Source organism: Xylocopilactobacillus apis, from assembly GCF_033095965.1.
GTDB lineage: Bacteria > Bacillota > Bacilli > Lactobacillales > Lactobacillaceae > Xylocopilactobacillus > Xylocopilactobacillus apis.
The window spans coordinates 1,123,015-1,238,357 of the sequence record NZ_AP026801.1 but is presented as its reverse complement, the minus strand read 5'-3'; the positions used below and the strand labels follow the sequence as shown (position 1 = coordinate 1,238,357).

Here is a 115,343-nt window from a genome sequence, read left to right as displayed (position 1 = left end):
TTTTCGGTAATTATCTAAGAACAATTCGAAAATTAAAGAGATATTACACTTAAGAAAACGGTTGATTTTGAATCAAAAAAAGATATAATTGGTATAGACCTTTTAATTAATAAGGTAATACTATTAAGACAAGAAGAGTATTGTGATCTTTAAAAATTGTAATTAGCTCTTGAATTTGTTAAGGATTACAATCAGTTGTTTTACAAATTTAGAAATTATTGTATGAATAATTTCGATGGGTTAGGAAAAAGTTTGTAAAATTTGTAAATTATTTTGGTAAAAAAATATTTTTTAATTAAGATCTGACTTATGATCTGAATATTTTGAGGAGAAGAAAAATGAATTCTTTTATTAATTGGCTTAATAAGCATTTAGTGCCTATAGCTGCCAAAATTGGTCAGGTGAGATGGTTAGTTGCCTTAAGAGATGCTTTTATTGCAATGATGCCAGCCACAATGGTTGGTTCGGTTGCTTCTGTATTCAATGCATTGATACGTGATATTCCAACAAGATTTGGCTGGACTGGTTTTGTTAAAGCAATGGAACCGATTATTGGTATTAATGCCCAGGTATGGACTGGTTCAATGGCAATTTTAGGCCTCATTTTTGCTTTTACTTTTGGTTACCATTTATCAGTTCAATATAAGGTTGAACCGATTACAGGGGGAATCGTAACCTTAGGAACTTTTATTATGGCTTTACCACAAAGTCATGTGATTACTTTGAAATCAGCATTAAGTGCGGCAGATTCTAAAAAGATTGTTGCCGCTGGAGCAGCTGTCGATGGAAAAAATATTACTGCTTGGGGATTTTTCAATTTTAATTCCTATTTTGGATCTAATGGATTTTTCACTATTATGATCTTAGGTGGTTTAGCTGCAGCAGTTTATATCTGGTTCATGCATAAAAATATTACTATTAAGATGCCTGAATCAGTTCCACCAGCTATTGCTAATGCATTTACGGGAATTATTCCAGCAATTGGTTCTCTGTATGTTTCTGGAATTGTTAGCTTTATCGTTAATACAATGAGCAAATCAACTGTGATTGAATTAATCATTAACACTATTCAAGCACCACTTTTGAAAATGTCTCAAGGTTATGGAGCCGTCTTGTTAATGACTGTTTTGGTTCAAGTTTTCTGGTTCTTTGGAATCCACGGGACAAACGTTTTAGGACCAATTTTGGATTCGATTTGGTTAACAGCGCAATTATCAAATATTGCTGCGGCTAAGGCTGGTCAGAAATTGCCATACTTCTGGACTCGTAATGCTTTTGACCTTTATGCTTGGATTGGTGGCGCTGGATCTACACTTTTGCTTTTAATAGCAATTTTGATGTTCAGTACTCGTGATGATCAAAGGGCGGTAGCGAAAATGTCCATTGGTCCTGGGGTCTTTAACATTAATGAACCTGCAATGTTTGGGTTGCCGATTGTTTTAGATCCGCTTTACTTTATTCCGTTTGTCATTGCACCAGTTGTGATGGTTACAATTGCTTACTTTGCTTTAAGCGTGGGTCTTGTTTCACCAATTAAGTATCAATATGTTTGGTCAATGCCAATCTTTATCAACTCAATATTTGCTACTTTTGATTGGCGCGCACCAGTTCTGCAGTTGATAAATGCGATAATTGGCTTTGGTATCTATATTCCATTTGTTAAGGCAGCTAATAAGGTTAATCCTGAAGAATTAAATCAGGGTTAAAAACGATGGATTCACAGTTAAAAAAAGATTTATTGGCAATTGCTGGGGGCTTTTTCATCACTATGATTAGCCCAACATTTAATTCAAAATCTCCAATTTTCTATTATACTTTTATGATCGCCGGCATTATTATCGTTGTTAGTGGGGTCATTAGCTATTTAAGAGACAGTAAAAAGAACGGAAAAGATCAAAAAAAGTAGTGAAGTAGTTTTTGAGAATTAAAGTTACAGTTAATTACTTTTTTCATAGTGTTATTTAATCGTTATTATATAGTATTTAAGAGCAAACTAAACTAACCCAAAACAATTAAAAGGTTTTATTTTTAAAAGAAAAACGTTAACGCTGAAATCAATACTAATGATGATTAACATTTATTAGTCTGATAAAAAGTATGTTTACTATTTGATTAGATATACACCTAATAAAGATCAAACTCTTTATAAAAAAATATTTAATAAGTTCGTTCAGAAATGAATGGACTTTTTTTATTATTTCAGAATGACTTATCTTGACAGTAATTAATTAATAGATTAGAATGATTTTAAAATGACACAGTGTCATAATTGAAAAGAGATAAAATGCCTTCAAAAACTTTTAAAAATCTCAAAGAAGAGAAAAGAGTAAATATTACTAATGCACTATTAGAAGAGTTTTCTAACTATTCGCTGGCTAATGCTCAAGTGGCCCGGATTATTGTTTTGGCTCATATTTCAAGGGGCGCTTTTTATAGTTATTTTGACGATCTCAAAGATTCTTATCGCTATTTATTTTCAATTGTAATGCAGAAAGTTCATACGGGTGTTGAAATTAGACATTTCGAAAATTTAAAAGGAGATGATTATTTTAAATTTGTAAAGAACTTTATTGAAACGAAAGAAGATGATAAATATTTTTTGTTTATTAAAAGGTACTTTTTGGAAAACGAAAGATTAATAGATGTAGGAATCGATTTTAGTTCTGAGAGAAGACTAGTTAAAGGATCGATGTTTAATTGGGCAGCAACAACTCTCAGTCACGAAACAATCCGGCAGTACTTTTTAATGCCAGATTTAAAAAGCACGATTTTAGAACATTTTAAAAAATCAATAATTAAGTTAGAGGGATAATAATGTTTCTAGCAATTAAAGAAATTAAGCACGAAAAATTACGTTATGGTTTAATCATTGGCATGGTGATGCTGATAAGTTATCTAGTTTATTTTTTAAGTGGATTAGCCACGGGACTTGCAGCGCAAAATACGCAAGCAATTGAATCATGGGATACACAAACTATTGTATTGAATAAAGATGCTAATGTGAGCTTAACTCAATCATTAATTACAACTTCGCAAAGTAAGGATCTTAATTTATCAAATCATGAAAGCTACGTTGGACAAACACCGGTAATTGCAAAACAATCAGGGCATAAAAGTGTTTCGACCCAATTTATCGGTGTTGAAAAGGATAGTGATATTTATGACAAAGTGAAGATTGAATCGGGACGCAAGGTTGAAAATGATAACGAGCTTGTTGCTGATGATACTTTAAAAAATAATGGTTATAAGTTAAACGATGAAATTAAGCTAAGTTCAAGTACTAAAAAATATCAGATTGTCGGGTTTACTAAAAATGCTAAATTAGATATTGCGCCAGTTTTATACGGGACATTGTCAACTTGGAGAACTTTAAAGAGCCTGCCTCAAACTTTTAAAGCAAGCGGAATCGTTTCAACATCGAAAGATTTTAACGTTAAAGAATCAGGTCTAAAGGCTTATCCGGTCAGTAAATTTATTGTTAAATTACCAGGATATTCAGCTCAAAATTTAACTTTTACATTTATGATTGCCTTTTTAATGATAATTTCAATGGTTGTAATTGCTATTTTTCTCTATATTCTAACAATTCAAAAATTACCCAATTATGGTGTCTTAAGAGCTCAGGGAATTCCAGCTCATACTTTAATCATTAATACAATCAGTCAAGCAGTTTTAATTGTTGCAATTGGAATTATTGCCGGTGCGATTATCACTCTAATTACAGTGAAGTTTCTGCCGAGCGCAGTACCTGTTGCAATGGATTATTCATCTTTAGCTGGTGTAACTGCAGGGATGCTTTTGACAGGGGTTATCGGGTCATTAATACCTGTTCATTTGATTCGAAAAGTAGATCCAATTCAGTTAATAGATTAAGGAGAGAAAAATGTCGGTAATTACGTTGAAGAATATTAATAAAACATTCGGGACTGGAACTAGTAAAGTTGAGGCTTTGAAAAGTGTTGATTTTTCAGCAGAAAAAGGAGAGGTCAGTTTAGTTCTAGGTCCTTCTGGTTCTGGGAAAAGCACATTTCTAACAATTGCAGGGGGCTTACAGTCGCCAACGTCTGGAACTGTTGAAATTGATGGTCATTCGATGGATAAACTTTCCAGTCGTAAGAAAGAAGAGGTTAGGTTAAATAAAATTGGTTTCGTTCTTCAATCATACAATTTAGTTCCTTATCTTACAGTGAAAGAACAATTTGAGTTTGTTGATAAAGTTAAAAAAAGCGGTAATCTAACTGAAAAAGAATTGGAAGAGTTGTTAGATGAATTGGGGATTTCAGATTTTGTTAATAAATATCCCTCAGAATTGTCCGGTGGACAAGCTCAAAGAGTCTCGATAGCCCGTGCGCTTTATCCAGATCCAGCGATTGTTTTTGCAGATGAACCGACCGCAGCTCTCGATTCACCAAATGTAAAAATTGTCGGGGAAATGTTTCATTCAGAGGCGAAAAAAAGAGATAAAACAATTGTGATCGTTACTCATGATTTAAGATTACAAGATTATTCTGATCATATTTATGAAATCATGGACGGAAAAATGAAATTGAAAAATTAAAGTTTTAAAGAGATGCTTTAATGCGTCTCTATTTTTATAAAATAAGAGTATATTAGGTGATATAAGTTTATTAATTAATTTGAAGGTAATTAAGTTGAAAAATATAAAGGAAACTAAGGAACAGGAATTAAAAAAATTAGGTTTACTGGCAACTCAACAAGTTTTCGATAAATTAAAAACTAATGAAAATGGGATTTCTTCTCAGGAAGCTCAAAAAAGACTTGAAGAAGATGGGCCGAATAAGATTAATGCTGAAAAACCAACACCAGCATGGTTACTATTTATCAAAGGTCTAGAGGATCCTTTTGTGATCGTGCTGGCTTTTTTAATGATAGTTTCTTACATTACAGGTGATCCGAGCGCTGGTACTGTAATGGCGGTGATGATAATTGCGAGTGCCATTATTACTTTTGTTCAACAATATCGCTCGCAAAAAGCTAGCCTTTCTTTAAAGAAAATGATTGAAAACACAACGGCAATTACTAGAGATGGTAAAATTGTTGAGATTTCAATGAGCGATGTGGTACCAGGGGACATGGTAAGTCTAAAAACAGGTGATATGATTCCTGCCGATGCCTTTTTGATATGGACTAAGGACTTATTTGTTAATCAGTCGTCTTTGACTGGCGAGTCAATGCCCGTTGAAAAAATTGCACAAACTTCTACAGAAGATTCTAATGAATCGGCACTTGATCTTAAAAACTTAGTTTTTATGGGAACCGATGTTATTAGCGGTCAGGGCAAAGCAGTAATTTTAAAGACTGGGCAAAATACCTTCTTTGGTGACATTGGAAAGACTTCTACCAGTAAACGCGGGAAAACTGCTTTTGACATTGGAATTAGTCGGGTTAGTAAGTTACTAATTAGAATTATTGTCGTTTTATTTCCGACCGTTTTCCTGATTAATGGATTGACTAAAGGTAATTGGAGCGAAGCATTTTTCTTTGCAATCGCAGTTGCTGTTGGCTTAACTCCGGAAATGCTTCCAATGATTGTGACTACTAATTTAGCAAAAGGGGCAGTCACTCTTTCTAAAAATAAAGTAATTATTAAAGAGCTCCCCTCAATTCAAAATTTAGGAAGCATGGATGTGCTATGTACTGATAAAACTGGAACAATCACCGAAAATCGAGTTGTTTTGGTATCACATTTAAATCCAATGGGAAATCCAGATGACCATGTCTTAGAAATTGCTTATCTTAATGCTAACTATCAGACTGGTTGGAAAGATTTGATGGACCAAGCAATCGTGAACTTTTATCAGGAAAAAGGATTTACCGAAAAAAGCACAATTAAAAAGATTGACGAAATTCCTTTTGATTTTTCAAGACGACGCCTTTCAGTTATCGTGGAACAAGATAATCATCAAATTATGGTTACCAAAGGAGCTGACGAAGAAATGGCAGCTATTTGTGATTCGGCTTTGATTGATGGTAAAGAAGTTCCGCTTACTGATGATTTGAGACAAAAAATGACTGATGTATCAACTCAAATGAATAAAGAGGGCATGAGAGTTTTAACCGTAGCTTATAAAAAAGATGCGCATACGACGCCGTCGTATTCGGTTAAAGATGAGAGCAATATGGTATTAGTAGGTTTTATGGGATTTCTCGATCCACCTAAGGATACTGCAAAACCTGCAATTAAATCTCTCCATCAACACGGTGTCACAGTTAAGGTTCTAACAGGTGATAATGCAATTGTCGCTCAGAAAGTATGTACAGAAGTAGGCATTCCTGCTAATGAATTTTTACTCGGCAGTCAAATTGATCAGCTGTCAGATGATGAACTTGGTCAAAAAATTGAACATATTAATCTTTTTGCAAAACTAAATCCAATGCAAAAATTAAGAATTATTCAATCGCTTCAAAAAGCAGGGCACACAGTTGGATATATGGGAGATGGGATTAACGATGCACCTTCGCTTCGAAAAGCAGATGTCGGAATTTCTGTTGATACTGCCGCTGATATTACGAAAGATGCAAGTTCAATTATCTTGCTGGAAAAGAGTCTTAATATTTTAGAAACTGGGGTAATTGAGGGACGTAAAGATTTCTGCAATATTATGAAATACATTAAACTCTCTGTTAGTTCAAACTTTGGAAATGTATTCTCAATGTTGATTGCGAGTGCTTTTTTACCGTTTCTTCCGATGATGTCGATTCAAATTTTAGTTCAAAATCTGCTTTATGATTTAGCTCAAACATCAGTTCCCTGGGATCATGTTGATTCAGAGGACTTAGAAAAACCAGTTCAATGGGGAATTAGCGGATTGCTGAAGTTTACGCTTTGTATTGGACCTGTCAGTAGTATTTTTGATATTATGACGTTTATTGTAATGTGGTTTTTCTTGGGGGCTAATACTGTAGGTCAGCAGCATATTTTTCAAACTGGGTGGTTTATGGTCGGACTGACCACGCAAACGATTGTCGTCTGGCTGATTAGAACGAAAAAAATCCCTTTTATTCAAAGCCGACCTTCAAAACCAGTAATTTTATCAGGAATCGCGACCCTTTTAATCGGTTTGGTTATAATTCTTAGTCCGCTGCGTTCAGCCTTCAATTTTGCAAAATTACCAGTAGCTTATTGGGGTTGGTTTGCAGCAATCATTATTGCTTATGCGATAACGATGGAAATTGCCAAAAAGATTTATATTCATATTAATCATACGTGGATCTAAGATTGGATCAAAAAACAGAAACGTTATTAACTAAAATTAGAGATAGCTCTCAAGAAATTTTAAAAGATAATTTGATTGGGGTCTATTTGCACGGGTCGTTGGTTTTAGGAAGTTATCGATCAGAAGTTTCTGATTTGGACTTTCTGATTGTTGTAAAATTTCCTTTAACTGAGCAGGAAAAACAACTTATCATGAAAGATTTAATTAAATCATGGTCAAAGTTCGCGCCCAAAAAAGGGATTGAATTTCATGTGATGCTAATGAAGGAAGCCAGACGTTATCATAAACCTCCACTTTTTGATTTTCATTTTTCTCCCACTCATTTAGCTGAATATCAGAAAAATCCTAAAGCTTACATTAGGGATATGAAAGGATCTGATGAAGATCTAATAGCACATTTGGCTGTTATTAAATCTTTTGGTCAAGTATTAGTTGGAAGTCCGATAAGCAAAGTATTTTCAAATGTTTCTGAAGAAGATTATTGGAATAGTATTGTTTGGGATATAAAAGATTCAAAAATTTCTATTAAAAATCAACCAATGTATACGATTCTAAATTTATGTCGTGCACTTGCCTTTAAAGAAAAAACTTTGTTACTGTCGAAGAAAGACGGCGGAATTTGGGCTCAACAAAATGTTCCAATTAAGTTTAAAGAAGTAATCCAGCTAGCACTTAACGAATATGAAGGTAATGAAGTGATGGAGTATTCAGAAGAAATGATGGATTTTGTAAATTATATGTTAAGGCGACTTGGAATTTAGAAAAATTATTAAAATAACCTTTTTACAGGTAGTATAATGGTTTACATCTATATTGATGGGAGCCGTTTTTTTTTGAAGAAAAGATTACTACAATTTTTACAAGTTTTAATAGTTAGTCTAATATCTTATTACATGATTTTTCTTTCTTCTTTTGTCAGTATGTCAGACTTTCGATCAGTACTACCATTCTTTAATTCTCTTATCGGTCTTAAAATCATAACCTTTATTTTTGTTGTTGGGGTTTATCTCTTATTACTTTCTATAACTAATTTAAACTGGCTCAGTACGGCGATTGCACTTTTGCTTAGTGTGATTTTTGCTTTTATTAATCACATCAAAATTGTTTTAAGAAATGAACCATTTTTGCCTGGAGATCTGAGAATGGCCAACTCGCTTCCTCAATTGATTCATATGATTACGATTAAAGACATTCTATTAATTGTATTTGGCGTGGTCGTTGTTGTCGGCTTATGTATATTAGTATTTCGTAAAAAACAGCTTCATTTTTTTCAGAGTAGGAAGTCTCGCTTAATTACATTTATTCTTTCTTTGATTGTAAGTGTTGGCTTTGTCTCGATTAGTTTCAGTAATAGTCCAGTTCACAAAATGAGTGTTGCCTTAAATAATGATCCTTTTTACTGGGATCCGGTATGGGGAGTTAAACGTAACGGTCCAATTCTCAATTTTGTTAACTACATTAATACCAAAACGATGGAAAAGCCGGATGGATATTCAAAGGAAACCATGCAGAGACTTGCTAAAAAATATGAGCAGAAATCATCAAAGATTAATAAGAAACGTAAATCGATTGGAAACACTGATATAGTCATGGTTTTAAGTGAAAGTTTCAGTGATCCAAACCATGTAAAAGGAATCAAATTAAATTCTGATCCGCTGCCTTTTACTCATAGCATAATGAAGAGTAATCCTAGCGGGACGATGATTAGTAATGGTTATGGCGGCGGGACTGCTAATATGGAATTTCAAGCTTTGACGAGTCTTGCTTTGGGGAATTATTCGATGACTTTAACAACGCCATATACTCAGCTAGTTCCAAAAATGCAGGCTCCTTATACTGTAAATAACTTATTTAAAGACAGTATTGCAATTCATCCTTACAGCAGTAATTTGTACAATCGGAAAATGGTGTTGAAGAAGTTTGGCTTTTCAAAATTTTATACGCAAGATGGACCTGATCATTTTCCGTATAAAACAACCGCTCAAAAAAATCCATATATCTCTGATGATGCTGTCTATAAAGATGTAGTCAACCAAGTAAAAGAAAATCGCGGCAATACTTTTTATCATGTTATAACAATGCAAAATCATGTACCGTATTCTGCTGAATACTATCCAAACAATAATTTTAAGGCTAAAGGTAAAATTTCTAAAAGTGAAAGGCAACAAATTGAAACTTTTGCTGAAGGTGTTAATTTAACTGATCAAGCAAATAAAAAACTCATTAATCAGCTCAAAAACGTTAAGAAGAATGTTATTGTAATATTTTATGGCGATCATCTGCCAGGCATTTATGAACATGCTGACTTTAATAAAGATGGAATTCTAATGCACGAGACTCCATATTTCATTTGGTCCAATCACTTAAAGTTAAATAAAGATGCAGCACCAAGTTTAGTTGGCCCTTATGCTTTTAGTAACGTAGCATATAATGCCGCAAATTTTAAAGTCAGTCCTTATTATGTCTTGATGAATGAAGTTACTAATGAATTACCGATTATTACGACAAATATGCTTACAAAAGAAAGTGCCAACGTTGTTAGGACACAAATTCAATTAGTTTCTCAAAAAGATCACAAATTGGTTAGTCAAAGCATTCTAACTAAAAAACAAAAGCAAATTTTATATGATTATCAATTAGTTCAATATGATTTATCAGCGGGGAAACACTATCTAACTTCTGAATTCACTAAATAATTACTTTACAGAAAGGTATAAAATCCGTTAAAATTTTGCTTATCTATCTTAAAGGGGACTTTTATGGAAAAGCGAAAATTAGGAAGTACTTTGTCATCATTTCAGATGCAGATGATCGCAATTGGCGGGACCATTGGTGTTGGACTCTTTATGGGTTCAGCAGCAGCAATTCAGTGGACTGGTCCGTCAATTCTTTTGTCCTATACATTTTCCGGGATTCTTATTTATATCATCATGAGAGCTTTAGGTGAAATGATGTATTTAAGACCGATCACTGGGTCATTTGCTGATTTTGCTTCTGACTATATTCATCCGGGCGCCGGTTTTCTAACAGCATGGAGTAACATTTTTCAGTGGGTAATGATTGGAATTAGTGAAGTAATTGCGATTGGTCAGTATTTGCAGTACTGGTGGCCTAATTATCCAACTTGGATTACGAGCTTTATCGTTGTTTTGATTTTAGGTCTAGCCAATCTCGCTTCAGTGAAGATTTATGGAAAGTTAGAATCTTTGCTTTCTTTAATTAAAGTTCTCACAATTATTGTTATGTTTATCCTTGGACTTTTAGTAATCCTTTTTGGACTAGGCAATCATGGCAAACCGCTTGGAATCGGTAATTTATGGAAACACGGTGGTTTTTTCACTGGTGGAGTTAAAGGATTTATGTTTTCTCTTTCAATGGTAATTGCCTCATACCAAGGGGTAGAAATTGTTGGAATTACAGCTGGAGAGGCTGATAATGCGAAAGATAGTGTTATTAAATCTATTAGATCAATTGTATTAAAAGTAATGGTTCTCTACGTCGGAGCAATTTTTGTGATTTTGGCAATTTATCCTTGGAATCAAATGGGTAATATTGGCTCGCCATTTGTTAAAACATTTGCGAAAGTCGGAATCACCTTTGCGGCTGGAATCATTAACTTTGTGGTTTTAACTGCCGCGTTATCGGGCTGTAACTCAGGAGTTTTTAGTTCGAGCCGGATGATGTACACCTTATCGGAAAATGGATATTTACCAAAGAGTTTTAACAAAGTTTCAAAGCGTAAAATTCCGTATTGGCCAGTCATGGCAATAATTTTAGGAATTTTGTTAGGAAGTCTCATTAATTATGCTTTACCGTTGTTCTTTAAATCTGCAGCAGATATGTTTGTGCTCGTCTTTGGTGCGAGTGTGCTTCCTGGAATGGTTCCATGGTTTGTTATTCTAATTAGCCATTTAGGTTTTATAAAACGCCATGAAGAAGAGCTTGTTGACCATCCGTTTAGGCTTCCCGGAGCTCCGTGGATTAATTATGTTGCTTTAGTTTTACTAGTAGCAATCGTGATTTTTATGTTCTTTAATCCTGAAACCAGAGCGTCAATTATGATTGGTCTAGGCTTTGAAATTCTGATGATTGTTATTTATTTAATAAAGTATCGAAAATCCGATGCGAAATAAAGATTTCCCTGTTGTAAATGTTGCAGCAGGGTATTTTTTTTCTTTATCAAAACTTTATTTGCCCTTTATGGGCTTTTTATTTTGGCTTGTTAGACTTTTGTCATCAACGAAGGGAGTCAAAATAAATTGGAAAACAATACAATTACAATTTCAGACGTGTGTAAGAATCACGGACAAAAACAGATCTTAGATCATATAACTCTCACCGCAAGACCCGGCCGCGTGACTGCATTTCTCGGACCTAATGGAGCGGGGAAAAGTTCCACCTTACGGATTCTTTTGGGACTTGATCACGCAAAATCAGGAACTGCAGTTTTTGGACAACAAACCTACCAACAAATTACAGATCCTTTAAAGAGAGTCGGTGTTGCATTTGACGGCATTGGCGGAAATCCGAATCGCACTGTTAAGACTCATCTTAAGATAATTGCTGTCAGTAATGGAATCTCGACCAAAAGAATATATGATGTTTTATCTCTGGTTCAGTTAACAAGCAAAATACATGCAAAACTTGGGACTTTATCTCTAGGAGAAGGGCAGAGATTAGGCATTGCAATTACACTTTTAGGAGACCCGCAATTCTTAATTTTTGATGAGCCAACAAATGGCTTGGATCCCCAAGGAATTAAATGGTTTAGAACTTTTATTAGAATACAGGCCGATTGTGGCAAAACCGTTCTCCTATCGTCACACTACCTTTCGGAGATTGAAGCAGTGGCAGATGATGTAATAATTATTAAAAAAGGAAAAATTGTTCTAGCAGGTGAATTACATGAAATAATGCCTAATCTTAAATCTTTAGAAGATGTTTTCTTCTCCTTAACAGAAGGCGAGAGTCAGTATGAAATCAATTAAAACGGAATTGTTAAAAATAATTTCCAATCGAATTTGGTGGATCGTTGTTGGTTTAGTGATTTTCCTGCAGCCGCTTCTAGGAATGTTGGAGGCAAGAAATTTTGCAGCAATAGGACTTCATGCAACTCCTGCTACTAATTCAAAATTAATTGAAGCAATCCCCCCGCTTAATTACATTGGATTTGACTCTGCAATGTTTGGCATCATGCCAATGGTTGTCATGGGATCAATTATCGGAGCAATTGAATTTAAAAATCATAATTTGAGAATCTCTCTGCTGTCAGAAAATAAACGTTTAACTTTATTTGTTTCAAAAATTTTATCTTTCCTGATTTTAACAGCAATAGTTTCTTTAATTTCAATTTATCTGACAATCGCGGTCGAACATTTAGAACTCGGAAAACAAGGCTTAAATCCAATAATTCTCAGTTCAGTTACTTGGAAGTATATTGGACTAACGACAATAAATTGGACGCTTTTAACGACGTTATCTTTTGGAATTGGATTTCTTTTTAAAACGATGATAATTCCCTTAGTATTTATGATTCCGCAAGTTTATAATCTTGGTGCGTATCTTGCTGAAAAGTGGGAGTGGGGTCATTACTTGCCAGTTGCAGCAGGTGATTATGTCAATTCAATTTCAAGTCAGGCTATTCATAATCCGATCAAAGGCATTACAATTCTCTTAATTTGGCTGATAATTACTTTTGCATTAGCAGGATGTTCGTTGAAAAAGCTCGATTTAGGAGGGAAATATTGAAAATTATTCACAGTGAAATAATTAAATTTTTCTCCAACATCTGGTGTGTATTGGGACTTATTGGAACAATCATAATTGCACCATTGATTTTATTTCTCCATGGAGGATATTTGTCAGCAGACGAAGTAATTTCAATTAGTTTACGTAATTTGTTTATTGGTCAAGCAGGTCTTACCGTATTTACATCCATTTTTATCGGGCAAGAATATATGCACTCGCAGTTGAGAACGAGTTTAATAACAGTGCCATCAAGGTTTAAATTATTTAAAACAAAATTCTTAATCTTAATAATGATTAGCTGGTTGGCAGGACTTGGAACAAGTATTATATGTTTAGCAGTTGGCGCGTTTAAATATCAAATTCATTGGACTGCGTCATTGGCTCACGGTGCATTAATTATACTGATTAGCTGGACCTTAATTGTGGTGATTACAGCCTCACTAGCAGTGATTCTTCGTTCTCAGGCTGCGTCAATGGCGATCATGTTTTCATTGATTCTAGGCTTTAGTCAGATGATTTTTGGATTAACTAAACTTGCCAAATATTTACCAGATCTTGCAGTAATGAATCTATTTTTAGATCATCCGCAAAAATTGTTTTTGAGCGGGTCAACTGGCTTAATAGTGCAGTTTAGTTGGGCTTTTATTCTGACACTGCTTGCATTTGTTATGATTGAAAAAAGGGACGTGAATTAAAATTGAAATCTAAAGTCTTAATTATTGAGGATAATTCTGATCTTTCTAAAATGATCGAGCTTTATCTTAAAAAAGAAAATTATGAATCTCAAATCTGCCGTAACGGCGGACAAGCATTAGAATTTTTTAACAAGTACAAGCCTGATTTAATTTTGTTAGATTTAATGCTGCCTGAAATCAATGGATTAGAGATTTTAAAGAAAATTAGAATGACTTCAATTGTTCCAATAATCATTATCAGTGCCAAAGAAACCGAAACTGATCGAGTTTTGGGGCTAAAATTGGGAGCTGATGACTATGTCGTTAAGCCTTTTTCACTAAAAGAATTAATGGCAAGAATTGAATCACAATTTCGGCGTCAAAATTACAATATGGAATCACATAAATCTTCAATAGTTCAATATAACGATATAATGATTAATCGAACTGCAAGAACCGTTTCAAAAAATGATCGACTGGTAACGCTAACCACAAAAGAGTTTGATGTCCTGAATTTTCTGGTCAATCATCCGGCACAAGTCATCAGTAAAGACCAAATTTATAATCAAGTTTGGGAATTTGACAGTTATGGTGATATCAATACGGTAGTAATTCAGATTCAAAAAATTAGAGAAAAGTTACCTAAAACCAATGCGATTACTACTGTCAGAGGTGTCGGTTATCGATTCGACGGGAAAATTAAATGAAAAAGAAAATTAATTTCGAAATTTCATTTTTAGTAATTTTAATTTGTGCGATCCCTATATTCTTGCTGGCTTTTGTTATTCAAACTAACGTTGCTGGAATTTTCTCATTCTTTCTACTAGTTTACGTTTCAATTTTATTAATAGTGATTACAAGTTTTATCAAAAGGCGGATTTTAAATCCATTAAATCAATTAATTCAAGCAACTAAATTGATTTCTGAGGGAGATTTATCACATCAGATTAAATCAGAGACCTCAGATGAAATTGGTGAATTAATGAAAGCATTTGATGGAATGCGAGAACAGTTATATCAATTTGAACAGGAACGAGAAGATTTTATCGCTAGTATTTCTCATGATCTAAAAACTCCGCTTGCATCTATTTCTGCCTACGTAGAAGCCTTAGAAGATGGGGTCGTTGAAGTGTCTCCTGAATATTACCAAGTGATTCAAAAAAACATTTCAGCAATTTCTAATTTGACTCAGCAGTTATCTTCACCAGAACATTTAAAATTGAATAATCATAATGTAAATAATTGGGTTCAAGAATTAATCAAGCAAATTAAAATAGATCAGCCTCGTGCGGTAATAAATGCCAGTGTCTCATCAAGTGCAGGGTTCTATGTTGACCCGCTACAGCTAAATAGAGCCATCCAGAATGTTTTAGATAATGCTTACCGATTTTCGGTTAACTTTTTAGAGATCAGAATTTTTGAACAAAATAATCGTTTAGAAATTAAGATCTCTAATGATGGTGTTAAAATTAATAAAGATCAATTGAAGCAAATTTTTGACCGATTTTATACAAATGAAGAAAATAATTCTGATGGACATTTAGGATTAGGGCTTTTTACTGCCAGTAAAATAATTAAGGAAATGAATGGAGATATTAAGGCCTCGCTAAATAAAGATATAATTTGTTTTGAAATCAGTTTGCCGCTAGGATTTAATAATAATCATGAATAAAAAATATCTATTGATAGTCTTGCTGATGGGCATTCCCCTAAGTGCTTGTTCACCGAAATCAAATACTAGTGAATCTGAGCCTGTTAAAATGTCGACTAGTTATAAAAGGAGTAGTGCCAGTTCAGCAGATACAAAAAGTAAACAATTTAATCCTGTTATTAATCCCAAAAATGTCAGCTCACCTGGCAGCACCTCTTTGTGGTCAAAAGAAAAAGATCAGGAACTTTCAAATTTTATGAATTCGTGGCAGTCTACAAAGAAAGATACTTTTGTCGGCACATACGACGGGGCCAAACCAGACCATTTTGGAACAATATTTCCAGATGTTCTTGTTAATCACGGGTCAGATGGTACTTTTGCGTGGGGTAATAAGGTAATTTCCATGAAATGGTCCCCCGTGGCGATCAAGAAGCTGAATATCAAGTTGTTGCAGTTGCTACGGCTGTTGAAGGAGTCACGACTTACTTATTTACGCTGCATAATGGGCAGCCGGTAGTTTTTTATACCCAGACATCTAATGGATCTAGAATGTACTTATACGACTCCCAAAATTTTGCTCTTCAGTCGGGTTTTGCCAAGATTGTAACCGGCAATTCGATGCCTGAAATGAGTAATTCTAACTTAAATAATGATGTTCAAGCGAGAATTAAAATGAAGGAGATCCCGTTATCATATCGGCATGTGTGGTATTACTTCAATGATCAGACCAAAAAAGTGGAACAGTTTGATTTCACCCATCGCCCGAGTGATATGGGTTTAAATTATTCATCTGATCATTGGGTCTTAATCAAAGACGTTGAAGAAGAGGGAATTGATAATTTTAAAATGTTCTTGCGGTATCGATTTTTTGACGGAAAACAAATTCCAGTGGCAATGCTAAAAGACGAAACGCTTTTTAACTGCTATCTTGATCCTAATCAAATCGAGATTATGCATAATTTTAAATATGGTGATGAATCAAACTAAAGTAGTGTTATCCAAAGCACTATTTTTTTTGTTAAAAAACTAATGATTGGTTTAAGATATAAATATTGAAAGAATTAATAGGAGAAACAAATGGCAAACACCTTGCATGTCGGTAGAGGTTTTGGTAAAAGTTCATTTAAAAAAGCGATCGATAGATCAAGTCAGGGAGACACGATTGTCATCGATCCAGGAGTTTATAATGAAATTGTTTATGATCTTTATGGCCTTACAATTAAAGGACTGGGGAAAAATCCATCAGATGTAGTCCTTAATATCAATTTTACAATTGATGAGGATTGTTATTTAAATCTAGAAAATTTAACCATTAATAATTTGCCTGATAAAGAAGGTATCCTCGTCTGTAAAAATGGAAAGCTTACTGCAGACAATGTTAAAATTTGTTCGACTGATCCTAATAAATCTGCTCTCATGCTGTTAGAAAATTCTGACTGCGCCCTTTCATACTCTGAGGTACACACTAACCAGGATCTTGTATCTTTTTATGTTCAGAATACTGACAAAGTAAACATTAGTAATTCAATTGTTGACTCAATTGGCTTTTCATCTGGTAAGGCTAATATCATTTTTTCCAGATTTGATTATTTATACTTAGAAAAAAAATCTGAGTTATCTATTGATGAGTTAGAACTAACCAATCGTTATGAGGTTAACATTGAAGCAAGTGATTCTAAAATTCAAATCGGTAAGTTGGTTTTACCTGAAGGTTCTTCTAATTTTACGCTTAAAAATAGCAGCCTTATAGTCAAAGAAAACAATATTAATGACGCAAATAAGTTGGATATTGATTCAGATGAAAGTTCAACTGTTGAACTTCAAAGTTCTGACGATAAACCCAAAACTTCTTCTTCGACTGTAATACCAAATAATAATGTTCAAACTCAATCTACAGCTGCTGACGATTCAGATTCTAAAAAAGTTAAAGTTAACTTTAATCAGAATGTTGAGGAAGTAAAACCTGACTTTAATCCCAACAGCGGTTCAGCAATGGATGAACTAAATGGTCTGATTGGTTTAAGCGATGTAAAAGAGCAAGTTAATTCATTTATTAAAATGGCAGTTTTTAATAACCGAAGAATTGAGCAGGGAATGCTGCCGTTTGAATTGTCTTTAAACTCAATGTTTTTAGGAAATCCGGGAACTGGTAAAACAACGGTTGCTCGATTGATAGGCAAGTCCATGTATGAAAATGGGGTTTTGCCGACTGATAAATATGTCGAGGTTTCGAGGCAGGATTTAATAGCTGAGTATCTTGGTCAAACGCAAGCAAAAACCCAAAAGGTGGTTGAAAGTGCATTGGGCGGGGTCTTGTTTATTGACGAAGCATATACGCTCAATCAATTGCAGGACAGTATGAATTATGGTCAAGAAGCAATTGACGTACTTCTTAAATATATGGAAGATCATCGTGGTGAGCTAATGATCATTTTTGCGGGCTATACCAAAGAAATGCAGGATTTTCTTGAAATGAATTCAGGCTTAAAGTCGAGGATTCCTAACGTATTTACCTTTGACGATTATTCGCCGGATGAGCTTGAAGAGATTGGTGTTAAATCATTGCACTCATCAGGATTAACTTTTGATGAAGACTATTATAAGAGAGCATTGCGTAAAGCTTATTCAGTGAACTATGACGATTCAAATGCCCGTTGGGTTCGGAATTTCAACGAAAAATTAATTCGGGTTTTTGCAGAAAGCGGCGGCAGTTTAACGGAAATTAGTAATTCTGATATCGATAAAATGACGCTAAAAACTAAAGATAAAAATGTCGACGAACTTTTAAAAGAATTAGATTCAATGATTGGTTTAGCTTCTGTTAAAAAATTTGTTCATGAGACGGTTAAACAAGCGACAGTGGATCAAAGATTAGCTGATACTCTTCCAGAAGAAGAACGTCCGTCATATCACATGGTATTTGAAGGAGAACCAGGAACTGGAAAAACTACTGTTGCCCGCATTATTGCAAAAATGTTTTATAGTCTGGGAATTTTACCTAGAGATGCGGTTGCTGAAGTTTCGCGCTCAGACCTAATCGCCGAGTATCTTGGTCAGACTGAAATTAAGACCAAGAAAGTAATTAAGGATGCACTTGGCGGGGTCTTATTTGTCGATGAAGCTTATCAATTAAATGGATCATCAGATGAAGACTATGGTAAAGCGGTTATTGAGACATTTATAACGGAATTAGAAAATAATCGTCAAAAGTTTATAAGTATTTTTGCGGGATACACTAAGCAAATGGAAGAATTTTTGAATACCAATCCGGGTTTACGTTCTCGCATCCCTTTGAAAATTGAATTTGATTCTTATTCTCCTGATGAAATAGCAGAGATTGTTATCCTTCAAATTACAAAAAATTGGCAGGTTAATGTAGATCTGCTCAAGTCGATAGTATCTGATAAATATGCGGCGTTGCCGGATGAAGATAAGAGTAACGGCCGTTGGGCAAGAAATTACTCGGAACAGTTAGTTAGAAATCATAAACTATGGTTAGCTGATCACCCAGATGTGACAGACATCACAAGAATTTCTGATGATGTATTAAAGGCAAGTAAAGATTATTGATTAATTCTTAATTTAATTTGACAATTTATGCTTTAACAAACATAAACTAGTGTGAGAATGTTTCGATGAGTGAAAGCGTAAAAATTAAAAAATGAGGAAATTCTCAAGGAATTATTTATCTAAACAAATCCTTCGTGAGATTGGTATCAATCAACCAGAGAGAAAAGAATTTGATGTTTTAATTCGAGAAAAAGAAAATGAAATAGTTTTAAAAAAGAAAGATACTTCGCGTTTGATGGCTAATTATGGAAATATAGCTAGGTATCAACCTAAAATTGGGGATCGAGAATTAAACTTCGATGAATCTTTTGGTCGAGAAATAATTTAAAATAATTAAAGAGATAGTGGTTCAAGTAAATATTTGGAGATTTTTTTGGCTGAAGTAATTTATAATCAAGGTGATATTGTTTGGATTAATTTTAATCCAACTAAGGGACATGAACAAAATGCTCGAAGACCTGCGATCATTTGTACAATATAAATGTAGAATTACCGCTTAGTATGATAACTACTGGTTATATTATTTGTCAGCAATTTCGAACCATTGATCCAAGCACTCCTAAAAGAGAGACGGAATTTATTGAAACTGCTCCCGATTTAGTGGTTTCAAAAGTATTAGAAACATTTGATCAATTTATTAACCCATAAAGTTTTATTAGTGAATTATATTATAAATTGTAATTAATTATGTCTTATGATAATTTATAAAATATTAATTGATTTAATTCAAAAGGGAAAATAATGTTTAAAAATAAAAGGTTTTTGTTTACTATACTTATTTTAATGAGCGCAAGTACAATGGCTGGTTGCTCTACCAAGTCAAGCAGTGAAAGTAAGAAATCAGATGCAGAGACAAGTTCAGTTAAGAAGAAAGCTCACTCAAAAAGTAAAAAGGCTCAAGATACAAAAAACAAAGATCTTCATAAAAGTTCTAGTGTCGCAGCTAATTCAAGTTCCAATACTAATCAAACAACTACAACTAATAAGTCTGAATCGAATACTTCAAGTAATTCGACAACAAATCAAACAACTGCTAAAAAGCCTACTGCTTCTTGGTCACAAGAAAAGAATCAGAAATTGTCAGCCTTTATGAAACAGTGGCAGACTAAGATGGGGCAATCATATCAAGGAACTTATGATGGAAAAATTGCAGATCACTATGGATATAAATTTCCTCAAACGGTCACGAGTGGTCAAATAAATGGTCATGTAGACATAGATGACCGGCCAGTTAATTTGACTTGGTCTACTAATGGTAATAACGGAGCAGAATATCAAATTGTTGCAGCCGCGACTAAAGATTCTCAAAACATGGATAGAATTACTTACTTGTTTGCTATCCATAATGGAACTCCTGAGGCCTATTATACGAAAACTACAAATGGTGATATTGTTTATTTTTTAACCACGAGAATGCAGAACTTAAAAAAGGATTCGAAAATATAGTTTATCAATAAAGCTAACTTTAAAAACACCTTCATTAATTTAAAAGGTGTTTTTTCTTTTATAAATTGAAATTATTTGTGAGATTAAAAAAAATTAATCATAATTTTAGATGAGGAACTAATTTATAAGCGATGTCCCACAACAGGGACTAATAGTGATATAATTAAATTAAAATATTGATAAAAAGTTAAAGTTTATGTTTATGTCCCTTATAAGGGACAAAATTATTGCTTTTATTACTTTCTTTTTTTCAATAAATATTTTCGGAGAAAGGGGAGGTCAAGATTATATAGATCTGCAAGGGCATAAAGCATCGAAGCAGAAATCGGAAAATCATCAATTTCAATTCTTGAAACAGTTGATTTTCCAGTCTTTATATTATACTCATCAGTTAATATTTGAGTTAATTGCCTAACCGAATATCCGTATTTTATTCGGGAATACCTGAGTAGTTGGTTTATGTTTTTAAAATTTTCTTTATTCTTCATAAGCTTATTATAAGTAGTTAAATTTATTTTTAACAACATAAACCGTATTTAATTAATGGGGAGGTGAATTATGAAAATTACTAAAGAACCTAATGAATTAGCAGGATATTTAAAAGCTCATAATATTACACAACGTTATATTGCTGAACTTATAGGGAAAAGTGCAGTAACAGTTAACCATAAAATTTATGGTAAGAGCTTTTTTAACCAAGACGAAATTTCAATTCTTGTTGATTCATTGGGGATTCCAATTGAGTTATTTTTAAATTCTAGACAAAAGAAGGAGGATTAGATCAAATATTTAGAATAGATTTATTCTATTAATGTTTTTAATTTTGTTTGTGAACAAGAGAATAATTGTTCATATTTTTTTGCCTAATATTAATAGAAAATCAGTTTTTAAATTTTTTAATATTTGATAATTAATTATGAAAAATAAATTTAAGGAAGTAAGTTTATTTGCTGCAGTCTTAGTGGCTGCAACACCACTCTTGGGAAGGGCACCATTATTTTCTAATGCACTAGCAGAACCTGAAGTTGTAATGGCGACCAATGAAGTCGGGGACAGATCCAAGTAGATCCAGATGGTAATCAACATGTTAGATTGCCGTGGGGTGTTTTTAGAATCCAGTACGCGGTACTTAAGGAACCGATGAAGGATCATACTGGTCATATTTACCCTGAAGGGACTAAAGTTGCTCGATATACAGTTTATCAAGATAATAACAATCCCTTCAGTGGATCTTTTTGTTTGACCTTAAAAGTTGATCTTATATCGTTTGGAAAAGGTAATGTATCACCTGAAGATGTGACTATCACTAACGAAGAGACAGTCAGAGATGTTGGTCCAGAGGGAAAAGAAGTTATTCATAACAAAGATGCGGATTACATTCAGTGGAATCAAGACGAATTTCTGCAGCATACAGATAATCGTGTTGTCGATCATAGTGAGTTAACAAATGCAATTAAAGATGTTCAAATGTGGATTGATACTAAATCTAAAAGTTATATGGATCAATATGTTGAAGGTGTAAAAAGGGCACTTAATAAAGCTATAAAAGTGAATTCAATGACTGAAATTACTGATTATCAAATTCATCAAGAATTTTTGAATCTTAATTCTCCAGTAGCAGGTGCAAAGCTAAAAGGAGATACTAAACCACTTGAAGAAGTTATCAATTCAGCTAAGGAACTTATAAAAGATCCAAACGAATTTGTTAATCAAGAATCGGTAACAAAGTTTCAAGAAATTCTAAATCAATACATTTCAGAATTAAATAACACTTTTGCTCAAGATGTTGTACCTGACATTGAATTAATTAATACACATTTAAAAAACTTAGTACGTAAAGACGGAACTCCTGTTCCTACCATTAATACAAATATTCCAAAAGTAGAAAAAAATGTATTATCTGCTGCGATAACTAACGCAAAAGGAAAAATAATTGATCCGTCGAAGTTTACATCTGATTCAGTAGATAAAGTGAAAAAGTCAGTTGAAAAAGGTGAAAGCTTACTTGTTAATAATTATGTTAATCAAGAACAAATCGATGATATAACTGAAGATATTTGGGATTCAATGGCTAGGTTAGTTAGAGTTGATTCTTCAAGTCAACCTTCCGATCCGTCTTTGCCACCTGTAAACAAAATAGAATTATCAACAGCTATCAGCAATGCAAAAAAATCTATTTCCAATCCAGATCAATTTACAGTGAATTCCGTTACTGCTGTGAGAAATGCGATAAAGTCTGGAAAGAGTGTTATGGGTGATATTTTTGCTATTCAATCTAAAGTTGATACTGCAGTTAAAGAGATCAATGATTCTGTGTCTAAACTTGTTAAAGTATCTAGTCCTACCCAACCTACGCAGCCATCAAACCCAGGATCTTCTCAACCAGGAATTCCAACTAATCCAGTACAACCATCAGTTCCAACTGGAGATTGGACATATACTCCAATGACAGCAGTTGGATATATTGACTATGTTGCTGGATACGGAATTGCTGTTTATGCTTCGCCAAATGGGGCTTTTACAGGAACTCGTTTGATGCATGGAACTACTTGTACAATCAGTGAAAAAGCTACAAATAAAGATGGATATACTTTTTATAAGGTTGGAGATTCTCAGTGGATTAGAGCGGCTAATGTTTCATTTACCCCAGTAAATTATGTTGAACTTTCAGGTGCTGTAACGATTAAGTACAAGAAAGGTTATGGCGTAAATCTGTGGAAGTCAGCAAGTGTAACTGGTGGATATTATCCAGGTCGAAAACTAATGCATGGCACGAGTTGGAAAGTATTCGGCAAGCAAAACGGCTTTTACCGAATTGGAGGTAACCAATGGGTGCAAGGCGATTATGCGACTTATAAGAAATAATGGGAGTGAGAGATGAAGAAAAACAAAACTATTAAGAGAGTAGGGCTTGCTGCAGTAGCATTGACAGTGGGAACCCCATTAATTGGCTTAATTCCATCATTTTCTAATGCACTATCAGAACCTAAAATTGTAATGGCATCTGATGATATGACTCAATTACCTGCAGGGGTAGAAAAGCTACAATACGGTGTTACAAATATTGAACTAAAGGATAGTAATGGTCATATCTATCCAGTGGGAACAAAAGTTGTTAGAGGGAATATATTAGTTAATCAACCCTTCCAAGGTACTTTTTGTGCTAGTTATGATACTGATTCGTTATTTAGATTTGCGAGGGGAGTTGTTGATCCATCATTTGTAACACCAACAACTGTTGAAACAAGAACTAATTTAGGACCTAGTTTAACTTCAATTTTGGTAAATGAATATGCAGATCAAATTAAAGGAAATCAATATTTAATTCCGACAGCAAATTTCACCACTGATAAAACAAAGTTAGTTCAAGCCATTAATAATGCCAATCAATGGTTGAACGGTGATTTAACTATATATCTAGAACAATCTATTCAAGATGTGAAAGATGCTTTAGTTAAAGCTCAACAAATGAATGACAATCCAATTGCTCAACAACCAGAAATAGATAATTGTGTAGTGAATTTAACTGCCAAAATTGATAAAGCAGAACAAAATGGATTGTCCTTAAAAAATGATTTACAAACCTTGGTTGATCAAACATCAACCTTAATGAAGGATACATCTGTATATACTGAACAGTCTATTGGCGGGGTTCAATCAACCTTAACAGTTGCTAAAAATATGTTACCTAAGTTGGATAAAACTAGAATTAAAAGTGTTCAAACGATAATTAATGACTTGTATACGACTACAAAAAATCTTGTTCGTAAAGATGGTAAACCTGTAACTCCAATTTCAATCACAACACCATCCCAACCCACAACTCCTACAGTAAACAAAACGTCTTTAACAACTGCAATTACTTCTGCCAAATCTGCTATCGCAACTCCAGCAGACTACACATCTGCTTCAGTAGCTGCTGTAAATTCAGCAATTACAAGTGGACAAGCTGTTTTAGATAATACAAATGCTACTCAGGCACAAGTTGATGCAGCAATTACAGCTTTACAAAATGCAGTTAAGAATCTGGTGAAAACTTCTGGTCAACCAACCAATCCTAATGTTCCTGTTAATATGGATGCTTTAAGAGCAATTATCAAAAAAGCAAATGCTGTTTTGCAGAATTCATCCATTTATACAGATGATTCTGTTGATGCATTGAAGAATGCAGTAACTCGTGGACAAGCTGTAGCTGATTATATTGAAGCCAACCAGAAAAATGCAGATGAAGCAACTAATCAAATTCAAACAGCATTAAATAACTTAGTCAAAAAACCGGGTGCCCCGATTGCACCAACCGGTAACTGGACATACACTCCATTTAAAGCAGTTGGGTATATTAACTATGTTCCGGGGTATGGAATTGCGATGTACACAGCGCCAAATGGTGCATTTACAGGCAAACGATTGATGCACGGTACTGCTTGGAAGATTATTGAAAAAGCAACCAGCAAGGATGGTTCTACTTTTTATAAAGTAGGGAAAGACCAGTGGATTAGAGCAGCTAACGTTTCATTTACGCCAGTAAATTATGTTGAACTTTCAGGAGTTGTAACCATTAAGTACAAGAAAGGTTATGGCGTAAATCTGTGGAAGTCAGCAAGTGTAAATGGTGGATATTATGCAGGTCGAAAACTAATGCATGGTACGAGTTGGAAAGTATTCGGCAAGCAAAACGGCTTTTACCGCATTGGAGGTAACCAATGGGTGCAAGGCGATTATGCGACTTATAAGAAATAAAAAAGAAAACATAAAAAATGGAGGTTAACATTTTGTTAACAAGAGAACAATGTGAAATTGGAGCAAACGCTTCATCAGTATATTATGACGCTAATAAATTATCTTGGTGGAAATATTCTGAGTATGATGAATATGGTCCATCTGCACTTTATAAGGTAGTTTCAGAGGAAAATTCAGAAAAAGATGCACTTATTTATGAGTTAACTGATCTTTTAAGATTGCAGCAACGATTTAATATGCTAAACGGTACCATTGCGACCAGACAAAATCAATCAGCTACTTTAGTAGATGAGAACCATTATAAACTAGGATTTAAATTGTTAATATGGACTGGTATTCTGTTTCTTTTTGTAAAAATGTTTGAATCTGACTCTAATTATCACATGCTATTTACAGTTGCTATGCTTATTTGTTTTGCTTTAGCAATTTTATCATTTGTCAATGGTTGGAAAAAACATAATAATGCTAAGAAAGCAGCCATAAGTTCAAATCAATACATAGCTTCGACTCTGTCACCATTGCTTAAAGTAGTTGAAAATGATTTTGCTTCACATCCACTATTTAACAAGTTATGGGCAAACATGAGAAATGGAGAAGCTATTGCGTTCATAATTAATTGTATTGATACTGATCAATCAAAAACTTTAGGTGAAGCAATAACGATGTGTCAAAATGTCATAATGCACGATGAACAAATGCAATTTCAACAGGAACACTCGCAAATGCTTGATCAAATTAATAACACTGCTTCTTATAATGCTACCCTTAATACAATTAATACAATACATAATATTTTTGGTAAAAAAAATTAAAAACTATTATTCGTTCTATAAATTCAGGGAGAATTTATGAAAAAGACATGTTATGCATTCACAACAATTTTGATTTTACTATGTACAATGTTGGTCACTGGTTGTTCTCATAAATCAGAATCCAGCGAAGAAGTAAAATCATCTAGCTCTAGTCATATTCAAAAATCTAAAAAAAAGCCAATAAAAGTTTCTGAATCTAGTAAATCTGAAGAAACATCTTCAAATTCTGAATTTACAAGTTCAGTTTCTTGGACAAAAGATAAGAACAAAGAATTATCGGAATTTATGCATAGTTGGCAAAAAGAGATGGGTCAATCCTATCTTGGAACATATGATGGTCAAAATCCTAATCATTATGGTTTCATTTTTCCCGAAGGATTATCCAGTGGTCAGTTAAAAGGAAAAACTAATTGGGGAGAAAAGCCAATTGAGTTTGAATGGTCACCTGATGGAAATAGTAAAGCTGAGTATCAGGTTGTTGCTGTAGCGACAGCAAAAGTTCAGATGCAAAGATGTATTACTTATTTTTTCACTATTCATAAAGATCATCCTATTGTTTTTGTAACTCAAACTACCAACGGAGATACTCTGTATTTTTATGATTCACAAAATGTGAATCTGCAAGCGGGATTTGCCAAAATTGTAACTGGTAAAGAGCCTAAGTATCCAACTAATGATGTGCTCTATAAAGATATGAAAAGAAAGATTAAAGTTCCTTTGATTCAACAACAGATTCCAACCGCTTTTAAACATGTTTGGTACACCTACAATAGTGAAAATAAAATTGATCAATATGAATTAACTGATAGTTCGAAGATAATAATGCAATTTTATAATGACCATGGTTTTAAGTGGATTAACGTAAGGAATAGAGGGCAGTCAAATGGTTCGGGTTCTGGGATCACTTTAAGATACCATTTGTTTGATGGAAAAATGATACCAGTTGCCATGTTTGCCTACGGAGGGTTTCCTGTGTTTACTGGGAACGGATATATGAACCGAGATCAGGCAGACACTTTAAAGCGTTATAAATTTGGGGATGAAATTCCAGAGCATTAAAAAATAAAGGAGAGAAAAGTAAAAAAATGAAAGAATCAAATACAAACGAAAAAATTCAAAATTTTTTTGGAAAGTTGGGGAAACTTTCTAAAGCAACATGGGCAATTATTGCGGTAGTCGTAGTTGTAATTATTGGATTTTTCGTTTATTCAGGTAATCGTAAGAGCGAAGTTTTAACAGATAAAGACGTTAAAGTTAAGTTTGACGGATATAATGGCGAAGGAAGAGCTACATGTAATGAAGAAGTAATTCAATTAAAAATATTAAAAATTTTAGCTCAGAAAGTTGGGTTAGATAAAGATACAGAAGATCTTATGTTGAAATCATTTGATAATCATGGTTTGGATTTTAACAGGATATCATTAGATTCTAGTAAAATTGAAAAATTAAAAAAGATAGAAGATTTGATTGACGATGTTCATATTGATTTTGATAAAAGAATTAATTTAAAAAATGGTGAAAAGATTCATCTTAAAATTACAGTTAATAATGGTAAAGATAATCCGATTAAACCAGAATCTAAAACATATACGGTTAAAGGACTCGAAAATATTAAACAAGAATCCACTAGCAGTGTTTTATCGAGCGTAAAAGTTAGTTTTGCGGGCTTCAACGGAATTGGTCGAGTGATAATAAAAAGCGATAAGATCAAAGACGGAACTTTTAAAGTTAAAAATAACGGAAAACTCTCTAATGGGGATACCGTTAAGATTAAAGCTCCTGATGAATTGTTTAATAAACAAGGTGTTCATTACACAGGTGATAAATATGTTAAGGCTACTGTTGATGGATTACAGGATTTATCAAAAATTAAAAACATTGATGCAATCAAGAAATTTTCTGATGACGTAATCAAAAATTCGTATAAATCTGACGGATATGAAATTACTTTTATTAATCTTTATGCTTTTGCAGGTGATTCAAATGATTCTGATTCATCTAGTTCATCTGATTCCGCAGTTAAATCGGATGTAACAATTAATGATGATTCAGCAAGTAAAGTTTCTGGTAAAAGAATGAGTGTCATAGGTTTATACCAAATTGTTGATAAAGATCTAGATAATAGTGATCCATTCTTGAGAAAAGTTACCATTAACAACTTGAAAGATGAAGACAACGTAGCAAATATTTCTTCAATTAGTGCAGATGATGATACATCAGTTGTTAATGCAAGTAATACATTAAGTATTGAACAACACGATTTAATGGCAAAAGGCATCAAATTAAAATAACAAATAGAAAAGGAAAGAATCATGAATAACAAATATATTAAAAGAACAGGCTTAGTAGCCGTAGCATTAACCTTAGCAACACCATTAACAACAGGAACATTACCATTGTTCTCTAATTCATTAACATCGCAAGAAGTATATGCTGGTGTAAACGAGATGTTATATGATGGAAATCTCGGGATTAGCTTAATAGAGGGAGCAAGAGCACTCTCTAATTCATCTGAATACACTGATGATTCAGTGAATTTACTCAAAGCTGCTATGGCATTAGGGAAAGTTATGATAGCAAGTCATGTTGTGTCAGATGACAATTGTAATAAATCAACTGCCATAATTTCTGAATATGCAAATAAATTAGTTAAAAAGACTACTGGTAATAGCAATTCGAATAATATTTATTCAGCCTTATATTCTGAAATTTATAGTTCGCTGAAATCAATCTACAATGGTAGAAATATGGAATTTACTTCAGTAAATAGTGTCCATGACGCGATTTTTAATGCATTAGATTTAATCAATAATGGCTCAACAGATAAAAATCAAATTGAAGGGGCAATTCAAAAGATTAAAAATGCTGTAGCAGGTTTAGTAACCTATCCATCTAGTCCTCTTGTTCCCTACGAGGGTCCAGATATGACTGAGGTCAGGGCATGGGGAAGTGCAGTATCTACATTAGAACAGTGGTATACCGCTGATTTTACGAGCGATTCAGTTGCAGCTGTTAATGCAGTATTTCAATCTAATAAAGTTGATGAAAAAAGTAGTCAAGCAGAAGTCGATGCAGCAGCTAAATTATATTTTGAAGTGATAGGCAAATTAAAGGTTAGTGGACCAATTGATAAAACTGGTTTGGTAACGATGCTTAATAAAGCAAAAAGTTTTGAGTCTAATGAATCGCAGTATACAAATGAGTCGATTGTGATTCTTAAAAGAGTGATTAAAAATGCACAAAGATTTGTTGATGATAAATATGCTCTACAATCGGATGTAAATTCCTATATAAAAATCTTACAAGATGCTATAAATCAACTAGTAAAAGTATCTGACTCTAACACTCCATCAACACCAGCGACTGTAAATAAAACAAGTTTAACTTCAGCTATTACGAGTGCAAAAACAACTATTGCTGATCCGTCACAATATACTAGTGATTCGGTCGCTGCGGTTAATTCAGCTATCACAACTGCTCAAGCAGTAGTTAACAATAGCACAGCAACTCAAGCAGAAGTTGATAATGCTGTGAAATCAGTACAAGATGCTGTATCTAAATTAGTTAAGGCTCCTTCGGCACCTACAACTGTAAATAAAACAAGTTTAACTTCAGCTATTACGAGTGCTCAAGCAACAATTGCTAATCCGTCACAATATACTAGTGATTCAGTTGCAGCAGTTAATTCGGCAATTACTGCAGCTCAGGTGGTAGTTAACAATAGCACAGCAACTCAAGCACAAGTTGACAGTGCAGTTAAGTCGATACAAGATGCTGTAGCTAAATTGGTTGTTGCTACAACTCCTAGCAATCCAACTCAACCGACAATTCCGGTTCAGCCAACTCCAAATCCTATTCCAAGTACTCCAACAACTTCTTGGACGAAAACTCCATTAAAAGCAACAGCTTATATCAATTATGTTCCGGGTTATGGAATAGCTGTATTTAATGAACCTGCTGGTTATGCAACAGGGATGTATTTAGGTCACGGAACTGCTTGGAAGGTTAGTGAAAAAGCGGTTAATTCAAATGGACAAACATACTATCGTGTAGGAAAAAATCAGTGGATTAACGGTAACTATGTCTCATTTTCACCAATAATTACTGTCGTTCCAGTTAAAGGTACAGTAACGATTAACTTCCGTAAAGGTTATGGAATTAACTTATGGAAAACTCCTAGTACGACAGGTGGATATTATGCAGGTCGTAAACTAATGAGCGGCACTAAGTGGAAAGTAACTGGTAAACAAAATGGTTTTTATCGTGTAGGAAAGAACCAATGGATTCAAGGATCATATTGTACTTTTAAGGCTAAATAATAGTTAATTAATTTAAATCATTTGAAATAATTAGAATAGGAAATTAATTTAATGAATGACGATAAGATGTTTTGCCCACACTGTGGTAAACAAATTAGTAAAAGAAGTAAGTTTTGTCCATATTGTGGTCAAAAAATTAACGTTGTAACTGAAGTAATTTCAACAACAAATGAGACAAACCAAAACAATGAAGTTCCAGTTGAAAATCATAATGAACAATTCAATTCAACAAATTATGTTAAGCCAGTTGATGAAGAGATAGTTTCTTCTTTTGAAAATAAAGATCAATCAGTAGAACAAATTACTTCTGAAACAAATAAGTCGGTTAATGACCAATCTTTTGTAGAACCAATTCAAAGTTCTCAACCGACAGCTGAAACTACTCAAGAAACGACTCAGCACCCACAAAATAACGTTGTTAATAACGATGCTCCGACAGTTAATGAACAACAACCACAAAGTAGTATTGTTAATAACGATGTGCCGCCAGTTAGTGGACAGCACCCACAAAGTAATGTTGCAAGTAATAATGGCTCAGTAAATAACGAACAGCTTGTACATCAAGGTCAGCAGCCTAGTTCGTCTAATAACCAGGCAATTAAGCTTGAGTTTACTAATAATGCATTTCAAAATATTTTTAAGTGGTTAGCAATGAACATTTACTTAACTGTAATCAGTGTTTTTGTATTATTTATTGTTTTCTCATTTTCAAGAATTTTGGGCTGGATTCTGGCATTAGTTGGTTTAGTTGCTGTTTATATTATTGTCAGTAATCAAAAAGTATCCTCTTCAAATGTTGAAAATTCCATCAAAGGGAAGGTCAATCAAGGAGTAGGAACAACTTTAAAAGAAACTGGACAAACAGTTTCTCAGTCAGTTCAAAAGACGGTTAGTAATATTTCTAGTAATGAAGGTCAGGCAGTTGTGAGCCAAGGCCGTTGGAGTGCCTCTAAAATTGTTTTCCTATGTGCCTCGATTGTGACATTTTTGACCTCTTATATAGGACCTTTCGTATCAGCGAGTGCATTTGGGTTATCTGTACAAAGTAGTACTTTGGCAGAATTGCTGCAAAGTGCTAATACTGTAAATAGAGGGCTAAGTCAATTTATGAATAGCTCAAGTGATACATCAGAAATAAACTTCTTTATCATCTTATTTATTGTTGGAATTGGACCGTTATTAGGAATAATCTTTTCTTTTATGAAATCAAATAAATCACCTTTGATTGCAGGAATAATTGCCCTAATTGGTTATATATTGCTTCTTACAGTATTTTATGACAAGATTGGTTCTGCTTCTCAGGTATTTAGCCCAGGACTTTCATGTATCATTGGACTTGCTGGTTCAATTACTATGATCGTTTGCGGAATAATTATTAGAGGTAAAAAGCAAAAGAAACAATAAAATGCAAAATAAAAAAAGCTCTTAATCAAGTATCTAATAGATATAGGAATTAAGAGCTTTCATAATTTTATTTGCATATTTAATTTTGTTCTGTTTCTGAGTCGCTCCCTTGAGAAACAGGTTCTTGACCAGTTATTGGATGATAGTTTCGAGCGTATAGAAGATCTTGAGTTACCTTATTCTCGATCGCTTGTCTGTTTTGTTTAAGCCACTTATTGATAAAGAAAACATCAATTAATGCCCAAATTGTACAAACAATTGGTCCAATTAAATATAACCAAGATGCAGCAAAAAAAATTAAAGTCATTGCTACAGCACTACCCGTTTTACCCATGTAGTACCTATGTCCGCCTATTGCCCCAAAAAAGAACCAGTGTAGATATGCCGCAACTGGACTTTTCTTCTCTTTTTCAACTTATGAATTAACCACGAGGCGTTCCTCATTAGTTAATTGTCGTGTTAAAACCTCATTATTCATGAATGTAAATTCATCTTCTTAAATTCGATATGATTACGTTTTAGTTAACAATCTAATTAATTTTAACACTTTGTCCCTTTTAAGGGACTGAAAATTTTAGTAAGGAATATGTGATGTCGAATAGTCATAAAAAATTATCTTTTTTCCTAATTTTTCTTTTACTGTTTGGTTTTACTGGTTGTCAAAATCACCAAAAATCTAACTTTTCTATACGAAAAGTTGAGAAAAAAATTAAAACGATAAAAAAGAAATCATCTACTTCAATAATTAAATATTTGAGTCATAAGGATAAGATAATTTATGCACCTTTTGGTGATTCTCTTTCGGTCGGACTTTTTGCCGATCAACAATCATCAAAGTTTTCATCACTATTTGCTCAAAATTTAAGTAAAAAAATTGGCAAAAATGTCATTGAAAAAGGTCTGTCAGAAGTTGCAAAAACGGCTGCTAATTTTGGAGTCCCTTCAATCCAGACAATTATCGATCAAAAGCCAGATCTTATTACAATCGAGTTTGGTACTAATGATGCTGTTGGAGGTAAAACTGACTATGTTTTAAACAGTTTTAAAGAAAATCTTTTACAAATAGTTAATGCATTTAAAAATAAAACAACTGCCAAGTTAATTTTGATGACAACATGGTCTCCTTCTAACGGTAAGTACATAGATAATGATTTAGCTTTTGATCAAAAAGTAAAAGAAGTTGGAAAAATGACTAATACACCGGTTGCTGATCTTTCAAAGATTTGGCGGGGACATCCGGAAGTTTGTGGTCCAGCAGGTAAAGTAATTTCAGACTTTTCGCAGTGGGGAAACCGAGATGATTTTCATCCTAATCAAATAGGACACCAAAGAATTGCTCAAATGCTATTTGAGATAGCTAATAAAACTGAAAGGAAGAAAGTAAATTGAAAAACATAGATTTTTGCCCCAATTGCGGCGAAAAAATTCCAAATGATGCAGAATTTTGTCCGAACTGCGGATTTAATATGAAAGAATATATGGCATCATTAAATATTAATGAGGAGCCAGAGCCAAGTCCTGAACCGGAACCGAAAATAGATAATTCAAATATTTCTGAAGTAGTAGAATTTGGTCAAATAATTGAAGAAAAAAAGCCGAAAAAAACGAAAAAGAAAAAACGTTTTTTGATTCCATTATTAATTATCGGAATTGTTCTTGTTATTGCTGGAGGAACTTACGCGGGAGGATTATTATATTTTAGCCGCAGTCATCAAATCACTGATTTGGTTAAGAAAGCAACAAGTACTAATCCAAAAGAAATCTCTGAAGTTGTCATTAATAGTGATCGTGAATCGATTAAAGCATCTGAGTTGAAACCTTTGGCTCGTCTTTATAGTGATTCTCCTCGTACTTTAAAATTGTTTAAAAATAAAATTGAAGATGCACCAACAAGCGGAGATGTTCAAGTAGTTTCTGAGGGTAAAATTTTTGGTATTTATCCTCGGTATCGAGTTTTATTAAAAACAATTTCATTTAAATTTTCTACCAATATGGATCAGCCTTCATTTTTAATTGATAATAAAGCAATTGAACTACTGGGGGATAAAAAGAGCTTTTCCGAAAAGAGATTGCCCGGTAAGTACACTTTGCGCTGTATTGGTAAAGCTGGAGACGATAAAAAGGATCTAAATAAAGAATTAATTGTATCTCCTTTTGAAGATTCTAAAAATATTTCTTTTAAAGCTAAACTGCCAGAGAAGAAAAAAGAAATCGTGAAGAATGATAATAAATCCAACCCTGAAACAATAAAAAAGGGTAAAAAAGATAGTCAAAGCAGTAGTAGCAGCTCATCAACTCGTGTCTTTTATGATGAGGGTGACGATTCAGATACTGATAACAATGATTCAAGTTCAGATGATAGTTCTGATTCTGATGATAACTCAATTGATATGAGTGACTTGCCTGTTAACCCGGATTTACGTAATAACAACAGTAGTACTGACGGTTTAATCGGACATTGGGAACAATCCAGTAAGACCACGTTTAACTTTAATAAAGATGGCACTTATAGCGGAACGGCAAATGGATCAACAGTTTCTGGGAAATATAAGGTTGTTTACCGAGATAAAGATTATCTTAATGTTCAGTTTAATCAAAGTGATGGACAAACAGTAGTTGAACCATTCGCCCTTGTTAAAGGACATCTAATCGAAACAAATCTAAAACTGAATTGGCATCGAGTTAATAAATAAGAGCCTAAAGCTTGCTTTCTAGTAAGCTTTTTTTTTGACTTTTTTCAGAAAAAGTCTTACATTATATTATATCGTTAGCTAGCTAACGATATTTTAAAAAAGGAGGTGTTCTAATGGTTCATGATACTGGACGATTTTTAAAAATAGCAGCTCGTCAACTGACTAAAGATTTTGATCAGTTTGCACGTAATTACGATTTAACTGCAACTCAAATGTCAATTATTGATCATCTGGGACGTAATTCTATTGAAATTTTGCAAAAAGATATTGAAGAAGAATTTAATATTAGGCGTTCAACTGCGACATTAGTTTTGCAGCGAATGGAAAAAAAGGGATTAGTCGAGAGAACGGCAGCGAAGAGAGATGCACGTCAAAAAGCAGTGTCTTTAACTCAAAAAGGGCAACAATTAGTAAAAATTGTTTCTGATTACATGAATCATCAACAACACTTACTTCAGCAACATTTTTCAAATGAAGAAATAAAAACATTTGAAAAAATTTTGCATTATTATATGGGGGATTATAAGTTTTAATGTTAAATAATGAGAAAAAAATAACCGGAAGAGTTTTAGCTTCAGTTATTGCAGCAGGTATTATGTCTTTTTGCGGGGTTTTAGTAGAAACTGCGATGAATATAACTTTTCCCACTTTAATGGATGAATTTAAAGTTAACACCTCGACAGTTCAGTGGATGACAACTGGTTGTCTTTTAGTCGTGGCAATTGTAGTGCCGTTATCTGCAATTTTGAAAAAGAATTTTCCAACTAAAGCAATTTTTTTAACATCTAATCTATTATTTATTTTAGGTGCATTATTGGATGCTTTAGCAAAAAACTTCGATTTATTATTAATTGGTCGAATGATTCAAGGGGTTGGAACAGGTCTTGCATTACCATTGATGTTCAACATAATTTTAGAGCAAGTACCATCAAATAAAATTGGTTTGATGATGGGGATTGGGTCGTTGATTACTGCAGTAGCTCCGGCAATTGGACCAACTTATGGCGGATTAATCGTTAATAGTCTGGGCTGGAGATTTATCTTTGTCTTACTGATTCCAATTTTAATCGTTTCGCTTTTGATGGGTACTTATTCAATTAAACAGGTGAGTGCGATTAAACGGACGCGTGTCGACCTCTTAGGAGTTTTAAGCATTATTTTGATGTTTACCGGTTTTATCTTAGGATTTAGTAACTTAGGAGAAAACAATATCATTAGTTTAGAAGTTGGCGGAGCATGGATTGTTGGGATTTTAGGCCTTTGCTTATTGTTATACCGTAATAATTCATCTAATCCGATTATTAATCTTGATGTTTTAAAAAATAAACCATTTGCGGGCCATGTTATTAGTTTCTTTTTCTTCCAGCTTTGCGGATTGGGAATTTCTTTTATTTTACCTAACTATATTCAATTAGTTAATCATCAAACTGCAACTATTGCAGGTTTAATTGTTTTGCCTGGTGCTGCTTTAGGTGCGATATTAGCTCCGATTAGTGGACAAATATTAGATCGAATGGGTGCTCGTTTCCCAATTTTACTGGGAACAACATTTGCTGTTGTTGCTTTAATTCTATTTACAATTTTCAGTAATGACTTAAGTTTAGGTCTAATTATTGTAATTTATCTTTTGTATATGGCAGGAACTGGTTTTGCTTTTGGTAATATCATGACTAGTGGCCTTCAAAATTTAACACTTGAACAACAAGCGGATGGCAACGCAATTTTGACGACGTTACAACAATTTGCAGGTGCAATGGGAACTTCCGTAGTCGCAGCAATTATTGCTCAAAGTCAAAATCAAACTGGGATCAGTAATTCAGTTGCCACCGCTAGCGGTAGTCACAACGCATTTATCGTTTTATTGGTCTTGGGAATTTTAGAATTTTTAATTTTGTTTAAGGTGGTATCGAACAAAAAGACTTCAAACTAAAAAGGTTAAATTTCTTTCTGACGAAAGGAATTTAACCTTTTTTTATTTATCGATGGAAATAATGGAAAGAGTAATCGTCACGCCATCTAAAATTGTGAGGCCCACAGTGAGGATGCATATGCATCATATGTTCAAAGCGGGGATCGTCAAATCTTTCACGAGCTTTGAGCATCCATTCTCTTCGCATTTCATCGTCTTCGTCATTACCGACTTCCGATTCCAAATTACTAATGATTCGATCTAAATAATCACTAAATTGATTTAATTCTTCAGAATTTAATGAGTTAAAAACTTTATTTACAGGTGCAACTTCCTCAGAAGCTTTTCTACCTTCTTCGGTTAAGTGGACCAAGATTACTCTTTTGTCTTCCTCTGATGGAGTTCTTTCAATGTACCCAGCTTTTTCCAATTTGTTAAGCAGCTCGTTTAAAGATTGTGGTCTAATATTTAGTAGAAAAGATAAATCTTTTGATGAGATTTTATCTTGCATTTTAAGTAATGCTAAAACTCGTCCTTGACCAAATGTTGGATCAGAAAAAGGACCGTGTTCCATTCTATTTTTCATATGCCATTTTTTAAGCAGCATCTGAAGGTGCATTAATTTGTGTTGAATCTCGTAGTCGTTATTTTCCATAATTAAACCTTCCTTTTAAATATACATCAGGTACCTTACATAAATAGTTATACAGGTACCTGATGTATTTGTCAAGTAAAATAAAAGAAATGAATTTGTAACTTTTAATATGATATACTTCAGTCTAATGTGTTATTTATACATTAAATAAATTTAAATTTAAGGGAAAAATTAATATGAAAAATCATAAATTTTCTAAAACTGCTTTAATTTCAGCATTAGCACTTACGATTGGAACACCATTAACTAGTTCAGTTATGTTGTTTTCTAATCAATTACAAACAAGCAATAATGTTTATGCAGATCAAACTCCAGCACCTTTAAATCAATTTGATCAAAAAGTTTGGGCTCAAAAAACTTTAGATGAATTAAATCGTCTTCGAGCTCAAAACGGCTTAAAACCCCTTGCATCTGATCCAGCATTGATGACATTTACTCAGGGTCGGGCAGATACAATTTATAAAAATCAGAAATTAGATCATACGGGAAATTATGGAGAAGTAAATAAAGATCTTAAGGGTGCAGCTGGTGAAAACTTAGCTCAAAGTATTTTTACTGGTGGTTCAAATACTGATTCTAAAGATGTCATTGCTCAGCTTTACGATGATGATGGAGTTCCAACTTTTGGGCATCGTAAAAATATGTTAGCTCCTTTTTATAATAAGGTCGGAATTGGCATTACTTACGACCCTGCTAAGCGTCAATTATGGGTTGCAATGACTTTATACCAAGATCCTTCAATTAAGAGTGATCATGATGATGCTGCTAGTATTAATGAATATTTTAAGTATTGTGATCAAAAAGGAGTTGACGATGCTAAATGGCCAAGTAAGTACGATATGGCTGGTAAAGAGTACTTTTCTGCTAAATATAACGAAAAAGGTATTAGCCAAGACGGTATTGCTGACAGTAAATTTGGTCCGAATACCAAAACTCCAAAAAATCCAACAGGTACAGAATCTGGTGCACCGGATGATCAAAAACCAAGTGATCCTTCAAAAGTAGATACATCTAAATTAACTTCAGCTATCAATGATGCAAAGAAGTCTATTGCTGATCCAAAGCAATTTACTGATGATTCAGTTGCGGCAGTTAATAAAGCTATTACAGCAGGTGATGCAGTAGTTAAAAACAGCAGCGCAACTCAAGATCAAGTTGATTCAGCTGTTAAATCAATTCAAGATGCCGTTGCTAAGTTGGTTAAATCAACAAGCAAACCAACAAAAGTAGATACATCTAAATTAAGTTCTGCTATTAACGATGCAAAGAAGTCTATTGCTGACCCAAGTCAATTTACTGCTGATTCAGTTGCTGCAGTTAATAAAGCTGTTGCAGATGGTGATGCAGTAGCAAAAAATGCTAGTGCAACTCAAGACCAAGTTGACGCAGCTGTAAAATCTATTCAAGATGCTGTTGCTAAATTGGTAAAAGCATCTAAACCAACCCCAGCACCTGAAAAGCCAACAAATATTTGGACAGTTACCGGAGTAAACACTGTTGGTTATATCAAGTATGTTCCAGGATATGGAATTGCTGTTTATGATGGACCTGCTGGAAGAGCTACTAAGACTCGTTTAAAACATGCATCTTCTTGGAAAATAAGTGCTAAAGCAACTAACGCTAAAGGTGAAGTATACTACCAGGTAGGTAAGTTCCAATGGATTAATGGTACTTATGTATCATTTACCCCAATTAGTGCTATTACCCCTGTTAAAGGAACCGTAACTATTAAATATCCAAAAGGTTATGGTATTAACCTTTGGAAGACTCCAAGTGTTAAAGGTGGATTTTACAAAGGACGTAAATTAATGAGTGGTACTAAATGGAAAGTTAATGGCAAACAAAACGGATTTTACCAAGTAGGTAAAAATCAGTGGATTGAAGCTGCTCATACAACATTCTCAGCAAAATAAACATAAAAAAATCTGGTTATAAAAGCCAGATTTTTTTATTTAAGCTCGTTTCCATTTCATTCTTAAATTTGTTTCAATTAGATGATCGTTCTTTAAATCGAAAGGCTGAACGGTTTTGGTCCCGTTACTATGGGTAAACTGAATATTTAAATAATCTTTGTCTCGATAGACAATTTCATATTGTCCATAATTATGGTTTCCGTTAGAAGTATTAGTAAAGGTTCCATTATGATTAAATTTAAAAATTGAACCTTTTACTTGTTTCCAAATTCCAACTAATCCCTTTGAACTATTGTTAGAATTTCTTAAACTAGGATCGTTTGGTAAATCTTTAGTTTCTTTAAAACTAAGAATGTCATCATCGGATTCCTGATTAAAAGGATTTGCATATTCCCGAATAAACTGCTTAACATCTACTTTTTTTCTTTTCTTTGCAGGAGGTGTTACATAGAAAGAAATAACTGGCTGTTCGCCGATTGGCGAGATCACAGCTGATTGTTTTAAATCTTTTTTCTTCTTCCCGGAATTTCCTAAACAGCGAAATGTGTACTTTCCCGGGAGTCTTTTGACGGTTAATTTTTTCTTCCTTCCATAAAATTGAATTGGATTTTCATCAATATTAAACGACGGATGATCAAGATTAGTTTTTATTGTAAACATGATAGGTTTAATTAAAAGACGGTAACGAGGATAAATTCCCAAAATTTTTCCACTTTTGACAATTTGTACGTTCCCAGAATCAGCAGCATCGACTACTTTTTCTCGCATTAATTCTTTCTTTTCAGGTGATGTTTGATAAAGTTCAGTTAAAGGCTCTAAGTCCTTTGGCTTCAATGGTTTATGACTTTGATCAATTGCAATTTGTGATATTTCCTTAGGATTGGTACTTACAACTTTTTGAGCCATTGCAGTTAATTGACGGCTGCGGCTAAAGTAGATTAAACCGCTGGTATAAGCAATTAATCCAATTATTAAAATGCAAGAAGTTATTATAATCCAAAATAAAGGTGAAGATTTTATTTTCTGTTTTTCTTTCATTAAGCCGATTTCGTTCTCCGATCGTATTAGTACCTGATATCATAAACAAAATATTTTAAAATAGGAATAGGGTCAAAAAAAACTTAAAAAATAATTCAAGTTAAATATTTTCAAATTTTTTAAGATGATTTACTATAAAGATAAAATTATAAGGAGAAGTGGAATGTTAAAAGAATTTAAAAATTTTATTGCTCGCGGAAATATTTTAGATTTAGCTGTAGGTGTAATCATTGGTGGGGCAATGACTAATATGGTAAGCTCATTGACCAAAAATCTGATTAATCCGTTATTGTCAATGTTTGTTGGAAAAACTGATTTAGGGCGTTTAAAAGTAACAATTTTTGGAGCCACTTATAAGTATGGTGATTTTCTAAATGATGTAATCAATTTTTTAATTATTGCCTTTGTTGTTTTTCTGCTTCTTAAAGCTATTAGAAAAATTATTCCTGAAAAGAAAAGTGATCCTGCTAAGCCAAGTAACGAAGAAGTTTTACTTACTCAGATAAGGGATTTACTAGCAAAAGAAGAATCAAAGTAGCTCTTTAAATAAGATTTAATTAAGAGTAAGATTAATGAACATGCTTACCTAATATTGGTAAGTTCAAAATTGCTTTGATAGAACTTAAATAGTAATAAAAGTCATTCAAAGAATCAATGCTTTTATGTTAGCCGCACGTTAGGCGAATATAATATTGTATTGGTTTTTTTGTGTGGGCAAAGGAAAGTTTATAAATGATAAAAAAATTATTAGCCAATCTTGGTGAATATAAAAAAGAAAGCATTATTACCCCGATTTATGTTGCAGGTGAAGCGTTGATGGACGTGATTACACCGACAGTAATGGCAATGTTAATTGATCGAGGTATTAATCAAGGGAATAAAGAAGAATTATTTAAGATCGGATTTTTGCTCTTTCTTTGTGCGATGATTTCCTTTGTTTTTGGTGTAATGTCAGCCAGAACTGGAGCTCGAGCATCGGTCGGCTTTGCTCGTAATCTGCGGCATAATATCTTTTCAAAAATCCAAACTTTCTCTTTTTCAAATATTGATCGTTTTTCTTCTTCTAGTTTGGTAACAAGAATGACTACCGATGTTACAAATATTCAAAATGCTTATCAAATGACGATTAGAATAATTGCAAGAAGTCCACTAATGATCGTATTCGCCTTAATTATGACTTTCATTATTAATCCTCAGCTAGCCCAAATTTATCTTTGGATTATTCCATTTTTAATTATTGGATTAGGCCTTGTTATACATTTTGCACATCCTTTATTTAATGTTGTTTTTAAAATTTACGATAAATTAAATAGTGTAGTTTCTGAAAATTTACAAGGAATTAGAGCTGTTAAGTCATATGTCCGGGAAAATGAGCAAGAAGATAAGTTTAATGAAGTTTCAAAAAGAATCTATAAAACTTTTATGAAAGCTCAGCAAATAGTTGCATTTAACATGCCAATTTTACAATTCGCGGTTTATGCCTGCATGCTTTTAATTTCATGGTTTGGTGCACAATTTATTGTTAACAAGCAAGGATTTACTGAAGGCCAATTAGTTAGTATGTTTAATTACACTATGCAGATTTTGATGAACTTAAATATGCTTTCGATGATTTTTGTCATGATTTTAATGTCTCGCCCTTCAGCAGAAAGAGTCGTTGAAGTTCTCTCTGAAGAAAGTGATATAAAAGATCCCGTAAATCCGATTATGGAAATTCCTGACAGCAGTGTTGAATTTAAGAATGTCAATTTTACCTATCATGAAAATGATTCAGATCTGGTTTTAAAAAATATCAATTTATCAGTTAAGCCAGGTGAATTTATTGGGATTATAGGAGGAACTGGCAGTTCAAAATCTACATTAGTTCAATTAATACCAAGACTTTATGATGTTACAAGCGGCGAAATTAAAGTTGGCGGACATAATGTTAAAGAATATGGATTAGAAAAATTGCGTGATGAAGTGGGGATGGTTTTACAAAATAACGTTCTTTTTCATGGCACAATTTCAGACAATCTTAAGTGGGGCAATGCTGATGCAACTGATGAAGAAGTCGTTCAAGCAGCTAAAATTGCTCAAGCAGATAGTTTTGTTCAAGAATTTCCTAAAAAATATGACACGATGATTTCTCAGGGAGGGACTAATGTTTCTGGTGGTCAAAAGCAACGTCTAACGATTGCCAGAGCACTTCTAAAGAAACCGAAGATTTTAATCTTAGATGATTCAACCAGTGCTGTTGATACCAAAACTGATCGTGAAATAAAGAAAGGGCTTCGCGAAACGATTCCAGGCACAACGACGTTTATAATTTCTCAGAGGATTTCTTCAGTTGAAGATGCAGATCGAATTGTCGTTTTAGATAATGGGAAAATAGACCAGGTGGGCACTAGTGACGAATTGTTAGCAACTAATAAAATTTACCAAGAAATATTTAGATCTCAGCAGAAAGGATTTGGGCAAAGTGAAAAATAAAAAAACAATTCTTGCTAAGTCACATAATCCTTTAAAAACTCTCGTTAGATTGTTAAGGTATATGTTATACAAAAATCACCTTCGAGTTGCAATTGTGTTGGTTATGATTTTAATTAGTGCTTATGCTAATGTTCAAGGAGCTCTCTTTTTACAAACAGTAATTGATAAATACATTAGTCCGCTGGTAAAACAAGATAATCCGAGTTTTAGCGGATTATTAAGCGCGATTATTATGATGGCAGGAGTTTATTTGGCTGGTATTGCTGCAGGTCTCGTTTATAATCTTTTAATGGTTAAAATCAGCGAAGGCACCCAGCAAAAAATCAGAAATCAAATGTTTGAAAATCTGGAAAAATTACCGGTTAGATATTTTGATACTAAATCTCATGGCGATATTATGAGCCATTTCACTAACGATACAGATACTCTAAGGCAAATGATTTCACAAAGCATTCCAAACTTAGTTTTATCAATTATCATTTTTATAACCACATTTGTTGCAATGTTAAGTATCAGTCTTTTGCTCACCCTTTTTGTTGTTATAACTTTATTATTGATGTTTATGGTAACTAAGAAGATTACTAGTAAAAGTGGACAGTATTTTAGTGAGCAGCAAAAAGATATTGGTGAAGTAAATGGATTTATTGAAGAAATGATTCATGGTCAAAAGGTGATTAAAGTTTTCAACCATGAAGAATCAGCAATTTCTGATTTTGATCAAATTAATGATCAGCTTCAAAAGAGTTCGACAGAAGCAAACGTTTTAGCCAATACATTAATGCCAGTAATGTTTAATTCATTAAATATTCAGTATGTTTTGTTAGCAATAATTGGTGGGATGTTCAGTTTGTATGGATTTTCTGCAATTACGGTTGGAATGATTGCCGCATTTCTTCAATTAAGCAGAACTCTTGGTCAGCCTGTGTCCCAGATAGCTCAGCAAACCAATTTTATTGTAATGGCATTAGCGGGTGCAGAGAGAATTTTTGATCTGATGGATGAAAAGCCAGAATCAGACGATGGTTTTGTTACTCAGGTTAATGTGAGTGAAAAGGATGGAAAACTAATTGAAGTTAATGAAGCAAACGATAATTGGGCATGGAAATATCCTCATCATGATGGGAAAGTCACCTATACGAAGTTAACAGGTGATATTAAATTTGAAAATGTTAATTTTGGGTACAATCCAGATCATATTGTTTTACATAACATCAATCTTTATGCTAAGCCAGGCCAAAAAATTGCTTTAGTTGGTGCAACGGGTGCTGGCAAAACTACGATTACTAACTTATTGAATCGATTTTATGATATTCAAGACGGCAAAATTCTTTATGATGGGATAGATATCAAAAAAATAAAGAAGGATTCTTTAAGACATTCTTTAGGGATTGTTTTACAGGATACCAATTTATTTACCGGGACTGTTGAAGATAATATTCGTTTTGGTAAATTAGATGCGACAAAAGAAGAGGTTGTATCTGCTGCTAAATTGTCTAATGCTGATCTTTTTATCGAACATTTACCTGAAAAATACGACACGATTCTTTCAAACAATGCTGAAGGCTTGTCACAAGGTCAAAGGCAGCTTTTAGCGATTGCTCGTGCTGCAGTAGCTGATCCTCCAGTAATGATTCTTGATGAAGCAACTTCAAGCATTGATACGAGAACTGAACAAATCGTTCAAGAGGGGATGGATCACTTAATGCAGGGACGCACAGTATTTGTTATTGCTCACCGACTTTCAACAATTCAAAACTCAGACGTAATTTTAGTAATGGATCATGGAAGAATTATTGAACGGGGAGATCACGATTCTTTACTGGCAGAGCATGGCACATATTATCAGCTTTATACTGGCAAAGTAGAGCTTGAATAAAGTCGTTATCGTTGCCCGTAAATAGTTATTTATTTAAAATTCATTTAATGTTAACGTTTTCTTTTTGTTGTTAATGCTTTACGTAAATTACTAAAATATGATAATCTCTAATTAAGTAATAGTTTTTCGAAACTATTATTTTTTTAATCTTAAATTTAAGGAGAAAAAAGTGTCAGAAACTCATAAACAGCTGCGTTGGTATAATGTGGCTTTGATTGCTTTTGTTGCAGTCTGGGGATTAGGTAATGTAGTTAATAATTTTGCTCAGCAAGGATTAACAGTTGTTACTTCTTGGATCCTAATTATGTTGATCTATTTTGTCCCTTACACGCTTATTGTAGGTCAATTAGGTTCCACTTTTAAAGATGCAAACGGAGGGGTCGCTTCTTGGATTAAAGAAACAAGCACTAGTCGCTTAGCTTACTATGCTGCTTGGACTTACTGGATTGTTCATATCCCTTACCTGGCTCAAAAACCTCAAGGAATATTAATATCTTTAAGCTGGCTTTTCAAAGGTAATGGTAATTTCATTCACACTGTTCCTTCGATTGTTGTTTCAATTATTTGTTTAGTTATTTTTTTGGTATTTCTTTGGGTTTCAGCCCAAGGGCTTACAACTTTAAATAGAATTGGCAGTATTGCTGGAACTGCAATGTTTGTCATGTCAATATTGTTTATTATCCTAGCAATTGCAGCGCCGTTTATGGTTGGAGGTCATATTGAGACTCCGAACATGGACAAGTTGAGCACTTACTTACCAAATTTTAATTTTCAATACTTTACAACAATTTCTATGCTTGTGTTTGCCGTAGGGGGAGCTGAGAAAATCTCACCTTACGTTAATAAGACCAAAAATGCATCAAAAGAATTTCCTCGTGGAATGCTGGTTTTAGCAGGAATGGTTGCATTGTGCGCTATCTTAGGATCATTTGCAATGGGAATTTTATTTAATTCTCATCATATTCCTAAGGATTTGATAGCTAACGGCCCTTATGTTGCATTTGCTAAATTAGGCAATTTTTTTCATGTGGGATCTTTGTTTGTAATTTTGTATGCAATAGCAAATGCCATGGCTCAAATTTCAGCTTTAGCTTTCTCGATTGATGCTCCACTTAAAATTTTGTTGGATGATACTGATCGCCGCTTTGTTCCTAAAAAGTTAACGAAAACGAACAAGAAAGGTACTTTAATTAATGGTTATTATTTAACAGGTCTTTTAGTCGGAATTTTAATTATTGTTCCATCTATTGGAATTGGAAATATGAACGAACTTTATAATTGGTTGATTAATTTGAATTCCGTTGTAATGCCGATGCGTTATTTATGGGTTTTCCTAGCGTTTATCATGTTGAATAAGCAGCTTGAGAAATTTCATAGTGATTATATGTTTGTAAAAAATAAAAATGTTGGAATGTTTGTTGGTGGTTGGTGTTTCTTCTTTACGGCCTTTGCATGTATTTTAGGAATGATTCCAAAGATTTCATATTCGGCAGATCCGAAAAGTTGGATTTTCCAATTAATATTGAATATTCTGACTCCAATTGTTTTTCTTTTATTAGGTTTAATCATGCCGGCGATCGCTCGGCACGAATTAAAAAAGGAAGAAAATTAAATTCTTTTCTGGCTTCATAGTTTGTGACTGTGAAGTTTTTTTATTTGTTTTTATTATTTTTTCAATTATTTTCATTTGGCTTTTTCATCGAAAACTATTAATATTAATCGTATTCAGTTATTTTTTTTCGTGTCTTTTGAAAAATTAACTTTCAAACGATTTAATATGGAGGCTTCTATGCATAACGACTATTCATCTACTCAGTATTTTGATTTAATGACAAAATATTTTCATGCTGCAACTTACGTTTCAGTCGGTCAGCTCTACCTTTTAAACAATCCTCTTCTGCGTCGACCAATAACTGCAGAAGATTTGAAAATTCACCCAATTGGTCATTGGGGCACAATAGCCGGCCAGAACTTTATCTATACTCATCTTAATCGGGTAATTAAAAAATATGATTTAAACATGTTCTATATCGAAGGTCCAGGACACGGCGGGCAAGTCATGGTATCTAACTCTTACTTAGACGGCAGCTATACTGAAATCTATCCAGAGATCACCCAAGATGAAAAAGGGATGCAAAAATTATTCAAACAGTTTTCATTTCCGGGCGGAGTAGCGAGTCATGCGGCACCCGAAACACCCGGTTCCATCCATGAAGGAGGAGAATTAGGCTATTCGATTTCTCATGGAACGGGAGCAGTGTTAGACAATCCAGAAGTGATTGCCGCGGTAGTAGTAGGAGATGGTGAGGCCGAGACGGGTCCATTGGCGACATCATGGTTTTCCAATACTTTCATTGATCCAAAGAAAGACGGAGCAGTACTGCCAATTTTGAATTTAAATGGATTTAAGATTTCTAATCCAACGATTCTTTCGCGCAAAAGCGATCAGGAGTTAACTGAATACTTTAAAGGAATGGGCTGGGAACCGATTTTTGTTGAAGGAGATGACCCAGAGAAATTAAATCCCGTGATGGCGAAATCTATGGATCAGGGAGTCGAGAAGATTCAACAGATCCAGTCTGATGCAAGAACTGGTCAGTTAAAAGAAGAACCACATTGGCCGGTAATTATTTTCCGGGCACCAAAAGGCTGGACAGGACCAAAAGAATGGGTAGGAGTTCCAATTGAGGGATCATTTAGAGCCCATCAGATTCCCATTCCAGTTGACCAGGAACATCCAGAGCACATTGAAGCACTGGTTGAATGGTTAAAATCGTATCATCCGGAAGAATTATTTGATGAAACAGGAAAGCTTAAATCGGAGATTGCAGCAACAATTCCCGATTCAGCTCATCGAATGGCAGGCAATCCGATCACAAACGGAGGGTTAAATCCTAAAGATTTAAAACTGCCTGATCCAAGTAATTATCAAGTAAAGATTACAACTCCAGGAACCGAAGAAAAACAGGACATGATCGTTTGGTCAGATTATTTAAGAGATGTAATCAAAAATAATCCCGATAATTTCATGATGTTTGGACCAGATGAAACGATGAGCAATCGGCTGTATGGAATTTTTGAAGTGACAAAACGGCAGTGGGAAGAAGGCATTAAAGAGCCGTATGATGAATCATTGGCACCTGAAGGCAGAATCATTGACTCCCAGCTTTCAGAACATCAGGCAGAAGGGTTCCTTGAAGGTTATACCTTAACGGGAAGACACGGAATATTTGCGTCATATGAAGCATTTCTAAGAGTAGTTGATTCAATGATTACCCAGCACTTCAAATGGATTAGAAAGGCTAAAGAGTTAAGCTGGCGCAAGAGTTATCCCGCACTAAATATAGTAGCAACATCAACGGCATTCCAGCAGGATCATAACGGGTATACGCATCAAGATCCAGGAATCATTACGCATTTAGCAGAAAAGAAAGCAGAATACATCAGAGAATACTTCCCAGCGGATGCAAACTCTCTTTTAGCGATATCTAATAAGACGTTAAACGATCGGGATGTGATTAATCTTTATGTGACATCAAAACAGCCGCGCCCTCAGTTTTATTCAATGACAGAAGCTAGTGAGTTAGCCGAGAAGGGATTAAAGGTGATAGATTGGGCGAGTAATGATCAGGGAGAACAGCCTGATTTAATAATTGCAGCCTGCGGAACTGAACCGAATCTGGAAGGCTTAGCGGCGGTGAATCTGCTGCACGATCAATTCCCAGAATTGAAACTGAGATTTGTAAATATTGTTGATCTGTTGAAACTACGAGTTCCAGAACTTGATTCAAGAGGATTAACGGAATCAGAGTTCAATAAATATTTCCCAGCGGGAGTACCGATTATTTTTGCATTCCATGGATATGAAGATATCATTCGTTCAATTTTTTATGATCGGCCGAATCATCCAGTTTATATTCATGGCTACCGAGAAGACGGAGACATTACGACGGGATTTGACATGCGGGTGGTAAATGAGTTAGACCGGTATCATTTAGCCAAAGATGCAGTTAAGCGAGTAAAGGCAATTGATGAAGAAGAGGCTATCCAATTCTCAAAAGAGATGGATGAAATGTTAAAGAAGCATCATGATTACATCAGAGAAGCAGGAGCAGACCTGCCGGAAGTTACTGATTGGAAGTTTAACCCGTTAAATTAATTTTAATCAAGGCTAAAGTTATAATAAAAATATAACTTTAGCTTTTTGTTAATTATTAAATTATGAATAATTGGACTATCAACAGTGAATTTGAGAGAATGGTATAATCTAAGCTAATAGATTAAAGGTGAAAAGGAAAAAATTCCTTTGCAGCTTTAGGAGGTAGTCATGACAAAAAAAATTCTAGTAGTAGATGATGAAAAACCGATTACAGATATAATTAAATTTAATTTAAGTAAAGAGGGTTTTGATGTAGTCACGGCTTTTGATGGCGAAGATGCCTTAGCAAAAACAAAATCTGAATCACCAGATTTAATTTTACTTGATCTGATGCTGCCAAAAATTGATGGACTAGAAGTAGCTCGTCAAATTAGAAAAACTCAAAATACGCCAATTATCATTATTTCAGCCAAGGATGACGAGATTGATAAAATTATTGGACTTGAATTGGGAGCGGATGATTACGTTACCAAACCTTTTTCAAATCGTGAATTAGTTGCAAGAGTTAAAGCAAATTTACGTAGAAGTGATATTGCACCAGCACCAGCTAACAAAACGTCTAAAATTAAAATTGCTGATTTAGAGATTGATACTGATGCATATACTGTTAAAAAAGGTGATAAGACGGTTGAGCTAACCAATCGTGAATACGAGTTATTGGTTTATTTAGCTCGTCATGTTGGTCAAGTAATGACAAGGGAACATCTTCTGCAAAAAATTTGGGATTATGATTATTTTGGAGATGGAAGGACAGTTGATGTGACGATTCGCCGTTTACGTGAAAAAGTTGAGGACTCTCCAAGTAATCCAACGTTTTTAATTACAAAAAGAGGAATTGGCTATTATTTAAATGATCCAACTAATAATGAGTAAATTAGTAGGTTTTTTTAGGTCACTTACCTTTAAGATTGCAATGGTCTTTATTTTGCTTCTTCTTGTTACGGTAGAAATAATTGGAGCCTATTTTGTTAGGACTAGTCAAAATCAAGGAATTCAAAATTTTCAAAATACTGTTAATAATATCTTTCCCAATTATGTTTTGAATCAATTAGGATCTGATATTACAAATCCCAATACTACTAAAGGGAATAGCGAAATCCAAAATATTTTAAACTCTTCTCAGGTTACTGATGTTACAGCTCTGCAGGTTGTTGATAAAAATGGAACAATCAGAGGAGATTCAAACATTAATAATCGAGGTTTAATTGGTCAAAAAACCACTAATTCTGATATTAAAGATGCTTTATATAGTGGACAAATTCAAAAAAAACAAGTTTTTGATCGAAGTTACGGCAACACGTATGTTTTGGTTTTGCCGATAAAAATTACCAATAACTCTTCGACGTCGAATTCCGCAGTTGGGGTTGTTTATGTTCGTGCAAGTATGGAAAGTGTTTATCAAAGTGTCAGTAAAGTGATGATTATTTTCTATACTGCCAGTATTGCTGCAATTTTATTAGCAATAATTTTGGCAATAATTATTAGTCGAGCGATGACTCACCCGATTGATGACATGAAAAATCAAGCTATCAAAATGGCTAATGGAGATTATTCTGGGTTAGTGCCAGTCTATTCAAATGATGAACTTGGACAATTAGCTCAATCAATTAATGATTTGTCGCTTCAAATAAGAGAGGCTCAGGAATCTAGTTTAAGGGAACGAAATCGACTAGATTCGGTGCTTTTTCACATGACAGATGGCGTGATTGCAACTGATCGAGTTGGAAAGATTTCCATTATTAACGAAAGAGCACTTGAATTTTTAGACCTCGAACGAGAAGAAATTGTTGGGAAGTCAATTTTAGATGTTCTTAAATTAAGCAATCAATATTCAATTCGGCAAATTTTGGAGCAGCCGCACGGAATTAAAATTGATGAAAATAAAAATAATGAAGATGAGTTAATCCTTAATGTTGATTTTGCAACGTTAAAAGCCAAAAATGGCTATATAACAGGTTTGGTTTGTGTACTTCATGATATTACAGAGCAACAAAAAAATGATCGCGAACAACGTGAATTTGTATCAAATGTTTCTCACGAGTTAAGAACACCACTTACAAGTATGAGAAGTTATCTAGAAGCGTTAGAAGATGGAGCATGGCAAGATGAAACTTATGCTCCAAAATTTATTAACGTTTCACTCAATGAAACTAATCGAATGATTAGAATGATTAATGATCTTTTAAATTTATCTCGTCTTGATCGTGGAACTTTTAAATTAAATTTGGAATATATCGATTTAATTGAATTTACAAATTTTATCATTGATCGATTTGATATGATGATTCAAACAGATGATCGAGAACCTGAATCAACAAAATTTGTTAATGATTTTGAGGATGTAAATAAGAAAAATTATAAAATTATTAGACGTTATGATCGAAATTCAGTTTGGTTAGAAGTTGATCCAGATCGTTTAATGCAAGTTATTGACAATATTATGAATAATGCAATTAAATATTCTCCCGATGGGGGGATTATTAAGATTGAAATTAGAACGACTGACAACAATGTAATTTTTTCAATCACAGATCAAGGCCAAGGAATTCCTAAGAAAGAAAGAGTGAAAATCTTTAATCGTTTTTACCGAGTGGAAAGAGCTCGTTCAAGAAGAAAGGGAGGTACCGGGTTAGGTTTAGCTATTAGCAAGGAAGTGATTGAGGCACTTGGAGGTCATATTTGGGTTGAATCAAAAGAAAATGTAGGCTCCACTTTTTCTTTCTCACTTCCTTATGATCAGCACAAGTGGTCAGAAGATTTAAACTGGGAAGAAAACGAAAGGGGACATAGTGAATAAAATATTTATTCGAATTTCATTATTCTTTCTAATTATTTTAAGCTTTTTCTTTTCATTTTTTATTTGGACTAATAATGGGAGTTCTAATCGAAGCGCAATTATTACTAATAAAAATTTGACCCAGGTTGATTACTCACGAAATTTATCTAATTTATATTCTCCCGTTAAGATTTTCTCAGTTGATGGTAATGGAAATAAGTATCTCTTACTTGATGAATTAAACACGATAACGAATATGGCTAAAACTAAATTTAAAAATTTAGATCTAAAAAAAATGGAAATGCGCAATGCCGAATCTGATAAGCAATACGAGTCAATTATTGACAACTATGACAGTGTTCAGCTTTATTATCAGTCGCCAGTTTCACTTAAAATTTTATCTCAAAAATTTGGTTTTAAATTTGATAAAAAATCTTCAGAGTTTCCAGCTAATCGAGTTATTATTGTTCGAGTTTCACCAGTCGAAAAAGAAATTTATTTTTCAAACGATCAGACGGGAGAGTATTATTATATAAATTTAGGTTTAGATAAAACCAAGATTTTTTCGACCGCAAATGAATTGAAGAAAAAAGTTTTAGTTGAAGAAAAAAAGGGCTCTAATGGTTATATAACATTTTTCAAAAAAAAGATTCAATTGAACTCTTATACCTACTTAATAAAGACTTTAGATGATAATTTTTATGTTTCAAATTTTATGACAAACGATGGTTCAGCAGGTCTAACCTTTGACAGTAAGACTAATACTTATAAAAAAGGGTTAACTAAATCACTATCGATTAATAATCAAAATGGAATGGTTAATTTTCAAGATCATCATTTAGAGAGTTCTTCAGTTCCTCATGACTTAACAACGCTCTTAAATTTAAGTAAAGAAGTAATGCAAAAAGTTGGGAACTCTTTTAACAGTTTTAGATATTTTTCTAACCCTTCTTATAATCGAGTAGTCTTTTGCAGTTATATTGATGGATTTCCTGTGTTTTACAATGAAAAAAATGGTGATGCTTTCTTGTCTTGGGGACGTTCTTCTCAGCAATTTTCATTTTTTAATTCAACTTTAGAGGTACCGATTTCTACTTCTCAAAATACTATAACTTTGGAGCCCACAGATCTTCTTTTGCAAAAGCTTAAAAATAAAGGAATTCCTACTAACAAAATTCAGGATATTCAAATTGGATATTCTTGGGTTAAAAATCATGACAGTACCGAAGTAGTTAATCTTTTACCTCAATACTTTGTTAAGATTAAAGGACAATACAAAGAAGCTTCGTCGCTCATTAATCAAAGTCAAGGAGAAAAATAGTGAATTTTAAAAAGATTGAACTTGTTTTTATTTTTGTTTTCTTTTTCCTTGATCTTTTCCTTTTTTTTAATTTTAAACAGAGCACGAACGTTCAAACAATTTCTGAAAAAGAAACAACGGTTGCAGATACGATTGATGAAATGCGCAAAGATAATATTTCAATTCCAAAAGTTTCTTCTAAAAGAGAGCAAAAAGGGTACCTTTTATCTTATTCGCACGTTGGTGGCGCAAACTCTGAGGGTTCAGATAGTAACAATTCTAATTTAAAACAAAAAACAGTGATTTTAAACACTCCGTTAAGTTTAAAAAAGAATAAAATTGAAGTATTAAAAAAGTTTGTTAGAAATAGTCATGAGGTGCCTAATGGTAAAGATTATGAATATAGTGATAATTTAAGTTCAGACAAACATATCGTTTTTGTTCAAAAGTTTAAAGAAAATTTTTTTTATGATTTAAATGGTCAAATTTCGTTTGATATAAAAGATAATATTATTACAGACTTCAAAGCATCTCATATTGATAGTTTGATTGAATCAAAAGAAACCGAAGCAATTATTTCAGAAGAAGATGCGGTTGTTAAACTTTATACTTTAAATGAATTACCTAATAATACAAGAATTATTTGGCAGAAGTTAGCTTACTCATGGATGTTAGAAGCTAATAATGTTTCGGTTTATGTTCCAACCTGGTTTATTGCAGTACAAAATAAAAGAACAAAAAGTGTAACCATAGAAAAGATTAACGCCTTTACTGGCGCTCCTTGGAAGGCAAACTTTTAATTGATTGAAGGAGAAAATGTACGTTAGTATTCTAGCAAGCTCAAGTAAGGGCAATGCTGCTTATATTGAGACTGATAAAGAAAAAATTTTAGTTGATGCCGGACTTTCGGCTAAAAAAATTCAAAATGCATTGATAGAAATTGGCAGAAATATGCAGGACATTCACCATCTTTTTGTTACTCATGAACATAGTGATCATATTCGAGGAGTGGGTGTGCTGGCTCGTCGATATCCCAAATTAATGATCTATGCCAATTTAAAAACAATTAAAATTATGGAAACAAAAGTTGGACAAATTTCTACAGAACAGTTAATTGATTTTGAACCTGGTCAGACAATTTCAATTGGTGATGTGGATGTTGAAAGTTTTGCTGTTTCTCATGACGCTGTTTTACCCCAATTCTACCAATTTCATTGTGAAAATAAGTCTTTTGCAATTTTAACTGATACCGGTTATGTTTCTGATAAAATCAAGTACAAAATTCGTAATGCGAATATGTACTTATTTGAAAGTAACCATGATTTAGAAATGCTACGAATGGGGATGTATCCTTGGCCGTTAAAACAGAGAATTTTAAGTGATCGAGGTCATTTATCAAATGATGAGAGTGGCGATGCTTTAACTGATTTGATTGGACTTGACACCAAGAAGATTTTTTTAGGACATTTGTCGCCTGAAAATAATTTAAAACCTCTTGCTAAATTAACGGTTTCCAATATTTTGGAAGAAAATGGTTTTGGGGTGGGTCATGATTTTGAAATTTTAGATACTGACTCAAAGTTACCAACAAAATTATTAAAAGTTTAAAATGTTTCAGAAAATCAAAACAAATTTCATAATTATTTCAAAAATATAAATTAATATTAATAATTGAAAATTGAAGATAGGAGTCAATTCATTTATGGATAATAATTACCAAAATAATGATAATATGAACTCAGAAAATAATGGAACGGAACCAAATTCGAACTTTAATCGTAGTTCAATAAATAATGAACCAAATAACAAGAAAGGGATTGGAACCACAACCCTGATAATCGTTGTTATAATTGCTGCTCTGATTGGCGGTGGTGTTGGTGGAGGTGTTGTAAATCTATTAAATAATCAAAATCAAACAGTTAAAACAACAACGGGTCAAACGACCACACCAACCAAAGTCAGTAGTGTTGTAGTCAAAGAAAGTTCTAGTTCAGTAAAAGCTTTTGATAAAGTTAAAGGTGCTGTTGTCTCAGTAATTAACCTTCAAAAGCAAAAATCAACGGATAGTTTATTTGGAGGAATATTCGGCAGTCCTAACGGAGGTTCTAATAATTCTTCAGGTAAGTTGGAAGAATCCAGTGAAGGTTCTGGTGTTATTTATCAAAAAAGTAATGGTAAAGCTTATGTTGCTACTAACAATCACGTTGTTGCAGGATCAGATAAGCTTGAAGTTCTTCTTAGTGATGGATCAAAAATAAATGCTAAACTTTTAGGTACTGATTCAGTAACTGACCTAGCAGTGCTTGAAATTGATGCATCAAAGATAAATACTGTTGCACAATTTGGAAATTCAAACGATATTAAACCGGGACAGCAAGTACTGGCAATTGGTTCTCCAATGGGTAGCAAGTTTGCAACTTCTGTTACTAAAGGAATTGTATCTGCTAAATCTAGAACTATTGACGTAACAGACGAAGATACAGGACAAACTACCGGTCAGGCTACAGTCATTCAAACTGATGCTGCTATAAACCCTGGTAATTCTGGGGGTGCATTAATTAATGTTAGCGGTCAAGTTATTGGGATTACTTCAATGAAGCTTTCTGGTGGAACAAACAGTGCAACTGTTGAAGGAATGGGCTTTGCAATTCCAAGTAACGAAGTAGTCCAAATCGTTAATCAGTTAGAAAAGAATGGTAAAGTTGCTCGCCCTGCATTAGGGGTTTCACCTGTTGATCTTTCTGATGTATCATCAACTCAGCAATCTTCTGTTTTACATTTGCCATCTTCTGTTAAAACTGGTGTTGTGGTAGTTTCCCTAACTAGTCATTCACCTGCAGACAAAGCTGGAGTTAAACAGTATGATGTAATTTACGAAATTGATGGAAACAAAGTTACTTCAGTTGTTGATTTAAGATCACAGCTTTATAAATACCAAATTGGGGATACAATTACTTTAAGCATCTATCGTGGCAGTAAGAAGATGAATATTAAAGTTAAGTTGACCCAAGAGGCTAAACAAGAAATTACTGTAAAACAACAGGGAAATAACTAATTTTAAAAAGCCGAAAGGCTTTTTTTTCTTGGAAGGAATAGAAGTGTTAAAAATTAAAATTATCGCAGTTGGTAAAGTTAAAGAAAAATTTTTTCAAGCGGGAATTGATGAATATTTAAAAAGAATGCAGCCATTTTGTAAAGCTGAAATAATTATGGTCAATGAAACAAAATTTTCTGGTAATCCAAATGATCAGCAAATTAAACAAATTGTGAATTCAGAAACTTTAAGAATAAATGAATATATAAAGCCTGATGATTATGTAATAGCAACCAAACTTCAAGGTAAACAGCTGACTTCAGTTGAATTCGCAAAAAAGATTTCCGATATTGAAATGACATCTTCGTCCATTGATTTTATTATTGGCGGTTCTTATGGACTTCCAAATGATTTTCCTTGTGATTTTTCATTATCGTTTAGCAAAATGACTTTTCCTCATCAATTATTTCGGTTAATTCTTTGTGAACAAATTTATCGCTCTTTAATGATTAACGGTAACCGCCATTATCACAAATAAGGCAAATAATATTTCTTTCTGTTGCTTAATGTTTTACCTTTTTTTACGTTTGAAAATTGTAACTATAGTTTTAACCTAGTATAATAACTTCGTAAAATATTGAAGGAGTAAGTTTAATGGATACAACTAAAAGAGCCCCAAAAAAAGCTTTAACAGAAAAAGAAAAGTCTAGACTTGAAGAAGAAGCTCAATCCCATATTCAAGAATTAGTGGATCGCAGTAAAAAAGCTGAAGATCTTTTCTCAACATATACTCAAGAACAAGTTGATAAGATTGTTGCAGCGATGGCTTTAGCTGCAAGTGAGCATTCACTCGAGTTAGCACATGAAGCTTATGATGAAACAGATCGTGGAGTTGTTGAAGATAAAGACACCAAGAATCGTTTTGCTTCAGAATCGATTTATCATGCAATAAAAGATGATAAGACGGTCGGAGTTGTTAGTGAAAACTCCGTTAAAGGTCAAGTAAAAATAGCTGCGCCTTTAGGAATTTTAGCAGCTGTTACTCCTACAACAAATCCAACTTCGACAACAATTTTTAAATCTATCCTCGCTGCAAAGACGAGAAATACAGTTATTTTTGCTTTTCATCCTCAAGCTCAAGGATGTTCATCCCATGCTGCAAAAATTGTTTATGATGCAGGTGTTGCAGCAGGGGCACCAAAAGATTTTATTTTATGGGTTGAGAAACCTAGTATTCAGGCGACAGCAGCTTTGATGAAAAACCCAAGTATTGCTGCAATTCTAGCAACTGGTGGTCCAGCAATGGTTCATACTGCACTGACTTCTGGAAATCCATCAATGGGCGTTGGTGCCGGGAATGGGGCAGTTTTCATCGATCATACTGCTAATATTCAAAGAGCTGTTGAAGACTTATTAATTTCTAAAAGATTTGATAATGGTATGATTTGTGCAACCGAAAATTCAGTTGTTGTTGAAGCCCCAGTTTACAAAGAATTTTTAAGTAAACTTGAGGATTTAGGCTCTTATGTAGTTCCTAAAAAAGATTACAAAAAAATTGAAGATTTTGTCTTTAATGATACTCATCACGTTAATGGTCCAATTGCTGGAAAATCTGCAAAATGGATTGCTGAACAATCAGGGGTAAAATTACCTGAAGGTAAAGATGTGATGTTATTTGAACTTGATCAAAAAAATATTGGTGAAAAATTATCATCTGAAAAACTTACACCGTTACTTTCAGTTTATAAGGCAAAAGATCGCGAAAACGGAATTAAAATCGTTCAAGATCTTTTAAATTATCAGGGTGCCGGTCACAATGCTGCAATTCAGATTGGTTCGCAAATTGACCCATTTGTTAAAGAATATGCTGATGCAATTGGGGCAGCTAGAATTTTAGTTAATCAACCTGATTCAATTGGTGGAATCGGAGATTTATATACAGATGCTATGCGCCCAAGTTTAACTTTGGGCACTGGTTCGTGGGGTAAAAATTCATTGTCACATAACTTATCAACTTCAGATCTATTAAATATTAAAACAGTTGCTCGTCGTCGTAATCGGCCTCAATGGGTTCGGATTCCTAAAGATATTTATTATGAAAGAAATTCAATAACATATTTACAAGACATAACTAAAATGGATCGAGCTTTTATCGTAGCTGATCCAGGAATGGTTCAATTTGGTTTTGTTGAAAAAGTAATGGAACAGTTAGAACTTCGTAGTGAACCAATTAAAACTTCACTTTATGGCACAATTCAGCCTGATCCTACTCTTGGTCAAGCAATAGAAGTTGCTCGTCAAATGGCCCAATTTAAGCCTGATACAGTCATTGCACTTGGTGGTGGTTCAGCACTTGATGCAGCTAAAATTGCTCGTTATATGTATGAATACTCTTTTGAACATGAAGGCATCTTGGACGATATGGCTGCTTTAAAAGAGTTATTTACTGAGTTACAACAGAAATTTATGGATATCCGTAAGCGAATTGTTAAATTTGACGAACCAAAACATAGTCAAATGATTGCCATTCCTACTACTTCAGGAACTGGTTCAGAGGTAACTCCTTTTGCGGTAATCACTGATGATGAAACTCATGTTAAATATCCTTTAGCTGATTATGAATTAACTCCTCAAATTGCAATCATTGATCCTGAATTAGTTATGACTGTACCGAAGAGGACGGTTGCTTGGTCTGGACTTGATGCTCTGTCTCATTCATTAGAAAGCTATGTTTCAGTAATGTCATCAGAATTTACTCGTCCGTGGGCATTGCAGGCAATTAAATTGATTTTTGAAAACTTGTCAACATCTTATCATTACGATCCTAAAAATCCGACAAAAGAAGGGGAAGAAGCACGAGTTAAGATGCATTATGCTGCAACACTTGCGGGAATGAGTTTTGGTAATGCATTTCTTGGAATTAATCATTCACTAGCTCACAAAACTGGTGGAGAGTTTGGTCTACCTCACGGTTTAGCAATTTCCATTGCGATGCAGCATGTTATTAGATTTAACGCAGTAACAGGTAACGTTAAACGCAGTCCGTTTCCTAGATATGAAGTTTATACGGCTCAAAAAGATTATGCTGATATTGCTCGTTCGCTTGGACTTAAAGGCAAAAATGATGCTGAATTAGTTGATTCTTTGATTAAGGAAATCCAAAAGTTAGCTGCTTCGGTTGAAGTAGATACAACTTTAAGTGGAAATGGTGTAACCAAGAAAGACTTTAATGCAGCTTTAGATAAACTAGTTGATTTAGTTTATAACGATCAATGTACACCTGCTAACCCACGACAGCCTCATCTAGAAGAAATTAGACAACTACTAATTGATCAGTTTTAATTAAATAATTTTCAAACCAAAACCCTCTGAATATCGAAATATTTAGAGGGTTTTGTTATAGTTAGAAGTAATTGGTTTTGAAAGGATCATTACTATTGGCAACATTGGCAAAACTTTATGGACCTTTTTTTGATGGACATGCATGGCTTTCTGTATTTGAATCGACTCACGCTTGGTCAATTATTATTTCGCTAATTCTTTTAGAGTGTTTGTTATCAGTTGATAATGCTTTAGTCTTAGCCACTTTAACTAACGAATTAAAAGATAAAAAAGAGCAAGATGAAGCACTTGGAATTGGGCTAATTGGTTCTTATATTGCAAGATTTGTGATGGTGGGAATTGCAATTTATTTAATTCAGTTTGTTTGGGTTAAAATTATTGGAGCACTCTATCTCATCTATTTATCACTCAGTTATTTCTATCATTTACATCGTCCTGAAACAAATAAAAAAGTTAAAAAAACTGAGCCGACAGTCGGCAAAGTGGCTTTAAAAATGGTAATCATGGATATCGTTTTTAGTATTGATTCAGTTATTGCAGCTCTCGGTGTATCTAAGAATCCTATAATTGTTTTAATTGGCGGATTAATCGGGATTTTAGCCATGAGATTAGTTGCAGAAGCAATGGTCAAATTAATGGTCAAAATTCCAGAATTAAACATTATGGCGTATGTCCTAATCCTTTTTATCGGTGTAAAATTATTGATTTCAGCTCCGCCGTTTAATATTGAAATTCCAGACTACGTATTTGCTTTAGTATTAGTTATTAGTGTGGTTGTGACCTTACTTGTCCATTACTTGAGAAAAAAGCGTAATAGAATAAAACATTAAATCCAGACAAAAAATCCCCTAAGTATTTTAAAATAGGGGCTTTTTGTGTTTTATAACTTGGTATCCCAATACCCACAAAATGGATCAATTGGACTTATGCCTTTAAAAGGTGACTTACCAACTAATTTTTCTACAACAATTGGAGGAACATATTCGTTTGCCGTGTAAGCATTAATATATGTTTTTACCATTGGAACGTCTTGGAGGTGATAGGGGTTTGCAATGGAAATAAAAATTGTCGGAATATCATTTAAAAACCAAGGTGAATTATATCCCATCGGTTTTAGCCAATTAAGTCTAACAGTGGTTTGGTTACTAGCGGTTTTAACATTAGCAAAGTATATTACTGTATCGAATTTTGATTTTAGATCACTAACGGCTCCTTTTGTCATAGCTTTCTTCATTTTTTCGTCGTTAGGATCTAAAACGCTCACGTTAAATCCTTCTTTTTTTAGAGAATCTACAAACAAATTATGTACGGGGGGTTTCCCGCTAGCACTTACTTCATCGCCAATTACGATAACTAAAATATTTTTGTTTTTATCTGGTGTTAACGGTAAAATATTTTGATTATTTTTAACTAAAGTTACTGATTCTTCAGCCAATTCTTTTGCCCATTGGACATGTTCATTACATTGTAAAATTTTTAATGAATCTTTGTCAGGAACCAGAGTTCCGTTGTTTTTTTTGTCAAAAAGATTAAGTCTCATTTTAGTTGCTAAGATTCTAGAAAGAGCTTCATCTATACGATCTGAAGAAATAACTCCGCTTTTTACTGCATTGTATACACTTTGATAATCTTCATCTAAATTTCTTGTAAATAAAATCATGTCACAACCGGCGTTGATAGATTGAGGTAATAGATCTTTTCTTTCCCCCTGACATTCAAAACCAGCCATTGTTGAGGCATCTGTACAAATTAACCCATTATAATTAAGTTGTCCACGTAGTAATCCTTGAAGTAATTCAGGAGATAATGATCCAGGGTAAATATCTTTGTCTTTGATTTCTGGATTAAATTTTTTAGTATAAGATGGTTGATAAATGTGACCTGCCATTAATGTTAATGCGCCTTGATCAATCATGGATTTGTAGATTTTTCCGTAAGTTTGATCCCATTCTTCAGTCGAAAGAGAGTTGACAGAAGTTAAAAGATGTTGGTCGCGGTCATCTACTCCATCTCCAGGAAAATGTTTTATTGAAACGGCCATTCCTTCTTCTTGACACGCTTTGATATATTGACTTGCCATATCAATAACTGTTTCAGGATTATCTCCATACGTTCTAACATTTATAATCGGATTTGCAAAATTTTTATTAAAGTCAACAACTGGAGCAAAAGACCAATTACAACCAACAGCCATTCCTTCTCTTGCTGAAATTTTTCCCAATCGATAAGCATTTTGAGTATTATTAGAAGCAGCAACCTCTAATTGTCGGCCGTAAAAAGTTCCATCAGTTCCGATCCCATCACCACCAGATTCTAGATTAGCTGCTAAAAGAAGTGGGATTGGAGAAACATTTTGAATAATTTTTTGAGTTGATTGAATTTTTTCACTGTCTTGAGGCCGATACATCATTGCGCCTGGGTGAAAATTATTAATTATATTTTTAACTTCTTCTTCTGAGTTAAAATCTCCTTCTAGGCAAAACAACTGACCAATTTTTTCATCGAATGTCATACGCTGCTTTATTTCATCAATTTTTTTAATTTCAGATTTATCTAGAAAAAAAGGATTCGCTGTAAGATCAATTTTTTTCATTAATTATTTCCTTTCAATGTTTTTTTGTTTTCTCTTTGGTAGATGAATAAAGTAAGTGTAAATGAAATCAGCATCGAGATAACAACCACGATAATAGCTGATATTACTCCTGAAAAATTGGTTGATTTAGTTGATAAGAAACATGGAAAAGCGAAAATTCCCTGACCGCCCATTTGATAAAATTTAACTCCAAGAATCATTGCTAAGGCACCTCCGATTGCTGAAGAAACTGAACTAATAATGAAAGGCTTTTTTAAGGGAAGGGAAACACCGTAAATAGCAGGTTCAGTTATACCAAAAATTGCTGGAAAAATAGAAGCGATGGTAGTTTCTTTTTGTTTTTTATTTTTTAAGACAATTGCCAAAGCTAATAGTGCAGCTAGTTCTGTAAAAGGACAAGCAATGTTTGCAGCAAAAATTACATCATATCCTTGAGTAGCTAAATTGTTTAAAACGATCGGGATAATTCCGTTGTGAATTCCAAAAATAACTAAAATTTGCCAAAATCCTCCTACGAATGCTCCCAGTAAAACTGGACTCAATTTATAGAGGAATGTAACGATCCAGGCAATTATATTAGAAAGCCATGTTGCTACTGGACCAATTGCCATTAATGCGACAGGGACGACTATTAGCAATGTTATTAATGGAACAAGAAAATTAGAAATCGCTTCAGGGCTTATTTTTTTTGCGAATTTTTGGACATAAGAAGCAAACCAAATTGCAATAATAATTGGAATAACTGTCGAAGAATAGTTATTGAGAATTACGGGAATTTTTAAGAATGTAAGATAAACTTTTGATTCAAAAATTGTCCCACTAAAAACAGTAGACATTGCTTTACCGCTTACAGAAGCTATAAGTGAAGGATAAATCATTGAAGCACCAATAGCTATTGATGTCATTTGATCAACATGAAATTTTTTTCCAGCAGTAACAGCTAAAAATACTGGGAAAAAGTAAAATAGCGAATCACCAATTGCATTAAGAATAATATAAGTTCCATCTGTTGGAGATATAATTTTGGAAACTGTTAAAATGGCCAATAGTCCTTTAACAATTCCACATGCACAAAGTACCCCTAAAAGTGGTACAAAAATCCCAGATAGAAGATCGACAGCTTTGTCCCAAAAGCTTTTATTTTCTTCACCTTTAATTGTTTCATCGTCATTTGATGTTTCAATTTCTTTATTCTCTTCGGTTGGAAAGTGGTAAATTTCATTTATTTCATCAAATACAGATTCGACATTCATTCCAATGACAACTTGATATTGTCCGCCTCTTTGAATAATATCAACAATGTCTTTATTATTTTTTAGTGATTCAGTGTCAGCTAAATCTTCATTTTTAAGCACGAACCTTAGACGGGTAAAACAATGAATTAAAGATATTACGTTATCTTTTCCACCAACTCCATCTACAATTTCTTTTGCTAAATTTGAGTATTTTCCCATTTTTAGATTTCCTTCTATTTTAAAATTTATTATGTTTTATCATATTGTGGATATGCAAAATCAGATAAGATTGTTCTTCTTTTGAAATTTTGAGACCATATTTTTTATAAAATTTATCACTCAATGTAACTACGCAGTCTTTTTCTTTTGGATATTTGACCATAATAAGATTAGTCAATTGAGAATCTGGTTCGCTTGGATGATAATTCTTTTTAAGAACCCTTTGAATAAAAAATCTGATATGAGTTATAAATCTTTGATAGTAAATAGGGTCGGTGGATTTTGATAAATCGATTTGAAAGTATTCTTCCGTTTTTTTCATAATCCAATGAACCATTTCTACAAATTTATAAGTGTCAAGATCTTTTTTCTTAGTAGTCTCGCAATTGACCAAATGGAGAGCAATTGTTGCAGCCTCATCGTTGTTTAAATCAACATTAAAAAAATTTTTGATAAGTTTTAAAGCAAATAATCCTACACTATATTCTTTGTAATATAGTTGTTTAATGTCCCAATGTAACGGGTTAGAAATTTCAATTCCTTTTTCTTTCTGTTTAACAGCACCATACATATGGTCAGTTAGTGAAATTAAAATACTGTCATTTAGTTTAAGTTTTAGAGTTTCTTCTGCTTTATCAACAACATCATTGGCTATTGCATAATACTCAATTGGTATATCAGCTAATAATTTAGCAAGTCCATCGGCAACCTCTGATGGAATAATTGGAAAATAATATTGAATTTTAGATTCATCAATTTCATCTCCTTTGTGTTTGCCGAACGCAATTCCCGTTCCACTAACAATCATTTCGTTGTTTTGATCATTGATAACAAAAGCAACGTTGTTATTGAGACTCTGTTTGATTATCAAATAATTTCACCCCCTTTAAATTTTTCCAATAAAAAAACCCATTTGTAACATACACTAAAAAGGCCTTGAAGTCTTTTATAAAAGTATATGACAAATAGGTTTAGCTTGTTAAAATGCAACAATGACTATCCACCAGTCAACAACATACTAACATTTAAGGGTTCAATTGTAAACGTTTTTTCAAAGCTGAAAGAATTATTTAAAGCTTTTCATTAGTGATGCGTGTAATTTATATTTTAATCTTTTTAGACGTAACATTTTCCCGTGGATAAACTAATAAAGTTAAAATAAATGCAATAATCATTGAAATAATTACAACAACAATTGCATTAATTAATCCTGAAAAGTTAGATGATTTTGAGGAAATGAAGCAAGGAAATGCAAAAATTCCTTGACCTCCCATTTGATAGAATTTAAGTTTAAATATCATCGCTAAACTTCCTCCAATAGCTGACGAAATACTACTAATAATTAAAGGTTTCATTAAAGGAAGTGACACACCGTAAATTGCAGGTTCAGTAATTCCGAAAATTGTTGGAAAAATCGCTGCAATTATGGTCCTTTTTTGATTTTCTTTTTGTAATATTATTGCTAATGCAAACAAAACTGCCAATTCAGTAAAGGGACAGGCGATATTGGCAGCAAATATAACATCGTATCCTTCAGTTACAATATTATTTAATACAATTGGAATAATTCCATTATGAAATCCCAAGATTACTAAAATCTGCCAGAATCCTCCAATAAATGCGCCAAAGACAATTGGACTTAGTTTGTATAGAACTTCTATGAGCCAAGCAATGATATTCGACATCCAAGTAGCTGCTGGTCCAATTGCAATTAAAGATGTTGGAACAACCACTAATAAAGTAATTAACGGTACAAAAAAGTTTGATATTGATACAGGACTAATTTTTTTAGCAAATTTTTGAACGTAGGAAGCAAACCAGATCGCAATAATGACTGGAATAACAGTTGAAGAGTAATTATTAAGCAATACTGGTATTTTTAAAAATGTTAGATAAATTTTTGATGAGAAAATAGTGTTTTCAAAAACCGTTGAAATTGATTTTCCATTCAAGGCTGAAATTAAGGTAGGATAAATCATTGAAGTTCCAATAGCAAGTGAAGTCATTTGATCGACGTGAAATTTTTTACCAGCAGTAACAGCTAAAAAGATTGGGAAGAAGTATAGCGTTGAATCTCCAATTGCATTTAAAATTACATATGTCCCATCTGTGGGCGTCAGCACTTTTGCAACAACTAAAATTGCTAATAGTCCTTTTATAATTCCACAAGCGCAAATTACGCCAAATAATGGCGCAAAGATGTTAAATAGAAGATCGATTGTTTTATCCCAAAGTGTATTCTTTTTTTTCGGTAAATTGGGGATTTCGTTATATTGTTTAATTGTTTCGGTTGATGCTTCAGTTGGAAAATGATACTTTTTGCTAATTTCTTCGAATAAGATTTCAGCATTTATTCCAATTATAATTTGATATTGTCCACCTTTTTGAATAATATCAACAATATTTTTATTGCTTTTTAAGATTTCAGTATCTGCGAGTGATTCATCAAATAAAACAAATCTCAAGCGTGTAAAACATTGAATTAAAGATACGACGTTTTCTTTACCACCAACGCCGTTAACAATTTCTCGAGCTAATTTAGAGTACTTTATCATTTTAGATCCTTTCATTTAGATGTTAAAAATCAATAAAAAAGCCCACCTGTTACATAATTCAAATCAAAAGGCTTTCGCCTTTCGCAGAATATATGTGACAAGTAGGTTTAGCTTGTTAAACTGCAACAATCACTATCCAATAGTCAACTTTAAAATACTATCATTAACTTATTTGATAGTAAATAAGTTAATCTAATTAACGATTCAAATAACGTTTTAGAAATTCTTTAGTTCTTTCTTCCTTTGGATGTTCAAAAATATCACTTGAGTTACCATGTTCTAAAATAACTCCATCATCCATAAACAAAATTTCGTTCGAAATATCACGGACAAATTGCATTTCGTGGCTAACTATGACCATTGTTAAACCAATTTCAGCAAGCTTTTTCATTGCTTCTAAAACGTCATCTACCATTTCTGGATCAAGAGCTGATGTTGGTTCGTCAAATAGTAAGACATCTGGATTCATTGATACTGCACGGGCAATTGCTACTCGTTGTTTTTGACCGCCAGATAGTTGAGCTGGTTTTGCTTCAAGAAATTGTTCCATTCCAACACTTTGCAAATTTTGGATTGCGGTATCTTTAGCTGCAGCATGGTCTCTTTTTAAAACAGATTCTTGTGGAATGATGCAGTTATTAAGAACAGAAAGATTGTTAAATAAATTAAAAGATTGAAAAACCATTCCTACTTTAGCTCGATAATGATTGAGGTCAAATTTTGGATCAAGAATATTTGATCCTTGATAAATAATTTCCCCGCCAGTAGGTTCTTCAAGTAAATTTAAGCAACGAAGCAATGTTGATTTACCAGAGCCTGATGAGCCAATTATTGAAATAATTTCTTCTTTTTCAATATTGAAAGAAATATCTTTTAAAACGGTATGATTTCCAAAAGTTTTCTTTAAATTTTTAATTTCAAATAATTGTTCTGTCATTTTACACCTGTAATTGGTTAGCCATTAAATTGTAATTTTTTGGGCCAGCCATTTTTCTTTCGATAAATTTCAAAATTTGAGTAACTGTAAAAGTTAAAAATAGATAGATGATCGAAATTACAAAGAAGCTTTGGAAAAATTGATAAGTTTGTCCCGCAATCGTTTGACCATTAAAGAAAAGTTCGGTTACGGAGATAATTGATAGGACAGAGGTATCTTTAATATTAATTACAAATTCATTTCCAACAGCAGGCAGGGAGTTCCTGACAGCTTGAGGGAGTATTACTTTTCTCATCATTTGAAAATGCGACATGCCTAAAGCCATGGCTCCTTCCTTTTGACCAGGATCGACAGCTTCAATCCCACCTCTCATAATTTCAGCCATGTAAGCACCAGTATTAATTGAGACGATTAAAAGAGCTGCAGCAAGCTTATTTACGTTAATTTGAAATGCTTGTGCTAATCCGTAGTAAAAAATGGCAGCTTGAACCATCATTGGGGTTCCACGAAAGATTTCAATATAAAGCCAGAAAAAAGCATTGAGAATTTTTTGACCAATTTTTTTCCCTTTTGATTTTGATAACGGCACAGTCCTGATAATTCCAACCAATAATCCAATTAGAAAACCCACAATTGTTCCAATTAAAGAAATCCAAAGAGTAGTAAGAGTACCGTTTAGTAAAAGGCTCCCGTATTTTTGGAAAATATTGATAAACCAATTTACTTTTTTATCAGATGTTTGAGGCTGATGTTTAACCGCCCAAGTCATCATTTTTTCACGTTTAGACTTAGAGATTCCAGCCAGAATTTGGTTAATTTTTGCCATGTCAGGACTATTTTTTTTGAGTCCAACCGCTGAGGCATCATCTGAGCTGTCAGTTTTAAATCCTTTGCCATTTGAGAATTTAATCATTTTTAAAGAGGGCATTGCATTTTCGACACTGATACCCTCTGGTTCTTGAGCAACGTATCCGTCAATAACGCCACTTTGAAGAGCAGTTCTCATCGCTGAAAAGTCATTCATTGCGGTTTCTTGTTTGACGTCTTTAATTTGTGGTATTAAATCGTAAAGAAATGTACTCAATTGAGAAGTTATTTTAGCACTTTTAAAATCCTGAATAGAAGTAGCATTGGCATATGCCGAATTTTTTCGAACAATCATAATTGCTTTTGATACTAAGTACGGATTTGAAAAATCAACCGTTTTTCTTCTTTCAGGAGTAGGTGACATGCCAGCAATTATTGCATCAATCTTTCCTGAGGTTAATGCAGGAGCTAAACCATCCCAAACAGTTTTGACAATAACAAGTTTTCGATCTAGTTTATTAGCTATAATTTTAGCAATTTGTACATCATACCCATTAGCATATTGCTTTGATCCATCAATTTTTACCGCACCGCCTGAATCGTCAACTTGAGTCCAGTTAAACGGGGGATATCCAGCTTCCATGCCGACTCTGAATTCTTTTTGAGCTGCTGATACTTGATGAATATTAGTTGTTAAAAACAGTGCTAAAACTGCAAACAAAATTAAAAAAAAATGACTTTTTTTGATCTTTAATCCCATAACATTTATCCCTTTTTATAGATAACTAAATATTTTAAAAGTCTACGCCACTCGTGTCAATTAATCTTGCGGTTTGATCAAATAAGACTTGCCTTTTTTGGCAGATTAGCTATAATTGAATGATGTTGTAATAATATAGAGATAGGAGTTCATATAATGGCAACACCTGCAAGAAGAACTTCGAAAACGAAGAAACGGATTCGTCGTGGCAATAAAAAATTGACAGCGCCTTCAATTCATTTTGATGAATTAACGGGCGAATATACATTAAGCCACCACGTATCTCCAAGCGGAATTTACAAAGGAAAACCAGTTATTCAAAAGAATAACGAAAATCCTGCATAATTGAAGATCAAGGGAATCCTTGGTCTTTTTTGTTTATTTTTACAAAGGAATATTTAATGAGTTTACCAACTTGGGATGAACTTCCAAATTTTGATTTATATATGGATCAAATTGTTACAGTAGTTAATGATTCTACCAATCCTTGGGGAGGTGAAATAACTTCTTCAATGGTCAACAATTATGTTAAACATAAGCTTTTAGATTCACCTCAGAAAAAAAAATATAATCGAGTTCACGTTGCCCAATTAATTTTTATTAATCTCATGAAAGAAATTTTTTCACTTGATGAAATTATTTCCCTTAAAGAGCAGTTTTTAGTCGATAGTAAAATTGAAGATCGTTATAATGGTTTTATAAAGATTTTTAATGAACAGCTAGTTAATAGTTCAGATGACGTTAATGATAATTTATCAGATATTTTCGGACAATTATCTAGTGTTTTAATTGCTAAAAGACAAATAAAAAATCTTCTTCAAGAACCTGATCTAGATTCTTGAGGAAGATTAATTTTTCTTAGATAATTTTTCTAATTCAATTGGGACAATACTGAAAATTACCCCAAAAACTAGTGAAACATAGAACGTTTGCAATGGATCATATTGCGTCTTCGTCAAACTTGAGCCGATAAACCCAATGATTTGGAAAAAGGCAATGATCCATACCATCGAAGTTATGTATTTCATTTTTTGTACCTCTCGCATGAAATTGTAACACTTTTTGGAAAATAAAAATATGAATTTTGTCAATCTAAATACGATCACTTGCTATTCTACTTTAAAATCGACCATTAAAATCCCAGAATTAATTCAAGTCGCCAAAAAAAGGGGATATTGGTCTTTAGCAATTACTGATTTTAATGTATTGCATGGAACGATTCAGTTCTATGATCAGTGTATTCAAAACAATCTTAAGCCGATTATTGGAATGACTTTGGGTACCAGAGGTTTTTCTGATATGAGAATCAAGCTGGTTTTACTGGCTGAAAATAAAGAAGGTTATAAAAATTTACTTAAGATTTCCACTTTAATTAATATTGATTCAAATTTTCAAACTCTTGAAAGTTTAAAAGATTATTACTCAGGGTTAACTGTAATAATAAGTCCAACTGAAAATGAAATAATTGAGTCTAATTTTGAAAAAATAAATGAAATGATTGGTAAATACCGTAAGCTGTTTTCTAATCTTTATTTGGGCTATTCTCCCAGTTTAATGAATCTAAGTAAAATGAACATTTACGAAAAAATCTATCAGCAGAAACTTTTAAAAATAGTTTATATGGACGAAGTTAAATATTTAAATGCTGAAGATGAGGTCGCTTTGAAAATTCTTGAAGCGATTGATAAACAAGAGAAAATCGACCCCGAGGACCCTTTACTGACAGTTCCTGGTTCTCATGAATTAAAATCTGCCTCAGAAGTTGTTAACCCTGAAAAGGGTGATTTATTTGATGCAGTAACTAACGCCAATAATTTAGCAAAAGAACTTAATGTTGAAATTGTCAAAGAAAAAACAGAATTACCACACTTTAAATCATCTTTTGATTCATCATCAAAATATTTAAAACATTTGGTTAGTCAAGGATTAACTGAACTAGGAAAAGATCAAGATCCCGAATATTTAAAGCGAGTTGAATATGAGTTAAAAGTTATTGATGAAATGGGATTTGCAGATTATTTTTTAATTATTTGGGATATTGTCAATTACGCTAATTCAGCTGATATTCAATTAGGAGCAGGCCGTGGTTCAGCAGCAGGATCTTTAGTATCTTATACTTTAGGAATTTCTAAAGTTGATCCAATTGAGTATGGATTACTGTTTGAAAGATTTTTAAATCCGGCCAGAGTGAATATGCCAGATATTGATTTAGATGTTCCTGATGATAAAAGAGGAGAAATTATTAAATATCTGCAGCAAAAATATGGCAGAGATAATTTTGCACAAATTATAACTTTCTCAACTTTAGGCGTAAAACAAGGGATTCGTGATTGTTTACGCGTCTTTTCCGCAGATAATAAGACGGTTTCCAGATGGATTAATGCAGTACCACATGGTTTACATGTAACTTTAAAACAATGCTACAGTGAGTCTTCAGAATTTCAAAAACTAGTCAATGAAGATAAGTTTGGCCGGATGCTTTTTTCTGTTTTGTTAAAGATTGAGGGATTACCAAGACAGCCTTCAATTCATGCAGCTGGCGTGGTGATTTCTGAAAATAAATTAGTTGATAAGATCCCTTTACAAGAAGGGGCAAACGACATTTTGTTGACGCAATATGTTTACCACGATGTTGAAGAATTAGGGCTGCTTAAAATCGATATTTTGGGACTTCGTAATCTGACGATTCTAAAAAAAATGATTGATTTGGTTCACAAATATGATGACCCAAATTTTAAGGTTGAACAAATTGATAACAAAGATCCTTTAACTTTAAAAGTATTTCATGATGCTGATACTGATGGTGTTTTTCAATTTGAATCAGATGGATTAAAAAGAGTTCTTTTAAAAATGGATGTTGAGAGTTTTAACGACATTGTAGCAACAAATGCACTATTTCGACCTGGTCCGATGGGTCAAATTAATACCTATATTGAACATAAAAAAAATAAGGATACGTCATATGATCCTGATTTGGCCCCTTTAAAGCCGATTATTGACAGTACTTATGGAGTTATTGTTTATCAAGAACAGGTCATGCAGGCGGCAAATTTAATGGCAGGCTTTCCTTTAAGTGAAGCAGATATGCTGCGGAGGGCGATGAGCAAAAAAAATCGTGCTCTTCTTGATGAATATCAGACTAAATTTATCGACGGAGCTGTCCAAAAAGGATACAGTGAAAAGCAGGCCAAAAAGGTTTACGATTTAATTGAATATTTTTCTAACTATGGTTTTAATAAGTCACATTCTGTTGCATATAGTATGTTAGCTTTTTGGCTCGGTTATATTAAATCCCACTTTCCAATTCATTTTTTTACTGTTCAATTGGAGTATTCGTTAGGAGACTATACTCGATTACGTAATTTAATTAACGCTGCAAAAAGAAAAAATATTAGGACGATCTCTCCTGAAATCAACACTAGCATTTTTAACTTCACTAATGATGGAAAGAAAATTATTTCAGGTTTAGTTTTAATTAAAGATCTTAGGAGAGATTTTATTAAAGAAGTGGTCTCTAAAAGGTTTAAATATGGTTCTTATAAAGATTTAAACGATTTATTAAATCGAGTTGATCGAAGATTTCTTAAAGATGATAACTTTTTGCCTTTAATCAGATCTGGTGCTTGTGATGATTTTCCTGGTAATCGGCGTGAATTGGTTGAGAATCTAAAAACTAGTATCGATAGCATTGTTTTTTCACAAAATAATGTTAATTTATTTGAGCAATTAAAACCTCGATGGGATCCTTATCCAGATTTTTCATACGATGAAAAAATTGAAATGGAACATGAATTAACGGGATTGTATCTTAATGGAAGTCCTTTTGATGAATTTAAAAATTTAGAAAAAATTTATCAGCCGCAAAAAATTAATCAACTTCAAAAAGGGAAAAAGTCTTGGATTTTTGCAACGATCGTCAAAAAACAGGTTATTAAAGATAAAAATGGTAAACAAATGTCATTTATATCTTTAGACGATATGGAAGACGTTATTGAAGGAGTAATATTTTCAGATCAGTATTTTGAATATAGCAGCCAAGTGATTGAAGGAAAAAAAATTGCAGCTTTCGGTCAAATTAGAGACCGACGCGGAATAAATTTTATAATCAATAAAATGTTTTTATTAAAAGAAGCATCAAAAACTTTTAATGATGAAAAACTTTTTGTTGAGGTTTCTGAAATAGATTCCAAAAAAATGAAAATTTTGCAGCAATTATTCGCAAAAAATCACGGATTAAATCCCGTTTACATTGTTAATAATAAAACTGGTCAAAATGTTCTTTTAAACCCTAATAGCTGGGTTTCAATGAGCGAAGAATTGTATCACGAATTAATTCAATTAGTCGGTAATAAACATGTCATATTTCAAGAAAAGAAATAATTGAAAATTTATGACAAAACCCTCTGTTAGTGGTAACATTAACCGCGATTGGAATATTTAGGATCCAACAAAATTTATTGAGGTGGTTTATTTTAATGAAACGTATTGGTATTTTGACAAGTGGCGGAGATGCCCCTGGAATGAATGCTGCAATCAGAGCTGTAGCTCGAAAGGCATTAAGTGCTAATCTTGAAGTATGTGGCATAAATTACGGTTATAAAGGCTTAGTCGAAGGAAACATTTTTGAAATCAAAGAAAAAGAGGTTTCTGATTTAATCCAGCTAGGCGGTACTATGCTTTATACAGCAAGATATCCAGAATTTGCCGAAGAACAAACGCAATTAAAGGCGATTGAGCAGTTAAAAAATAACGGAATTGATGCCTTGGTTACTATTGGCGGTGACGGTACATATCACGGAGCTGTTAAATTAACTGAACATGGATATAATGCAATTGGCGTTCCTGGAACAATAGATAATGATATTCCTTTTACAGATCATACTATTGGTTTTAATACAGCAATTCAAACTTCTGTTGAGGAGATTGATAGAATTCGTGATACAGCAAAAAGCCATAGTCGAATTTTCGTAGTTGAGGTTATGGGACGTAATTCAGGCGAAATTGCTTTAAGGACAGCCGTTGCTTCAGGCAGTCAAGTAGTAGTAATCCCTGAAAAACCTTTCGATGTCGACCAAATTGCTGAAACAATTAAAGATGCTAGACTCCGCGGTCATGACCATCAAATCATCGTCACAGCTGAGGGAGCAATTCATGCACAAGACCTTACTGAACAGCTTTCAAACCGAGGTGTAGAAAACATCAGAGGTGTTTCATTAGGTCACGTTGTTAGAGGTGGTTCTCCAACAGCATATGACAGAGTCATTGCTGCAAGAATGGGGAGTTACGCAGTTGAACTTTTATTAAACGGCCAAGGTGGTCAAGCGGTAGGAATTGAAAACCAGATTATAACTCACCATCCGATTATTGATCTTTTTAATACAAAAGCAGTTACAGATTTATCAATGTATGAATTAGCAAACACATTATCTTATTAATTTAGAAAAGAGAGTAGATATAAATATATGAAAAAGACTAAAATTGTTTCAACATTAGGACCAGCTAGTAACTCGACAGATATTATTGCAAAATTGATTAAAGCCGGAGCTAATGTTTTTCGCTTTAACTTTTCACATGGTGACCATGAAGAACATCTTTCCCGGATGAAGATGGTTAGAGAAGCTGAAAAAATCACTGGTAAATTAGTTGGTATTATGCTTGATACTAAGGGAGCAGAAATAAGAACAACTGATCAAGAAGGCGGCAAATTTGAAGCTCATATGGGTGATGAAATTCGCATTTCAATGGATGCAAGTTTAACTGGTAATCCAAGTAAAATTGCTGTTACTTATCCTGGACTTTATGAAGATACTAAAGTTGGCGGACATGTTTTAATTGATGATGGATTAGTAGATCTCAAGATTACTGGTAAAGATGAAGAGCACAAAGAACTAATCACTGTTGTTGAAAATGAAGGCATGATTGGATCAAAAAAGGGTGTTAACGCTCCGGGTGTTGAAATTAAATTGCCAGGTATTACTGAGAAGGATACTGACGATATTAATTTTGGTCTTGACCATGGCATCAATTTTATTGCTGCTAGTTTTGTTCGTAAACCACAGGATGTTTTAGATATTCGTGAACTACTTGAAAAGAAACATCGCGAAATTGTTAAGATTTATCCTAAAATTGAATCACAAGAAGGAATTGATAATTTTGACGATATCATTAAAGTATCCGATGGTTTAATGATTGCTCGTGGTGACATGGGTGTTGAAATTCCTTTTGAAAATGTTCCTTTTGTTCAAAAAGAATTAATCAGAAAATGTAATGAAGCTGGTAAACCGGTAATTACTGCAACTCAGATGCTTGATTCAATGCAGGAAAATCCACGTCCAACCAGAGCCGAAGTTAATGACGTTGCTAACGCAGTTATTGATGGAACAGATGCAACAATGCTTTCTGGTGAAAGTGCTAACGGTAAATACCCAGTTGAATCTGTTGCTGCAATGGCAAAAATCGATAAAAGAACTGAAAGATCTTTAGTTAATCTTGATGCTTTTACTTTGAAACGCTTATCAGATAAAACAGATGTCACAGAAGCTGTTGGACAATCAGTTGCTCATATTGCTAAGAACTTGGGTGTTAAGACAATTGTTGCAGCAACTCAATCTGGATTTACCGCAAGAATGATTTCAAAATATCGTCCTAAAGCAGATATTCTTGCTTTAACTCCTAATGAAGATGTTCAAAGAAGTTTGACAATTGACTGGGGTGTCCAACCAGTTCTAGTTAAAAATCTTAATTCAACTGATGAATTATTTGATTTAGCAACTCAAAAGGCTGTAGAATTAGGTTTTGCTGAAGAAGGTGATTTAATTTTAATTACTGCTGGAGTGCCTGTTGGTGAAACTGGAACTACTAACGTATTAAAAGTACAATTAATTGGTTCCAAACTCGCTAAAGGAAGCGGAATTGGTGATCATTCATTTGTTGGAACGGCTAAAGTTGCAACAAGCGCTGAAGAAGCAATTGCTAAGGCTCAAAGCGGAGATATTTTAGTTACTAAAACTACTGATAAAGACTATACTCCTGCTATTGAAAAAGCATCAGGTCTTGTTGTTGAAAGCGGCGGACTTTCTTCTCACGCTGCAGTAGTTGGTCTTTCGCTAGGAATCCCAGTTATTGTTGGTGCTAAGAACATTACTAACTTAGTTTCTGATGGTCAAACTATTACATTAGATCCAAAAGGTGGAATAGTTTATAAAGGCAAAATCGAAAACGTCTAAATAAATAATAAAAATTAGAGATTTTAAAGCGCGAAATATTTATCTTTTCGCGCTTTTCTTTTATCATGGAGATATAATGAAAAATGGTGAAATTCTTGAAGTAACAGTCAAGGAAATAAAAGATAATACTGTTATCGGTTTAGTGGATGAGCAAAATGTTTATGTTAGAGCAAAAGACATAAGTTTACTTGAACCTGAAAAAAAATATTTTGGATTTTTATATCTGAATCGGCATGGTGAATGGTGTGTTGATACAACAATTCCAAAAGCTTCTTTAAAAAGTTTTGGCTGGGGAAAAGTTGAAACAGTTGATCATAGTAGTGGAGTGTTTGTTTCAATTGGTTTAGCAGATAAAGATATTTTGGTTTCATTAGATGATTTACCTGATAACTCTCGTGATTGGCCCCAGGTAGATGATGAGCTGATCGTTCGTTTAGAAAGAGACAACAAAGATCGATTATGGGGAAAACTTGCAACTGATGAGGACTTAATATCAGGAGGCTTCATTAGTTTTGACCATAAATTTAAACAAAACGAAATGGTTTCGGGGCATGTATACCATCTAGGTAAGACTGGTGTTTTTATTTTATTAAAAGAGGGTCGGTTTGCATATCTTCACCACACCGAGATGGAAGAAAATGTTCACTTAGGTCAAGAAATTACTGGTCGAATAATTGGTTTTGGAGCCCACGACCGGATTAATATTTCTTTGTTAAAAAATGCATATGCTAGAATCGATGATGATGCCGCGATGATTTTAGCTGCTATAAAATTTACACCAGATAAGAAATTGCTGTTAAGTGACTCTTCAACTCCAAAAGAAATTAAAGATAAATTTGGAATTAGTAAGTCTAGTTTTAAACGTGCTGTCGGACACCTTTTAAAACAAAATTTGATTACAAGCGAAAATGGATATCTCAAAATTAAATCTTAATAAAAGTGATAAACAAGTTTTGATAGATTTTGAGAATTATTTGATAGTGATCTTAAATTTGTCAAAGAATTCAGTTAGTTCATATCTAAATGATGTTGAAAAATGGCTGGAGTATTGTAGTTCTAATAATTTTTCAGCTTTAAGTGCCAAAACTCTTGACGTTCAAAAGTTCTATCAAAACGTATATGGTGATAAAATGGCTATCAATTCGGCAGTTAGGTCATTTTCTTCTTTACAGAATTTTTATTCGTTTCTGCAGGATAATGAACTAGCAATAGAAAATCCGCTTGAAAATATGGCTCGGCCCAAAAAAACAACACCATTACCTAGTGTTCTCAGTTATGAGGAGGTCGATCGTTTGTTGAAAGCACCTGATTTGAATTCTAAGTTTGGAATTAGAGATCGAGCGATTCTAGAAACCATGTATGCAGCAGGACTAAGGGTTAGTGAGACGACATCATTAAAATTAGATGATCTTCATTTATCGATGCATTTAATTAATGTTGTCGGTAAAGGAAATGTAGAAAGAATCGTTCCTTTGAATGATGAAGCAATCCATTTTATAAATCTTTATTTTAAAGAGATCAGAGATAAGATTAATAAGTCCAATAGTAATTTTGTTTTTTTGAATTATCAGGGAAATGGTATCTCAAGACAATCTATTTGGAAGTTGATAAAAAAATATCTGCAAATTGCTGGTATTGATAAAAAGGTAACTCCCCATACATTGCGCCATTCTTTTGCAACTCATTTAATTAGCAATGGTGCTGATCTAAGAAGCGTTCAGGAACTTTTAGGACACCAAAATGTATCAACTACTCAAATTTATACCCATATTGCTAATAATCTTCTTTTAAAAGTTTATAACGAAGCAAAACCAAGGAAGTAAATTTTGTTAAAAAAATACACACCAGAATTAAAGAAAATTTCAATGGGAATTTTGACCTATAATGATCGTCGGATAAAAACTTCAAAGTTACAAATGAAAATTGATCAATTAACCAATAATGATGATAACGAATTATATTTATGGTCAGGACCTGATAAACACTATGATGGTTTAATTTCGATTGAAAAATATGACGAATCATTGGTTATTGTCAAAGATATTATTTTGCGTAATAATTTTAAAAATACTGCAGGATATAATAGTGTTTTAAATGATTTGCAGGCCCAAATGAAACAGAAAAAAATATTAGGTGCAGAAAAGTTAAAGGATATTTTTATTAAATGGGAGAAAACGCAGAACAAGACATTGGTTACAAATTAATATTTGAAATCGATAATTTTTCAGGTCCATTAGATCTTTTATTGAAATTAATTAAGACTCAAAAAATTGATATAAACGATATTCCAATCGTTCAAATTACATCTCAATTTTTGGATTTTATTAATCGTTTTGGTGACCAATTGTTAGATCGATTGGGGGACTATTTAGTGATGGCAAGTAAATTAACTTTAATTAAAGCAAAAATGCTTTTGCCTGCTAAAGAAGATGATTTAGATGAACTTGAGGAAGATCCAAGAACTGATTTAAAAAATCAATTATTAGCTTATGATAAATTTATCCAAATTACTGAATCTTTGAAAATACAAAAATCAACTCATCAAATAAATTATTCCCGTGAAGAAATATTTGCTTCCGAATGGGAAAAACCTGCGTTAAAACTAGATGCAGTAACTTTAGACCAATTAGCACAATGTATGCAGAATATTATTAGTTCGTCTGAAGAAAGGGGTCAGGTTTTTGATGTTATTAAGAGAATCAAAGTTTCTTCAGCTGAGGTTAATAACAGAATTAAACAAATTATGAAAGATAAGGGTAAAACAACTTTTTCTGATTTAGTGCAGGAATTTCCAAGTCTTGACGGAATCATTACCTGTTTTGTTGAAATTTTATCGTTAATGCATTTAAAAGAGATCAAAGTTAGACAGTCTTGTGAGTTTGGAGAACTAGTATTGGAGCAAAACGTTGCAGTTTGAAGCAATATTTGAAGCACTTCTTTTTTTGGCTGGAGAAGATGGTGTTGAAATAGAAAAATTATTAAAAACTTATCACTTAAGTGAAGAAGAAGTTAATAGTCATTTAAATCAATTAAAAAAAAGGTATCAAGAAACTGCGAGTGGTTTAGAAATTGTTGAACAGGATCGGACCTTTTTTATTAAGACGAGAGGCGACCTTGCGCCAAGTATTGATCTTTTTTTAGAAAGATATATGGGCAAAGGGTTAAGTAATTCCGAACTTAATACTTTAGCGATAGTTGCTTATCAACAGCCGGTGATGAGAATCCAAGTTGATGAGCTAAGAGGGGTTAATAGCTCGCAAATTTTGCATAATTTAGAAAACAAGAAAATGATTCGCTCAACGAAAAGTGACGCTCCAGGGAGACCAAAAGTTTATCGAACTACCAATTATTTTTTACAATATTTTGACTTAAAAGATTTACGTGATCTTCCAGAACTTGAGAAATCAGAAAAAGAAAAACAAAAGGAGTTATTTTAAATTGAATCAAAAAATCCGCCTGCAGAAAATTATGTCCGAAAGTGGAATTGCATCAAGACGTAAATCAGAAGAGTTAATTAAAAATGGTCATGTTAAAGTAAATGGTCATGTAGTTAAAGAGATGGGAATCCAGGTTGTATCAAGTGATAAGATTGAAGTAGATAATCGTCCAATTAAAAAAATAGTTAAGCGGACTTTTCTTTTTTATAAACCTCAAAAAGTTATTACATCAACCAAGGATGAGAAATGTCGCCTAACAGTTTCTGATTTTTTTGATCCCAAACTTCATCTTTTTCCGGTAGGACGACTTGATTATGATACAAGCGGCTTAATTATAATGACAAATGACGGAGAACTTGCTAATTTATTAATGCATCCTAAATACTTGGTTGAAAAGACCTATTTGGCTAAAATCAAAGGTTTAATTAATAGCAATGATCTTTCTAAAATTAGAACAGGATTAAAAATTAAACGTGTTAGATATGCTCCAGCGAGAATAAAAGTAAAAGAAGTGGACCGAGAGCGCGGGAATTCATTTGTTGAAATCACTTTAACTGAAGGGAAAAAACATGAAGTTAAAGAAATTTTTTCTTTTCTAGGTTATCCGGTAAGAAGATTAACAAGAGTTCAGATTTCTTTTTTGAAAGATGAAGGAATGCGTTCAGGGATGTATCGCGAACTCCGAGAAGATGAAATAAAGAAATTAAAAAGTCTTAGCAGATAATTTAACGATCAATCCTAAAAGCTTTTCCAGGACAGTTGGTAATAGTTGATCTTAAATCTTTTGCTTTTTTTGAATCAATTTCAACTGAAGAGTCACTGGTTAAGTTTTTTTTAAAGTGAGCAATTCCCCTATCATCGAGATCGAATAATTCAGGATGCTCACGGAGGCAAAGACCGCAAGCAATACAACGTTTAGAGTCTAATAGTAATTTCAATTTTAATCACAACTTTCTAGTAAATGGATTATGATATAATTAATTTTAAGATAAATTTGGAGTTAAATGTAGATGAAAGATCAAAAATCAGATTTAAACGATAACAATAAAAATAGTGAAGAGACACCTTGGGATAAAACTTTTAGCGACGATCGAGATGAAGAAGGAAATCTTTCAAGAGTTCGGGCTAGAAAGATGAAATCTAATAAGAATCTTTATTATTTTATCATTCTTGGTGCGTTAATTTTAGTTATTTTAGTTCCGCTTTTGATTGGAGTAATTGGAAATTCTAATAATAAAAAGAACACTTCTTCTCAAAATCAAGTAACTATGAAAAGTTCTTCTACTGCCTCAAAGGAAAAGACAAATAGTAAGAAAGGGTCTTCGAAAGAAAAAACAAAGAGTAAGAAGTCCCATAAGCGTTCCAAGGAAGATGAAATTACTTCAAAATCATCTTCAGAAGCAAACTCTTCTTCTCAATCATCTCAAAGTCCTGAGAAAGAGTCGAGCAGTTCAGCCAGTTCGCAGTCATCTTCTTCACAGCCAGCAGCTAGTTCATCAAGCCAAAGTTCGGCTTCTAGTTCCAGCAGTTCAAATCCTCAAGGTACTAACTATACGGTTCAATCTGGAGAGTACTGGTATAGCATTGCTAGAAAATATGGGGTCAGTGTAAATGTTCTTTATCAGCTGAATGGTGCAAGTGCTAATACTAAGCTGGTGCCTGGTCAGGTTATTAAGGTACCATAATGCAGATTGCAATTGATGGGCCTGCCTCAACTGGTAAAAGTACAGTTGCGAAAATTATCGCTAAAAAGCTAGATTTTTTATATGTCGATACAGGAGCAATGTATCGTTCATTAACTTATTTTGGATTAAAAAATAAAATTGATTTAAATAATGAAGAGCTTTTAACGAACTTACTTAAATCAATGAATTATGACAGCCGGGTTATTAATAATCGGCTTCATTTTTTTGTTAACAGCGAAGATGTAACCCAGGAAATTAGAAATCCAATTGTTGCCAAAAATGTCTCGCAAGTGGCTTCTTATCCATCAGTTCGTAAACATCTAATTTCTTTGCAGCAAAATATTGCTGGAAACCAAAATGTTGTGATGGACGGCAGAGATATTGGAACAGTAGTTTTACCTTCTGCAGATTATAAATTTTTTTTAACGGCTGATCCTAAAATTCGTGCTAAAAGAAGATTTTTGGAAAATAAAAAAAAGGGAATTAATTTATCGCTAGAAGAATTAGTTACTGCAATCAAGCGAAGAGATGAGTTGGATTCAAAACAAATGGTGATGGCAAAAGATGCGATTTTGATTGATACTGGTGAAATGAGCATTGATCAGGTTGTTAATTCATTAATGAACAAAATACAGCGATAATGGATTTTTGGCGCCGATTGGAGTATATTATTAATTAGCATATTTTTGGAGGATAATTCATGAGCGACAATCTTAGTGACAGCCAGCAAATGGCTCAAGCTCTTGATGAAAGTTTAAATGTAAATTTAGGTGATGTAGTCAAAGCAGAAATTTTGCAAGTTGACGACAATCAGCTTGTTGTAAGTATTTTAGGTACTGGACTTGAGGGAGTTGTTCCAGAACGGGAACTATCGACTCAAAGAATCGATGATATTCATGATTCTTTTAAATCAGGAGATGATTTAGATTTAGTAGTTATTTCTAAATTTGGAGCTGACAAGGAAAATGGAAACTTTTTACTTTCTCGTAAACGTATTGAAGCGCAGAAGCAATGGAGCGAACTAGAAGAAAGATTAAAAAAAGAAGATACTCTTTCTGCACATGTAGTTAAAGCTGTTAAAGGCGGCTTATTAGCTGATGTTGGTGGAGTTGTGGGCTTTATTCCATCTTCAAGGATTGAGTCTTATTTCGTGCGTAATTTAAAGCAATATATTGGACAAGATTTAAAGGTTAAAGTAATAGAGATTGAACCTTCTGAAAATCGATTAATTCTCTCTAGAAGAGATTTTGTTCAAGAAGAAAAGAAAGAAAAATTTGATGAATTGGCAGGCAGAATTCATGAAGGCGATGAAGTTACTGGAAAGGTAACGAGAATTACACCTTTTGGTGCTTTTGTAGATATTGATGGAATCGATTGTTTAATTCATATTTCAGAAATTTCTCGTAAGCGTGTTTCTGATCCTAATGATGTATTAAGTGTTGGTGATGAAGTTACTGCAAAAGTAATTAGAATTGACAATGAAAAAGAAAGAATTTCATTATCATTGAAAGCACTTGAGCCAACTCCTTGGGATAACATCAGTGATACTGTTAAAGTTGGTGAAACTTTAGATGGTAAAGTAAAACGGTTAACTAGTTTTGGAGCTTTTGTTGAAGTTTTACCTGAAATTGAAGGTTTAGTTCATATTTCTCAGATCAGTCATAAGCATATTGCAACACCAAGTGAAGTTCTTAAAGTTGGTCAAGAGGTTAAAGTTAAGGTAATTGATTTAGATAAAGATAGTAAACGTCTTTCGTTATCAATTAAAGCTTTAGAGGAAAACCCTAAAGATAAAGAAGACCGTCCAGCTAAGTCAGAAAATAGTTCTGGTGATAATATGAAATATAAACCGACTGAAACCTCAGGTTTTTCAATCGGAGATATTATTGAAAGCAAGCAGGAAGAAACTAAGTAATCTTTTGTTTTTAATTAAGAAAAGCGTTGGGATATCTCAACGCTTTTTCATTTAAAGGAGGTATTGACGATTAAACCAAAAGTTGCAATAGTCGGCCGACCCAATGTTGGAAAGTCTACTTTATTTAACCGGATTATTGGAAAAAGAAAAGCAATTGTACTCGATACACCTGGTATTACGCGCGACCGTAATTACGGGACTGCCGATTGGAATGGAAGAACATTTGACGTTATCGACACAGGCGGAATGGATTTTGAACCAAGTGATTTCAATTCTGAAATAAATTCTCAAGTTAATGAAGCCTTAAAGGAAGCAAATGTAATTATTTTTCTTGTGGACAGTAATTCGGGTATAACTAAGCAAGATGATCAAATTGCTAAATTAGTACGAAATGAAAAGAAAAAACTAATTTTGGCAGTAAATAAGGCTGATAATGACGTTGAACGACTAAGTGCTTATGAATTTTATGGATTAGGTTTAGGAGAACCTATGTCCATTTCTGCGACTCACGGAACTGGGGTAGGAGACTTGCTCGATCGAATAACAAAAATGCTTCCAGAAGAAGAAGAAGTTGATAAAGAAACTGATCGAATAAAAGTTAGTATTATTGGCGAGCCAAACGTCGGTAAAAGTTCCTTGATTAATAAATTAGTTGGAAATGATCGAATGATTGTCTCTTCTCATGCAGGAACAACTAGAGATGCAATTTCTCTTAATCTCGAAACAGAAGACGGTGAAAAATTTAAATTGATTGATACTGCTGGAATTAGAAAACCTGGGAAAGTCCAAGAAGCAGTAGAAAAATTTTCGGTTATTAGAGCTAAAGATGCTGTCGATGAATCTGACGTTTCTTTAATTTTAATTGATGCAGACGCTGGGATTAGAGAGCAAGATAAAAAAGTCGCGGGGATAGCTTTTGAATCAGGAAAAGGTATTATCATTATTGTCAATAAATGGGATCTAATTGAAAAAGATAATCATACGATGAAAGAATTCGAACAGTATGTGCGAGATGAACTTCCTTATTTAAATTTTGCTCCAATTGTCTTTATTTCAGCTCGAACAGGGTTAAGAGTCGAAACATTACTTCCTCTAGTCACAGAGGTTTATTCAAATGAAATCAAACGAATTCCATCTTCGGTTTTAAATGACATTTTGTATGATGCAATTTCTATGACTCCACCATCAGCTCACAAAGGACGTAAATTAAAATTATTTTATTTAACCCAAGTTGGTGTTAAGCCGCCTTTGTTTATTGTTTTTGTTAATGATGTTAAGTTATTCCATTTTTCTTATGATCGTTATTTGATAAATTATATAAGAAAAGTATTTGATTTTACGGGAGTTCCCATTAAAATCAAGGCTCGACAGAGGTCTTAATAATTCAAGAGATATTTGGTGATTCAGTAAAATTTGTTATAAATAACTTGCGGCATGAGGAAGTTTGTGCTAAATTGATGTACGGAAAGAAGAGACAATCGACTTCGTGTTTCATTTTCCATTGATTTTTTGGAGGTTATTCTAATATGGCTAATAAGTCAGATTTAATTGATACAGTTGCACAAAGTACAAATCTTACAAAAAAAGATGCTACTCGTGCAGTTGATGCAGTATTTAGTTCTATTCAAGACATTTTAACTAAAGGCGGTAAGGTTCAACTTATCGGTTTTGGTACTTTTGAAGTGAGAGAGCGTGCTGCTCGGACTGGCCGTAATCCACAAACTGGAAAAGAAATTCAAATTCCAGCTAGTAAAGTGCCTGCTTTTAAAGCTGGAAAAGCTTTAAAAGAATCTGTTAAATAGTTTAAAAATAATTCCCAGTCTTGACTGGGTTTTTTTTTATTAGAGGGAAAAAAAATTAAACAGAAATTTTCAAAAAAAGCACTTGATTTGTTAAGCCAAGGTGACATTACAGGGTTCACTAAATCAGTGCAGGACGCAATAAATTATGATGATCCTCAAACTTTAGAAGTTCTAGGGGAAACTTTATATGATAGTGGAAGTATTGATCAATCAGAATTGATTTTTCGTCATTTAATTGATTTAGATCCAAATAATTCTTCTGCCAAAATTATGTTAGCCGATATTTTAAATGAAAATGGTGATACAGATTCTGCACTTTTGCTGTTGGATGAGATTAGTGAGCAAGATGAAAAATATTTAGCTGTAATGATGCAAAAGGCCGATATTTATCAAACGATGGGAATGGATGAAGTAAGCGAATCCCTTTTGAGTCAAGCCTTAACTATTGATCCTACAAATCAAGCTTTAATTTTTGGGATGGCAGAACTTCTTTATTCAGAGGGTAAATATGAAAAAGCAATATTTTATTATAATAAGCTTTTAAACAATGGTGTTACTACATACTTAAGTCAAAATATTAAAGTTAGATATGCGAATTGTTTAAACTTTACTGGAAAGTTTGAACAAGCAGCAAAAATATATGAAACATTTAATAATATTTTACTAAGCGACGATGATTTGTTTATCAAAGGAACAGTTTTTTATGAAATTCATGAGTTTAAAAAATCTATTGATACTTTAGAGGAACTTAGAGAGAGAACCCCTGATTATGCGAGTATTTACTTGGTTTTAGCAAGTTCTTATGAAGAGACAGGTAATTTAGACCAAGCCTATCAAATTGCTTTAAAAGGCTATGAAATTAATGAATTTGATTTTAAACTATTACTTAAATTTTCGCAGTTAGCTCAAAAGTTAGGCCATTTTGAGCAGGCAGTTAGTGGGTATCAAAAGATATTGAAAAATGACCCTGAAAATATTCAAGCTTTAATAAATTTATCTTTAATCTATTTGTCAAAATCATCAAATCAAGAAGCAATTGAGTTATTATCAGGTCAGGAAAGTTTAGATCCTCGCTTATCATGGAATTTAGGGCAAGCGTATCTTAGACAAGATCAGCTAACAAAGGCTCAAGAGAATTTGTTAGCAGTTTTCGATCAATTTCAGGACGAGCCTGATTATTTATTAGATCTAATCACGCTTTTTAAAAAGCAAAGAAATATTAAACCAATATTGGCAATGATGCAGATGTATTTAAAATTAGTACCAACTGATGATAAAATAGCCACAGAGTATGAAAATTTGAGAAATGAACAAGAGCTAAATGATTAAAGAAGATTTTAAAAATATTCCAGAAAAATTTCAAAGAGCACTTCCCATCATGAATAAACTTCAAAGCTCAGGCTTTGAGGTTTATTTTGTAGGAGGAAGTCTACGCGATCTTTTATTAAATAAACCAATTAATGATATTGATATTGCAACCAACGCTTTGCCCGAAGAGGTAAAAAAATTATTTCCCCATAGTTTTGATACTGGGATTCAGCATGGAACTGTTACAGTGGTTTATAAAAGAGAAAATTATGAAATAACAACTTTTCGTAATGATGGGGATTACCTCGATCATCGGCACCCTGAGAACGTCAAATTTGTTAATGATTTAAGGGAAGACTTAAAAAGAAGGGACTTTTCCATTAACGCTCTGGCAATGTCGCCTGAAGGAGAAATTATTGATTATTATGGTGGAATTGAAGATCTAAAAAATAAAATCATTAAATGTGTTTTAAATCCTTACGATCGTTTTGAAGAAGATGCTTTGAGAATATTTAGAGCAGTTCGTTTTACCAGTCAATTAAATTTTAGTTTAGAAAATAATACGTATTTAGCGTTAAAAGAAAAAGTGTCACTGCTTTCAAATATTTCAATTGAACGCATCCATAGTGAATTTATCAAAATGATGCAGGGCGAAGGATGGCAAAAAGGCATTGAGCTAATTAAAGATTCAAAAATTTATGAATATATGCCTGATCTTCAATCAAATAGCATCGAAAAAATTTTAAATTATGAATATAAAAAAATTAGATTTTCTGATGAAGTACTAATTTGGGCAGTTTTATTTATTTTAGAGATTTTTCCAGCTAACCAGGTTAACCGAGTATTAAATAAATGGAAAACATCTAACGAAATTATAAATAATGTTAATGAAATTCTTTCTTTTTGCCAAAAATATCAAAAAGGGATTTTGGATTATCATTTGGTATATGGATTAAAAAGAGAAAATATTGAAAAAGGAATTTTTATTTTAACTAAGATCAATAACTTAAAATTAGTTAATAATCCACTAAGGGAATATGACTTACTACCGATTAATAGTATTAAAGATTTAAAGATAACAGGTAACGATTTAATTAACGAAGCAGGTTTTAAGCCCGGAGTGCATTTAGGAAAAATGATAAAATTAATTGAGAGTCAAGTTTTACAAGAAAAATTGGAAAATGATCATCGAGTGATGATTAATTTTGCGAGGGAAAACAATGTCTGAAAAAACATATCTTGAGTTAGCACAGGAAATTTTAACAACGGGAAATAAAAAAGATGATCGCACAAAAACTGGTACACTGAGCCTTTTTGGCAGACAGCTTAGATTTGATTTAAGTGAAGGATTTCCCATTTTGACTACTAAAAGAGTACCTTTTTCTTTGATTAAAAGCGAGCTATTGTGGTTTATTCACGGAGATACCAATATTAGATATTTATTACAAAATAATAATCACATTTGGGATGAATGGGCTTTTGAGAAGTACATTCAAAGTAACGATTACCACGGACCTGATATGACAGACTTTGGCAATCGGTCGCAGCATGACGAAAATTTTAAAAAAATTTATGAAGCAGAAATAAAAAAATTTACAGAAAACATCCTTGCAGATGTTAATTTTGCTAAACAATATGGAAATTTAGGCAATATTTACGGCAAACAATGGCGGGCTTGGAAAACGTCAAGAGGCACTCATATTGATCAGCTTCAAGAAGCAATCGAAACAATCAAGCATCATCCTGATTCACGCCGAATAATTGTCACGGCGTGGAATCCAGAAGATGTTCCTACAATGGCGCTGCCGCCTTGTCATACGATGTATCAGTTTTATGTTGATCATGGTAAGTTATCTTTACAAATGTATCAGCGTTCAGCAGATTTATTTTTAGGCGTACCCTTTAATATTGCTAGTTACGCTTTACTTAATCATTTAATTGCGAATTTGACTAACTTAAAAGTGGGAGAATTAATTATCGATTTTGGAGATGTGCATATTTATTTAAACCATCTGAAACAATTTGAACAGCAGTTACAAAATCCGATTTTATCAATGCCGGAAATAAAAATAAATCCTAATGTAAAAAGTATTGATGACTATCAAATTGATGATATCGAACTTTTAAATTATCATTCTGCTGGAAAAATTTCTGCTCCGGTGGCTGTATGATTGCAATGATTTGGGCGCAAGATCAAAATGGATTAATTGGTAATAGTAAAACCAATCAGCTTCCTTGGCCTAAAATGTCAGAGGATCTAAACTATTTAAAAGAAGTTACCACCGGGCAGATCGTTGTAATGGGACGTAAGACATTTGAATCCCTGCCCAACGGGCCGTTAAAAAATCGAATTAATGTTGTTTTAACAAGTCAAAATTTAAAATCTGATGTATTGATCATTAATAAGATTGATGAAATTAAAGAAATTGAGAAAGAAAATCCAAATCATGATATTTTTATCTTAGGCGGGATTCATGTTTATCAAGGAGCAATTCCTTTTGCTCAAAGATTTTATCGAACAACGATTGATGGTAATTTTGAAGGTGATCTCTACATGCCTGAAATAAACTATAAATTATATAAAAAAATAAGCACCAAAGATGTGCTTAGTTCTAAAGGTTATAAATTAACTTTTGAAGTATTTGATAAAATAGATTAAAGAAAATAATAAACTGATAAAAACATGAATAGGCTTCCGGCCATTACAAATAAATGCCAAATTACATGATGAAATAACAAATTTCTCCAACCGTAAAAAATTGTTCCAAGCGAGTAGGCTAAACCACCTAGAATCAAAAGCCCGACCCCAATAGGTCCTAAAGAAGCTAGGAGTGGCTTATAATATAAAACGCTAATCCATCCAATAGCAATGTATGCCAGAGTTTCTAAAATCTTAAATTTTCCAAGATAAGATAATTTATAGATAGCTCCAAGTAAACAGATTATATAAATAATTGCCAGTAAAATAATCCCTTTTATCCCGCCAATTGCAACTAAAGCATACGGAGTATATGATCCAGCCATTAGAACGTATATACTAATGTGGTCAATTTTTTGGAGAATTTTCTTAGCTGGCGTAAAAATTAAACTATGGAATAATGTTGATGCAGCATATAAAATAATTAACGAAATCCCAAAAATCAAAAAGGGGTATAGTAAGTGGGGGCTGCCTTTTGATTTTTGAACTAGTAGAACGGTTGCAAAAATGGACATCATAAATGCAAAACCATGTGTTAAGGCATTAAGAAATTCGGTTAATTTTTCCATTTGTATTTCATGTTCGTAATTATTGATTGCGGTTGTCGTTTTCATTTTTCAGGCTTAGCCCCTTTTTATAATTTTTGTCTAGATGTATTATAACATCATCTAGTTTTAAAAACTAGATGATAAATATTTTGAAGTTTCAAACAAATGTGAGGTTAAAATTGAGTAAAATTCAAATTGTTACCGACTCTTCGGTTAGACTTAGTGATGAAGAAATTGAAAAATATCATATTGAAGTCGTTCCATTAAGAATTGAAGTTGATGGTAAAAACTATATTGATGGAATTGATATTACGCCGACAGAATTTGTCGAAAAAATGAAGGAAGCAAAAAACCTTCCAAAGACTAGTCAGCCATCATTAGGAGATTTTGTAGGCGTCTATAGTAAATACGCTAGTCAAGATAAAACGATTCTTTCTATCCATATGCTATCTTCATTAAGCGGGACAGTAAATGTTGCTCGTGAAGCAGCAAAAATTAGTCACGGAGACGTTACAGTGGTCGATAGTGATTTTACTGACCGTGCACAAGGATTTCAGGTTCTTAAAGCTGCTGAAATGGCAGAAAATGGTGCCACCATGGATGAAATTTTAAAAGAAATTGAACAAATTAAAAATGAAACAGGTCTTTATTTAGCTTTTCCAACGCTAACAAATTTAATTAAAGGCGGCAGAATTAGTAGAGTAACTGGAATGATGTCCACTTTAATCAGGTTAAAGCTTATTATTCAGTTAAAAGATCAAGAATTAGTACCAGTTAAAAAAACTCGAAGTATGAGGGGGATTGAGCAATATTTTGACGAATTAATTAATAAATTTACTCAGATTCCTGATTTACATGCAGTAGGACTTTCTCACGTTGATGCTTATGATTATGGCAAAGAACTGGAAGAAAAAATTCATGCACTAAGACCAGAAGTACCTGTCTTTTTATCTGAAACAGGGCCCGTTATTGCTACTCACACCGGAGAAAAGGCGATGGCGGTAATTTATTATTAATTTGAGTGCAGTTAAGTAAAATGCAAGGAAAAAAATTAGCTTTTTTAAAAGCAATTTTGTTTTTTTTAATAATTTGTTTGATAACTTTTCTTGGTTTAAGTGTTTTTGTTCCCCGTCCAAAAAATATTAAACAAGTTGAGACTCCTCAAAGAACTATCGAATATGCAGCGATTGGTGATTCAATTACGCGTGGAATTGGTGATACCAACAAGAACGAAGGTTTTGTTGGAGCACTTAAAGATCGAGTTGAGACTGAAGACCATCTTATAGTTAAAACTCATAATTTTGGCTATACCGGGAAGACTTCCAGTCAGATCAAAAAGCGGATATTCTCTGATTCAAATTTAAGAAAATCGGTTGTTGATTCTAAATTAATTACGCTTGATATGGGCGGAAACGACATGATTTATACTATTCAAAATAATTTTTTTAAGTTAGAAAAAAAAGAATTCATCCCTAAAGCTCAGCTATTTAAGAAAAATATGACGGAATCCTTAAAAGAATTAAGAAGACTTAATCCTAAGGCAAATATAATAGTAATTGGAATTTATAACCCATTTTATTTGTATTTTAATGATATTAAGGATCTAAATAATCTTTTTGAGGAGTGGAATAATATAATTGTTGAAATTGTTCATAAAAATCCGAAAACTTTTTATCAAGATACAAACAATTTTATTAATAGCAAATCTGCCAAAAAAACTGTTGATGGTAAAATAATTAATCGATATTTATCAAAATCTGATGATGTTCATCCCAACGGTTTGGGTTATAGTTTAATTGCAAATGAATTATTTAATTTAATTAAAAAATATAAATTAATTTAGGTGACTTCAAACGAATAAAAGAGTAAATAAAAGAAAAATAAATATTTGGAAGTGGCTATTTATAGGGTTAGTCGGAATAATATGTGGCTTATCCCTTTTTCTATATAGTCGACTTTTTCTTGAAAAACCGGCATATCATAAAGTTGAGACAACGATTAGTAAAAAAAGTCCTAATTTTCAAGTTGTCATGAACAAAAAGCAATTTAATTCAATTGTAAATGAATATTTAACTAAGTTAAATTCCAAAGATTTACGTTTAAATTTTGTTTTAAGTGACGATGCCCAATTAACTGGGACAATTAAGATTTTTGGTCAACCGCTTCGTTTTAGATTGATTATGAATGTATCTGTGTTAGCAAATAAAGATTTATTGTTAAAACCGGAAGTTGTTTCAATGGGTAATTTAAATATTTCCCTAAAGCGGGTTCTTCAGTTGATTGAAACACAAGTAAAGCTTCCAAAATTCATTTCAATTGATTCTAAAAATGTAGAAGTTGTGATTGCATTAGAAAAAATTCAGTTTAATAAAAATCTAAGTTTTAGAGTTGATGCGGTTGATTTAGCAAATGATCGAATAGTATTTAATGGTTATCTTAATAAATAAAATTGGAAGTGAAATATAATTAAATTATGAATAATACGGATAATTCTCATTCTAATAGCAAAATTCGGACTTTTTTAGTTGGAATTTTAGTTTTAGCAATTGGGGTTTTAATAGGTTTTTTCATCCCCCATACCCAAAAACCTGTAACAGAACGTCATTCTGAAAGTTCTGAGACACAAAAGTCGACAAAAAAAGAATCGAATGATGATTATTTAAGTCAAGTAAAAAATTTAATTAAAACAAAATATTATCAGCCCGTTGATGAAACAAAATTAACTAATGGGTCAATTAAAGGAATGCTTGATAGTCTAGATGATCCTTATACTACATATTTAGATAAGCAGGAGGCCCAATCTTTAACTGACACAATATCCTCTAGTATTGTGGGAATTGGTGTGACAGTGATGGAAAAAAATAAGTTAATTGTTGTTGACAGCACCGTCAGTGGGACACCAGCAAAAAAAGCCGGAATTAGATCTAAAGATATCATCGTTAAGGTTAATGGAAAATCGGTTCTCGGAAAAAGGTCAACTGAAGTCACTAAATTAATTAGAGGTAAAAAAGGAACTTCTGTTACTGTTACGGTAAGAAGGGGCAGTAAAGATATTGATTTTAAGATGACCAGAGATACTATTCCAATTGAAACTGTTAAGCACAAAATGCTGACAAAAAATATCGGATATTTATCGGTATCAACTTTTTCAAATCCTACAACGAGCGAATTTAAAAAGGCTATTACTAGTTTACGTAAGTCAGGGGCTAAGAAATTCGTTGTTGATATGAGAGGAAATCCTGGTGGTGAATTAAAACAAGCTCTTTCAATGTCCAGTATGTTCGTGAAAGATGGGAAAACCATTATGCAGGTTCAAGGAAGGCAAAAGAGTGATTTAACTGTTTATGATGCTGGTCCTAAAATGGATGGAGGATTTAAAGTTACTGAACCAACAGTTGTTTTAATTGATGGCGATAGTGCTAGTGCTGCTGAAATATTTACCGCAGCTTTAAAATCAAGTAATATTCCCGTTGTTGGCAAAAAGTCTTTTGGTAAAGGAACGGTTCAATCAGTTGTAGAGTTACCTGATGATGCTGAGTTAAAAATGACGATTGCTAAATGGCTAACCCCCGATGGAAGTTGGATTCATCACAAAGGAATTAAGCCCGATTATGTGGTAAATTATCCCGAATATACCAATTTAATTATTAATGATGTTAAAAAGCCTTTAAAGAAAGGCGATGTTTCAGGAAATGTTAAAACAATTCAAAAAGGCTTGTTAGCTCTAGGGTACCAACCAGGAAATCAAAAAGGTATTTTTGATGATGCTACAGAAAATGCAGTTAAAGATTTTCAAACAAAAAGAAAAATTAGTGTAAATGGCACAATCGATGAAAGTACAGTACAGGAAGTTTTACGTGCTTTGAGTGAGTTGGAACAAAAACAAGATCCAATGCAGAAAAAGGCAATAGATTTATTACAAAATTAGATTTTGGCAGGTAAGCAGATTTGGCCCAATACTTAACAGTGAAAAGTCGAGCACGTCGAAAATATTTAAAAAGTCAGGCTAACAAAACCGAACGGCTGCTTTACTATATTCAATTACTGTTCGTTTCCTTAATTAATATTATTGTTGTATTAGTAATTTTTACGTTCTTTTTTAGAAATTCGATCGTTGATGGGGATTCCATGCGCCCAACTTTTGAAAATAAAGACCAAAATATTTTACGTAAATTTGGTAAAATTAAACGTTTTGATATTATTGTTTTTAATCCCCCTAAAGGATATGCGGGCATAAATCCTAAAGATCATTTTATTAAAAGGGTGATCGGATTACCTGGAGATAAAATTACCTTTAAAGATAATAAACTCTATATTAACGGTAAAAAGTATTCAGAAACATTTTTAAAAGATATTGATGATAGTAAAGATGTTACCGTCGATTTTAAGATGGAAGATCTTCCCGCAACAAATCACACAAAAAAAGTACCTGCAGATAGCTATTTTGTAATGGGTGATAATAGAGCTCATTCTTCAGACAGCCGCTATTTCGGGTTTGTTAAAAGTAATCGGATTGACGGAATTGTGTTCTTCCGTTTTTCTCCGATTTCTAAGTTTAGGTTTTTTTAATGACAGGTGAATGGTTCCCTGGCCATATGGCCAAAACAAAAAGATTATTAACTGAGAAGAAAAAAGAGATTGATTTAGCTTTAATTCTTTTAGATGCTCGCGCACCTATTAGTTCAATTAATCAGTATTTGAATGAAGTTTTTATAGATAAACCAAAGATTTATCTTTTAAACAAAACTGATCTGGCAGATCCCGAAATCACTCAACTTTGGCTTGACTATTTTCGTGAGACTAATCAGCAGGTTTTAACAATTAATGCTGCAAAAGGATCTGGCCTTAGATCGGTTGTTAAGGCTGCTGAATCAACAGTTCTAAATAGTAAAAAGAAGTACGTTAATCTTGGGTTAAAGAATATTCCGGTGCGTTCAGCGATAATCGGCATTCCCAATGTTGGTAAGTCAACGCTGCTTAATAGAATTATGAATAAGAAGTCGGCAGTGGTTCAAAATAAACCGGGATTAACAAGAAATTTACTTTGGTATAAAGTTAACGACCATTTTAAAATTTTAGATACCCCTGGCATGTTGTGGCCTAAATTTGAGAGCCCTGAAACGGGGTATAAAATAGCTTTATTAAATTCAATTGCTAATTACATTTATGACCCTGAAAAAGTAGTTGATTTTTTACTACAAACAGTTAGCCAATACTATCCAGAAAAATCTCAAATGTATTTTAACAATTGTTCATCATGGATTCAGTTTATGGAAGGTCATGATGTTGATGACACTGCAAAAAAAGCAGAAGAAATTATTAATGATTTTAGAACTTTGAAATATGGAAAAATAACCCTTGAAAGACCAGAAGAAATTATCAATACCGAAGATTAAAGAGAGGCTGAAAGAGAAAGATGTTTCGCCTCTTTTTTTGCATGAGTTAAAAAAAGATTCACGCAAAAGTGTTCAAGTTTTATTAAAATCTTATGAGCGAAAATGTGAACTTATTAGAATTAAAAAACTTGAATATGAACAAAAAAGTACCTTTGAAGCTAAATTCTGGAGTCAAAATAAAATAGTTGCCGGTGTTGATGAAGTTGGTAGAGGTTGTCTGGCAGGTCCTGTCGTGTGTGGGGCAGTTGTTTTAGATTCTAGGCATCCAATTTTAGGAATTGATGATTCTAAAAAGTTGTCAGTTAGAGAACGTGAACGTTTGTCTGAAGAAATAAAAAAGTATGCTATTTGTTATAGCGTAGCCATAATTTCTCCAAAAAAAATTGATCAAATTAATATTTTGGAAGCGAGTCGGCTAGGAATGCTCCAAGCGGTTAATAAATTAAAAATTACACCGCAAGAACTTTTAATAGATGCGATTCATATTAATTCTTCTATTCCTCAAACGGATATTGTTAAAGGCGATGCAAGAAGTGTAAGTATTGGAGCAGCCAGCATTATTGCTAAAGTTTACCGTGATGCCTTGATGACAAAGTATGATTCATTCTACCCAGAGTATAATTTCAAAAAAAATAAAGGATACGGCACAAAAGATCATTTATCAGCGCTTGAAAAATATGGAATTACCCCGATTCATCGTCAAAGTTTTTCACCCGTTCAAAAATTTAATGCGTAATCTTTTTATGTAGGAGGTAAATTAATTAAAAATATAAGCTGCACTGATTTATTTTTTTCCAAAATTAAAAAACTGCGTAATCTTTTTATGTAGGAGGTAAATTAATTAAAAATTATAAGCTGCACTGATTTATTTTTTTCCAAAATTAAAAAACTGCGTAATCTTTTTATGTAGGAGGTAAATTAATTAAAAATTATAAGCTGCACTGATTTATTTTTTTTCCAAAATTAAAAAACTGCGTAATCTTTTTATGTAGGAGGTAAATTAATTAAAAATTATAAGCTGCGCTGATTTATTTTTTTCCAAATTAAAAAAACTGCGTAATTTCTTTATGTAGGAGGTAATTAATTGAAATTACGAGATGCTTTACTAAATGGCTTTTTGAGTCAAACATTTACTTATCGCAATTATATTTCTTTGATTGAGAACAGCTCACTATATGATGAAAAAGATCTTGATTTTCACGATATTATGCGGTTTTCTCATCTGAGTTCAAAATATATTGATGAGTATACAAATTATCCTTTCAAAGCACATTTAGTCGAAAACGAAAAGAGAGGAGTAAAATTTTTAACAATTTTAGACTCTGAGTATCCAGATCGACTATTAGAAAGTTATGATCCACCAATTATTCTAAGTTATCAGGGAAATTTAGACTTATTAAAAACTAAATGCTTGGGGATTGTAGGAGGAAGAGAGTGTCCATCTAACTCTTTTGAAATAATTAATCGGTTGTGTCCAGAGTTAATTCAAGATAAAATCACTGTTGTTAGTGGTTTAGCTAGAGGTATAGATGCAATTGCGTTAAGTTCGGCTATTAATCACCGTGGGAACGTAATTGCAGTAATTGCAACAGGTCTTTACCAATACTATCCGGTAGAAAATAAACAATTACAGCAAAATATTGCGCAAAATCATTTATTAATTTCAGAATACGTGCCTTGGATTCGAGCAAAAAGATTTCATTTTCCAGAGCGCAACCGGATCATTGCTGGCATATCGCATGGAGTTTTAGTTGCTAGTGCAAAGGATCATTCAGGCAGTTTAATCACGGGGAATCTAGCTTTACAAAATAATCGAGAAGTTTTTGCTTTACCAGGAGAAGCAGATGATCCATTGTATGAAGGATCTAATAAATTGATTCAGGCTGGTGCAAAACTCGTCCTTAAGTCGGAGGACGTTAATTGTGAATTACAATATTATTGGTAAGTTTAATATTGACAGCAGTAGTATTCTTATTTAGGTATATGAATTTTTAAAGATTGGATGATTAGATGGTAAGTTCAACAAAAAAAAGAACAACAAAAAAAAATTTAGTTATCGTTGAGTCCCCCACCAAAGCTCAGACGATTGAAAGATATCTAGGAAGAAATTATCGAGTTGTTGCATCTAAGGGGCATATTCGAGATTTACCCAAAAGTAAGATGGGAGTAGATATTGAAAATAGTTTTAAGCCGGAATATATTTCGATTCGAGGTAAAGGTCCTGTTATTAAGGATTTAAAAAAAGAAGCAGCAAAGGCAAAACAAGTTTATCTGGCTTCAGATCCGGATCGTGAAGGTGAGGCGATAGCTTGGCATGTAAGCCATATTCTGGGTCTTAAAGAAACTGATAAAAATCGTGTGGTATTTAATGAAATAACTAAGGATACAGTTAAGGAAGCTTTTAAAAACCCTCGTCAAATCAATATGAATTTAGTTGATGCTCAGCAGGCACGAAGAGTTTTAGACCGCATTGTTGGATATTCAATTAGTCCGATTCTTTGGCGGAAAGTTAAAAAAGGTCTTTCGGCTGGGAGAGTTCAATCTGTTGCACTGAAGTTAATTATTGATCGGCAAAATGAGATTGATAAATTTGTACCAGAAGAATATTGGACAATTGAGGCTAATTTTAAAAAGGACCGAAAAACTTTTATTGGTGAATTTTATGGAGTCGGTGGTAAAAAGAAAAAATTAAGTAATGATCAAGATGTTAAAGAGGTCATTACGAAACTCGATAAGAAAAAAGAGTTTAATGTTACGGATGTAAAAAAAAGGCAGACTAGGAAAAATCCTAATCCAGCTTTTACAACATCAACTTTACAGCAGGTTGCAAATCGTAAATTAAATTTTCATACTAAGAAAACGATGATGTTAGCTCAGCAATTGTATGAAGGAGTTAATTTAGGCGGTAAAACTGGTCATGCTGGTTTGATTACATATATGAGAACTGATTCCGTCCGGGTATCTCCAACAGCGGTTGAAGAATCACATAAATTTATTTTAGATAAGTATGGAAAAGAATATGTTGGTTCACGAGTTGCTAAAAATAATAAAAAAGAAAAAGTTCAAGACGCTCATGAAGCCATTCGTCCGAGTTCAGTTCTAAGAACTCCTCAATCTTTAAAAGACATTTTGTCACGTGATCAGCTGCGTTTATATACACTTATTTGGGATCGCTTTGTTGCCAGTCAGATGTCAGCTGCTGTTTATGACACAATGAGTACTAATGTTGAACAAAATGATGTTCAATTTCAGGTCAAAGGTTCAAAATTAGTTTTTCCAGGATTTACTAAAGTTTATAAAGATAGTGATTCAAAAAATGACGGTGAATTACCTGATCTTAAAACCGGAGACAAGGTGACGTTGAGTAAGTTATCTCCGGCTCAGCATTTTACCCAGCCGCCTGCAAAATATACTGAAGCAAGTTTAGTTAAAGCATTAGAGGAAAACGGTGTTGGTCGTCCTTCAACTTTTTCACCAATCATTGATACTCTTCAAAAAAGGTATTACGTCAAATTAAATGCAAAACGATTTGAACCGACAGATTTAGGGAAAATCGTTAATAATATTATTGAGGAGTTCTTCCCAGAAATAGTAAATATTGGTTTCACAGCAGATATTGAGACAAATCTTGATAATGTTGAACAGGGAATCAACGACTGGGTTTCATTGGTCGATAAATTTTATCAAAAGTTTGAACCAGAAGTTGATAATGCCGATAAAAAAATTGAGAAAATTGAGTTTAAGTTTGAACTTGTGGGCGATAATTGTCCTGAATGTGGGGCACCGTTGGTTTATAAAATGGGTCGTTACGGTAAGTTCATTGCCTGCAGCAGATTTCCTGATTGCCGCTACACTAAAGCAGTAGTTAAAGAAATTGGAATGACTTGTCCAGTGTGTCATGAAGGGGAAGTTATTGAAAAACATACTAAGCGTAATCGTCTGTTTTATGGATGTTCACGCTATCCTAAATGTGAATTTATGTCCTGGGATAAGCCAGTTCCAAGAAATTGTCCTAACTGCGACCATTTCTTAGTCGAAAAGAAAGTAAAAAATACACTACAAGTTGTATGTCCTAACGGAGATTATGCAGAAGAGGTACAAAAATAATGAGTGATCAAATTGTCGATATCATTGGTGCTGGTTTAGCTGGTTCTGAGGCGGCTTACCAGCTCGCAAAAAGGGGAGTCCACGTTCGACTTCACGAAATGCGCAGCAAAAAAATGACGCCAGCTCATCATACAGATCAATTTGCTGAATTAGTTTGTACTAATTCAATGCGATCTAACGATATAACTAACGGAGTTGGTCTACTAAAAGAAGAAATGCGCCAACTGGATTCGATAATTATGAAATCTGCTGATGCTCATCAGGTCCCAGCAGGTAGTGCTTTAGCGGTTGATCGTGACAACTTTTCTGAATTTGTAACCAAAAGTTTAAAAGAGATGCCTAATATTGAAGTAGTTAATGATGAAGTTAAAAATATTGGTGATAACTACACCATTGTTGCAACAGGTCCCTTAACTTCTGATGATTTATCAAAATCAATTAAGGAGATTACGGGTCAAAATCAATTATATTTTTATGACGCTGCAGCACCAATTATTTCAAGCGAAGGTATTGATCGAAGTGTTGTTTACGAAAAGTCTCGCTACGATAAGGGAGAGGCTGCGTATCTCAATTGTCCGATGAACGAAGAGCAGTTTAAACGATTTTATGAAGCATTAATAGGCGCTGAGACAGCAGAATTACACGATTTTGAGGATGAAAAATATTTTGAAGGCTGTATGCCGGTTGAAGAAATGGCATCGCGCGGAGAAAAAACTCTATTATTTGGTCCTTTAAAGCCAGTTGGGTTAGAAACTCCTAGTGGAGAAATGCCGTATGCAGTTGTTCAATTACGCCAAGATAACGTTTCAAAATCCATGTATAACATTGTCGGTTTTCAAACCCATTTAAAATGGGGAGAACAAAAAAGAGTTTTTCAGATGATTCCAGGCCTTGAGAATGTTGAATTTATCCGATACGGTGTGATGCATCGAAATACTTTTTTAAATTCTCCTGGCATGCTTAGCGGAAATTATCAATTAAAAGATAACTCGAAAATTTATTTTGCCGGTCAGATAACTGGAGTTGAAGGATACGTTGAAAGTGCTGGCAGTGGCCTTTTTGCAGCACTATCGCTTTTCAAACAGCTAAAAGGCGAAAAACTAAAAGTTGATCCGAAAACAATGATTGGGGCAATGGGAAATTACGTAGCAAATGCTGATTCTAAATATTTTCAGCCAATGAATGCTAACTTTGGGATTGTTACTCCCTTAGATCAAAAAATTCGCAACAAAAAAGAACGAAGACAATTAATGGCGGAGCGAGCACTAGAAATTGTTAAACAAATGGAGGTTTAAGATTGAAGGGGCAAAATCAGCTCCAAATTCATAATTTTATTGATTTCTTAAAAGACTTTAAACATTACTCTTCAAAAACCATTAGTGCTTATGAACGTGACCTAAAAGATTTCTTCGTCTTCTTGAATGACAAATCATTCGAGGATGTTGTAAAAAAAGATTATTTTCTGTATTTAAACTACCTAGATAAAAAATATGCACAAAGCTCAATTGACCGAAAAAAATCATCTTTAGCAAGTTTCTTTCAATATTTACTTCAACAAGGTAAAATAGTAGTGAATCCAATTAAAAAAATTAAAGGTTCAAAAAAAGCAAAACATTTACCTAAAATTATGTATCAAGATGAATTAAATGAATTGATTGATGAAATTCCGATGGGCACAAATTTGGAAATTAGGGACCGTTTGATTTTTGAATTGTTGTACTCGACGGGGATCAGAATTTCCGAAGCAGTTAATATTAAACTTAATGAGATTGATTTTAATTTAAAAGTAATTTTAGTTCATGGAAAAGGGAGCAAAGATCGTTATGTTCCGTTTAATGAAAATTTTCAAAAAATTTTGAATCTTTATCTAAAAGATGCAAGACCATCGATATTGGCCCAAAAAAAGTGTGATTTTTTGATTTTAAATTCAAAAGGGGACAAATTGACGGATCGAGGATTGGAATACATTTTTGATCAAGTTTTATTAAAAATTAATAAACCTGGGATTCATCCTCATATCTTAAGACATTCACTTGCAACCCATTTATTGGATAATGGAGCAGATTTAAGAATTGTTCAAGAGTTGTTGGGTCACTCTTCAATAAATACCACCCAAATATATACACATGTATCAATAAAAAAGTTACAGGATGTCTATAAAAAAGATTTTCCTAGAAAGTGAGTTAAATAATGACAACAATTTGCGTTGTTAGAAATGATAAACAAGTAGCAATTGCAGGGGACGGACAAGTTACTGCCGGTGAGAAATACATTATGAAAGGTAACGCTCAGAAAATCCGCCGAATCTATGATGGTAAAGTTTTATCAGGTTTTGCCGGAGGCGTTGCTGATGCAGTAACTCTTCAAGATCGTTTTGTAGAAAAATTAAAAAAATATGGTGGAGATTTAAGACGTTCTGCTGTTGAATTAGCTCAAGATTGGCGCAAAGATCAAATGCTTCAAAAACTTGAAGCAATGCTAATTGTTGCTGATAAGAAAGATATGCTTTTAGTTTCAGGAACTGGTGAGATAATTCAGCCGGAATTTGATGTCTTAGCAATTGGCTCTGGCGGCAATTTTGCCCAGGCTTCAGCAATGGCATTACTAGATAACACAAAACTTTCTCCCGAAAAAATTGTCCAGAAAAGCGTTAAAATAGCGTCAGAAATTGATATTTTTACAAATTCTGATATTAAAGTTGAGGTATTAGATCGAAATGAATAATAAAACATTAACCCCTAAAGAAATCGTATCAGAGCTTGATAAATATGTAATTGGTCAAGATGAAGCCAAAAAAGCAATTTCAATTGCCGTATTTAACCGTCACCGTCGTCTGTTGTTAAATCGTCAATGGCAAGAAGCAATCACTCCAAAAAATTTAATGATGATTGGACCTACTGGGGTCGGAAAAACAGAAATTGCTCGTCGTTTAGCAAAAGTTGTTGGGGCTCCTTTTATTAAAGTTGAAGCAACGAAATTCACTGAAGTTGGATATGTCGGCCGGGATGTAGAATCCATGGTTCGTGATTTAGCTGATATTTCTGCCAATATGGAAGCAAAAAAGAGAAGGAAAAATGTTCGTGATGAAGCTAGAAGAGCTGCGAACAAGCGCCTTATTGAAATATTAGTACCAGAGAAAAAAGAAAAAGAGCAAGTTGATACTAATTCAATGATTAATGCTCTTAACAATTTTGGAAATGCATTGGGACTCGGACCTGCTGTTGAAGAAGCCGATATTCCGGCTAAAAAAGAGACAATCGATAATAGAACTCCTGAACAAAAAGAAGCTGATGCAAAGAAGGAAAAACAGAAGCTAATTTTTGATCGGATGGGAATTTCGGAACAGCTCCAAAATGGGGAACTTGAAGATAAAGTTATAACTCTTAAGGTTAAAGATAATCTTCAATCAAATCCATCATTAGAAAACATGGGTTCAATTGGAATTGATATGTCGGAAACTCTTGATCGATTGGTTCCACCTAAATATACTGAACGTAAAATGACTGTTAAAGAAGCACGTGAAGTTTTAATTGAAGAAGAATCAGATAAATTGATCGATTCTAGTGATTTAAACGAAGCTGCTGTTAAATTGACTGAAAACTCAGGAATAATTTTTATTGATGAGTTTGATAAGATTGCTTCTAGTAATTCACGAAATAGTGGGGAAGTATCAAGAGAAGGGGTTCAGCGCGATATTTTACCAATTGTTGAAGGATCGCAAGTAAAAACCAAATATGGAATGGTTGACACTGATCATATTTTGTTCATTGCATCGGGAGCTTTTCAAGAAAGTAAACCAAGTGATCTGATTGCTGAATTACAAGGCCGTTTTCCAATTAGAGTAGAGTTAAAGAATTTATCTGAAGAAGATTTTAGACGAATTTTGACTGAGCCGGATGATGCAATTATTAAACAATATGTTGAATTAATTAAAACAGACGGAGTAGATTTAAGCTTCAGTTCTGAGGCAATTGATAAAATTGCTGAGATTTCAGCTAAACTTAATGAAACGAATGAAAATATTGGAGCTCGTCGTTTGGCAACAGTAATTGAAAAATTGCTTGAAGACATTCTTTTTGAAACTCCAGGCATGCAGACAGGAAAGATTGAAATTACTGATAAGTACGTTGAAGATAAATTAACTGGTATTATTTCTAACCGTGATCTTAGCGAGTATATCCTTTAAAAAGACAAATTAAAAACAGTTTAGATTGATTCATTGAATCGATTTAAACTGTTTTTTTGTTAAAGAGAAAAAGGAATTTTTAATTTAGATTTGTTTAAATTAATTTGGTAAGTTTGCGGTGTGACGACATGAATCGTATATTTCATATCGCTGCCAAAAAGAATTAATCTTAGTTTTGAAATTTTTAGAACTTCGTAGATTGTCGGCTGTAAAGCAAGTGTCAATTTTAACGGAGTATTTGGGATTATTTCATTTACTATTCCAGGTCCTTGAATATTTTGTAAATTAAGGTGTCCAAACGTTATTAAGCGGTATTCAAATGATTTTTGGTTGAAATTAACGAGAGGAGTTCGTTCTTGATGGGGTGTAATTTGAAAAAAGCGATCAGGTACGGGAGCGGGAGTCTTAGTTGAAATTTTTTGTGGTTTAATTTCATACAACGCTGCACTTAATAAGCCAGTTCTTTGATTTGTTGAAATTTCAGTCTCAATTTTAACTTGTCCGTTAATGGTGAATTTCTCATCCGGCTGATAATTAAAAACAAAACATTGATCTTTAAACACCGGATCATTTAAAGCAAAAGAATCCTCATATTTAGTTAACTTTTGATCAAATTTATCTTTAAAAATATGAGTTAAATTATCACTATAGGAAACAATTGAACTTCCTAATTTAATTTCTTTATTATTTTTGCCGCCCCAAGCAGACTGCTCTTTCCATTGGTCAGGAGTTCGATTATTTTCAACAATTATATTTGGTAATGTATCCACTATCTTGTTGTCAATATTATATAGATGATTGGACAACCAAAGATTACAAATGTCTAAATAATCAATCGATTGAATGTTGTGAGGACTGATATGTTCGCCTTGATGAAGAATCACTTTTATTTTTGCATTTTTAGCAATTTGATTAACGTTATAAACATTAATCGGTTTAACATTCCAATCATTTAAACCGTGAGCGTAAAGACAATCAATTTTGATATTAGAAGCTTCTAGTAAATAGTTGCGATCGTTCCAAAAATTGTTGTAGTTGCCTGTATCACGATCTTGCTGTTCTCTTAACTTCTCCATATGAGAAAGAAATTTCTCGTGTGTTTTTAAATAGTCAGCGCCGCTAAACCAGCGGGAATAGGTGTCTAATGCTAAAACATCGGCATCTTCGCCAGGAAAACCACCAGGAGCTACCACTAATCCATTTTCTCGGTAATAATCGTACCAGTTTGAAATGGCAGATTCTGAAATAATAGTCTTTAACCCACGGGGATTTTGAGTTGCAGTAGCGGTAGCAAGGGTACCTAGATAACTGCGTCCGGTCATTGCCACAGATCCATTGGTCCATTGAATTGTTACTTTCTCTTCACCATACCTCGTATAGAATCCTTTTTCGTTGCCGCTAAGAAACTCAACTGCTTTAGAGTATGTTAAAGTTTCAGCTCGATCTCCAGTTGTCCTCATTCCATCAGAATTACGGGTCCCAAGTCCTGCAACATAAGCTACAGCAAATCCTCGGGGAATGAAAAAGTCATTAAGGGGGATGTTATTAGATTCTTGATTTTCTGATCGATGTTCAGGTTTTTTGATCCCGTCTTTTATGATCTTAGCAGGGGCAGTTGGATAGTTACTAATTTTTTGAGTCTTAAACTCTGTGACCGATTTTTCTTTGAGATTTCCTTCAATGGTGTTTAAATTTTGTTCCATCTCATTGGTTCCTTCAAAGTAGGGATCAGCGCAAAGAAGAACGGGAACTTTATTTGTTGTATCGGGTCTTGTCACTTGAACCAAAACTCGATCGCTAAATCCATCATCATCGGTATCAATGTTCGTATCGATATAATAACTTTCTTTAATAAATTTATTGAAAACAGGAAGTGATTTTCCTGCAAAAAAGATTGGCTTTGAATTGTTCTCAACTCGATTAACTAAAAAGTCATCATTAGTTAAATTGTCGATTAATGATAGCCCGTTTGCCGCTCGTAGGTTAAGCGCGTTAAAAATAAAATCATCAATGTTAGTAAGATCGACAACTTGATCATCAAGAATCGATTGGTTAATTTCTTTTAGAAAGGCAAAAGATTTGCCAACTTTGAATTCAATTCCCAAATGAAAATCCATAATTTGAAGAATAATGGTATAAAATTCTTCAGCATAGATATTGTCAGGCGAAGAATCAAGCAACTGTTCTAAATTAATCTTTTCATTAACTGCAATCGATTTTGTCAAACTTTCCTGCACAATTAAAGCTTTAAAGTAAAACTCGATTCTTTTTGAAAAAATTGGGATATCGATATAAAAGTTTATATTTTTTAATTCTTCTTTTGGATTAAATTTACGGTAATCTGAAAATGTATTATATTTCATCATGCTTTATCTATTTTTAATTGGCTGTCCTTCATCGTCTAAATTTAAATGCTGCATAATTAGCGCAGCTGTTTCTTCTATTGAACGATGAGCAGTGTTTATTACAATACAGTTTAATTTTTTAAATATATCATCGGCATATGATAGTTCCTCTTTTACATTGTCCATATCTGAATAAGTCGCATCCGGACTAAGTCCATAAGAAATCAGACGTTCTCTGCGAAACTTATTTAATACCTCAGGATCAGTCGTTAGACCAACTATTTTTTTACTGTCGATTTGAAATAATTCTTTTGGCACGTCTGCATTTTTTACTAAAGGATAGTTGGCCACCTTAAGATTACGATTAGCTAAGAAGAGCGATAGAGGAGTTTTTGAAGTTCGAGAGACTCCGACTAGAACTAAATCTGCTTCTAAAAATCCTTTTGGATCCTTACCGTCATCATAAAGTACCGCAAATTCAACTGCTGAAATTCGATTAAAATAATTATCATTTAATCGATGAACTGCACCCACTTCTCCACTAGGCTCAATTCCGGTCTTTTCTTTAACAAAATCAATGATCGGACTCATTAAATCAAAACTTGGGACATTTCGAGCTTTTGTATAGCTAGTCATATATTTAGCTAAACCTTTTCCGCCTAACGAGAAGATGATGATTGCATTATTGTCTGCTGCTTCGTCAACTAGTTTAGTAATCTTTTTTTCATCGTTACTAAAAGGAAACTTTATGTAACTTACCTCAATACTTGGAAATTGAGCCATAATTGCTCGTGCTATTTTTGTTGCTGTATCGCCTAAAGAATCAGATACAGCGTAAACAGTTAATTTTTTATCCATTATTTCCTCCACTTTTATTAATAAGTATAACTAAATTTCTACATAAACTATAATTATTTTAAATGATCGGAGGATAGATTAATGGAAGTTTACGACGATGTTAATAACCCGCGGCATTATACAGAATATTATCCCTTACAGCCCATAGATGTGATTGAAAATACCCAAATGAGTTATAATTTGGGACAAATTTTTAAATATTTAGTTCGAGCCCCTTATAAGAACAATGAACTTGAAGATTTAAAGAAAGCAAAATATTATGTTAAATTGCTTAAATCAGAGGAAATAAAAAACTTTCTTAACTTTCCGTTTTCAAAAAAATATATTTACGAATTTTTTGAAAAAGCTTTAGATAAAAACGCTTTATCTCCATTTATTTTTTTTAATGCTTTTGATGAATCTTTTGCTAATAAAGATGATCAGTCTTTTGTTAAGCTTCTTAAAGAGCAAATTGAGTCAAGAATTGAGTATTTATCGTGATTAAACGTAACCTAAATTTAACAAAATATTTATTTTTAATCGGTATTAATTATGATTAAACATGCTAAAATAAGTGGTGGGAATATAGACCCAAAATAAGAAAATTAATGTTGACAGATAAAACTTTTGATAATTACTTGAACAAGTAATTAATCCAGATATTATTCTGAAATCGATTTTTGAAATAAAAAGAGTTGAGGGTTAATGACGTGTAAAAAGTAATCTGTACCAAGCACTTTTTTCTGTAGAATAAATAATTTAAATTTTTTATGATATGGAGGCACATATAATGTTTGCACAATTTTTTTCTAGTAAAACTCGCTCTAATTCGAATTATCGGAATCGAAAAGGTCTTACTAAAGGTATGAGAGCAAAAAAAACTGTCTGGGTTTCAACCCCGATGTCAATGAGATCTGTAAGTTTTACTTCTAACGTTTCTTCATCTGATCGTCCAGTTAAAATGCCTAAATAGTTTTTTGTGGGAGTTTCAAATTTCTGAAACTCTTTTTTTTTTGCAGCAAAAACTCCCCGTCGTCATTAAGACAACGAGGAGTCTGAAGTACAACAATTATTTAATTGGAAATGTTTCTTTACCAGACCCTTCACCAAATGGTCCTTTTATGGAGATTAGATCGACTGAATTTTTCTTATTATTAAGTTTGTAGGCAATTGCATTTTCAACGGTTTTACCCTGCTTAATCTCCGTCATTTGAGATTGAAGGTATTTATCATCAGGTAAAGCGGCTATCTGTAAATCATACTTTTTATTGTTAGATCCTAATTGCTGAGCTTTAAAAACGGCTTGCCATGCTGTAATTGGATCAACGTGATTGTTTTTATTTTTGTTCTTAACCTGATACCAAAAGGCAATAACTGGCGATTTCCCGTTCTTATTTCCTTTTTTACCAGGTTTAATCACCCGATATTTGGTTATTTTAATTGTGAACTCACTATTATCGACTTGTTTATTTTCAAAGTTAAACTTTTGAGTTTTAATTTTATCTTGGGAAGTGAGTTTCTTTTTATTTTTACTAATATGTTGTGAAGAAGAAGTAGATTTTTTAGAATCTGTATTACTACAGCCAAATAAAACCACTGTAGATAGTAAAATTGTTAATGCTGTTAAATTTTTTTTCATGTAAGGACTCCCAGCTAGCTTAATATTCGACGTAAATTATAGCATAAGTTATAAATTTTGAATTTTATGCTTTAAATATCTGCATAAGTATCTATAATAGAATAGTTTATTTTTAAAGGTAAGGAAGAAAATATTTAACATTGCGGGAATAATAAAATAATGAACACAAATTTTTCTGAAATTTTACATCGGTACCAGCGATGGAACAAATTAATGGCCGCGATTACTTACGCGATATCGGTCACAATTGCAATTAATGTTTTTTGGTCTTCAAGTAATTTATACGGTTCAGGAGTAACAGGACTTGCTCAGCTCATCCAAACTATTACAAGCCGTTACCTCCACATAGATTTTATGACGACTCCAGTAATGTTATTTGTTCTAAATATTCCAATAATGGTTATCGGATGGCAAAAAATTGGGCATCATTTTACTTTTTATACTATCGTTGCCTTGGGTCTATCAACAATTTTTATGCATTTTATTTCTGGAGAACCATTAACCAGTAATCCAATAATTAATGCGGTATTCGGGGGATTAATTAATGGTGCTGGGACAGGTTTTGCACTTAGAACCGGCATCTCAACTGGCGGTTTAGATATTATTGGGATCTTAATGCGCCGCAAAACTGGCAGGACAATTGGAACTATTAATATGATTTTTAATTTTTTTATTTTGTTGGCGTCAGCAATTCTTTTTGGGTGGTCGACAGCATTTTATAGTGCAATTGGAATTTTCGTTAGTGCGCGAGTAATGGACGCTTTATATACCCGTCAGCAAAGAATGCAAGTATTAATTGTTACCGATAAACCTAAGAGTGTAATTGAAAATATTAAAATTGGGCTGCATCGAGGAGTAACTATTATTGGAGAAGCTAAAGGGGCATATAGCAAAAATGAGAAAACAATTTTATTAACTATTATTTCTCGTTATGAGTTATATGATTTTAGAAATATTATGAAGGAGACCGATCCTCATTCTTTTGTGAGCATTACAAGTGTTGTTAAACTGTATGGTAATTTTTATGAGAAGAAAGTGAACTAATCGGTGATTATATCTTGCAATTGTTCGAATAATTATATATAATTCAATTCGTTATGTCACAGTGGCTCAGCTGGATAGAGCAACGGTCTTCTAAACCGTAGGTCGTGAGTTCGAATCTCACCTGTGACACTTGGTAGATATTTTATTTTTTAAGAATCCCAATTTAATGGGATTTTTTTTATGGTAAGGTACATATTTTTAATAATATCTATAGAATTGCTTATTTATCGGCAATTTCTAATTGACAACTCTTGATTATTCTAGTAGTATAAATCTTAATTATATAAGCGGAGGGGGGTTTGAATTTTGACGAGAACAGTTGTTCGGAAGAACGAATCTCTTGATGATGCTTTAAAACGTTTTAAAAGGGCAGTTTCAAAGAGTGGAACTTTACAGGAATATCGTAAACGTGAATTCTATGAAAAACCAAGTGTTAAGCGTAAGTTAAAGTCAGAAGCAGCACGCAAGAGAAAAAAGAAATAATGACGAAAGACAGCATCAACTGTCTTTTTTTATATTGAGGATAATTTTGCCGAAAATTACAATCTTTACCGATGGTGGCACTAGAAACACTGGTAACTTTAAAGGCGGTAAGGTTCGTTCAACGGATCTGGCAGCCTGGGCATATTTAATTACATATGACGGAAAAAAGTTTTATGCTAGTGATGGTGTCTTTGGAGCAACTAATAATCAAATGGAATTAACAGGATTATTAAAAGCCCTCCAAAAATTAAAGTCTTCAAAAGGTAACATGTTTCCAATCACCGTCTATTCTGATTCAAAGTACATTGTTGATGCAATAAATCAGCATTGGTTGGATAATTGGGCGAAGAGAAACTGGCGAAAATCAGGTGGAGGACCTGTGCTGAATGATGATCTTTGGCGCGAGATTTATCAGTTATTGAAGTTTTTTAAACAAATTGAGTTTGTTTGGGTTAAAGGACATGCCACAAGTAGTGGAAATAATTTTGTTGACCGAGTTTTAAACGAAACTATGGATAAAATGAAATCAGCTAATTAATTAAAAGTAGAAGCATTTTTAATTTAAGGAGTTTATTTGACAGATACATCATTGAAACAGTTTGAACTTTACTTGCCGTATCCGAAAAACATTTATCAGCTTTTTGGAATTAACGATATATATTTAAAATTGATCGAGGAATCGCTCAAGGTAAATATCAATATCTCTCAAGATCAACTTCATCTTGTAGGCATTAAGGATAATGTTTTTGTAGCTAAAGAAGTGATTTCTCGGTTGGAAAAAATGATTTATGCGGGAGTTGAAGTTAATATAACTGACCTAAAAAATTTGTTAAATCGCCAGTTAGAGTCGTCAAAAGAAGAACAGGACTTTTATCAACAAACGATTTACCGCACCAAAAAAGGGGCAGTAATTCGTCCAAAGAATGCAACTCAAAAGAAGTTTGTTCAAGCTGTTAAAGAAAACGACATTACTTTTGGAGTGGGTCCTGCGGGAACAGGAAAGACCTATTTGGCAGCAGTAATGGCAGTTGCTAGTCTAAAAGATCATCAAGTAGAAAGAATTATTTTAACGCGCCCCGCTGTTGAAGCTGGTGAAAGTCTAGGATTTTTGCCGGGTGATTTAAAAGAAAAAGTTGATCCTTATTTACGTCCGGTCTATGATGTTCTAGATGAAATCTTAGGAGCTGACCAAAGTGCCCGGATGATTGAACATGGAGTAATTGAAATCGCACCACTAGCTTACATGAGAGGTCGAACCTTAAATAATTCTTTTATTATTTTAGATGAAGCTCAAAACACCACTTCTTCTCAAATGAAGATGTTTTTAACAAGACTTGGGATGGGATCTAAAATGATTGTTAACGGGGATATCTCTCAAATTGATTTACCAGCTAATGCTCGCAGCGGTTTAGTTCAAGCACCAAATATTTTGAAAGATATTAAAGGAATTGGTTTTATTGAGTTTAAAGCTAAAGATGTTGTTAGATATCACCTAGTTTCTAGAATTATCGAAGCATATGAAAAGGATGGACGTTAATTGGATCTCGAAATTAACAATAAAGAGAATTCTTTACCAGATAAGTATTTGAAAGAAGTTAAAGATCTGATTGAATTAGGCGGGGAAAAACTTAAACATCTTGACGATACCCAGATATCGATTAATTTTGTTTCCGATGAAGAAATTCACTCGATAAATAAAGAGTATCGGAATAAAGATCTTGTAACCGATGTTATAAGTTTTGCAATTGAAGACGATGAGGATCCAAACGTTTTGGAAGCTTTCAAAAATGAGGGGATTCCTCGCGATTTAGGAGATTTATTTATCGCTCCTAACTTTGTGTTTAAGCGTGCTGAAGAGATGGGGCATAGCAAAGAAAGAGAATTAGGATATACAGTAATTCACGGGTTACTTCATTTGAGTGGTTACGATCATATTACCCCAGAAGATGAGGCCGAAATGATAACTTTACAGGAGGAAATTCTTGAAACGTACGGCCTTAAAAGATAATAGTTATAAACATACCAATTTGTTCCAAGCAGCTAAATCGGCAGTTAATGGGCTTTTCTATGCTTTTAAAGAAGAAAGAAATCTTAAAATTGATATTTTAGTATTTCTTGTTTTGTGGTGCATAATGCTGTCACTTAATTTTTCGGTTGTAGAAAAGATCATTTGCTGTCTTAATTGGGCATTAATTGTTAGTATGGAAGTAATCAATACAGTTTTTGAACGAGTAATTGACCGCATCTGGGGAGAAGATTACAACGAAGAGGTTAAAATCTTGAAAGATATGGCAGCTGGTGCCGTGTTCTTTTTATCAGCTTCACTAGTGATAATTGTTGGAGCACTTTGTATAGTTAAATTAGGCGGTTTTTAAATGGATGATACTTTGTATGAAGAAGCAGTAAAAGTTAGGGAGAATGCTTATAGCCCCTACTCAAATTTTAAGGTCGGAGCAGTTCTTTTAAGTAAAAGTGGGATCATTTTTACAGGCTGTAATGTTGAAAATTCTTCTTACGGCTTGACCTCATGTGCTGAGAGAAATGCAATTTTTTCAGCAGTAACAGCCGGTGAGCAAGAATTCTCAAAACTAGTTGTCGTGGGAGATACTGAAGATGTCACAGTTCCTTGCGGTGCTTGTTTACAAGTAATGGCGGAGTTTTTTGATGCCGAAACAGAAATATTATTAGCCAACACGGCAGGTTTAAAGAAAACATATAAATTTTCAGAACTTTTGCCAGTTAGCTTTAACTTAGGGGATGATCGCAATGTTTAAATCTGGATTTGTCGCAATTGTTGGAAGACCAAACGCTGGGAAATCAACACTAATGGATCGTTTTCTTGGTTCTGAATTATCGATCGTTACTTCACAGCCTCAAACGACAAGAAACTCAATCAAAGGAATTTACACTACTGAAAATGAACAGGTGGTTTTTATTGATACACCCGGTATTCATAAGCCAAAAGACTTACTAAGTGAGCAGATGGATGATTATTCTTATCAATCATTTAAAGATGCTGACTTAATTTTGTATGTTGTCGATATTAGTGTTGAGCTTGGAAAAGGTGAACAGTATGTGATTGACAAGTTAAATGATCAAAAAGTTCCAATTGTTTTAGTGCTCAATAAAATTGATTTAATTCACCCCGATAAACTTTTAGAAATCACCGATTATTTTAAAGAACATCTAAAATACGAAAAAGCAATCCCGCTTTCAGCAGTTACTGGTCAGAATTTTCCTGCCTTGAAAGAAGAAATTGTTAACTATTTGCCAGAAGGAATGCCTCTTTTTGATGTTGATGATTTATCTGATAAGCCAACGATCTTTTTTGTTGCCGAATTAGTTAGAAAAGCAATTTTAGAATTAACTAGTGAAGAAATCCCACATTCCAGTGCTGTTGAAGTCCTTGATATGAGTCAATTTGAAAACGGAAAAAGAATTATTGAAGCAACGATTTATGTTGAGCGTGATTCTCAGAAGAAAATTATTATTGGTTCTAAAGGCTCAATGATTAAGAATATTGGCATTCAAGCTCGCAAACAGATCGAAGAACTTCTGGGCGAACGCGTTAATTTAAAACTTTGGGTAAAAAAAGCTCCAAAGTGGAGAAATACGGTTTCTTATTTGAACAGCTTAGGGTATAAAAAAGAAAAGCACTAGATGGAAGAATTTAACGGAATTATTTTTTATCGTAAGAAGTATCGAGAAAATGATTTGTTAATTAAGATGTTGACTGATGACTATGGCAAAAGGTCCTTTTTCATTGGTCAAGGCAGTCGGAAAAAAAATCGCTTGAGTTACGGACTTCAGGATTTTACTTTAGGCAGTTATGCCGGACGAATTTCAAACAATGGTTTTTCTTTTGTTAATGAAGTAATTAATGAAGAAATCTATTCTTCAATTTATTCTGATATTGATAAGGGATCTTATGTAAAATATGTATTTTCGTTAATTGATAGTGCATTTGAAGACGGCTTAGTAATTCCTGCTTGGTTTCGAATCTTGCGAGAATCACTTGAACTAATTGATCATGATACAAGTCCCGAATTGATTGCCCACGCATTTGAAATAAAATTATTAAAAGTTTTTGGAGTTAATTTAGATTTCTTTTCCTGTAAAATCTGTGGAAGAGATGATTTACCGCTGGATTTATCTTTTAAATATGATGGAATGATTTGCAGTAATCACCAAAATCTTGATGATTTTCGTTTTCATTTGGATTCTAGAATGGTGAAATGTCTGCAGGTTTTGACTATTGGAACAATTAAGTCAATTTCAAAAATGAATCTAGATGAGAAAAACATGAAAATTTTACGTGATGTTTGTGATGAGATTTATCGCAACTATATTGGCATTTATCCAAAAACAAAATCGTTTATAGATAAATTGCGCAATGAATCGTAAAATATAGATTGTATTTAAATATAGAATGGGGAATTAGCATGCAACAACAGTATCTCACTATGCAAGAGATAATTTTAAGACTTCAAACCTTTTGGGGTAAAAAAGGATGTCTTTTAATGGAAGCCTATGATACAGAAAAAGGTGCAGGGACAATGAGTCCGTACACTTTTTTGCGCGCAGTAGGTCCAGAATCATGGAATGCTGCTTACGTTGAGCCATCAAGAAGACCAGCTGATGGTCGTTATGGAGAAAATCCCAATCGTCTTTATCAGCATCATCAGTTTCAAGTTGTAATGAAGCCTTCTCCAGCTGCCATGCAAGAATATTATGTTGATAGTTTGCGCTATTTAGGAATTGAACCTTTAGAACATGATATTCGTTTTGTTGAGGATAATTGGGAAAATCCATCAATGGGCTGTGCTGGTGTTGGTTGGGAAGTATGGCTTGACGGAATGGAAATTACGCAATTCACATATTTTCAAGTAGTTGGTTCGATTCCTGTTGACCTAGTGACAAGTGAAATTTCATATGGGCTAGAACGACTTGCTTCTTATATTCAAAATGTTAACTCCGTTTATGATCTTGAATGGGGTAATGGCGTTAAATATCGGGATATTTTCTTTGAACCAGAAGCAGAACATTCAAAGTATTCTTTTGAGATTAGTGACGAAAAAATGCTGTTTGATTTATTTAAAAAATATGAAACAGAAGCATATCGATTGTTAGACTTAGGTTTAGTTCACCCAGCGTATGACTATATTTTAAAATGTTCACATACCTTTAATTTGTTAGATGCCCGAGGTGTCGTTTCAGTTACCGAACGTGCGGGCTATATGGCTCGTATTCGTAAAATGGCTCATAAAGTTGCAAGTGTATTTATTGAAGAGAGAGAAAAACTTGGCTTTCCATTGAAAAATGATGAATTATTTGCAGATAAAGGGGAGAAAGTTAAATGAGCCATAACTATTTAATTGAAGTTGGATTGGAAGAAATGCCAGCTAATGTAATTGACGATTCAATTCAACAATTTAGAGTTAAAACAGCATCGTTTTTAAAAGATAACAAAATTAATTATGATGAAATTCAAGAATTTTCTACACCGCGCCGTTTAGCACTTTTAATTAAAAACATTGCTGAAAAGCAAGATGATATCAAAGTAGAGGCAAAAGGACCTGCTATAAAAATTGCCAAAGATCAAGATGGAAATTGGAGTAAAGCAGCTTTAGGTTTTGCTAAAAAGAATGGTGTTGAACCAGATGATTTAACAACGACGACAGTGAAAAATGTAGAGTATCTTTTTGTTAAAAAAGATATTCCCGGAAAACCTACCAAAGAATTATTGCCAGAGATTAAAGAGGTTATTGAATCTTTGACCTTTAAGACCAGAATGAGATGGGCTAATCATTCATTTGAATATATTAGACCTTTGCACTGGTTTGTTTCATTACTAGATCAAGAAATTGTACCTTTTGAAATTTTGGGAATTAAAGCCGGCCGCACAACACGGGGACACCGTTTTTTAGGTCAAGAAATTGAGTTATCGCAAGCTTCAGATTATGAAGAATCATTAACTAAAGATCACGTTATTGCAGATCCTAAAAAAAGAGAGAAGATGATTCTCGATCAAATTAATGAAATTTCAAGTGAGAATCACTTTAATGTTGAGATTGACCGATCATTACTTAATGAAGTAGTAAATATTGTTGAATATCCAACGGCATTTATGGGAGGATTTGATCAGAAATATCTAGAAATTCCTGATGCAGTTTTAATAACTTCAATGAAGGATAACCAACGTTACTTTTATATAACTGATTCAAATGGTAATTTATTGCCGAAGTTTATTTCTGTGAGAAATGGAAATAAAGATCATCTCGAAAATGTCATTAAAGGAAATGAAAAAGTTCTGACTGCCCGATTGGAAGATGCCCTGTTTTTCTATCGTGAAGATCAAAAGCATTCAATTAAAGAATATGTTGAACGCTTAAAACATGTGAATTTCCACGATGAGTTGGGTAATATTTATGACAAAATGGCCCGCAGCAAGAAAATTGCTTTACTTTTGGCAGATAAATTAGGCATAAGTGCAGCTGACCGAGCTGATTTAGAGCAAGCAGGTTCGATTTATGATTTTGATTTAGTTACTCAAATGGTGGGAGAGTTTGCTGAATTACAAGGTGTCATGGGTGAAATTTATGCCAAATTAGAAGGTGTAAATGATAATGCTGCTGGGGCAATTTTTGAACATTATCTTCCGCTTTCAGCTAACGGGGAGCTGCCAAAAACTGTTGTCGGCTCAATTCTTTCAGCAGCCGATAAAATTGATACGCTTCTTTCATTTTTCAGCATTGGTAAAATTCCTAGTGGCTCTAACGATCCTTATGCACTTAGACGTCAGACGATGGGAA

Annotated in this window: 107 protein-coding genes, 1 tRNA gene and 2 pseudogenes (1 of these 110 running past the window's edge); 95 read left to right on the top strand and 15 right to left on the bottom strand. The window is 33.3% G+C overall.

Going from position 1 to position 115,343, the window contains the following annotated elements:
* Positions 1-338 precede the first annotated feature (338 nt).
* The 29 genes and pseudogenes from R8749_RS05895 to R8749_RS05755 all read left to right on the top strand — a co-directional run bounded on the left by R8749_RS05895 (position 339) and on the right by R8749_RS05755 (position 31,602).
* On the top strand, positions 339-1,706 hold the full coding sequence (locus tag R8749_RS05895; RefSeq protein ID WP_317694908.1) for a PTS sugar transporter subunit IIC: 1,368 nt from the start codon (positions 339-341) through the stop codon (positions 1,704-1,706).
* A gap of 5 nt (positions 1,707-1,711) precedes the next feature.
* On the top strand, positions 1,712-1,906 hold the full coding sequence (locus R8749_RS05890; RefSeq protein ID WP_317694906.1) for a hypothetical protein: 195 nt from the start codon (positions 1,712-1,714) through the stop codon (positions 1,904-1,906).
* 378 nt (positions 1,907-2,284) lie between these two features.
* The gene (locus tag R8749_RS05885) at positions 2,285-2,812 is read left to right on the top strand and encodes a TetR/AcrR family transcriptional regulator (RefSeq protein ID WP_317694904.1); all 528 of its coding nucleotides are present in this window, start codon (positions 2,285-2,287) and stop codon (positions 2,810-2,812) included.
* 2 nt (positions 2,813-2,814) lie between these two features.
* On the top strand, positions 2,815-3,873 hold the full coding sequence (locus tag R8749_RS05880; RefSeq protein ID WP_317694902.1) for an FtsX-like permease family protein: 1,059 nt from the start codon (positions 2,815-2,817) through the stop codon (positions 3,871-3,873).
* 10 nt (positions 3,874-3,883) lie between these two features.
* Complete coding sequence (locus R8749_RS05875) at positions 3,884-4,558, top strand: ABC transporter ATP-binding protein (RefSeq protein WP_317694900.1); 675 nt, start codon at positions 3,884-3,886, stop codon at positions 4,556-4,558.
* Between the two features lie 94 nt (positions 4,559-4,652).
* Complete coding sequence (gene mgtA, locus R8749_RS05870; protein ID WP_317694898.1) at positions 4,653-7,238, top strand: magnesium-translocating P-type ATPase; 2,586 nt, start codon at positions 4,653-4,655, stop codon at positions 7,236-7,238.
* 2 nt (positions 7,239-7,240) lie between these two features.
* Positions 7,241-7,999, top strand: a complete 759-nt coding sequence (locus R8749_RS05865; protein ID WP_317694897.1) for an aminoglycoside adenylyltransferase domain-containing protein — start codon at positions 7,241-7,243, stop codon at positions 7,997-7,999.
* Between the two features lie 72 nt (positions 8,000-8,071).
* A complete protein-coding gene (locus R8749_RS05860) occupies positions 8,072-9,934 on the top strand; it encodes an LTA synthase family protein (protein WP_317694896.1) in 1,863 nt (620 codons plus the stop codon).
* Positions 9,935-9,997: 63 nt separating this feature from the next.
* Positions 9,998-11,371 carry an amino acid permease gene (locus R8749_RS05855; protein ID WP_317694895.1) on the top strand — a complete coding sequence of 458 codons (1,374 nt, stop codon included), beginning with the start codon at positions 9,998-10,000 and terminating at the stop codon, positions 11,369-11,371.
* Positions 11,361-11,561, top strand: coding sequence for an FUN14 domain-containing protein (locus tag R8749_RS10810; RefSeq protein WP_425613187.1), 201 nt, complete (start codon positions 11,361-11,363; stop codon positions 11,559-11,561). Before R8749_RS05855 ends, R8749_RS10810 begins: the two co-directional genes overlap by 11 nt.
* Positions 11,498-12,226, top strand: coding sequence for an ABC transporter ATP-binding protein (locus R8749_RS05850; RefSeq protein ID WP_317694894.1), 729 nt, complete (start codon positions 11,498-11,500; stop codon positions 12,224-12,226). Before R8749_RS10810 ends, R8749_RS05850 begins: the two co-directional genes overlap by 64 nt.
* Positions 12,213-12,986, top strand: a complete 774-nt coding sequence (locus tag R8749_RS05845; RefSeq protein WP_317694892.1) for an ABC transporter permease — start codon at positions 12,213-12,215, stop codon at positions 12,984-12,986. Before R8749_RS05850 ends, R8749_RS05845 begins: the two co-directional genes overlap by 14 nt.
* Positions 12,983-13,681 carry an ABC transporter permease gene (locus tag R8749_RS05840; RefSeq protein WP_317694891.1) on the top strand — a complete coding sequence of 233 codons (699 nt, stop codon included), beginning with the start codon at positions 12,983-12,985 and terminating at the stop codon, positions 13,679-13,681. The genes R8749_RS05845 and R8749_RS05840 overlap by 4 nt, the downstream gene beginning before the upstream one ends.
* A 2-nt stretch (positions 13,682-13,683) precedes the next feature.
* Positions 13,684-14,367, top strand: coding sequence for a response regulator transcription factor (locus tag R8749_RS05835; RefSeq protein WP_317694890.1), 684 nt, complete (start codon positions 13,684-13,686; stop codon positions 14,365-14,367).
* Entirely contained in the window at positions 14,364-15,332 is a 969-nt protein-coding gene (locus R8749_RS05830) for a HAMP domain-containing sensor histidine kinase (protein ID WP_317694888.1), read from the top strand. Before R8749_RS05835 ends, R8749_RS05830 begins: the two co-directional genes overlap by 4 nt.
* A pseudogene (locus R8749_RS10805) lies at positions 15,325-16,298 on the top strand (DUF4767 domain-containing protein). Before R8749_RS05830 ends, R8749_RS10805 begins: the two are co-directional and overlap by 8 nt.
* A gap of 90 nt (positions 16,299-16,388) precedes the next feature.
* Positions 16,389-18,881: an AAA family ATPase gene (locus tag R8749_RS05815; protein WP_317694882.1), complete on the top strand. Its 2,493-nt coding sequence runs from the start codon at positions 16,389-16,391 to the stop codon at positions 18,879-18,881.
* A 91-nt stretch (positions 18,882-18,972) separates the two neighbouring features.
* The gene (locus tag R8749_RS05810; protein WP_317694880.1) at positions 18,973-19,209 is read left to right on the top strand and encodes a hypothetical protein; all 237 of its coding nucleotides are present in this window, start codon (positions 18,973-18,975) and stop codon (positions 19,207-19,209) included.
* Positions 19,210-19,254: 45 nt separating this feature from the next.
* Entirely contained in the window at positions 19,255-19,362 is a 108-nt protein-coding gene (locus R8749_RS05805; protein WP_317694878.1) for a type II toxin-antitoxin system PemK/MazF family toxin, read from the top strand.
* A complete protein-coding gene (locus R8749_RS05800) occupies positions 19,350-19,529 on the top strand; it encodes a hypothetical protein (RefSeq protein ID WP_317694876.1) in 180 nt (59 codons plus the stop codon). Before R8749_RS05805 ends, R8749_RS05800 begins: the two co-directional genes overlap by 13 nt.
* 93 nt (positions 19,530-19,622) lie before the next feature.
* The gene (locus R8749_RS05795) at positions 19,623-20,327 is read left to right on the top strand and encodes a DUF4767 domain-containing protein (RefSeq protein ID WP_317694874.1); all 705 of its coding nucleotides are present in this window, start codon (positions 19,623-19,625) and stop codon (positions 20,325-20,327) included.
* Positions 20,328-20,885: 558 nt separating this feature from the next.
* Positions 20,886-21,107 (top strand): helix-turn-helix domain-containing protein, encoded by a 222-nt coding sequence (locus R8749_RS05790; protein ID WP_317694872.1) that lies wholly within the window; start codon positions 20,886-20,888, stop codon positions 21,105-21,107.
* A gap of 360 nt (positions 21,108-21,467) precedes the next feature.
* A complete protein-coding gene (locus tag R8749_RS05785) occupies positions 21,468-23,192 on the top strand; it encodes a hypothetical protein (RefSeq protein ID WP_317694870.1) in 1,725 nt (574 codons plus the stop codon).
* A 12-nt stretch (positions 23,193-23,204) separates the two neighbouring features.
* Entirely contained in the window at positions 23,205-25,067 is a 1,863-nt protein-coding gene (locus R8749_RS05780) for an FIVAR domain-containing protein (protein ID WP_317694868.1), read from the top strand.
* Between the two features lie 32 nt (positions 25,068-25,099).
* A complete protein-coding gene (locus R8749_RS05775; protein ID WP_317694866.1) occupies positions 25,100-25,879 on the top strand; it encodes a hypothetical protein in 780 nt (259 codons plus the stop codon).
* Positions 25,880-25,915: 36 nt separating this feature from the next.
* A complete protein-coding gene (locus R8749_RS05770) occupies positions 25,916-26,938 on the top strand; it encodes a DUF4767 domain-containing protein (RefSeq protein WP_317694864.1) in 1,023 nt (340 codons plus the stop codon).
* 26 nt (positions 26,939-26,964) lie between these two features.
* On the top strand, positions 26,965-28,170 hold the full coding sequence (locus tag R8749_RS05765) for a hypothetical protein (RefSeq protein WP_317694862.1): 1,206 nt from the start codon (positions 26,965-26,967) through the stop codon (positions 28,168-28,170).
* A gap of 21 nt (positions 28,171-28,191) precedes the next feature.
* Positions 28,192-30,198, top strand: coding sequence for an SLAP domain-containing protein (locus R8749_RS05760; protein ID WP_317694860.1), 2,007 nt, complete (start codon positions 28,192-28,194; stop codon positions 30,196-30,198).
* Between the two features lie 51 nt (positions 30,199-30,249).
* Positions 30,250-31,602, top strand: coding sequence for a zinc-ribbon domain-containing protein (locus tag R8749_RS05755; protein WP_317694858.1), 1,353 nt, complete (start codon positions 30,250-30,252; stop codon positions 31,600-31,602).
* Positions 31,603-31,681: 79 nt separating this feature from the next.
* Here R8749_RS05755 and R8749_RS05750 read toward each other — a convergent pair.
* Positions 31,682-31,993: pseudogene (locus tag R8749_RS05750) on the bottom strand (TM2 domain-containing protein); the annotation flags it as partial.
* 200 nt (positions 31,994-32,193) lie between these two features.
* Between R8749_RS05750 and R8749_RS05745 the strand changes: the two are divergent.
* The 4 genes from R8749_RS05745 (at position 32,194) to R8749_RS05730 (ending at position 36,225) form a co-directional block, all read left to right on the top strand.
* Positions 32,194-32,991: an SGNH/GDSL hydrolase family protein gene (locus R8749_RS05745; RefSeq protein ID WP_317694856.1), complete on the top strand. Its 798-nt coding sequence runs from the start codon at positions 32,194-32,196 to the stop codon at positions 32,989-32,991.
* Positions 32,988-34,295 carry a zinc-ribbon domain-containing protein gene (locus R8749_RS05740; RefSeq protein ID WP_317694854.1) on the top strand — a complete coding sequence of 436 codons (1,308 nt, stop codon included), beginning with the start codon at positions 32,988-32,990 and terminating at the stop codon, positions 34,293-34,295. The genes R8749_RS05745 and R8749_RS05740 overlap by 4 nt, the downstream gene beginning before the upstream one ends.
* Positions 34,296-34,408: 113 nt before the next feature.
* Positions 34,409-34,828: a MarR family winged helix-turn-helix transcriptional regulator gene (locus R8749_RS05735; RefSeq protein WP_317694852.1), complete on the top strand. Its 420-nt coding sequence runs from the start codon at positions 34,409-34,411 to the stop codon at positions 34,826-34,828.
* On the top strand, positions 34,828-36,225 hold the full coding sequence (locus R8749_RS05730) for a DHA2 family efflux MFS transporter permease subunit (protein ID WP_317694850.1): 1,398 nt from the start codon (positions 34,828-34,830) through the stop codon (positions 36,223-36,225). The genes R8749_RS05735 and R8749_RS05730 overlap by 1 nt, the downstream gene beginning before the upstream one ends.
* A 46-nt stretch (positions 36,226-36,271) precedes the next feature.
* Here the strand turns inward: R8749_RS05730 and R8749_RS05725 are convergent, their stop codons facing one another.
* Entirely contained in the window at positions 36,272-36,859 is a 588-nt protein-coding gene (locus tag R8749_RS05725; protein WP_317694848.1) for a MarR family winged helix-turn-helix transcriptional regulator, read from the bottom strand.
* A 176-nt stretch (positions 36,860-37,035) separates the two neighbouring features.
* On the opposite strand from R8749_RS05725, the gene R8749_RS05720 reads away from it, so the two are divergent.
* A complete protein-coding gene (locus R8749_RS05720) occupies positions 37,036-38,772 on the top strand; it encodes a CAP domain-containing protein (protein WP_317694846.1) in 1,737 nt (578 codons plus the stop codon).
* 39 nt (positions 38,773-38,811) lie between these two features.
* Here the strand turns inward: R8749_RS05720 and R8749_RS05715 are convergent, their stop codons facing one another.
* Positions 38,812-39,810 carry a zinc ribbon domain-containing protein gene (locus R8749_RS05715; RefSeq protein ID WP_317694844.1) on the bottom strand — a complete coding sequence of 333 codons (999 nt, stop codon included), beginning with the start codon at positions 39,808-39,810 and terminating at the stop codon, positions 38,812-38,814.
* Between the two features lie 163 nt (positions 39,811-39,973).
* On the opposite strand from R8749_RS05715, the gene mscL reads away from it, so the two are divergent.
* From mscL to R8749_RS05645, 14 genes are all read left to right on the top strand, one after another.
* Positions 39,974-40,348, top strand: a complete 375-nt coding sequence (mscL, locus tag R8749_RS05710) for a large-conductance mechanosensitive channel protein MscL (protein ID WP_317694842.1) — start codon at positions 39,974-39,976, stop codon at positions 40,346-40,348.
* Positions 40,349-40,542: 194 nt separating this feature from the next.
* Positions 40,543-42,282, top strand: a complete 1,740-nt coding sequence (locus R8749_RS05705) for an ABC transporter ATP-binding protein (protein WP_317694840.1) — start codon at positions 40,543-40,545, stop codon at positions 42,280-42,282.
* Positions 42,272-44,158 carry an ABC transporter ATP-binding protein gene (locus R8749_RS05700; RefSeq protein ID WP_425613186.1) on the top strand — a complete coding sequence of 629 codons (1,887 nt, stop codon included), beginning with the start codon at positions 42,272-42,274 and terminating at the stop codon, positions 44,156-44,158. The genes R8749_RS05705 and R8749_RS05700 overlap by 11 nt, the downstream gene beginning before the upstream one ends.
* A gap of 169 nt (positions 44,159-44,327) precedes the next feature.
* Entirely contained in the window at positions 44,328-45,770 is a 1,443-nt protein-coding gene (locus R8749_RS05695; RefSeq protein WP_317694838.1) for an amino acid permease, read from the top strand.
* A gap of 177 nt (positions 45,771-45,947) precedes the next feature.
* Positions 45,948-48,317: a phosphoketolase family protein gene (locus R8749_RS05690; RefSeq protein ID WP_317694836.1), complete on the top strand. Its 2,370-nt coding sequence runs from the start codon at positions 45,948-45,950 to the stop codon at positions 48,315-48,317.
* A gap of 168 nt (positions 48,318-48,485) precedes the next feature.
* Positions 48,486-49,190 (top strand): response regulator YycF, encoded by a 705-nt coding sequence (gene yycF, locus R8749_RS05685; protein WP_317694834.1) that lies wholly within the window; start codon positions 48,486-48,488, stop codon positions 49,188-49,190.
* Positions 49,183-51,114, top strand: a complete 1,932-nt coding sequence (walK, locus tag R8749_RS05680) for a cell wall metabolism sensor histidine kinase WalK (protein WP_317698529.1) — start codon at positions 49,183-49,185, stop codon at positions 51,112-51,114. The genes yycF and walK overlap by 8 nt, the downstream gene beginning before the upstream one ends.
* Positions 51,107-52,414, top strand: coding sequence for a hypothetical protein (locus R8749_RS05675; protein ID WP_317694833.1), 1,308 nt, complete (start codon positions 51,107-51,109; stop codon positions 52,412-52,414). Before walK ends, R8749_RS05675 begins: the two co-directional genes overlap by 8 nt.
* Positions 52,414-53,193 carry a two-component system regulatory protein YycI gene (locus R8749_RS05670; protein ID WP_317694831.1) on the top strand — a complete coding sequence of 260 codons (780 nt, stop codon included), beginning with the start codon at positions 52,414-52,416 and terminating at the stop codon, positions 53,191-53,193. Before R8749_RS05675 ends, R8749_RS05670 begins: the two co-directional genes overlap by 1 nt.
* A gap of 16 nt (positions 53,194-53,209) precedes the next feature.
* Positions 53,210-54,001 (top strand): MBL fold metallo-hydrolase, encoded by a 792-nt coding sequence (locus R8749_RS05665; protein WP_317694829.1) that lies wholly within the window; start codon positions 53,210-53,212, stop codon positions 53,999-54,001.
* 124 nt (positions 54,002-54,125) lie between these two features.
* A complete protein-coding gene (locus R8749_RS05660) occupies positions 54,126-55,448 on the top strand; it encodes a S1C family serine protease (RefSeq protein ID WP_425613224.1) in 1,323 nt (440 codons plus the stop codon).
* A gap of 43 nt (positions 55,449-55,491) precedes the next feature.
* Positions 55,492-55,965: a 23S rRNA (pseudouridine(1915)-N(3))-methyltransferase RlmH gene (gene rlmH, locus R8749_RS05655; RefSeq protein WP_317694825.1), complete on the top strand. Its 474-nt coding sequence runs from the start codon at positions 55,492-55,494 to the stop codon at positions 55,963-55,965.
* A gap of 116 nt (positions 55,966-56,081) precedes the next feature.
* The gene (gene adhE / locus R8749_RS05650; RefSeq protein ID WP_317694823.1) at positions 56,082-58,769 is read left to right on the top strand and encodes a bifunctional acetaldehyde-CoA/alcohol dehydrogenase; all 2,688 of its coding nucleotides are present in this window, start codon (positions 56,082-56,084) and stop codon (positions 58,767-58,769) included.
* Positions 58,770-58,864: 95 nt separating this feature from the next.
* The gene (locus R8749_RS05645) at positions 58,865-59,599 is read left to right on the top strand and encodes a TerC family protein (RefSeq protein WP_317694821.1); all 735 of its coding nucleotides are present in this window, start codon (positions 58,865-58,867) and stop codon (positions 59,597-59,599) included.
* A gap of 50 nt (positions 59,600-59,649) precedes the next feature.
* On the opposite strand, the gene R8749_RS05640 is transcribed toward R8749_RS05645, so the two are convergent.
* The 6 genes from R8749_RS05640 to R8749_RS05615 all read right to left on the bottom strand — a co-directional run bounded on the left by R8749_RS05640 (position 59,650) and on the right by R8749_RS05615 (position 67,875).
* On the bottom strand, positions 59,650-61,362 hold the full coding sequence (locus R8749_RS05640) for a glycoside hydrolase family 3 protein (RefSeq protein WP_317694819.1): 1,713 nt from the start codon (positions 61,360-61,362) through the stop codon (positions 59,650-59,652).
* On the bottom strand, positions 61,362-62,816 hold the full coding sequence (locus tag R8749_RS05635; protein WP_317694817.1) for a PTS transporter subunit EIIC: 1,455 nt from the start codon (positions 62,814-62,816) through the stop codon (positions 61,362-61,364). The genes R8749_RS05640 and R8749_RS05635 overlap by 1 nt, the downstream gene beginning before the upstream one ends.
* A 19-nt stretch (positions 62,817-62,835) precedes the next feature.
* Positions 62,836-63,687, bottom strand: a complete 852-nt coding sequence (locus R8749_RS05630; protein ID WP_317694815.1) for a PRD domain-containing protein — start codon at positions 63,685-63,687, stop codon at positions 62,836-62,838.
* A 229-nt stretch (positions 63,688-63,916) separates the two neighbouring features.
* Positions 63,917-65,371, bottom strand: coding sequence for a PTS transporter subunit EIIC (locus R8749_RS05625; RefSeq protein ID WP_317694813.1), 1,455 nt, complete (start codon positions 65,369-65,371; stop codon positions 63,917-63,919).
* 196 nt (positions 65,372-65,567) lie between these two features.
* Positions 65,568-66,308: an amino acid ABC transporter ATP-binding protein gene (locus R8749_RS05620; RefSeq protein WP_317694811.1), complete on the bottom strand. Its 741-nt coding sequence runs from the start codon at positions 66,306-66,308 to the stop codon at positions 65,568-65,570.
* A 1-nt stretch (position 66,309) separates the two neighbouring features.
* On the bottom strand, positions 66,310-67,875 hold the full coding sequence (locus R8749_RS05615) for an ABC transporter permease subunit (protein ID WP_317694809.1): 1,566 nt from the start codon (positions 67,873-67,875) through the stop codon (positions 66,310-66,312).
* Between the two features lie 156 nt (positions 67,876-68,031).
* Between R8749_RS05615 and rpmF the strand changes: the two genes are divergently transcribed.
* Together rpmF and R8749_RS05605 are read left to right on the top strand one after the other, a co-directional pair.
* Positions 68,032-68,220 (top strand): 50S ribosomal protein L32, encoded by a 189-nt coding sequence (gene rpmF / locus R8749_RS05610; RefSeq protein ID WP_317694807.1) that lies wholly within the window; start codon positions 68,032-68,034, stop codon positions 68,218-68,220.
* 56 nt (positions 68,221-68,276) lie between these two features.
* Positions 68,277-68,717, top strand: a complete 441-nt coding sequence (locus R8749_RS05605; RefSeq protein ID WP_317694805.1) for a DUF1836 domain-containing protein — start codon at positions 68,277-68,279, stop codon at positions 68,715-68,717.
* A gap of 6 nt (positions 68,718-68,723) precedes the next feature.
* Here the strand turns inward: R8749_RS05605 and R8749_RS05600 are convergent, their stop codons facing one another.
* Positions 68,724-68,903: a DUF2929 family protein gene (locus R8749_RS05600; protein WP_317694803.1), complete on the bottom strand. Its 180-nt coding sequence runs from the start codon at positions 68,901-68,903 to the stop codon at positions 68,724-68,726.
* A 49-nt stretch (positions 68,904-68,952) separates the two neighbouring features.
* Between R8749_RS05600 and R8749_RS05595 the strand changes: the two genes are divergently transcribed.
* The 9 genes from R8749_RS05595 to R8749_RS05555 all read left to right on the top strand — a co-directional run bounded on the left by R8749_RS05595 (position 68,953) and on the right by R8749_RS05555 (position 79,262).
* Positions 68,953-72,255: a DNA polymerase III subunit alpha gene (locus R8749_RS05595; protein ID WP_317694801.1), complete on the top strand. Its 3,303-nt coding sequence runs from the start codon at positions 68,953-68,955 to the stop codon at positions 72,253-72,255.
* 95 nt (positions 72,256-72,350) lie between these two features.
* Entirely contained in the window at positions 72,351-73,310 is a 960-nt protein-coding gene (gene pfkA / locus R8749_RS05590; RefSeq protein ID WP_317694799.1) for a 6-phosphofructokinase, read from the top strand.
* Between the two features lie 27 nt (positions 73,311-73,337).
* Positions 73,338-75,101 carry a pyruvate kinase gene (gene pyk, locus R8749_RS05585; RefSeq protein WP_317694797.1) on the top strand — a complete coding sequence of 588 codons (1,764 nt, stop codon included), beginning with the start codon at positions 73,338-73,340 and terminating at the stop codon, positions 75,099-75,101.
* A gap of 76 nt (positions 75,102-75,177) precedes the next feature.
* Positions 75,178-76,035, top strand: coding sequence for a S1 RNA-binding domain-containing protein (locus R8749_RS05580; protein WP_317694796.1), 858 nt, complete (start codon positions 75,178-75,180; stop codon positions 76,033-76,035).
* Complete coding sequence (gene xerD / locus R8749_RS05575; RefSeq protein ID WP_317694794.1) at positions 76,010-76,924, top strand: site-specific tyrosine recombinase XerD; 915 nt, start codon at positions 76,010-76,012, stop codon at positions 76,922-76,924. The genes R8749_RS05580 and xerD overlap by 26 nt, the downstream gene beginning before the upstream one ends.
* 3 nt (positions 76,925-76,927) lie before the next feature.
* The gene (locus tag R8749_RS05570) at positions 76,928-77,305 is read left to right on the top strand and encodes a hypothetical protein (protein WP_317694792.1); all 378 of its coding nucleotides are present in this window, start codon (positions 76,928-76,930) and stop codon (positions 77,303-77,305) included.
* Positions 77,266-78,018, top strand: coding sequence for a segregation and condensation protein A (locus R8749_RS05565; protein ID WP_317694790.1), 753 nt, complete (start codon positions 77,266-77,268; stop codon positions 78,016-78,018). Before R8749_RS05570 ends, R8749_RS05565 begins: the two co-directional genes overlap by 40 nt.
* Positions 78,008-78,538 carry an SMC-Scp complex subunit ScpB gene (gene scpB / locus R8749_RS05560; RefSeq protein WP_317694788.1) on the top strand — a complete coding sequence of 177 codons (531 nt, stop codon included), beginning with the start codon at positions 78,008-78,010 and terminating at the stop codon, positions 78,536-78,538. The genes R8749_RS05565 and scpB overlap by 11 nt, the downstream gene beginning before the upstream one ends.
* A 1-nt stretch (position 78,539) precedes the next feature.
* Entirely contained in the window at positions 78,540-79,262 is a 723-nt protein-coding gene (locus R8749_RS05555) for a pseudouridine synthase (protein ID WP_317694786.1), read from the top strand.
* A 1-nt stretch (position 79,263) separates the two neighbouring features.
* On the opposite strand, the gene R8749_RS05550 is transcribed toward R8749_RS05555, so the two are convergent.
* A complete protein-coding gene (locus R8749_RS05550; protein ID WP_317694784.1) occupies positions 79,264-79,476 on the bottom strand; it encodes a ferredoxin in 213 nt (70 codons plus the stop codon).
* A 72-nt stretch (positions 79,477-79,548) separates the two neighbouring features.
* Here R8749_RS05550 and R8749_RS05545 point away from each other — a divergent pair, with 72 nt between their 5' ends.
* The 9 genes from R8749_RS05545 (at position 79,549) to R8749_RS05505 (ending at position 87,907) form a co-directional block, all read left to right on the top strand.
* Positions 79,549-80,223 carry a LysM peptidoglycan-binding domain-containing protein gene (locus R8749_RS05545; protein WP_317694782.1) on the top strand — a complete coding sequence of 225 codons (675 nt, stop codon included), beginning with the start codon at positions 79,549-79,551 and terminating at the stop codon, positions 80,221-80,223.
* Positions 80,223-80,864, top strand: a complete 642-nt coding sequence (cmk, locus tag R8749_RS05540) for a (d)CMP kinase (RefSeq protein WP_317694781.1) — start codon at positions 80,223-80,225, stop codon at positions 80,862-80,864. Before R8749_RS05545 ends, cmk begins: the two co-directional genes overlap by 1 nt.
* A gap of 59 nt (positions 80,865-80,923) precedes the next feature.
* The gene (gene rpsA, locus R8749_RS05535) at positions 80,924-82,138 is read left to right on the top strand and encodes a 30S ribosomal protein S1 (protein ID WP_317694779.1); all 1,215 of its coding nucleotides are present in this window, start codon (positions 80,924-80,926) and stop codon (positions 82,136-82,138) included.
* Between the two features lie 63 nt (positions 82,139-82,201).
* Positions 82,202-83,518, top strand: coding sequence for a ribosome biogenesis GTPase Der (gene der, locus R8749_RS05530; RefSeq protein ID WP_425613185.1), 1,317 nt, complete (start codon positions 82,202-82,204; stop codon positions 83,516-83,518).
* A gap of 146 nt (positions 83,519-83,664) precedes the next feature.
* Positions 83,665-83,940 (top strand): HU family DNA-binding protein, encoded by a 276-nt coding sequence (locus tag R8749_RS05525; protein WP_317694777.1) that lies wholly within the window; start codon positions 83,665-83,667, stop codon positions 83,938-83,940.
* A 126-nt stretch (positions 83,941-84,066) separates the two neighbouring features.
* The gene (locus R8749_RS05520; RefSeq protein ID WP_317694775.1) at positions 84,067-85,269 is read left to right on the top strand and encodes a tetratricopeptide repeat protein; all 1,203 of its coding nucleotides are present in this window, start codon (positions 84,067-84,069) and stop codon (positions 85,267-85,269) included.
* Entirely contained in the window at positions 85,262-86,476 is a 1,215-nt protein-coding gene (locus R8749_RS05515; protein WP_317694773.1) for a CCA tRNA nucleotidyltransferase, read from the top strand. The genes R8749_RS05520 and R8749_RS05515 overlap by 8 nt, the downstream gene beginning before the upstream one ends.
* Positions 86,469-87,419, top strand: coding sequence for a thymidylate synthase (locus R8749_RS05510; protein WP_317694771.1), 951 nt, complete (start codon positions 86,469-86,471; stop codon positions 87,417-87,419). The genes R8749_RS05515 and R8749_RS05510 overlap by 8 nt, the downstream gene beginning before the upstream one ends.
* Positions 87,416-87,907, top strand: a complete 492-nt coding sequence (locus R8749_RS05505; protein ID WP_317694769.1) for a dihydrofolate reductase — start codon at positions 87,416-87,418, stop codon at positions 87,905-87,907. The genes R8749_RS05510 and R8749_RS05505 overlap by 4 nt, the downstream gene beginning before the upstream one ends.
* On the opposite strand, the gene trhA is transcribed toward R8749_RS05505, so the two are convergent.
* A complete protein-coding gene (gene trhA / locus R8749_RS05500; RefSeq protein WP_317694767.1) occupies positions 87,904-88,560 on the bottom strand; it encodes a PAQR family membrane homeostasis protein TrhA in 657 nt (218 codons plus the stop codon). The two genes, R8749_RS05505 and trhA, sit on opposite strands and share 4 nt — an antisense overlap.
* A gap of 113 nt (positions 88,561-88,673) precedes the next feature.
* Between trhA and R8749_RS05495 the strand changes: the two genes are divergently transcribed.
* The 13 genes from R8749_RS05495 (at position 88,674) to hslU (ending at position 102,183) form a co-directional block, all read left to right on the top strand.
* The gene (locus R8749_RS05495) at positions 88,674-89,510 is read left to right on the top strand and encodes a DegV family protein (RefSeq protein WP_317694765.1); all 837 of its coding nucleotides are present in this window, start codon (positions 88,674-88,676) and stop codon (positions 89,508-89,510) included.
* 20 nt (positions 89,511-89,530) lie between these two features.
* Entirely contained in the window at positions 89,531-90,337 is an 807-nt protein-coding gene (locus R8749_RS05490; RefSeq protein ID WP_317694763.1) for an SGNH/GDSL hydrolase family protein, read from the top strand.
* 37 nt (positions 90,338-90,374) lie between these two features.
* The gene (locus R8749_RS05485; protein WP_317698527.1) at positions 90,375-90,941 is read left to right on the top strand and encodes a YpmS family protein; all 567 of its coding nucleotides are present in this window, start codon (positions 90,375-90,377) and stop codon (positions 90,939-90,941) included.
* A gap of 26 nt (positions 90,942-90,967) precedes the next feature.
* The gene (locus R8749_RS05480; RefSeq protein WP_317694761.1) at positions 90,968-92,422 is read left to right on the top strand and encodes a S41 family peptidase; all 1,455 of its coding nucleotides are present in this window, start codon (positions 90,968-90,970) and stop codon (positions 92,420-92,422) included.
* 20 nt (positions 92,423-92,442) lie between these two features.
* Positions 92,443-93,063, top strand: a complete 621-nt coding sequence (gene lepB, locus R8749_RS05475) for a signal peptidase I (protein WP_317694759.1) — start codon at positions 92,443-92,445, stop codon at positions 93,061-93,063.
* Entirely contained in the window at positions 93,063-93,890 is an 828-nt protein-coding gene (gene ylqF, locus R8749_RS05470; RefSeq protein WP_317694757.1) for a ribosome biogenesis GTPase YlqF, read from the top strand. Before lepB ends, ylqF begins: the two co-directional genes overlap by 1 nt.
* A complete protein-coding gene (locus R8749_RS05465) occupies positions 93,853-94,626 on the top strand; it encodes a ribonuclease HII (RefSeq protein WP_317694755.1) in 774 nt (257 codons plus the stop codon). Before ylqF ends, R8749_RS05465 begins: the two co-directional genes overlap by 38 nt.
* A 348-nt stretch (positions 94,627-94,974) precedes the next feature.
* Positions 94,975-95,835 (top strand): DNA-processing protein DprA, encoded by an 861-nt coding sequence (gene dprA / locus R8749_RS05460; protein ID WP_317694753.1) that lies wholly within the window; start codon positions 94,975-94,977, stop codon positions 95,833-95,835.
* A gap of 65 nt (positions 95,836-95,900) precedes the next feature.
* Positions 95,901-97,997 (top strand): type I DNA topoisomerase, encoded by a 2,097-nt coding sequence (gene topA, locus R8749_RS05455; RefSeq protein ID WP_317694751.1) that lies wholly within the window; start codon positions 95,901-95,903, stop codon positions 97,995-97,997.
* Entirely contained in the window at positions 97,997-99,292 is a 1,296-nt protein-coding gene (gene trmFO / locus R8749_RS05450) for a methylenetetrahydrofolate--tRNA-(uracil(54)-C(5))-methyltransferase (FADH(2)-oxidizing) TrmFO (RefSeq protein ID WP_317694749.1), read from the top strand. The genes topA and trmFO overlap by 1 nt, the downstream gene beginning before the upstream one ends.
* A gap of 2 nt (positions 99,293-99,294) precedes the next feature.
* Positions 99,295-100,179 carry a site-specific tyrosine recombinase/integron integrase gene (gene xerA, locus R8749_RS05445; RefSeq protein WP_317694747.1) on the top strand — a complete coding sequence of 295 codons (885 nt, stop codon included), beginning with the start codon at positions 99,295-99,297 and terminating at the stop codon, positions 100,177-100,179.
* An 8-nt stretch (positions 100,180-100,187) separates the two neighbouring features.
* Complete coding sequence (hslV, locus tag R8749_RS05440; protein WP_317694745.1) at positions 100,188-100,721, top strand: ATP-dependent protease subunit HslV; 534 nt, start codon at positions 100,188-100,190, stop codon at positions 100,719-100,721.
* Positions 100,714-102,183: an ATP-dependent protease ATPase subunit HslU gene (gene hslU / locus R8749_RS05435; RefSeq protein ID WP_317694743.1), complete on the top strand. Its 1,470-nt coding sequence runs from the start codon at positions 100,714-100,716 to the stop codon at positions 102,181-102,183. Before hslV ends, hslU begins: the two co-directional genes overlap by 8 nt.
* Positions 102,184-102,242: 59 nt before the next feature.
* Here hslU and R8749_RS05430 read toward each other — a convergent pair whose 3' ends face one another.
* Entirely contained in the window at positions 102,243-104,549 is a 2,307-nt protein-coding gene (locus tag R8749_RS05430; RefSeq protein WP_317698480.1) for a Xaa-Pro dipeptidyl-peptidase, read from the bottom strand.
* 3 nt (positions 104,550-104,552) lie between these two features.
* Positions 104,553-105,386, bottom strand: coding sequence for a pyruvate, water dikinase regulatory protein (locus R8749_RS05425; RefSeq protein WP_317698479.1), 834 nt, complete (start codon positions 105,384-105,386; stop codon positions 104,553-104,555).
* Between the two features lie 81 nt (positions 105,387-105,467).
* Between R8749_RS05425 and R8749_RS05420 the strand changes: the two genes are divergently transcribed.
* Together R8749_RS05420 and R8749_RS05415 are read left to right on the top strand one after the other, a co-directional pair.
* Positions 105,468-105,866 carry a DUF3310 domain-containing protein gene (locus R8749_RS05420; RefSeq protein ID WP_317698477.1) on the top strand — a complete coding sequence of 133 codons (399 nt, stop codon included), beginning with the start codon at positions 105,468-105,470 and terminating at the stop codon, positions 105,864-105,866.
* A gap of 289 nt (positions 105,867-106,155) precedes the next feature.
* Positions 106,156-106,338, top strand: coding sequence for a hypothetical protein (locus R8749_RS05415; RefSeq protein WP_317698475.1), 183 nt, complete (start codon positions 106,156-106,158; stop codon positions 106,336-106,338).
* A 96-nt stretch (positions 106,339-106,434) separates the two neighbouring features.
* Here R8749_RS05415 and R8749_RS05410 read toward each other — a convergent pair whose 3' ends face one another.
* On the bottom strand, positions 106,435-107,004 hold the full coding sequence (locus tag R8749_RS05410) for a DUF5067 domain-containing protein (RefSeq protein WP_317698473.1): 570 nt from the start codon (positions 107,002-107,004) through the stop codon (positions 106,435-106,437).
* A gap of 159 nt (positions 107,005-107,163) precedes the next feature.
* Between R8749_RS05410 and R8749_RS05405 the strand changes: the two genes are divergently transcribed.
* The 12 genes from R8749_RS05405 to glyS all read left to right on the top strand — a co-directional run.
* On the top strand, positions 107,164-108,048 hold the full coding sequence (locus R8749_RS05405; protein WP_317698472.1) for a YitT family protein: 885 nt from the start codon (positions 107,164-107,166) through the stop codon (positions 108,046-108,048).
* A 55-nt stretch (positions 108,049-108,103) separates the two neighbouring features.
* Positions 108,104-108,177, top strand: a tRNA-Arg gene (locus R8749_RS05400).
* Between the two features lie 177 nt (positions 108,178-108,354).
* Complete coding sequence (gene rpsU, locus R8749_RS05395; RefSeq protein WP_317698471.1) at positions 108,355-108,531, top strand: 30S ribosomal protein S21; 177 nt, start codon at positions 108,355-108,357, stop codon at positions 108,529-108,531.
* A 46-nt stretch (positions 108,532-108,577) separates the two neighbouring features.
* On the top strand, positions 108,578-109,069 hold the full coding sequence (locus R8749_RS05390; RefSeq protein WP_317698469.1) for a ribonuclease H family protein: 492 nt from the start codon (positions 108,578-108,580) through the stop codon (positions 109,067-109,069).
* Positions 109,070-109,105: 36 nt separating this feature from the next.
* Entirely contained in the window at positions 109,106-110,068 is a 963-nt protein-coding gene (locus R8749_RS05385) for a PhoH family protein (protein WP_425613216.1), read from the top strand.
* Positions 110,069-110,539 carry an rRNA maturation RNase YbeY gene (gene ybeY, locus R8749_RS05380; RefSeq protein WP_317698467.1) on the top strand — a complete coding sequence of 157 codons (471 nt, stop codon included), beginning with the start codon at positions 110,069-110,071 and terminating at the stop codon, positions 110,537-110,539.
* Positions 110,514-110,906 (top strand): diacylglycerol kinase, encoded by a 393-nt coding sequence (locus R8749_RS05375; protein ID WP_317698466.1) that lies wholly within the window; start codon positions 110,514-110,516, stop codon positions 110,904-110,906. The genes ybeY and R8749_RS05375 overlap by 26 nt, the downstream gene beginning before the upstream one ends.
* On the top strand, positions 110,907-111,305 hold the full coding sequence (gene cdd, locus R8749_RS05370) for a cytidine deaminase (protein WP_317698465.1): 399 nt from the start codon (positions 110,907-110,909) through the stop codon (positions 111,303-111,305).
* A complete protein-coding gene (gene era / locus R8749_RS05365; protein ID WP_317698463.1) occupies positions 111,289-112,191 on the top strand; it encodes a GTPase Era in 903 nt (300 codons plus the stop codon). The genes cdd and era overlap by 17 nt, the downstream gene beginning before the upstream one ends.
* On the top strand, positions 112,192-112,935 hold the full coding sequence (gene recO, locus R8749_RS05360; RefSeq protein ID WP_317698461.1) for a DNA repair protein RecO: 744 nt from the start codon (positions 112,192-112,194) through the stop codon (positions 112,933-112,935).
* Positions 112,936-112,994: 59 nt separating this feature from the next.
* Entirely contained in the window at positions 112,995-113,891 is an 897-nt protein-coding gene (gene glyQ / locus R8749_RS05355) for a glycine--tRNA ligase subunit alpha (RefSeq protein ID WP_425613223.1), read from the top strand.
* Positions 113,888-115,343, top strand: the 5' portion of a protein-coding gene (glyS, locus tag R8749_RS05350; RefSeq protein ID WP_317698457.1) for a glycine--tRNA ligase subunit beta. 620 nt of this gene lie beyond the right edge of the window; only the first 1,456 of its 2,076 coding nucleotides appear in the window; it begins with the start codon at positions 113,888-113,890; its stop codon lies off the right edge, out of view. Before glyQ ends, glyS begins: the two co-directional genes overlap by 4 nt.

Bases quoted from the DNA above. Each gene is read 5' to 3' on its own strand.
- R8749_RS05895 (WP_317694908.1), top strand. From the start codon at position 339: ATGAATTCTTTTATTAATTGGCTTAATAAGCATTTAGTGCCTATAGCT.
- R8749_RS05890 (WP_317694906.1), top strand. From the start codon at position 1,712: ATGGATTCACAGTTAAAAAAAGATTTATTGGCAATTGCTGGGGGCTTT.
- R8749_RS05885 (WP_317694904.1), top strand. From the start codon at position 2,285: ATGCCTTCAAAAACTTTTAAAAATCTCAAAGAAGAGAAAAGAGTAAAT.
- R8749_RS05880 (WP_317694902.1), top strand. From the start codon at position 2,815: ATGTTTCTAGCAATTAAAGAAATTAAGCACGAAAAATTACGTTATGGT.
- R8749_RS05875 (WP_317694900.1), top strand. From the start codon at position 3,884: ATGTCGGTAATTACGTTGAAGAATATTAATAAAACATTCGGGACTGGA.
- R8749_RS05855 (WP_317694895.1), top strand. From the start codon at position 9,998: ATGGAAAAGCGAAAATTAGGAAGTACTTTGTCATCATTTCAGATGCAG.
- R8749_RS10810 (WP_425613187.1), top strand. From the start codon at position 11,361: ATGCGAAATAAAGATTTCCCTGTTGTAAATGTTGCAGCAGGGTATTTT.
- R8749_RS05845 (WP_317694892.1), top strand. From the start codon at position 12,213: ATGAAATCAATTAAAACGGAATTGTTAAAAATAATTTCCAATCGAATT.
- R8749_RS05830 (WP_317694888.1), top strand. From the start codon at position 14,364: ATGAAAAAGAAAATTAATTTCGAAATTTCATTTTTAGTAATTTTAATT.
- R8749_RS05815 (WP_317694882.1), top strand. From the start codon at position 16,389: ATGGCAAACACCTTGCATGTCGGTAGAGGTTTTGGTAAAAGTTCATTT.
- R8749_RS05810 (WP_317694880.1), top strand. From the start codon at position 18,973: ATGAGGAAATTCTCAAGGAATTATTTATCTAAACAAATCCTTCGTGAG.
- R8749_RS05795 (WP_317694874.1), top strand. From the start codon at position 19,623: ATGTTTAAAAATAAAAGGTTTTTGTTTACTATACTTATTTTAATGAGC.
- R8749_RS05790 (WP_317694872.1), top strand. From the start codon at position 20,886: ATGAAAATTACTAAAGAACCTAATGAATTAGCAGGATATTTAAAAGCT.
- R8749_RS05785 (WP_317694870.1), top strand. From the start codon at position 21,468: ATGAAGGATCATACTGGTCATATTTACCCTGAAGGGACTAAAGTTGCT.
- R8749_RS05780 (WP_317694868.1), top strand. From the start codon at position 23,205: ATGAAGAAAAACAAAACTATTAAGAGAGTAGGGCTTGCTGCAGTAGCA.
- R8749_RS05770 (WP_317694864.1), top strand. From the start codon at position 25,916: ATGAAAAAGACATGTTATGCATTCACAACAATTTTGATTTTACTATGT.
- R8749_RS05765 (WP_317694862.1), top strand. From the start codon at position 26,965: ATGAAAGAATCAAATACAAACGAAAAAATTCAAAATTTTTTTGGAAAG.
- R8749_RS05760 (WP_317694860.1), top strand. From the start codon at position 28,192: ATGAATAACAAATATATTAAAAGAACAGGCTTAGTAGCCGTAGCATTA.
- R8749_RS05755 (WP_317694858.1), top strand. From the start codon at position 30,250: ATGAATGACGATAAGATGTTTTGCCCACACTGTGGTAAACAAATTAGT.
- R8749_RS05745 (WP_317694856.1), top strand. From the start codon at position 32,194: ATGTCGAATAGTCATAAAAAATTATCTTTTTTCCTAATTTTTCTTTTA.
- R8749_RS05735 (WP_317694852.1), top strand. From the start codon at position 34,409: ATGGTTCATGATACTGGACGATTTTTAAAAATAGCAGCTCGTCAACTG.
- R8749_RS05730 (WP_317694850.1), top strand. From the start codon at position 34,828: ATGTTAAATAATGAGAAAAAAATAACCGGAAGAGTTTTAGCTTCAGTT.
- R8749_RS05725 (WP_317694848.1), bottom strand. From the start codon at position 36,859: ATGGAAAATAACGACTACGAGATTCAACACAAATTAATGCACCTTCAG.
- R8749_RS05720 (WP_317694846.1), top strand. From the start codon at position 37,036: ATGAAAAATCATAAATTTTCTAAAACTGCTTTAATTTCAGCATTAGCA.
- R8749_RS05715 (WP_317694844.1), bottom strand. From the start codon at position 39,810: ATGAAAGAAAAACAGAAAATAAAATCTTCACCTTTATTTTGGATTATA.
- mscL (WP_317694842.1), top strand. From the start codon at position 39,974: ATGTTAAAAGAATTTAAAAATTTTATTGCTCGCGGAAATATTTTAGAT.
- R8749_RS05705 (WP_317694840.1), top strand. From the start codon at position 40,543: ATGATAAAAAAATTATTAGCCAATCTTGGTGAATATAAAAAAGAAAGC.
- R8749_RS05690 (WP_317694836.1), top strand. From the start codon at position 45,948: ATGCATAACGACTATTCATCTACTCAGTATTTTGATTTAATGACAAAA.
- yycF (WP_317694834.1), top strand. From the start codon at position 48,486: ATGACAAAAAAAATTCTAGTAGTAGATGATGAAAAACCGATTACAGAT.
- walK (WP_317698529.1), top strand. From the start codon at position 49,183: ATGAGTAAATTAGTAGGTTTTTTTAGGTCACTTACCTTTAAGATTGCA.
- R8749_RS05665 (WP_317694829.1), top strand. From the start codon at position 53,210: ATGTACGTTAGTATTCTAGCAAGCTCAAGTAAGGGCAATGCTGCTTAT.
- R8749_RS05660 (WP_425613224.1), top strand. From the start codon at position 54,126: ATGAACTCAGAAAATAATGGAACGGAACCAAATTCGAACTTTAATCGT.
- adhE (WP_317694823.1), top strand. From the start codon at position 56,082: ATGGATACAACTAAAAGAGCCCCAAAAAAAGCTTTAACAGAAAAAGAA.
- R8749_RS05640 (WP_317694819.1), bottom strand. From the start codon at position 61,362: ATGAAAAAAATTGATCTTACAGCGAATCCTTTTTTTCTAGATAAATCT.
- R8749_RS05635 (WP_317694817.1), bottom strand. From the start codon at position 62,816: ATGGGAAAATACTCAAATTTAGCAAAAGAAATTGTAGATGGAGTTGGT.
- R8749_RS05625 (WP_317694813.1), bottom strand. From the start codon at position 65,371: ATGATAAAGTACTCTAAATTAGCTCGAGAAATTGTTAACGGCGTTGGT.
- R8749_RS05620 (WP_317694811.1), bottom strand. From the start codon at position 66,308: ATGACAGAACAATTATTTGAAATTAAAAATTTAAAGAAAACTTTTGGA.
- R8749_RS05615 (WP_317694809.1), bottom strand. From the start codon at position 67,875: ATGGGATTAAAGATCAAAAAAAGTCATTTTTTTTTAATTTTGTTTGCA.
- rpmF (WP_317694807.1), top strand. From the start codon at position 68,032: ATGGCAACACCTGCAAGAAGAACTTCGAAAACGAAGAAACGGATTCGT.
- R8749_RS05605 (WP_317694805.1), top strand. From the start codon at position 68,277: ATGAGTTTACCAACTTGGGATGAACTTCCAAATTTTGATTTATATATG.
- R8749_RS05600 (WP_317694803.1), bottom strand. From the start codon at position 68,903: ATGAAATACATAACTTCGATGGTATGGATCATTGCCTTTTTCCAAATC.
- R8749_RS05595 (WP_317694801.1), top strand. From the start codon at position 68,953: ATGAATTTTGTCAATCTAAATACGATCACTTGCTATTCTACTTTAAAA.
- pfkA (WP_317694799.1), top strand. From the start codon at position 72,351: ATGAAACGTATTGGTATTTTGACAAGTGGCGGAGATGCCCCTGGAATG.
- pyk (WP_317694797.1), top strand. From the start codon at position 73,338: ATGAAAAAGACTAAAATTGTTTCAACATTAGGACCAGCTAGTAACTCG.
- R8749_RS05580 (WP_317694796.1), top strand. From the start codon at position 75,178: ATGAAAAATGGTGAAATTCTTGAAGTAACAGTCAAGGAAATAAAAGAT.
- xerD (WP_317694794.1), top strand. From the start codon at position 76,010: ATGGATATCTCAAAATTAAATCTTAATAAAAGTGATAAACAAGTTTTG.
- R8749_RS05565 (WP_317694790.1), top strand. From the start codon at position 77,266: ATGGGAGAAAACGCAGAACAAGACATTGGTTACAAATTAATATTTGAA.
- R8749_RS05545 (WP_317694782.1), top strand. From the start codon at position 79,549: ATGAAAGATCAAAAATCAGATTTAAACGATAACAATAAAAATAGTGAA.
- cmk (WP_317694781.1), top strand. From the start codon at position 80,223: ATGCAGATTGCAATTGATGGGCCTGCCTCAACTGGTAAAAGTACAGTT.
- rpsA (WP_317694779.1), top strand. From the start codon at position 80,924: ATGAGCGACAATCTTAGTGACAGCCAGCAAATGGCTCAAGCTCTTGAT.
- R8749_RS05525 (WP_317694777.1), top strand. From the start codon at position 83,665: ATGGCTAATAAGTCAGATTTAATTGATACAGTTGCACAAAGTACAAAT.
- R8749_RS05515 (WP_317694773.1), top strand. From the start codon at position 85,262: ATGATTAAAGAAGATTTTAAAAATATTCCAGAAAAATTTCAAAGAGCA.
- R8749_RS05510 (WP_317694771.1), top strand. From the start codon at position 86,469: ATGTCTGAAAAAACATATCTTGAGTTAGCACAGGAAATTTTAACAACG.
- R8749_RS05505 (WP_317694769.1), top strand. From the start codon at position 87,416: ATGATTGCAATGATTTGGGCGCAAGATCAAAATGGATTAATTGGTAAT.
- trhA (WP_317694767.1), bottom strand. From the start codon at position 88,560: ATGAAAACGACAACCGCAATCAATAATTACGAACATGAAATACAAATG.
- R8749_RS05490 (WP_317694763.1), top strand. From the start codon at position 89,531: ATGCAAGGAAAAAAATTAGCTTTTTTAAAAGCAATTTTGTTTTTTTTA.
- R8749_RS05480 (WP_317694761.1), top strand. From the start codon at position 90,968: ATGAATAATACGGATAATTCTCATTCTAATAGCAAAATTCGGACTTTT.
- ylqF (WP_317694757.1), top strand. From the start codon at position 93,063: ATGACAGGTGAATGGTTCCCTGGCCATATGGCCAAAACAAAAAGATTA.
- topA (WP_317694751.1), top strand. From the start codon at position 95,901: ATGGTAAGTTCAACAAAAAAAAGAACAACAAAAAAAAATTTAGTTATC.
- trmFO (WP_317694749.1), top strand. From the start codon at position 97,997: ATGAGTGATCAAATTGTCGATATCATTGGTGCTGGTTTAGCTGGTTCT.
- hslV (WP_317694745.1), top strand. From the start codon at position 100,188: ATGACAACAATTTGCGTTGTTAGAAATGATAAACAAGTAGCAATTGCA.
- hslU (WP_317694743.1), top strand. From the start codon at position 100,714: ATGAATAATAAAACATTAACCCCTAAAGAAATCGTATCAGAGCTTGAT.
- R8749_RS05430 (WP_317698480.1), bottom strand. From the start codon at position 104,549: ATGATGAAATATAATACATTTTCAGATTACCGTAAATTTAATCCAAAA.
- R8749_RS05425 (WP_317698479.1), bottom strand. From the start codon at position 105,386: ATGGATAAAAAATTAACTGTTTACGCTGTATCTGATTCTTTAGGCGAT.
- R8749_RS05420 (WP_317698477.1), top strand. From the start codon at position 105,468: ATGGAAGTTTACGACGATGTTAATAACCCGCGGCATTATACAGAATAT.
- R8749_RS05415 (WP_317698475.1), top strand. From the start codon at position 106,156: ATGTTTGCACAATTTTTTTCTAGTAAAACTCGCTCTAATTCGAATTAT.
- R8749_RS05410 (WP_317698473.1), bottom strand. From the start codon at position 107,004: ATGAAAAAAAATTTAACAGCATTAACAATTTTACTATCTACAGTGGTT.
- R8749_RS05405 (WP_317698472.1), top strand. From the start codon at position 107,164: ATGAACACAAATTTTTCTGAAATTTTACATCGGTACCAGCGATGGAAC.
- cdd (WP_317698465.1), top strand. From the start codon at position 110,907: ATGGATGATACTTTGTATGAAGAAGCAGTAAAAGTTAGGGAGAATGCT.
- era (WP_317698463.1), top strand. From the start codon at position 111,289: ATGATCGCAATGTTTAAATCTGGATTTGTCGCAATTGTTGGAAGACCA.
- recO (WP_317698461.1), top strand. From the start codon at position 112,192: ATGGAAGAATTTAACGGAATTATTTTTTATCGTAAGAAGTATCGAGAA.
- glyQ (WP_425613223.1), top strand. From the start codon at position 112,995: ATGCAAGAGATAATTTTAAGACTTCAAACCTTTTGGGGTAAAAAAGGA.